General features: G+C 71.9%; 89 protein-coding genes, 4 tRNA genes, 1 pseudogene and 1 riboswitch. Of the genes and pseudogenes, 40 read left to right on the forward strand and 54 right to left on the reverse strand.

The window, feature by feature from the left end; genetic code table 11:
* Positions 1 to 176: 176 nt before the first annotated feature.
* Positions 177 to 248 (reverse strand) — tRNA-Val (locus ACZ63E_RS17170).
* 390 nt (positions 249 to 638) lie between these two features.
* On the opposite strand from ACZ63E_RS17170, the gene ACZ63E_RS17175 reads away from it, so the two are divergent.
* The 4 genes from ACZ63E_RS17175 (at position 639) to ACZ63E_RS17190 (ending at position 1,420) form a co-directional block, all read left to right on the forward strand.
* A complete protein-coding gene (locus tag ACZ63E_RS17175; protein ID WP_033293569.1) occupies positions 639 to 1,064 on the forward strand; it encodes an SsgA family sporulation/cell division regulator in 426 nt (141 codons plus the stop codon).
* 112 nt (positions 1,065 to 1,176) lie between these two features.
* A tRNA-Gly gene (locus ACZ63E_RS17180) sits at positions 1,177 to 1,249 on the forward strand.
* Between the two features lie 24 nt (positions 1,250 to 1,273).
* Positions 1,274 to 1,344 (forward strand) — tRNA-Cys (locus ACZ63E_RS17185).
* A gap of 1 nt (position 1,345) precedes the next feature.
* Positions 1,346 to 1,420: transfer RNA gene (locus tag ACZ63E_RS17190), tRNA-Val, on the forward strand.
* A gap of 361 nt (positions 1,421 to 1,781) precedes the next feature.
* Here the strand turns inward: ACZ63E_RS17190 and ACZ63E_RS17195 are convergent.
* Both ACZ63E_RS17195 and ACZ63E_RS17200 read right to left on the reverse strand, forming a co-directional pair.
* The gene (locus tag ACZ63E_RS17195) at positions 1,782 to 1,958 is read right to left on the reverse strand and encodes a DUF397 domain-containing protein (RefSeq protein WP_465336947.1); all 177 of its coding nucleotides are present in this window, start codon (positions 1,956 to 1,958) and stop codon (positions 1,782 to 1,784) included.
* Complete coding sequence (locus ACZ63E_RS17200; RefSeq protein ID WP_465336949.1) at positions 1,955 to 2,791, reverse strand: helix-turn-helix domain-containing protein; 837 nt, start codon at positions 2,789 to 2,791, stop codon at positions 1,955 to 1,957. The genes ACZ63E_RS17195 and ACZ63E_RS17200 overlap by 4 nt, the downstream gene beginning before the upstream one ends.
* 179 nt (positions 2,792 to 2,970) lie before the next feature.
* On the opposite strand from ACZ63E_RS17200, the gene ACZ63E_RS17205 reads away from it, so the two are divergent.
* From ACZ63E_RS17205 to ACZ63E_RS17225, 5 genes are all read left to right on the forward strand, one after another.
* Positions 2,971 to 3,198, forward strand: coding sequence for a hypothetical protein (locus ACZ63E_RS17205; protein WP_465336951.1), 228 nt, complete (start codon positions 2,971 to 2,973; stop codon positions 3,196 to 3,198).
* 394 nt (positions 3,199 to 3,592) lie between these two features.
* Entirely contained in the window at positions 3,593 to 3,955 is a 363-nt protein-coding gene (locus ACZ63E_RS17210) for a hypothetical protein (RefSeq protein WP_465336953.1), read from the forward strand.
* Positions 3,952 to 4,176, forward strand: coding sequence for a hypothetical protein (locus ACZ63E_RS17215; protein WP_465336955.1), 225 nt, complete (start codon positions 3,952 to 3,954; stop codon positions 4,174 to 4,176). The genes ACZ63E_RS17210 and ACZ63E_RS17215 overlap by 4 nt, the downstream gene beginning before the upstream one ends.
* Positions 4,173 to 5,000, forward strand: coding sequence for a helix-turn-helix domain-containing protein (locus ACZ63E_RS17220; protein ID WP_465336956.1), 828 nt, complete (start codon positions 4,173 to 4,175; stop codon positions 4,998 to 5,000). Before ACZ63E_RS17215 ends, ACZ63E_RS17220 begins: the two co-directional genes overlap by 4 nt.
* Before the next feature lie 262 nt (positions 5,001 to 5,262).
* Entirely contained in the window at positions 5,263 to 5,559 is a 297-nt protein-coding gene (locus tag ACZ63E_RS17225) for a hypothetical protein (protein WP_465336958.1), read from the forward strand.
* 12 nt (positions 5,560 to 5,571) lie between these two features.
* On the opposite strand, the gene ACZ63E_RS17230 is transcribed toward ACZ63E_RS17225, so the two are convergent.
* The gene (locus ACZ63E_RS17230) at positions 5,572 to 6,150 is read right to left on the reverse strand and encodes a TetR/AcrR family transcriptional regulator (RefSeq protein ID WP_465336959.1); all 579 of its coding nucleotides are present in this window, start codon (positions 6,148 to 6,150) and stop codon (positions 5,572 to 5,574) included.
* A 98-nt stretch (positions 6,151 to 6,248) separates the two neighbouring features.
* Here ACZ63E_RS17230 and ACZ63E_RS17235 point away from each other — a divergent pair, with 98 nt between their 5' ends.
* From ACZ63E_RS17235 to ACZ63E_RS17265, 7 genes are all read left to right on the forward strand, one after another.
* Positions 6,249 to 7,199, forward strand: a complete 951-nt coding sequence (locus ACZ63E_RS17235) for an NADP-dependent oxidoreductase (protein WP_465336961.1) — start codon at positions 6,249 to 6,251, stop codon at positions 7,197 to 7,199.
* A gap of 63 nt (positions 7,200 to 7,262) precedes the next feature.
* Positions 7,263 to 8,096 carry an SCO6745 family protein gene (locus tag ACZ63E_RS17240; RefSeq protein ID WP_465336962.1) on the forward strand — a complete coding sequence of 278 codons (834 nt, stop codon included), beginning with the start codon at positions 7,263 to 7,265 and terminating at the stop codon, positions 8,094 to 8,096.
* Between the two features lie 103 nt (positions 8,097 to 8,199).
* Positions 8,200 to 8,625: a MarR family winged helix-turn-helix transcriptional regulator gene (locus tag ACZ63E_RS17245; protein ID WP_465336964.1), complete on the forward strand. Its 426-nt coding sequence runs from the start codon at positions 8,200 to 8,202 to the stop codon at positions 8,623 to 8,625.
* An 82-nt stretch (positions 8,626 to 8,707) separates the two neighbouring features.
* Complete coding sequence (locus ACZ63E_RS17250; protein ID WP_465336965.1) at positions 8,708 to 9,592, forward strand: NmrA/HSCARG family protein; 885 nt, start codon at positions 8,708 to 8,710, stop codon at positions 9,590 to 9,592.
* A gap of 386 nt (positions 9,593 to 9,978) precedes the next feature.
* Entirely contained in the window at positions 9,979 to 11,079 is a 1,101-nt protein-coding gene (locus ACZ63E_RS17255; RefSeq protein WP_465336967.1) for a hypothetical protein, read from the forward strand.
* 36 nt (positions 11,080 to 11,115) lie between these two features.
* Complete coding sequence (locus ACZ63E_RS17260; RefSeq protein ID WP_465336969.1) at positions 11,116 to 11,535, forward strand: DUF6153 family protein; 420 nt, start codon at positions 11,116 to 11,118, stop codon at positions 11,533 to 11,535.
* A gap of 59 nt (positions 11,536 to 11,594) precedes the next feature.
* The gene (locus ACZ63E_RS17265) at positions 11,595 to 12,215 is read left to right on the forward strand and encodes a DUF305 domain-containing protein (protein ID WP_465336971.1); all 621 of its coding nucleotides are present in this window, start codon (positions 11,595 to 11,597) and stop codon (positions 12,213 to 12,215) included.
* Positions 12,216 to 12,408: 193 nt separating this feature from the next.
* Here the strand turns inward: ACZ63E_RS17265 and ACZ63E_RS17270 are convergent, their stop codons facing one another.
* The 4 genes from ACZ63E_RS17270 to ACZ63E_RS17285 all read right to left on the reverse strand — a co-directional run bounded on the left by ACZ63E_RS17270 (position 12,409) and on the right by ACZ63E_RS17285 (position 16,273).
* Positions 12,409 to 14,241: a GAF domain-containing SpoIIE family protein phosphatase gene (locus ACZ63E_RS17270; protein WP_465336973.1), complete on the reverse strand. Its 1,833-nt coding sequence runs from the start codon at positions 14,239 to 14,241 to the stop codon at positions 12,409 to 12,411.
* A gap of 137 nt (positions 14,242 to 14,378) precedes the next feature.
* Positions 14,379 to 15,188, reverse strand: a complete 810-nt coding sequence (locus ACZ63E_RS17275; RefSeq protein WP_465336974.1) for an MBL fold metallo-hydrolase — start codon at positions 15,186 to 15,188, stop codon at positions 14,379 to 14,381.
* 9 nt (positions 15,189 to 15,197) lie between these two features.
* Positions 15,198 to 16,076 carry a fumarylacetoacetate hydrolase family protein gene (locus ACZ63E_RS17280; protein ID WP_465336976.1) on the reverse strand — a complete coding sequence of 293 codons (879 nt, stop codon included), beginning with the start codon at positions 16,074 to 16,076 and terminating at the stop codon, positions 15,198 to 15,200.
* A complete protein-coding gene (locus ACZ63E_RS17285) occupies positions 16,073 to 16,273 on the reverse strand; it encodes a limonene-1,2-epoxide hydrolase family protein (protein WP_465337468.1) in 201 nt (66 codons plus the stop codon). The genes ACZ63E_RS17280 and ACZ63E_RS17285 overlap by 4 nt, the downstream gene beginning before the upstream one ends.
* 204 nt (positions 16,274 to 16,477) lie before the next feature.
* On the opposite strand from ACZ63E_RS17285, the gene ACZ63E_RS17290 reads away from it, so the two are divergent.
* Entirely contained in the window at positions 16,478 to 17,233 is a 756-nt protein-coding gene (locus ACZ63E_RS17290; RefSeq protein ID WP_465336977.1) for a class I SAM-dependent methyltransferase, read from the forward strand.
* Entirely contained in the window at positions 17,230 to 18,369 is a 1,140-nt protein-coding gene (locus ACZ63E_RS17295) for a YncE family protein (protein ID WP_465336978.1), read from the forward strand. The genes ACZ63E_RS17290 and ACZ63E_RS17295 overlap by 4 nt, the downstream gene beginning before the upstream one ends.
* 4 nt (positions 18,370 to 18,373) lie before the next feature.
* Here ACZ63E_RS17295 and ACZ63E_RS17300 read toward each other — a convergent pair whose 3' ends face one another.
* The 3 genes from ACZ63E_RS17300 to ACZ63E_RS17310 are packed head-to-tail and all read right to left on the reverse strand — an operon-like array spanning position 18,374 to position 19,867.
* Positions 18,374 to 18,865, reverse strand: a complete 492-nt coding sequence (locus ACZ63E_RS17300) for an SRPBCC family protein (protein ID WP_465336979.1) — start codon at positions 18,863 to 18,865, stop codon at positions 18,374 to 18,376.
* Positions 18,862 to 19,512: an SRPBCC family protein gene (locus tag ACZ63E_RS17305; RefSeq protein WP_465336980.1), complete on the reverse strand. Its 651-nt coding sequence runs from the start codon at positions 19,510 to 19,512 to the stop codon at positions 18,862 to 18,864. The genes ACZ63E_RS17300 and ACZ63E_RS17305 overlap by 4 nt, the downstream gene beginning before the upstream one ends.
* 1 nt (position 19,513) lies before the next feature.
* Complete coding sequence (locus tag ACZ63E_RS17310) at positions 19,514 to 19,867, reverse strand: ArsR/SmtB family transcription factor (protein WP_465336981.1); 354 nt, start codon at positions 19,865 to 19,867, stop codon at positions 19,514 to 19,516.
* A gap of 106 nt (positions 19,868 to 19,973) precedes the next feature.
* Between ACZ63E_RS17310 and ACZ63E_RS17315 the strand changes: the two genes are divergently transcribed.
* Positions 19,974 to 20,552 carry a hypothetical protein gene (locus ACZ63E_RS17315; RefSeq protein WP_465336982.1) on the forward strand — a complete coding sequence of 193 codons (579 nt, stop codon included), beginning with the start codon at positions 19,974 to 19,976 and terminating at the stop codon, positions 20,550 to 20,552.
* Positions 20,553 to 20,859: 307 nt separating this feature from the next.
* Here ACZ63E_RS17315 and ACZ63E_RS17320 read toward each other — a convergent pair whose 3' ends face one another.
* Entirely contained in the window at positions 20,860 to 21,651 is a 792-nt protein-coding gene (locus tag ACZ63E_RS17320) for a hypothetical protein (RefSeq protein ID WP_465336983.1), read from the reverse strand.
* Positions 21,652 to 21,836: 185 nt separating this feature from the next.
* On the opposite strand from ACZ63E_RS17320, the gene ACZ63E_RS17325 reads away from it, so the two are divergent.
* Positions 21,837 to 23,348 (forward strand): FAD-dependent oxidoreductase, encoded by a 1,512-nt coding sequence (locus ACZ63E_RS17325; RefSeq protein ID WP_465336984.1) that lies wholly within the window; start codon positions 21,837 to 21,839, stop codon positions 23,346 to 23,348.
* Between the two features lie 12 nt (positions 23,349 to 23,360).
* Here the strand turns inward: ACZ63E_RS17325 and ACZ63E_RS17330 are convergent, their stop codons facing one another.
* Entirely contained in the window at positions 23,361 to 24,482 is a 1,122-nt protein-coding gene (locus tag ACZ63E_RS17330; RefSeq protein ID WP_465336985.1) for an FAD-dependent oxidoreductase, read from the reverse strand.
* 95 nt (positions 24,483 to 24,577) lie between these two features.
* On the opposite strand from ACZ63E_RS17330, the gene ACZ63E_RS17335 reads away from it, so the two are divergent.
* Positions 24,578 to 25,267, forward strand: a complete 690-nt coding sequence (locus tag ACZ63E_RS17335) for a TetR/AcrR family transcriptional regulator (RefSeq protein WP_465336986.1) — start codon at positions 24,578 to 24,580, stop codon at positions 25,265 to 25,267.
* Positions 25,268 to 25,414: 147 nt separating this feature from the next.
* Positions 25,415 to 26,023, forward strand: coding sequence for a helix-turn-helix transcriptional regulator (locus ACZ63E_RS17340; RefSeq protein ID WP_465336987.1), 609 nt, complete (start codon positions 25,415 to 25,417; stop codon positions 26,021 to 26,023).
* Positions 26,024 to 26,031: 8 nt separating this feature from the next.
* Here the strand turns inward: ACZ63E_RS17340 and ACZ63E_RS17345 are convergent, their stop codons facing one another.
* The 10 genes from ACZ63E_RS17345 to ACZ63E_RS17390 form a co-directional block, all read right to left on the reverse strand.
* On the reverse strand, positions 26,032 to 26,472 hold the full coding sequence (locus tag ACZ63E_RS17345; RefSeq protein WP_465312548.1) for a hypothetical protein: 441 nt from the start codon (positions 26,470 to 26,472) through the stop codon (positions 26,032 to 26,034).
* A 36-nt stretch (positions 26,473 to 26,508) separates the two neighbouring features.
* Complete coding sequence (locus ACZ63E_RS17350; RefSeq protein WP_465336989.1) at positions 26,509 to 26,823, reverse strand: hypothetical protein; 315 nt, start codon at positions 26,821 to 26,823, stop codon at positions 26,509 to 26,511.
* A 43-nt stretch (positions 26,824 to 26,866) separates the two neighbouring features.
* Positions 26,867 to 27,715, reverse strand: a complete 849-nt coding sequence (gene mobA / locus ACZ63E_RS17355) for a molybdenum cofactor guanylyltransferase (protein ID WP_465336990.1) — start codon at positions 27,713 to 27,715, stop codon at positions 26,867 to 26,869.
* An 89-nt stretch (positions 27,716 to 27,804) separates the two neighbouring features.
* The gene (locus ACZ63E_RS17360) at positions 27,805 to 28,839 is read right to left on the reverse strand and encodes a prenyltransferase/squalene oxidase repeat-containing protein (RefSeq protein ID WP_465336991.1); all 1,035 of its coding nucleotides are present in this window, start codon (positions 28,837 to 28,839) and stop codon (positions 27,805 to 27,807) included.
* Complete coding sequence (locus ACZ63E_RS17365; RefSeq protein WP_465336992.1) at positions 28,836 to 29,693, reverse strand: ECF transporter S component family protein; 858 nt, start codon at positions 29,691 to 29,693, stop codon at positions 28,836 to 28,838. Before ACZ63E_RS17365 ends, ACZ63E_RS17360 begins: the two co-directional genes overlap by 4 nt.
* The gene (locus ACZ63E_RS17370) at positions 29,690 to 31,282 is read right to left on the reverse strand and encodes an ABC transporter ATP-binding protein (protein ID WP_465336993.1); all 1,593 of its coding nucleotides are present in this window, start codon (positions 31,280 to 31,282) and stop codon (positions 29,690 to 29,692) included. Before ACZ63E_RS17370 ends, ACZ63E_RS17365 begins: the two co-directional genes overlap by 4 nt.
* On the reverse strand, positions 31,279 to 32,406 hold the full coding sequence (locus ACZ63E_RS17375) for an energy-coupling factor transporter transmembrane component T (protein WP_465336994.1): 1,128 nt from the start codon (positions 32,404 to 32,406) through the stop codon (positions 31,279 to 31,281). Before ACZ63E_RS17375 ends, ACZ63E_RS17370 begins: the two co-directional genes overlap by 4 nt.
* Entirely contained in the window at positions 32,406 to 33,353 is a 948-nt protein-coding gene (locus ACZ63E_RS17380) for an ABC transporter substrate-binding protein (protein ID WP_465336995.1), read from the reverse strand. Before ACZ63E_RS17380 ends, ACZ63E_RS17375 begins: the two co-directional genes overlap by 1 nt.
* Entirely contained in the window at positions 33,350 to 34,195 is an 846-nt protein-coding gene (locus ACZ63E_RS17385) for an ABC transporter substrate-binding protein (RefSeq protein WP_465336996.1), read from the reverse strand. Before ACZ63E_RS17385 ends, ACZ63E_RS17380 begins: the two co-directional genes overlap by 4 nt.
* A 4-nt stretch (positions 34,196 to 34,199) precedes the next feature.
* Positions 34,200 to 36,659, reverse strand: a complete 2,460-nt coding sequence (locus tag ACZ63E_RS17390; RefSeq protein WP_465336998.1) for a hypothetical protein — start codon at positions 36,657 to 36,659, stop codon at positions 34,200 to 34,202.
* A gap of 56 nt (positions 36,660 to 36,715) precedes the next feature.
* Positions 36,716 to 36,860, reverse strand: a riboswitch (adenosylcobalamin (AdoCbl) riboswitch).
* 158 nt (positions 36,861 to 37,018) lie between these two features.
* Here ACZ63E_RS17390 and ACZ63E_RS17395 point away from each other — a divergent pair.
* The 6 genes and pseudogenes from ACZ63E_RS17395 (at position 37,019) to ACZ63E_RS17420 (ending at position 42,152) form a co-directional block, all read left to right on the forward strand.
* Positions 37,019 to 37,333: a hypothetical protein gene (locus ACZ63E_RS17395; RefSeq protein ID WP_465336999.1), complete on the forward strand. Its 315-nt coding sequence runs from the start codon at positions 37,019 to 37,021 to the stop codon at positions 37,331 to 37,333.
* Between the two features lie 603 nt (positions 37,334 to 37,936).
* Entirely contained in the window at positions 37,937 to 38,461 is a 525-nt protein-coding gene (locus ACZ63E_RS17400) for a sigma-70 family RNA polymerase sigma factor (RefSeq protein WP_465337000.1), read from the forward strand.
* On the forward strand, positions 38,458 to 39,690 hold the full coding sequence (locus tag ACZ63E_RS17405; protein ID WP_465337001.1) for a hypothetical protein: 1,233 nt from the start codon (positions 38,458 to 38,460) through the stop codon (positions 39,688 to 39,690). Before ACZ63E_RS17400 ends, ACZ63E_RS17405 begins: the two co-directional genes overlap by 4 nt.
* 336 nt (positions 39,691 to 40,026) lie before the next feature.
* On the forward strand, positions 40,027 to 41,034 hold the full coding sequence (locus ACZ63E_RS17410) for a YncE family protein (protein WP_465337002.1): 1,008 nt from the start codon (positions 40,027 to 40,029) through the stop codon (positions 41,032 to 41,034).
* A 61-nt stretch (positions 41,035 to 41,095) separates the two neighbouring features.
* Positions 41,096 to 41,206, forward strand: a pseudogene (locus ACZ63E_RS17415) (molybdopterin-dependent oxidoreductase); the annotation flags it as partial.
* Positions 41,207 to 41,483: 277 nt separating this feature from the next.
* Complete coding sequence (locus ACZ63E_RS17420) at positions 41,484 to 42,152, forward strand: fasciclin domain-containing protein (RefSeq protein WP_465337003.1); 669 nt, start codon at positions 41,484 to 41,486, stop codon at positions 42,150 to 42,152.
* Positions 42,153 to 42,543: 391 nt separating this feature from the next.
* On the opposite strand, the gene ACZ63E_RS17425 is transcribed toward ACZ63E_RS17420, so the two are convergent.
* Complete coding sequence (locus tag ACZ63E_RS17425) at positions 42,544 to 42,981, reverse strand: ATP-binding protein (protein ID WP_465337004.1); 438 nt, start codon at positions 42,979 to 42,981, stop codon at positions 42,544 to 42,546.
* 570 nt (positions 42,982 to 43,551) lie between these two features.
* Between ACZ63E_RS17425 and ACZ63E_RS17430 the strand changes: the two genes are divergently transcribed.
* Positions 43,552 to 44,172 carry a fasciclin domain-containing protein gene (locus ACZ63E_RS17430; RefSeq protein WP_465337005.1) on the forward strand — a complete coding sequence of 207 codons (621 nt, stop codon included), beginning with the start codon at positions 43,552 to 43,554 and terminating at the stop codon, positions 44,170 to 44,172.
* Between the two features lie 6 nt (positions 44,173 to 44,178).
* Here ACZ63E_RS17430 and ACZ63E_RS17435 read toward each other — a convergent pair whose 3' ends face one another.
* The 6 genes from ACZ63E_RS17435 to ACZ63E_RS17460 all read right to left on the reverse strand — a co-directional run bounded on the left by ACZ63E_RS17435 (position 44,179) and on the right by ACZ63E_RS17460 (position 47,902).
* Positions 44,179 to 44,484 (reverse strand): hypothetical protein, encoded by a 306-nt coding sequence (locus ACZ63E_RS17435; protein ID WP_465337006.1) that lies wholly within the window; start codon positions 44,482 to 44,484, stop codon positions 44,179 to 44,181.
* A 65-nt stretch (positions 44,485 to 44,549) separates the two neighbouring features.
* Positions 44,550 to 45,467, reverse strand: coding sequence for a YeeE/YedE thiosulfate transporter family protein (locus tag ACZ63E_RS17440; RefSeq protein ID WP_465337007.1), 918 nt, complete (start codon positions 45,465 to 45,467; stop codon positions 44,550 to 44,552).
* Positions 45,468 to 45,569: 102 nt separating this feature from the next.
* On the reverse strand, positions 45,570 to 45,866 hold the full coding sequence (locus ACZ63E_RS17445; protein ID WP_465337008.1) for a putative quinol monooxygenase: 297 nt from the start codon (positions 45,864 to 45,866) through the stop codon (positions 45,570 to 45,572).
* 26 nt (positions 45,867 to 45,892) lie between these two features.
* Positions 45,893 to 46,231 (reverse strand): twin-arginine translocase TatA/TatE family subunit, encoded by a 339-nt coding sequence (locus tag ACZ63E_RS17450; protein ID WP_465337009.1) that lies wholly within the window; start codon positions 46,229 to 46,231, stop codon positions 45,893 to 45,895.
* Between the two features lie 58 nt (positions 46,232 to 46,289).
* Complete coding sequence (locus ACZ63E_RS17455) at positions 46,290 to 47,243, reverse strand: ferritin-like domain-containing protein (protein WP_465337010.1); 954 nt, start codon at positions 47,241 to 47,243, stop codon at positions 46,290 to 46,292.
* Between the two features lie 299 nt (positions 47,244 to 47,542).
* Positions 47,543 to 47,902 (reverse strand): YciI family protein, encoded by a 360-nt coding sequence (locus ACZ63E_RS17460; RefSeq protein WP_465337011.1) that lies wholly within the window; start codon positions 47,900 to 47,902, stop codon positions 47,543 to 47,545.
* Between the two features lie 298 nt (positions 47,903 to 48,200).
* Between ACZ63E_RS17460 and ACZ63E_RS17465 the strand changes: the two genes are divergently transcribed.
* From ACZ63E_RS17465 to ACZ63E_RS17485, 5 genes are all read left to right on the forward strand, one after another.
* Entirely contained in the window at positions 48,201 to 48,566 is a 366-nt protein-coding gene (locus tag ACZ63E_RS17465; protein ID WP_465337469.1) for a YciI family protein, read from the forward strand.
* The gene (locus tag ACZ63E_RS17470; RefSeq protein WP_465337012.1) at positions 48,563 to 49,777 is read left to right on the forward strand and encodes an RNA polymerase sigma factor; all 1,215 of its coding nucleotides are present in this window, start codon (positions 48,563 to 48,565) and stop codon (positions 49,775 to 49,777) included. Before ACZ63E_RS17465 ends, ACZ63E_RS17470 begins: the two co-directional genes overlap by 4 nt.
* A gap of 79 nt (positions 49,778 to 49,856) precedes the next feature.
* On the forward strand, positions 49,857 to 50,351 hold the full coding sequence (locus tag ACZ63E_RS17475) for an SRPBCC family protein (protein ID WP_465337013.1): 495 nt from the start codon (positions 49,857 to 49,859) through the stop codon (positions 50,349 to 50,351).
* A gap of 43 nt (positions 50,352 to 50,394) precedes the next feature.
* Positions 50,395 to 50,715, forward strand: coding sequence for a hypothetical protein (locus ACZ63E_RS17480; protein ID WP_465337014.1), 321 nt, complete (start codon positions 50,395 to 50,397; stop codon positions 50,713 to 50,715).
* Positions 50,702 to 51,283, forward strand: coding sequence for a carboxymuconolactone decarboxylase family protein (locus ACZ63E_RS17485; protein ID WP_465337015.1), 582 nt, complete (start codon positions 50,702 to 50,704; stop codon positions 51,281 to 51,283). The genes ACZ63E_RS17480 and ACZ63E_RS17485 overlap by 14 nt, the downstream gene beginning before the upstream one ends.
* Positions 51,284 to 51,291: 8 nt before the next feature.
* Here the strand turns inward: ACZ63E_RS17485 and ACZ63E_RS17490 are convergent, their stop codons facing one another.
* From ACZ63E_RS17490 to ACZ63E_RS17500, 3 genes are all read right to left on the reverse strand, one after another.
* On the reverse strand, positions 51,292 to 51,768 hold the full coding sequence (locus ACZ63E_RS17490) for a (2Fe-2S)-binding protein (protein ID WP_465337016.1): 477 nt from the start codon (positions 51,766 to 51,768) through the stop codon (positions 51,292 to 51,294).
* A gap of 9 nt (positions 51,769 to 51,777) precedes the next feature.
* The gene (locus ACZ63E_RS17495; protein WP_465337017.1) at positions 51,778 to 54,108 is read right to left on the reverse strand and encodes a molybdopterin cofactor-binding domain-containing protein; all 2,331 of its coding nucleotides are present in this window, start codon (positions 54,106 to 54,108) and stop codon (positions 51,778 to 51,780) included.
* A gap of 153 nt (positions 54,109 to 54,261) precedes the next feature.
* Positions 54,262 to 55,470 carry a PucR family transcriptional regulator gene (locus ACZ63E_RS17500; RefSeq protein ID WP_465337018.1) on the reverse strand — a complete coding sequence of 403 codons (1,209 nt, stop codon included), beginning with the start codon at positions 55,468 to 55,470 and terminating at the stop codon, positions 54,262 to 54,264.
* Between the two features lie 230 nt (positions 55,471 to 55,700).
* Here ACZ63E_RS17500 and ACZ63E_RS17505 point away from each other — a divergent pair, with 230 nt between their 5' ends.
* The gene (locus ACZ63E_RS17505) at positions 55,701 to 56,549 is read left to right on the forward strand and encodes a helix-turn-helix transcriptional regulator (protein WP_465337470.1); all 849 of its coding nucleotides are present in this window, start codon (positions 55,701 to 55,703) and stop codon (positions 56,547 to 56,549) included.
* Here ACZ63E_RS17505 and ACZ63E_RS17510 read toward each other — a convergent pair.
* On the reverse strand, positions 56,546 to 57,349 hold the full coding sequence (locus ACZ63E_RS17510) for an SDR family oxidoreductase (RefSeq protein WP_465337019.1): 804 nt from the start codon (positions 57,347 to 57,349) through the stop codon (positions 56,546 to 56,548). The genes ACZ63E_RS17505 and ACZ63E_RS17510 overlap by 4 nt on opposite strands.
* A gap of 150 nt (positions 57,350 to 57,499) precedes the next feature.
* Between ACZ63E_RS17510 and ACZ63E_RS17515 the strand changes: the two genes are divergently transcribed.
* The gene (locus ACZ63E_RS17515) at positions 57,500 to 58,666 is read left to right on the forward strand and encodes a hypothetical protein (protein WP_465337020.1); all 1,167 of its coding nucleotides are present in this window, start codon (positions 57,500 to 57,502) and stop codon (positions 58,664 to 58,666) included.
* A 2-nt stretch (positions 58,667 to 58,668) separates the two neighbouring features.
* Here ACZ63E_RS17515 and ACZ63E_RS17520 read toward each other — a convergent pair whose 3' ends face one another.
* Positions 58,669 to 59,508 carry a helix-turn-helix transcriptional regulator gene (locus ACZ63E_RS17520; RefSeq protein WP_465337022.1) on the reverse strand — a complete coding sequence of 280 codons (840 nt, stop codon included), beginning with the start codon at positions 59,506 to 59,508 and terminating at the stop codon, positions 58,669 to 58,671.
* A gap of 85 nt (positions 59,509 to 59,593) precedes the next feature.
* Here ACZ63E_RS17520 and ACZ63E_RS17525 point away from each other — a divergent pair, with 85 nt between their 5' ends.
* Positions 59,594 to 60,373, forward strand: a complete 780-nt coding sequence (locus ACZ63E_RS17525) for an SDR family NAD(P)-dependent oxidoreductase (RefSeq protein WP_465337023.1) — start codon at positions 59,594 to 59,596, stop codon at positions 60,371 to 60,373.
* A gap of 292 nt (positions 60,374 to 60,665) precedes the next feature.
* On the opposite strand, the gene ACZ63E_RS17530 is transcribed toward ACZ63E_RS17525, so the two are convergent.
* Together ACZ63E_RS17530 and ACZ63E_RS17535 are read right to left on the reverse strand one after the other, a co-directional pair.
* Complete coding sequence (locus ACZ63E_RS17530; RefSeq protein WP_465312566.1) at positions 60,666 to 61,442, reverse strand: glycoside hydrolase family 75 protein; 777 nt, start codon at positions 61,440 to 61,442, stop codon at positions 60,666 to 60,668.
* Positions 61,443 to 61,602: 160 nt separating this feature from the next.
* The gene (locus ACZ63E_RS17535) at positions 61,603 to 62,181 is read right to left on the reverse strand and encodes a TetR/AcrR family transcriptional regulator (protein WP_465337024.1); all 579 of its coding nucleotides are present in this window, start codon (positions 62,179 to 62,181) and stop codon (positions 61,603 to 61,605) included.
* A gap of 85 nt (positions 62,182 to 62,266) precedes the next feature.
* On the opposite strand from ACZ63E_RS17535, the gene ACZ63E_RS17540 reads away from it, so the two are divergent.
* Together ACZ63E_RS17540 and ACZ63E_RS17545 are read left to right on the forward strand one after the other, a co-directional pair.
* Complete coding sequence (locus ACZ63E_RS17540; RefSeq protein ID WP_465337025.1) at positions 62,267 to 63,148, forward strand: SDR family oxidoreductase; 882 nt, start codon at positions 62,267 to 62,269, stop codon at positions 63,146 to 63,148.
* Between the two features lie 68 nt (positions 63,149 to 63,216).
* Positions 63,217 to 64,680, forward strand: coding sequence for an amidase (locus ACZ63E_RS17545; protein WP_465337026.1), 1,464 nt, complete (start codon positions 63,217 to 63,219; stop codon positions 64,678 to 64,680).
* Here ACZ63E_RS17545 and ACZ63E_RS17550 read toward each other — a convergent pair.
* The 3 genes from ACZ63E_RS17550 to ACZ63E_RS17560 are packed head-to-tail and all read right to left on the reverse strand — an operon-like array spanning position 64,656 to position 66,576.
* Positions 64,656 to 65,549 carry an NmrA family NAD(P)-binding protein gene (locus ACZ63E_RS17550; RefSeq protein WP_465337027.1) on the reverse strand — a complete coding sequence of 298 codons (894 nt, stop codon included), beginning with the start codon at positions 65,547 to 65,549 and terminating at the stop codon, positions 64,656 to 64,658. The two genes, ACZ63E_RS17545 and ACZ63E_RS17550, sit on opposite strands and share 25 nt — an antisense overlap.
* Positions 65,546 to 66,445: an NAD(P)H-binding protein gene (locus ACZ63E_RS17555; RefSeq protein WP_465337028.1), complete on the reverse strand. Its 900-nt coding sequence runs from the start codon at positions 66,443 to 66,445 to the stop codon at positions 65,546 to 65,548. The genes ACZ63E_RS17550 and ACZ63E_RS17555 overlap by 4 nt, the downstream gene beginning before the upstream one ends.
* A complete protein-coding gene (locus ACZ63E_RS17560; RefSeq protein WP_465337030.1) occupies positions 66,442 to 66,576 on the reverse strand; it encodes a hypothetical protein in 135 nt (44 codons plus the stop codon). The genes ACZ63E_RS17555 and ACZ63E_RS17560 overlap by 4 nt, the downstream gene beginning before the upstream one ends.
* A gap of 75 nt (positions 66,577 to 66,651) precedes the next feature.
* Between ACZ63E_RS17560 and ACZ63E_RS17565 the strand changes: the two genes are divergently transcribed.
* The gene (locus ACZ63E_RS17565; protein ID WP_465337031.1) at positions 66,652 to 67,182 is read left to right on the forward strand and encodes a winged helix-turn-helix transcriptional regulator; all 531 of its coding nucleotides are present in this window, start codon (positions 66,652 to 66,654) and stop codon (positions 67,180 to 67,182) included.
* 39 nt (positions 67,183 to 67,221) lie between these two features.
* Here the strand turns inward: ACZ63E_RS17565 and ACZ63E_RS17570 are convergent, their stop codons facing one another.
* From ACZ63E_RS17570 to ACZ63E_RS17635, 14 genes are all read right to left on the reverse strand, one after another.
* Positions 67,222 to 68,337: a GntG family PLP-dependent aldolase gene (locus tag ACZ63E_RS17570; protein ID WP_465337032.1), complete on the reverse strand. Its 1,116-nt coding sequence runs from the start codon at positions 68,335 to 68,337 to the stop codon at positions 67,222 to 67,224.
* Between the two features lie 16 nt (positions 68,338 to 68,353).
* On the reverse strand, positions 68,354 to 68,539 hold the full coding sequence (locus ACZ63E_RS17575) for an MbtH family protein (RefSeq protein WP_364522041.1): 186 nt from the start codon (positions 68,537 to 68,539) through the stop codon (positions 68,354 to 68,356).
* The gene (locus ACZ63E_RS17580) at positions 68,536 to 70,026 is read right to left on the reverse strand and encodes an argininosuccinate lyase (protein WP_465337033.1); all 1,491 of its coding nucleotides are present in this window, start codon (positions 70,024 to 70,026) and stop codon (positions 68,536 to 68,538) included. The genes ACZ63E_RS17575 and ACZ63E_RS17580 overlap by 4 nt, the downstream gene beginning before the upstream one ends.
* A 106-nt stretch (positions 70,027 to 70,132) precedes the next feature.
* Complete coding sequence (locus ACZ63E_RS17585; RefSeq protein WP_465337034.1) at positions 70,133 to 71,332, reverse strand: ATP-grasp domain-containing protein; 1,200 nt, start codon at positions 71,330 to 71,332, stop codon at positions 70,133 to 70,135.
* Positions 71,329 to 72,351, reverse strand: coding sequence for a pyridoxal-phosphate dependent enzyme (locus tag ACZ63E_RS17590; RefSeq protein ID WP_465337035.1), 1,023 nt, complete (start codon positions 72,349 to 72,351; stop codon positions 71,329 to 71,331). The genes ACZ63E_RS17585 and ACZ63E_RS17590 overlap by 4 nt, the downstream gene beginning before the upstream one ends.
* A 5-nt stretch (positions 72,352 to 72,356) precedes the next feature.
* Positions 72,357 to 73,280: a GHMP family kinase ATP-binding protein gene (locus ACZ63E_RS17595; RefSeq protein ID WP_465337036.1), complete on the reverse strand. Its 924-nt coding sequence runs from the start codon at positions 73,278 to 73,280 to the stop codon at positions 72,357 to 72,359.
* A gap of 11 nt (positions 73,281 to 73,291) precedes the next feature.
* The gene (locus ACZ63E_RS17600) at positions 73,292 to 77,263 is read right to left on the reverse strand and encodes a non-ribosomal peptide synthetase (RefSeq protein ID WP_465337037.1); all 3,972 of its coding nucleotides are present in this window, start codon (positions 77,261 to 77,263) and stop codon (positions 73,292 to 73,294) included.
* On the reverse strand, positions 77,260 to 97,272 hold the full coding sequence (locus ACZ63E_RS17605) for a non-ribosomal peptide synthetase (RefSeq protein WP_465337471.1): 20,013 nt from the start codon (positions 97,270 to 97,272) through the stop codon (positions 77,260 to 77,262). Before ACZ63E_RS17605 ends, ACZ63E_RS17600 begins: the two co-directional genes overlap by 4 nt.
* 25 nt (positions 97,273 to 97,297) lie before the next feature.
* Complete coding sequence (locus ACZ63E_RS17610) at positions 97,298 to 97,504, reverse strand: MbtH family protein (protein ID WP_465312580.1); 207 nt, start codon at positions 97,502 to 97,504, stop codon at positions 97,298 to 97,300.
* Entirely contained in the window at positions 97,501 to 98,901 is a 1,401-nt protein-coding gene (locus tag ACZ63E_RS17615) for an MFS transporter (protein WP_465337038.1), read from the reverse strand. The genes ACZ63E_RS17610 and ACZ63E_RS17615 overlap by 4 nt, the downstream gene beginning before the upstream one ends.
* Complete coding sequence (locus tag ACZ63E_RS17620) at positions 98,898 to 100,151, reverse strand: glutamate synthase-related protein (RefSeq protein ID WP_465337039.1); 1,254 nt, start codon at positions 100,149 to 100,151, stop codon at positions 98,898 to 98,900. Before ACZ63E_RS17620 ends, ACZ63E_RS17615 begins: the two co-directional genes overlap by 4 nt.
* Positions 100,148 to 101,131 (reverse strand): asparagine synthetase A, encoded by a 984-nt coding sequence (locus ACZ63E_RS17625; RefSeq protein ID WP_465337040.1) that lies wholly within the window; start codon positions 101,129 to 101,131, stop codon positions 100,148 to 100,150. Before ACZ63E_RS17625 ends, ACZ63E_RS17620 begins: the two co-directional genes overlap by 4 nt.
* A gap of 30 nt (positions 101,132 to 101,161) precedes the next feature.
* A complete protein-coding gene (locus ACZ63E_RS17630; RefSeq protein WP_465337041.1) occupies positions 101,162 to 102,415 on the reverse strand; it encodes a methylaspartate mutase in 1,254 nt (417 codons plus the stop codon).
* A complete protein-coding gene (locus tag ACZ63E_RS17635; protein ID WP_465337042.1) occupies positions 102,412 to 102,897 on the reverse strand; it encodes a cobalamin B12-binding domain-containing protein in 486 nt (161 codons plus the stop codon). The genes ACZ63E_RS17630 and ACZ63E_RS17635 overlap by 4 nt, the downstream gene beginning before the upstream one ends.
* Between the last annotated feature and the right edge of the window lie 246 nt (positions 102,898 to 103,143).

Here is a 103,143-nt window from a genome sequence, read left to right on the forward strand (position 1 = left end):
TTGGGTGGGGGGGGGGGGGGGGGGGGGGGGTGGGGGGGGGGGGGGGGGAGGGGGGCGGGGGGGGGGGGGGGGGGGGGGGGGGGTGGGGGGGGGGGGGGGGGTCTCCCCCCCCCCAGGACACAACGAGAAGAGCCCTGTTTGCGCATTCCGCAAACAGGGCTCTCCTACGAAGCTCGTGGGCGATACTGGGATCGAACCAGTGACCTCTTCGGTGTGAACGAAGCGCTCTCCCCCTGAGCTAATCGCCCGCTCGGGGTGTTCGGACAACTGTAGCGCACTACTTCAGGACGCCTGCAAACGGGTGGTCCTCGCCGACCACACTCCGCTTACCGGCGAGTACGGAACGAACAACCCCGAGCTAGCCGGGGTTGTGGTGGCCGGGGGCCGCCCGACACCACGTTCGACATCCGTGCGACGGTGCTATCGCCCGGCGACTAAACCGCGCAGTATGGAGGCGTGGGTCCCGCGGGGCACGCCGGTCTGCTGCGCGCCGCGGGTGATCACGGGGTGACAGACGGGGGCCATGAGTCCGTACGGGTGATCTGTGGCGCATCCGCGACGGATCGGGCCTCCCGATGCGTCCCAGTGGTGACGCCCTCGGCCGGGCCGGGCCGGGAAGGGAGACGAAGGGTAGGACGATGCGCAACGATCACGTGACGCTCCGCTCGACGGCGGTCTTCGACCTGCTGGCGCCGCGGACTCCCGCGGTTCCGGTGAAGGTGGAGCTGCGCTACGACACACGCGACCCGTACGCGGTCGTCGCCGCCTTCCGCACCGGCCGCGCCGGCTGGGTCGAGTGGGTGTACGCGCGTGACCTCCTCGCGGACGGCCTCCTGGCCGACGCGGGTGACGGGGACGTCCGCATCCGCCCTTCGGTCGAGGACCCCGAGTCCGTGCTGATCGAGCTGAACTCGCCCTCCGGGCACGCCATGTTCGAGGCGTCGGCCCAGGAGCTCGCCGACTTCCTCGACCGCACGTACGACGTGGTCCTCCCGGGCAACGAGCACCTGTGGGTCGACGTCGACGACGCGCTCACCCACCTCATCCCGCACGATCTGGCCTGATGACGAGCCCGCAACGGCTGAGTGACACCCCGGTGTCGAAGCCGTTTTCGGGGTCCGATATGGTTTTCCCACACCACGGCGACGGGGGTTCGAACACCCGGAGCTGCGGAGTGCGGATGTAGCGCAGCTGGTAGCGCATCACCTTGCCAAGGTGAGGGTCGCGGGTTCGAATCCCGTCATCCGCTCGGTAGGCTCTCGAGGCCTGGCACGGTGGAGTGGCCGAGAGGCGAGGCAACGGCCTGCAAAGCCGTGTACACGGGTTCGAATCCCGTCTCCACCTCGCGCGATTAGCTCAGCGGGAGAGCGCTTCCCTGACACGGAAGAGGTCACTGGTTCAATCCCAGTATCGCGCACCACCTGTTTTTGCGGGTCTGAAGCCCTGTTCCTCCCCGGAGGGACAGGGCTTCAGTCGTTCATCGGCGACGATCCGGTGACGGCACCCAGCGCGATACGGTCCGCCCGGATCGCAGGTGCGGGAACCAGGACACCTGCTTCGCCCGCTCCCCCTTCCGGCGTGGACAGCACAAATTCGAGGACACCGACGACTCGGCATAGTCCTCATGCAACTCCGAGAGCCACCGCTCGATCTCGAGGTACCCGTTGAAGATCGCGATCAACAGCGGCGTCGCCGGCGGCCGGGCAGGCCGGGACGTGACTCGCTCTCTCAGCGGCCACGCCATTTCGGCCTTTCGACAGCCGGCGTCGCGGCAGCAGAGTTCAGCTCGCCGCGACACGTCCGAGGAACGCGTCCCAAGCACCTTGGCCGACCAGGAGCTGCCCGTCGGACGGCGCCTTCGAGTCACGCACCCCGACCTCGTCACCGAGCCGGACCTCGACGCAGTCCGCGGTTTCCGAGCTCCAGCTCGACTTGAACCAGCCGGTCGAGTTCGTCATCGCGTCGCCTCCAACAGTTCGTTCTTCACCTTCGAGATGAGCTCGAGGCTCTTCTCCTTGCTCATCGCCTTGTCTCGCGCCGCCTCGGCCTTCTGCCGGTACACAGCAACGTCCTCTTCGGCATAAAGCATGAGGCCGCCGCGATGCAGTTCGAGATTGATCATCGACGGCGCCTGATCCGAGTCGAACAGGATGAACGAACCCGTCAGAAGCGGCGTCCATCCGGCTTCGAACGGGATGATCCGCACCTTGACGTTCGGCAGCTCGATCATCTCCGTGAGATAGGTCAGCTGCTCCACCCAGGCGTCACGACCGCCGATGACGTGGCGGATCGCCGCTTCGCCGAGCACCACTTCGAGCGTCGCAGGCGATTTTCGGGTGATGAGGTCGCGTCGGCCGATCCGGATCGCCACACGCTCGTCGATCTCGTCCGCCGGAACCTCGGCATCGATCATGATGGCGCGGATGACCGCGCTGGTCTGGAGAACGCCGGGAATCAGGAGCGGCGCCAGGTGCGTGACTGTCGTCGCCGTCCGCTCCGCGGCCAGCAGCGCGTTCATCTGCTGCCGCCGCTCAGCCACCGTCACGGCGTGCCAGCGGCCGCCTTGCTCGACAGTGGTGGCCAGCGCCATCAGCTCGGCGGCAGCGTCGTCCTCGATGCCGAGCGCCTCGACGATCGACGCGACGTCTTCCGGCTTCGGCGTGCGCTCGTTGCTCTCCCACCGGGAGATCAGTCCGGAGTCCGACTCCTTGCGTCCGATGAGCACGGCCAGCTTGCGCAGCGAAATACTTCGCGCCGTCCGCTCGCTCTTCAGCGCGTCGCCGAGGTTCATCGGCGCCTCGAAGTGCTACCAGCCATGCAGCACATGCTAATGCAGGTCGAGCAGGCCGCAGACGTCACCCGATCAGGTCATTGCGCAGCCCCGCTGCCAGCGCTGACACTTGCTACCAACATTCGGTAGCACTGTCAGCGCGCAGCTCACGGCCCTGACAGCGTAGCGGGGAGGCGGACATGCGAGGACACCGATGGCACGGAGTACCGCTGATCGTCCCCGCGCGCACGCTGACCGGCTCGGTGACCCAGGTCACCCTCGGTGTCGTCGACACGACCGGAGGCCTGATGCGCGCCGTCCAGATCGCCGACGGCGGGCTCGCGCTCGTCCCCCGGCAGGCGATGGCCGAGCTCGTCAGCCACGCCGAGACGATCCTGGCGCGCGAACTTCCCGGCGACCGGAGATGAACGGCCACCACTCGCGGCGAAGGCCGCCCCCTGATCAGCCCGGCCGGTGCGCTTGCCCCGATCCAGCGCACCGGCCGGGTGCCCACTTCCGTCGAACGAGCCCGACCGCGGAGATTCACGATGGCCACCGCACCTCCGAGCCGCCGGCACCTGTTCTGGGTGACCGAAGCAACGACCGGCACCAACCACCTCGTCACCGAAACGGCTTTCACCGCCGGAATGCAGTCCCGTGGCCGGTACCGCGGGATCTGCGGCGCCTGCTTCCCGGCCGCGCCGATGACCGAAGCCCCGCGCGGCACGTGCGGACGCTGCCGCGGAGCCGTGCGAACCGGCTGCCGCCGGGAACCTCGCGGCGTCTCGTGGTGGCGGCGTCTCCGACGAAGGGTGCAGCACCGTGGCGTCACCAGAAATCCGCTGGCCGGACGAACACGACCTGCGCATCGTCGAGCATCCGGACTACGCCCACCTCAACCGGGTTCTCGTCGGACTGCGCCGGCTCTCCGGTTCGAACCACCCGGTCACCGGAGCTGACATGCCGCTCGAAACCCAGCATCTCGTCGACGCCCTCGAAGCCGCGCAGTGGCGGATGCTCCTGCTCGTCGCACAGCTTCGGGACGGCACCGCGACAGCGGACGAACAACACGAGGTCGCCGACATCATCGAAGACGAACTGCTCGACGTGCTCCGCTCCCACGCGGACGACACCGAGGCGGGCATCATCGCGGCGTCCCGCGGCCGGGAACGAGGATGCGCATGACCAGTCTGCGCAAGGCGGCGCGCGAACCGGGAGTCTCCGCTCGGCTCCTGTCATTGCGGGAAACGGGAAAGCGCATTCCCACAATCGAGAACGTCGCACAACTCGAGCGACGCCGATCCGGCCACCACACGGTTCTGCTCGGCGCCGCCGCCCTGGAACCGGCAATGGCTTCCCCTCGAGTATCGGCCCTCAGACCTGAAGTAGCCCAGGAGACGAAGTGACCTTGAAATCCCCCCATTCACCCGCGCTTCTCGCTGTCAGCAGCAGCCTGCGCAGCGCTCGCATCACGCGCGATATCAGCCTGCGGCAGCTTGCGGTGCGGCTGGGGGTCAGCGCGCAGACCATGTCGAACGTGGAAACCGGCACCCGGGCTCCCTCACCGGAACTGGCGGCACACATCCTCGGATACCTTCAGGTCGCCCCGGACGAGTATCTGCGGATCATGGGCTTTGTCCAGCAGAGAAACTCCGACGAACTCGTCGAGCAGCTTGACTCCTCGGCAGAGCCTCTACTGTGGACATACGAGCAAGTCGCCCGGAAGACCGTCGAGTGGTCACCGCACCTGGTGCCCGACCTGCTCCAGACGTCCGCATACACGCGCGCGACCAAGACAACCGAGATCATCGACCAGGGCCTGCTGGACGTCGAGATCTTCCAGCGGCAGATTCGCCAGGAGTGCCTGAAGACCACCGGCCGGACCAACACCTTCTTCGTGCACGAGAGCGCGTTCCGACGCGAGCACTGCTCACGGTCCGAGTTCGGCGAACAGCTACACCACATCGAAGATCTGGTCAGGCGAAACCGCATCACGGTCCACGTCGTGCCCGCGACGGCCATGGCAATCGACACGATAGAACCGTTCACCATCTTCGAAGATCACGAGCGGCGCGCGACCGTAGCGCTTCGGCATCACCACATGATCCATTACCTGACCGGCGAGCCTCTGGTCTCGCGCTACCGGGAAACGGTCAGGGAGCTGACGAAGCTCGCACTCGACGACCCTGCTTCACGCAGTTTTCTCCGAAGGTTGCGTCTTGATGGATGACCGGGCTGCCCGAACAGCTGCGGCGCGGAGGGGGTCACTGGGCGGCCTCTCGAGGACGCGGAGCGCTGGTTGAACACCGCGTCCCCGTACGGTGTCAGAGCCCACAGCATCGGGAATTCGGCCGGGTCCAGCTCCGCGAAGGCAGCGGTCCATTCCAGCCCGCCCTCGGCCCGAGCGACGACGTTGCCGCCGTCGCCGCGCACGGCCATATCGATCACGCGCCAACCACCTTCGCGCCGGTCGCGCCGTGGATGATCCTTGTATGCAGGTAGGCGGCTGGATCTTCGAGGACAACCTGGCCAAGGTCGTCGAGTACATCGCCGGGCTCGTCGGCTACAGCTGGAGCGAGCTCGACGACGGCGCCCTCCGAGCCGGTGTCCCGAACACCGAGGCCGACCTCCGGCCCGGCACGTGGTTCGAGTACCCGGTGGCAGGAGCACCGGTGCTCACGCTCCGGATCGCACGCGACCATGACGGCGGAACCCTCAGCATGCTCATCGACGGCGAGATGGACGACGTACTCGCGGCGCGCTTCGAGACGCTTCTGGATCTTCACTGACAGGACATCCGGCTACTTCGCTTTGCCTGATGCCGGCAGGTCGGCGGCCACCGCGAGCAGGTCGGCGGCGCTGTCGGCCAGCAGGGCGCCGAAGTCGGCATCGTCGCCGAGGACCCATCGTCCGGTGGCCGACGCCAGGATCGCCATGCCCAGGGCCGTGGCCAGGCGCGCGGTGTGGTCGTCGTGGCCGTGGCGGCGTAGTGCGGCGGCGGTCGCCTCGGACAAGACCGCTTCCTTGATCAGGCTGCGTTCCCGCAGTGGCGGGTTGTCCGCGACGACGGTGCGCAGCTCGATCAGCAGTTCGCGTGGGCGCAGCACTTCCGGCACCGCGGTGAACGCGGCCATCAGCGTCGCGAGCGCGGGGGTTCCGGCGGGCACCGCTTCGATGCCCGCTTCCAGACACGCCTGCAGCTCGTCGCCGGCGAACAGCACCTCGCGCTTGTCGGTGAACCAGCGGTAGAACGATCGCTCGGTCAGCCCCGCGTGCCGGGCGATCTGCGCGACCGTCGTGCGGTCGTACCCCTGGTCGCGGAACAGGTCCAACGCGGCGCGCTCGAGCCGCTGACGAGTGTTGCCCTCCCACCGAGCCATGCCCTCAGCATAGCGACAGCAGATGCTGTCATCACCGTGCTACCGTCGAGTGACGACAGCATCTGCTGTCATTACGTCGATCACCTCGGGAGACCGCCATGCGCACCCTGCGTTTCCACCACACCGGCGACCCCCTCGACGTCCTTCGGCTCGAGGAAGCCGAGCCGCCACGACCGGCACCGGGGCAGATCCGGGTCGCCGTGGAGGTCTGCACCGTCAACCCCGCCGACCTGGCCTTGTGCCGCGGCCTCTACCCCGGCGACCTGCCTCGCGGGGTCGGGCTCGAGGTCGCCGGCACGGTCGACGCGCTCGGCGAGGACGTGACCGGGGTCCGGCTCGGCGACGCGGTGTTCGGGCCCGCTCCGTTCACAGGACCGACCGCCGGCGCCTCCGACCACGCGGTGCTCGACGTCTGGTTCCGGCGGCCACTCGCACTCGAACCGGCTGCCGCCGTCGCGCTTCCCATGGCTGTGGAGACCGCGCAGCTCGGCCTGGACCTGCTCGGTGTCACCGCCGGCACGACCCTGCTCGTCAGCGGAGGCGGCGCCACCACCGGCTTCGCCGCCGTGCAGCTCGCCCGCCGGTCCGGGGCGCGGGTGATCACCACCGCGGGCCCCACCCACGCCGAAGCCCTGCGCGCCACCGGAGCCGAAGTCACGCCCTACGGCTCGGGTATGGCCGAACGGGTGCGCGAGCTGGCGCAGGGCCCCGTCGACCTCGTCCTCGACGTCTCCCCACCCGATGACGCCACCATTCCCGAGCTCCTCCGCACGGTCACCGACCCCCGGCACGTCCTGACCATCAGCAACCTCGCGCCCGCCCGCGCGCTCGGCGCCCGCGACGCGTTCAGCGAGGGACCTGCCGGCCGTCGCCACGACGTTGTCGCGGAGTGCGCCCGGCTCGCGGCCGAAGGGCGCTTCGGCATCCCGATCGCCCGCGTCATCCCCCTCGACGACTGGCGCGAAGCCGTCGAGGTGAGCGAGTCGCAGCGCGCCGGCGGCAAACTCGTCCTGAAATTGGGCGGAAGCCGGGTGTCGAATCGGGAGTGAGCCGTTCGTGGAGGAGGTGAGCGGCCGCCACGAGGGGCGCCGCCGGAACCCACAGGAGACGAGATGTCGCACCCGGAGCCCGTCGCCCGCCGCATGTACGACCTGGTCGAGCCCATCGGCCTGGTGCCCTACTTCGCCGACGAGGCGGACGAGGCCCTGCTGGCGCTGGGACTGCGCAACCCGTGGGACGCCTACTTCGCCGGACGGGCCGCGCCGTTCGGCCGGACGGCGCCGGCCGACGTGGTCCACGCGATCTTCTACAACTTCGCCCCGGGGGAGGTGGCCCGCCACCTCCCCCGGGTGTGGGACCTGACGACCCCCGAAGCGGCACTGGCCGCCCGCGAACGGGGCTGCGTCACGGGCATGCGGCGGATCCTCGGCGACCTCGCGGACGACCCCGCCGTCGCCCGCGCCGGCGACCTCCTGCTGAAGGCGGCGGCCAGCGCACCGGTGGAGGGACGCGCCCTCTACGCCGCCCTGCGCGCGCTCCCGGCGCCGCACGAGCCGGTCGCGCGGCTGTGGCACGCTGCCACGCTGCTGCGCGAGCACCGCGGTGACGGCCACACCGTCGCCTTGCTGACCGAGGGCATCGGCGGCACGGAAGCCCACGTGCTGCACGCTCTATCTGTCGACATGCCCGCGAAGGACTTCGGCCGCGTCTGGCACCTCCCCGCCACGCAGCTGGACGCGGTCATCGACGGCATGCGCGCCCGCGACCTCGTCGGACCCGACGGCTGGCTCACCGCCGCCGGCCAGGCCACGAAAGAACGGGTCGAAGCACTGACCGACCGGCTCGCGGAGGCGCCGTACCACGCGCTGAGCCCCGGCGATCTCGACCGTCTGGTCGCCGACCTCGAACCGATCTCGGCTGCCTTCCGGGCGGAATTCCCGATGTAGCGGTGGGAGCCTTTTCGCGGCGGGCGACAGCTTGCAGGACGTCGGGCGGGCCGGGCCGCGGCCGGTAGGCTGGACGTTCAGCACCGGAAGGCAGGAGGTGGGCGTGGACTACGGCGACAAGCTCTTCTGGCTCTCGGTCCTGATCCAGCGCAGGTACGCGCAGATCTGCGCCGAATACGACCTGACCCCCTCGCAAGCCACGCTGCTGTGCGCGATCAAAGACGAGCCGAAGCGGATGGCCTACCTCGCCACCTCACTCGGCATGACCAAGAACGCGCTGAGCCAGCTCGTCGACCGCACCGAGCGACGCGAACTGGTCAGCCGGGCGAGCTCGGAGCAGGACCGGCGGGTCATCATGCTCGGCGTGACACCCACGGGGAAGGTGCTCGCCGAAGCCATCTACGCCGAGACGACCAAGCGCCTGCCCGACATCGCGGAGAACCTCGACGCCGACGACCAGCGCGACTTCGAACGCGTCGCCACCGCCATCGTGGACGCGGCGGGCGTCCCGGGGTCCGCCTCGCCCTGACCACCGCACACCTTGCCATCAGTTCATGCCATGAACTAATATTGTTCATGGCATGAACCAATGAGAGGCGGGCGACATCGACATGCAGGAAAACGGCACGATCGCGGTCTTCGGTGGAACAGGGCAGCAGGGCGGGGCGGTCGTCGACGCGCTACTCACCCGAGCAGCGCGGGTGCGGGCCCTCGTCCGCTCCCCCGAGTCCGAGCGGGCGCGAGCGCTGGCCGCCCGGGGCGTCGAACTGTCGGCGATCCGGATCGACGACCCGGCGTCAACGACCGCCGCGCTGGAGTCGGTTGCTGCCTTCTCTTTCATGACCCCGGAGGCGAACAGCCTCGAGGAGATCGAGGAGGAAGTCCGAGTGGGCACCGCCCTCGTCGATGCGGCGGCCGCGGCGCGCGTGCCGCACGTCGTGTTCAACTCGGTTTTCGGGGCGGATCGCGAAACGGGCGTGCCGCACCACGACTCGAAGCACCGGATCGAGGAGTACCTGAAGCTTTCCGGCCTGCGGGCCACGATGGTTCGCCCGACCGCCTTCATGGAGAACTTCGCGACCGTGATGGCGCCGAGTGTGGAGGACGGAACGATCGTGCTGAGGCTGCCACTGCCGGACGGCATCGCCCTGAAGATGATCTCGATCAAGGACATCGGCCAGGTCGCCGCCTCGATCCTGCTCGGCACAGCGGACGTGCCGGGCGGAGCAGTCGAGGTCGTCGGCGACGAGCTGACGGGTAGCCGGATCGCCGCCGCGTTCGGCGCACACGCCGGGCTCCCGGCGCGCTACGAGGCCCTGCCACTGAGTGTGCTCGACAACGACCTCGACAAGGCGATGTTCCGCCAGTTCGCCAACGCGTCCGAATACCCGTCGGACCTCGCAGCAGTGCGGGCGATCGAGCCCGCCACCTGGGACCTGGCCGAGTGGATCCGCTCCACCGGCTGGAGCGCGCCCGCGGACCGGGTCCGTTCCTGAGCGCTGCGCGCGGGCCACAACCCGGGCTCCGGCACACGACGATCGCGTTGCCGGCGGATCTCGAAATCCACGCGGCCGCGTGTACCGATGTTCTGCCGACGTTGACCGGTTCGGCCGGGAGCCGCCGCGGCCCCGTCACTCGACGCGCCACGGCCTGATGACGGCGTCTCAAGGCCCACTGAAGCAGTTCGACCAGCCCGAGACGGAACTGCTTGACTTCGTGGGATTCGCGCATCGCCGAGATCGTCCGCCGCAAGCTCCAGTCACGCTCTATCGCCGGCTCACTCTTTGGAGCGCATCCCGTCGATCGGCGAACTCCACGGTCAGGAACACCGGGCGCACGTCGCCGGCTTTCTGTGCTTCGATGATCCGGGAGGTGGTGCGTGGTGGCTCGGGGGCTTCGCCAGGCGCGGCGGGTGCATGTCGACGGACCGGTCCGGGAGCGGCTCGGTGACGAGCTGCTGGCCGAACTGACCGCGAACCTGTGGATCGTCGACTGCCAGACCTGCGACCGGCCGCTGGGACGACGCCGCCCGGCACTGGTGGTCAGCGAACACGACGGGATCGCCGAGGCGACCCTGCACCACGCCGGATGCCAGACCTCCCGGTGGGAAGCGGTGGAGCAGCTGCCGCGGTTCGCGCTTTCGCCGAGCTGGCGATCCGGCGGATTCGCGTTTCCCGAGACGGGCCTGCTGGTCTGCATGGTCAACCCGACGTGCGAAGCCGCCCTGCTGGCCGCCACCGAAGACGGCTGGCGGCTGGGCAGCCTGGACCTTTACCTGCGGGCAGGCATGCAAACCGGCAGCCTCGACCCGCTTCCCGTGCCGCCCGGGCTCACCGCGACGCACGCGGACGGAACGCTGACGGTGTCCTTCGAAGCCGACGGCGTCGTGCTCGCGCGGTGGTGGCTCCCGTCCGAGGCGGACCGGCTCGTCGACCAGGCGCGCACCGTGCTGCTGTGCCTGACCACCGCAGCCGATGTCACCACCGGAACCACCGTGGCCCTCCTCAAGGAGCTGGTCGGCCGGCGCCGGGCCGTGGTGGCCGCCGTCCGGGTGGCGGAAACGACCACCGACGACGATGTCGACGAGGTCGCCGTCGCCGCGCTCGCCGCCTCGCGCGGCGACATCGCGCCCCTCCAGGCCCTGGCGCCCGAACAACAGCGGGCTGCCGTGCTCGTCCTCGGCGGCACGCTCAGCGCACTGAGACCGAACAACGCCGGCCCGACCGCCATCGTGCACATCATCGTCGCGGACGAGGCGACCGCGCGGCAGTTCGTCCGGCTCGGCAAAGGGTTCCTCGGAAACCTCGGCGTCACCCTCACCCGGCGCGACGACCGGCCCGGCGACATCGCGATCGTTCTGCCGGACGACATCGTGGGCCGGCGACCTCCAGGCCACGAAACCGTGGCCATCATCGTGGACATCGCCATCGACACGCTGCCGGCCGAGCTGCTCGACCGCTACGTCCGGGTCATCGTCACGTGACCGGAACGATGAATCCGCGGTTGCTACGGTGAAGCCGTGACGGCAACCGGCCTCGGCAAGGTGCAGCGGGTGGTCCTGCTGTGCGCGCTCGCCGTGTGCGTCGTCGCGATGCACCACGTCGGCTTGGCCTCCGGCATGCCGGGGCGCGCCGGCGTCTCGGCACCGCACGACATGGCCGACGCAGGTTCGCAAGCGGCCGTCGCCGCACCGGGTATCGGCTCCGGCGAACACGATCCGGGCATGCCGGGTGGCATGCACGACGTCCTTCACCTCTGCCTGGCCGTGCTGTGCGCGGCCGGCGCGCTCCTGCTGACCGTCGTCGCGTTCCTCGGCATCTCCTGGCTCACGACGGCGTTCACACCGGCAACCGACCCTCGCGGCCCACCCGGCCGCGGCCGCCCACCTGACAGACGCGGGCGCGAGATCCTGACTTCTCTGTGCGTGTTGCGCACCTGATCGACCGGCTCCCACCCAGGCCGTCGATTCGCACAAACCCCCACAGAGAAAGATTTGTCATGCGCAAAAACGTCATCATCAGCGGCATCACGCTGGCCTCCGCCGTGGTTCTCGGCGCGTGCAGCAGCAGCGACTCCCTGTCCGGGACGGACCACAGCTCGTCGGCTCCTGCTCCGTCGTCCTCCGCCCAGGCGGCCGGTGCTCACAACGGCGACGACGTCACGTTCGCCCAGCAGATGGTTCCGCACCACAGCCAGGCGCTGGACATGGCGAAGCTCGTCCCGGCGCGCAGCGCGAACCCGAAGGTGATCGACCTCGCGAGCCGGATCGCCAAGGCCCAGGATCCCGAGATCCAGCAGATGCAGAGCTGGCTGACCACCTGGGGCGCCGGGATGTCCGGCAGGCCGGGCATGACCCACGAGCCGATGCCAGGCATGAGCGGGTCGATGCCCGGGATGATGTCCGCCGACGACATGAAGAAGCTCGAGGCCGCCAAGGGCACCGAGTTCGACAAGATGTGGCTGGACATGATGATCAAGCACCACCAGGGCGCGGTCGACATGGCCAGGACCGAGCTGGCCAAGGGCGGCAACGCCGATGCCAAGGCGCTCGCCCAGAAGATCGTCGACGCCCAGCAGGCCGAGATCACCGAGATGCAGGGCCTGCTCACGCAGGGCTGATCACCGGTCGCCGGGGCGGCGAGCGACCGCCCCGGCGAGGCCCAGGCCGGGTCAGGAGTGGCCGCCGCAGGAACCGCCACCAGCCACAACAACGCGGTGACGGGCAAGTCCGGCACCTCGGGCTCGACCGGCGGGAACACCGTCGCGCACACCCGGCTGACGGTCAGCGAAAAGCAGTCGGTTCGGGCTCTCGTTACGCGCCTTCGGCGGGAATCCGGACCGCGAGGAGGGCAACGTCGTCGTCCGGGGCCGGGCCGGCCAACTGGTCGGCGAGCTCGGCCAGCAGTTCCGGGAGCGGCCGGGTTCCGTGCACCGCCAGCAATCGGGTCGCCTCCACGACGCGGGCATCGGCGTCTTGGCCGGGCTGGTCGACGAGACCGTCGGTGTAGAGCAGCAGTGCCGAACCCGGCGCCAAGACCAGCTGGTGCGTGGTGCGCGACCGAGCGTGCAGCCCGACAGCGACCATCCGATCCGCCTCGGCGAGTTCCCGCACCGTGCCGTCCGGGAACCGCACCAACGGCCGAGGGTGCCCGGCCGTGGTCCAGGCCAGCTCCCAAGCGCCGCCGGGGACCGGCCGGAGGTGGCCGTGGACAAGCGTGCCGGCGGCGTCGATGCCGAGCGCCTCGTTGCCGCGTTCGAGGGCGGTGACGATCTCCGCGGGACCGGCGCCCGGGTGGTCGACGTCGGCTTGGCGCAACATGCTCCGCCACTGCCCCATCAGGGTGGCCGCGGTCGTGTCGTGGCCGGCGATGTCGCCGATCGACACCGCCAGCGCCGCCGCCTCGCCGGCGCCGGCGGGCAGCGGGTAGGCGTCGTACCAGTCCCCGCCGACGACTTCGCTGTGCGCGGCCGGGCGGTACACCGCCGCCAGCTCGAGTCCCTCGACCGCCGGGAGGTCGGTGAGCATGGCCTGCTGCAGCCGCCGGGCCACGACGACCCGGTCGTCGACGAACAGCGCCCGCTCCACGGCGCGGGCGGTGTAGCCGGCCAGCGCGGTCACCACCGCGCGCTCGTGCAGGTCGACGTCGTGGTGCGCGCTCCAGCCGATGATCAGGGTGCCCAGCGGGGCGTGGGGCCCGGGCAGCGGCACGCACAACGTGGTATGCAGGCCCTGGCGGGTGAGCTCGGTGACGGTGTCCGGGCTGTACCCACCCTCGCGCAGGCCGTCGGGGCCGTGGATGAGCAAGGTGGTGTTGTCCCGGGCGGCGCGGGCGCTGGGCCACGGGTCGTTCAGGTCGTAGACGGCGAAGTCCTGTTCCAGCGCGATCACGTCCGTGGCGTCGGCCAGCCGCCGCAACCTGCCGTCCTGCACCAGCACCAGGCCGACGTAGGCGGGCTTGAAGTCGCCGGTGACCAGGTCACGGACCCGCCGGCGCACGTCGGCCAGCCCGGTCGTGTCGGCCAGTTCCTCGGCCGCGCGCAGCAACAGCTGCGACCGGCTCAGCGCGCTGCGGGTCTGCTCCGCCAGTTCCGCCGCCTGTGCCTCCGCCTCACGGGCCTCGGCCCGGGCCGACTCGTGATGGCGGGACACGATCCGCAACCTCAGTTCGGCGGCACAGGCGGCGGCGAGGTCGGCCAGGTCCTGCAGCTCCCGGCCGGTCCACGCGTGCGGCCGGGTGTCGATCGCGCACAACGAGCCCAGCACGTGCCCGTCGACGTCGGTCAGCGGCATCCCCGCGTAGCCGACGACACCCAAGTCTTCGATCGCCAGGTTCGCGCAGGTCAGCTCGTCCTCGCGGGCATCGGGCAGGATCAGCGGTTCCCCGGAGAGCACCACGTGCCGGCACATCGAGTGCGTCAGCGGGGTTTCGCGGGCGCTCGCCCACGGCTCGGCCAGGCCGCGCATCCCCGGGAAGACCTGACGGCCGGGTTCGACCAGCGACACCAACGCGACCGGCACCCCGAGCACGCTGGTCACCAGCCGCGCGAACCGATCCATCCCGGCATCGGGCGCAGCCGACAAACCGGTGTCCCGCAACGCCTCCAGCCGGCCTGCGCCGGCCAGCTCCGCGTCCCCGTCCGCCACCGTCTCGCTCCTTGACCTGCCGGGTGGAAGTCCTGGTCGCGAGCGTAACGCCGGCTTCGGTGCCTGCGGGCCGCGGCTTCGTCTCCGGCAGCCTTCGCGGACTGAACGGAGCGGTTGTGTCCGGGTGGCCTGCTCGGTCACGTGTACCAGCGGCGACCCCGTCCGGCGAGGACGCGACCGAACTCCAGCTCGGGGAAGTGAGCGCCGACACCGATGGTCGCCTCGTCCTCCAGTTCGCGGAACAGCCGGTCCCGGACGCGGCTTGCCAGGCCGGGGTCGACGTCGCCCACGGAGCGCCACGTGGGTTCGTCGAGCTGGACGGGGCAGATGACCGCGTCGCCGAGCAGCAGCGCCCGTTGTCCGGCGGAGGACACGACGACGCACAGGTGCCCTGGGGTGTGACCGGGCGCCATGATCAGGGAGATGCCGGGCGCGACGGTGGTGTCCTGGCTGACGAGCCGGACCCGGTCGCCGCGTTCGCGGGTGGTGACGAGGCCGCGGTGGATGTGACCGGCGAGGTGGCCGTCACCCTCGACGAAGTGGTCCCAGTCGCCGGCGCCGAACCAGATGGTGGCTCGGGTGAACGTCGGGTCGGCGTGGGTGTCGAAGAGCCAGCCGCAGTGGTCGGAGTGCAGGTGGGTGCAGACGACGTCGGTGATGTCGGCAGGGGCGACGCCGAGGGCGCGCAGTCCGAGCGGCAGCTGGCCGCCGACGAGCAGCCGGCGCGGGCCGGCCTCGTCCAAGGCGGGGCCGAGGCCGGCGTCGACGAGGACGGTGCGGTCGCCGGTGCGGATGAGGAAGCAGCCGATGGGCAGCCAGGCCATGCCGTCGCGCGGAAGGAAGAGGTGTTCGTGGCCTTCGGGCCGGACGTGGTCGCCGAAGTAGGCGGGTGACGCGCGAAAAGTCCCGTCGGTGAGGGGATGGATGGTGATGTCGCCGATGCGCATGCGGGCCTTTCAGGGTTCTTTCCGGACGGTGTTGCGGAGGGTGCCGAGGCCGGTGATCGTGCACTCGACGACGTCGCCCGGGGCCAGGAAGCGTGGCGGGGTGAGGCCGATGCCCACGCCGGCGGGGGTGCCGGTGGAGATGATGTCGCCGGGCCGGAGGGTGATCCCGGCGGAGATCGTCGCGATGAGCTCCGGGATGTCGAAGATCAGGTCCGCGACCGGTGCCCGCTGACGGCGTTCGCCGTTGACGGTGGCGCAGACCTCCAGGCGGCGCGGGTCGCCGACCTCGTCGGCGGTGACCGCCCACGGGCCCATCGGGGTGAAAGTGTCCAGGGACTTGGCCAGCAGCCATTGCTGGTGGATCCGCTGCAGGTCCCGGGCGGTGACGTCGTTGACGATCGTGTAGCCCCACACGTGGCCGAAGGCCTGTTCGCGGGTGATGTGCCGGCCGCCGCGGCCGAGGATGACGGCCAGCTCGGCTTCGTAGTCCAGTTCGGCGGTGAGGCCGAGGTGGGGGTCGATGTCCTCGCCCGGTCCGAGCACCGACGACGGGAGTTTCGAGAAGACGACCGGTGCCGCCGGGAGGTCTTCCGAGCGTTCGGGGGTGTCGTAGCCGGAGCGGCCGAACTCCCGGACGTGGTCGCGGTAGTTCTTGCCGATCGCGAAGAGGGGCCGGCGGGGGTGCGGGATCGGCGCGAGCAGCCGAGGTGACCGCGGCGTCGGCAGGCCGGTGGCCGCGGCGATGACGGGGCCGAGCCGATCCCAGCCGTCGATGACCTCCAGCAGCGTGCGGTCGCCGACCACCGGACGCAGGTCGTGCGTCCGGCCGTCGTCGCCGACCCGGCCGAGGCCCGTGCGCCCGGCGTCGGCGAACGTCGCCAGCTTCATCGTTCTTCACCCGTTGCGGTGGTCAGCGTCGCCAGGTCGAAGTAGTCCCGCCAGGCGGCGATCCGGTCGCCCGCGAGCTCGAAGACTCCGGTCACGGGCAGCAGTACCGCCGTGCCGTCCTTGCGGTGCAGCACGTCGGTGCGTTCGTTCATCACCACGGTGCCCTGGGCGAGTTGCCGGTGCACGATGAAGTCGATGCCGACGCCCGCCTACGTCGATGCCGACGCCCGCCTACGAGGACTTCCACGCCCACCGCCTGGCCGGCCTGCCCGGTGTCGCCGCGGTGACCAGTTACGTCACCATGAAGACCCTGCCGTCATAGCCATCCTTGCGAAAACCATTGGTGCCCGGCTTGTTCCGCTGATGGACTGATGTCCTACCGCGTGACGGAGGTAGTGGTCGTGACGGACTATGACGTGCTTGCCGAGGTGTACGAATGGCTCATCTCGGAGGCAAAGCTGCCTCCGGACGAGTTCGCCGCGTCGTTCGACGACGTCCTCGATCTCCTGCCGTCGAACGCTCACGTCCTCGACTGTTCGTGCGGAACCGGACAGCTGGCGGTCGGCCTCGCCGGTCGTGGCCTGCAGGTCGTCGCAACCGACGCCAGCGAGGCGATGGTTCGTCGGACCGCAAAGTTGTCCGAGGAGTTCGGGGCCTCCGTTCGGGCCGCGCGGGCGAACTGGGAAGAGTTGCCCGAACATTTCCAGGACAACACGTTCGACATGGTGTTCTGCGTCGGCAACTCGCTCCACCATGCCGCGGGCGCGACAGGCCGAGGTGCTGCTCTGGAGTCGATGTCACGACTTCTGCGCCCCGGCGGGCGCTTGGTACTCACATCCCGCACTTGGGAACTCGTGCGGGCCAGAGGTTCCCGGCTGGACATCGGAGACCGGCTCGTCCGCCGGAACGGTCGCGATGCCGTCGTGGTTTACCGCTGGGAGATCGCGCCGCATTGGGAGGACGAGCACCACATCGAGATCGCGATCGCGCAAGTTGATGCGACCGGGTCGGTTCTTGTCCGCTCGGAACTGCTGTCCTGCTGGCCCTACCGGTACGAGGAACTCGAAGCCGAGCTGCAGCGGGCCGGACTCCAGAGGGAACTGAGCACGTTCGATCTCGAGGCCGAGAACTACCTGGTGGTCGCGAGCAAGGTGTGAACACCGGACTCGAGTCGTCAACGCGTGGTCGTGACACGGTCATCGATCTGCCGGGTACTCCGATGAGTCCAGCTAGACTGCGCCATGTGGAGCCTGTGGGGAGCGCCCGGATGAGTCGGCGTCATCTGCTGCACCTGGCCGCCCTGGGCACACTGGCGACCAGTGCTTGCTCGGCAGGCAGCGACCCGGCGCCACTGCCTGGTCTCCGCCTCCCGAAGCCGGTGGCGCAAATCCCGCTCCCCTCCATGCCGGGCAACTTCCTCGTCGCGGCCCCGATGGTCGACCGCGTCTGTGTCGCTCTGGCGACGGGTGTCGCCATCATCGACACGAACCGGGATGTCGTCGTCGGGTCCGTCTCGGGCGGCGGTCGGCTGGAGGCCCGGAGCCTGGCGGTCAGCCCGGACGGACGGGTGGGTTACCTGAGCTACTTCACCGGTTCCGAGTTCCGGATGCTGGTGTTCGACCCGCGGTCGGCCCGCGCGCTGACCACCGTGCCGATCGACGGCGGCGACACCATCACCATGTCCCAGGACGGCCGCCTCGCTTACCTGGTCGGTCCCGGAAACGGCGGAAGCTCGGGTGCTGTCCAGGTGGTCGACACCACGAGCCACACGGTCGTCACCACCATCTCGACCGGCGCCCCGCGGCCATCCCTGAGAGGCCTGGCGGTCAGCCCGGACGGACGAACCTTGTACACGCTCGAAGGCGGCCAGCCGGCGCAGAGCGCGGGCAGCGCCCCGGCTCCTGTCGCGCTTTCGGTGATCGACACCGGGACCCGGGTCGTGACGAAGAGGGTCGAGTTGACCGGCGACCGGCGACACGTCGTCCTGTCTCCCGACGGCGCACGCGCCTATCTCCCCGACATCCTCACCAACGTGGTCACGGTCGTGGATACCTCAACGCTCACCGCGGTCGGGTCCATCGACGTCGGCGGCCGGATCGAGTTCCTCGGCGCGACGCCCGACGGCCGGTACCTCTACATCACCGGCGGTCCGTTGCAGGTCGCCGACTTGACCACGAACGCCGTCGTGGGGAGCGTTCCCGCCGCATTGACAGTCAGCGAGGTCGCCTTCAGCAGAAGCGGAAAGGCCTACGTCGTGGGCGATCGCGCGCTTCAGGTGCTCTCGACCGAGTGACAGATCAGTTCGTCCCTTGGCGGACGTCCGTCCCCTGCTCGGCGAACGCCTTGAAGTCCTGCATGTGCTGCCGCGACTGCTTCCGGAAGACGCCGGGCATCAGACGCCCCATCAGCCGCATCGGCAACCCGTCGAACCGGAACTCGCTTTCGCTCTCCCACAGCGTCGTGCCCGGACCGGCGTCGATGATCCGGTCGCGCTGGGCCTGCCACATCCCCTCGCCGACGATCTCGCGGTCGTAGTGCACCACGACCGAACTGGGAACCGCGTGCAGGTCTGCGGGCTCCAGGCGCGTGATGGTCTCGGTGGCCTCCATCCTCCGCTTCCCCGTTTGAAACACGACTCGCGAGATGGTGCCGACCTGGCCGTGCACCCCCTTCACCGGCTCGTGCAGGACCAGGCCGGGCAGCCACTTCGGCAGGTGCGCCGGGTCGGCGACCAGCTGGACCACCTTCTCGCGGGGCAGGGCGATCTCGATCGAGGTGGTGTACTTCATCGCGCGTTCCCCTCAGGCGCGTAGAACGCGGTGGTGGCGGCTACCGCGGCCGCCACGTGATCCGGATCGCCGCCGGCGGCCAGGTGCGCTTCGCCCCATGCCGCGGCGCTGCGCCGAACGAACTCGCGCCCCTCGGGCAAGGTCCGGAACTCCTCGTGGTCCAGGGTCCCGCCGTCGGCCAGGAACCGGGCCAGGGTGAGGAGATGCAGGTCCCAGCCCACACCGCCGGCACCGGGGCCGTAGGTGGGGAACAGGGGCTCCCCGACGGCTGCCGCATGGACCAGTTCGAGCTCGGTGTCCCCGGCCGGGCCCGGGGACAGGCGTACCTCGACCTCGCTCGTACCCGGCCACTCGTCGGCGTCCGGTCCGAAGAGCCAGGACACCCGCAGCCGCCGCGGCGGGTCGCACCGGAGGATTTCGCCGTGCTCACCGCCGTCCAGCACGAACGACCCGCCGAGCCGCAGGTCCCCGGTGACCGGCTTCAACCAGCGACCCAGTCGCTCGGGGTCGGTGATGGCGTCCCACACGTCGTCGACCGGCGCGTCGTAGCGACGCCGCAGCTCGATGGTGTACGCGTCGCCGGCGGGCAGGGTCGTTTTGCCCATCGCCCGGCGGGCAGCGGCCAGTTCGTCGAGCACGTCCTTCATGTCATGGTCCTTTCTCGCCGGCACCCGAGGTCCGGGATGCGCGTCTGCCGCGGGCCAGCTCGGTTCCCAGGGCATCGAGCCGCTGGTCCCAGAACCCGCGAAACCGGTCCAACCACACGTCAACCTCCCTCAGCGGCGAGGGATCGACGGCGTAGAACCGGCGAGCCCCCTCAGCCCGGACCGACGCGAATCCGCTCTCACGCAGAACGCGCAGATGCTGGGAGACAGCCGGCTGCGACAGCGCGAACTCGGCCCGGATCACCTCCGTGATCGCGCCCGAGGTCTGCTCACCATCGGCGAGCAGCTCGAGAATGCGCCGGCGCACCGGGTCACCGAGGATGTCGAACGCCTGCACGACCCGGATCGTGCCACATCTGCCTTATATAAGCCAGGGCTGGTACTCAGGCTTGCGGCGAACGGGCACCGGACGGGTTCCCACGCCTCGAAGGTCGCTCACTCGGGTGGCTGCCGGCTGCGCGGACGCCCCGCCGCCTGCGGCAACCACCGGCAGAGACCGCGAGCTCAGTGTCGAGCCGGCGAAGGTGATCCGCGACGGTGAGCTCTATGCGGCGACCTCAGCCCTGCAGGGTCGTCTCGCGCTGGGCAGCCCCGCGATGTCGGCGGTGCCACAGGTGAGGCCGACTCCGACTCCCCAGCTACTGCGCCTGCCGCCCGTGGTCGGACGACGGCGGATCTGCCCGGTCGACGCCGCCGACCTCGCCCTGCTCGCCGGCGAGCTCCTGCTGTACACCGGCTTCAACCTCATCAACGACGACCACGCCCTCGGAGTTGGCAGTTTTGGCGTCGCGCTTCTGGCGCCATCGGCGAAGCACCCTGCTCAACGCATTTATGGTTTCGTAGATACTTATACCCATGAAGTCGTCAGGACGTTGCCGATTCCTCCTGAGCCGCCATTTTCGGTCTCCCGAATCAAATGTCAAAACCGCGACATTGACTCCGAGCAGGTCCGAGAATCGCCCGATCGTAGCCAGGAAGGGCGCGTTCGTCGACTTGACCGGGCTCGAGCTTCGTCAGGGTGATGACCTCAGCCTCGAATGGCTTGATCGTGAGAGAATAGACAGCGAGGTCGCTGTGGTTGGCGATCAACAACCGACGCTCCGAGCCCTCGCCGGCCGATAAGCCAAGGCCGCCGTCGCCAGCGAACCGCTCGTCAACACGGTACCGGTCCAGGCCGGCACGTTGCCCCAGTCCCATCCCAGCCAGCCCGCTACCACGAAGTCCTCCGTACGCCGGATGATCGGCCCTGAAGTAACAGTCAGTGGCACGAACCACTGCGTTACATCACCACCGGCGCCGAGATCACCACCTGATCCCGGGCGTGCGGAACTACGCCGGGTTCTCCGCGACGGCGAGGTAGTCCGTGTAGATCTGCGGTGAGCCGGAAAACGAGGCCAGCTGCTTCCACTCCTCGTACATCTGCTTGGTGTCACGATGGGCGGACGCGAACTCCGCGGCCTCGCCGGTGGCGATGTCGGGCTCGGGGTAGAACACGTCCAGCGCGTCCAGGCTCGCGATCTCCATCATCATCACGTACTGGTCGAGACGGTTGCCCCGCTCGCCCTTGAGCACGTGGAACCGCCAGTCCGGGTAGTCGTCGATGCGGTGGTGGTTCTCGGCGATGAAGCGGTCGAACATCTCCTCGGTCACGCCGGCGCGCAACGCCAGGTTGTGGATCCCGACGACCCGGGCGACGGGCTCCTCCCCCGGGCGGTCGCGGTAGCGGGGGCCGGGCGTGACCGTGCTCCGCGGGTTGTCGGCCAGCAGCCGGTAGTCGGTGAACAACGTCGGCAGCTCGGCGAACGTGCCCAGCCGCCGCCACCGCGCCAGCACCGCCTCCGCCTCCGGGTGCTGCGCCCAGAACAGCCGGGCCTGCTCGGTCTGCTCACCCCGGGCCGTGACGTAGCGGTCGCGCTGCTCGGCGCTCTCGATCTCGTACAACATCAGGTACTGCCCGGTCCGCTCGCCACGCAACCCGCGCAGCAGAGTCCACCGCCACCCCGGGTACAAGGGCAGGTGAACGCCTTCGGCACGCACGAAGGTTTCGAACTCTTCCGGCGTGACACCGGCCTCGGTGTCGATGGCGATGTACTGGAAGGTGAACACCGACGAGCGTCCCATTGCGCGTCCAATCCTCGGGCCGAAAGGGATCGAGCGTCCGACGAGCACGACTCCCCCATCACATCCTGCCGCTCCAGTGCTGTGCGCGCTTGACACCCTCGTGCCAGCGCCGTGTGCGCGCCCTGAGCGCGGCCCGCCGCAGCCTGAACCGGTCGCCGAGATCCGGCTGCGGAAGGGGATTTCTCATGCATGACGTGGTGATCGTGGGCGCCGGGCCCGTCGGGCTGTTCCTGGCCTGCGAACTGGGCCTCGCGGGCTGCTCGGTCCTGGTTCTCGAGCGGGAGCCGGAGCCCGGCGCGCCGTGGCGGACGGCCCCGCTCGGGCGGCGCGGCCTGTTCGCCGCTTCCGTCGCGGCGTTCCACCGGCGCGGGCTGCTGGAGCCGCTGCTGACCGAGGCCGGCCCCGCGTTCGGCGCCGCCGAAGACGACGATCCGGCTCGGCCGCGGTTCGCGGGGCACTTCGCCGGGATCGTGCTCGACGCGGCCGACGTCGACGTCGCCGCCCTGCCGTTCCGGCTGCCCGGCTCGGTGCCGGACGCCGTCATGACCAGCCTCGACACGGTCGAAGCGGTGCTGTCCGAGCGGGCGGCCAAGCTCGGAGTCGAGATCCGCCGCGGGGTCGCCGTGGACGGTCTCACCCAGGACGACGGGCGCGTCGTCGTGCGCGCCGGCGCACGGGAGTTCCCGGCACGCTGGGCCGTCGGCTGTGACGGCGGGCGCAGCGCGGTGCGCCGGCTCGCGGGCTTCGAGTTCACCGGCACCGAGCCGCAGTTCACCGGGTACGTCGCCCTCGCCACCATCCCCGACGTCGAAAAGCTGAACCCGGGGTTCACCCCGACGCCGCGCGGCATGTACATCCGGATGGCCGCGGACGGGCACATCGGCGTGATGGACTTCGACGGCGGCGCGTTCGACCGTTCGCGCGAGGTCACCCGCGAACACCTCCAGGAAGTGCTGCGGCGCGTCTCCGGCACCGACGTGACGCTGACGGAGGTCCACCTCGCCTCGAGCTACACCGACCGCGCGATGCAGGCGACGACCTACCGGCGGGGCCGCGTCCTGCTCGCCGGCGACGCCGCGCACATCGTTTCGCCCCTCGGCGGGCAGGGGCTCAACACCGGCATCGGCGACGCCGCCAACCTGGGCTGGAAGCTCGCGGCGACCCTGCGCGGCCAGGCCCCGGACGGGCTGCTCGACACCTACACCCGCGAGCGCCACCCGGTCGGCGCCTGGGCGCTCGACTGGACGCGGGCCCAGGTGGCGTCGATGCGGCCGGATCCGCACGCCCAGGCCGTCCAGAGCGTGCTGCGCGACCTGCTCCGGACCCGGAACGGGACGACCTACGTGTTCGAGAAGCTTTCCGGCATGTCGGCCCGCCACGACCTCGGCGACGACCGGCCGCTGGTCGGCCGCGTCGCGCCGGACTTCCGGCTGGACGACGGCACGAACCTCGCCGACCTGATGCGCGACGGCCGCGGCGCCGTGCTCGACTTCAGCTCCGACCAGCGACTGCGTGCTTCCGCGGCGGGCTGGGAAAGCGAGCTGCGGTACGCCGCGGGCACCGCGGAAAACGACCTCGGCCTCGGCGCGGTCCTGGTCCGCCCCGACGGGGTCGTCGCCTGGACCGGAGAGCACGTGCCCGATCGCGGCTCCTTCGAACGCGCCGCCCGGCGCTGGTTCGGCGACACGAGCGTCTGATGTGGCCCCTTCCTAGCGACTTGCTTCAGGGACGAAGGCGGGCAGCTTCTCGAGACTGCTGCGCACGGCTTCGGCGCCGTACTCGAACATCTGCCGCTCGTAGCCGTCGACCGCGTCGAGCAGGTCCTGGCGGCCTTCGCCCGCCTCGATGAGGCAGCGGCGCAGCAGGTCGGCGTCGCGCAGTGCGGTGTTCGCGCCGTTGCCGCCGGTCGGGGACGTCGCGTGGATCGCGTCGCCGAGCAGGGTGACCGGTCCGGGCGCCCAGCGCGCTCCGGGCCGGACCACCCGGATGGACAGCAGCGTGCTGTTGTCCGGGTCGGCCTGTTCGATCAGGGCTCGCAGCTTCGGGTGCCAACCGTCCACATGGGACAGCACGGCGTCCTGCGCGGTCAGGTCGGCCGGCGAGCCGTCCGGCGGCAGGATCATGGCCCAGCGCACGTAGTCGCCGATGTCGGGCAATGTGACTTCGGGAGCCAGGTGCTCAGCGGCCTCCTTCGGCGGAGTCCGGAAGCGCATCGCTCCGAGCAGCAGGCTGACGCCGTCACCGGTGATCTTCGAACCGTAGGCCTTGGCCAGGGTGGCGAACTCGCCGGTCAGCGGGGTGCGGCCGATGACGAACCGGACGCCGGTGTCGGCCGGGGTGGTCTGCGGCGACAGCACGCCGCGGACCGCGGAGTTGACGCCGTCGGCCCCGACGAGCAGGTCGGCGGTGGCCGGGCCGCGGCGGGCGAACCGGGCTCGGACGGTGCCGTCGGCGAGGGTGTCGTAGCCGGTCAACGCGGCGCCGGTGTGCACGGTGAGGCCGGTGGTCAGCAGGTGGCGCAGCACCTGCCGGTCGACCACGAGGCCGGTCCGGCCCGCGCCGAGCCTGCCGATCTCGTTCAGCTGCGGGTCCAGGATCAGCTGCTCCGCGGTGGCCTCCATGACAATCTCGTCCAGCAGCGCGTGCCAGCGCGCCGGCAGGCAGTCGCGCACCGCCTGGAAACCGGCCGGGTTCAGCACGAGCCGGTAGCCCTGGAACCGCGCCGCGATCTCCGGGTCACGCTCGAACACGTCGGCTTCGATCCCGGCGCCACGCAGACCCTGCGCGAGAGCCAGCCCTCCCAGGCCGGCCCCGACAACGGACACTCGCATCCGGCTACCTCCAGACGATCGGAACGAACTTAGTTCGTTTGACGATCCTAGTTCTATCGAACGAACTAAGATCGTGTCAAGCTATAGTGACGGCCATGCCCACCGAGCCCCGCCAGCGCCGGAAGCCGATCACCGTCGACCGGATCACCGACGCCGCCCTGGAAGTCGTGGCCACCGAGGGGTACGACGCGCTGACCATCCGCCGGGTCGCCGCCGTGCTCGGCACGGGTCCGTCGTCGCTGTACGCGCACATCGTCACCAAGGGCGACATCGACGACCTGCTGATCGGCAGGCTCTACGCCGAGGTGGTGCTCCCCCGACCGGACCCCGCTTCCTGGCGCGAGCAGCTGGCCGGGGTGTACACGCAGATCCGCGACCTGTACCTGCGGTACCCCGGGGTCTCGCGCGCGGCGCTGGCCATGGTGCCGACACACCCGGAAACACTGCGGGTCGGCGAAGGGATCCTGGCGATCCTGCTCACCGCCGGCATCGAGCCGAGGACGGCCGGCTGGGCCCGCGACGCGCTGTCCCTCTACGTCAGCGCCTACACCCTGGAGCGGTCACTGGTCGAGCACCGACGCCGGCACCAGGACCAGGAATGGGTACTCGGCCCCGAGGAGCTGCTGGACCGCTTCTCCGCACTGCCCGTCGAGAGGTTCCCGCACACGCGACGTCATGCGGCGGAGCTGATCTCCGGCACCGGGGACGACCGCTTCCGGTTCGCCCTCGGCCGGCTCATGGACAACCTGCGGCCGGAAGCCAGTGCGCCGTCAGGGAAGCCGTGACCGAGTTTGTCCACATAGGCCCGGAATCCGACGAGCGTTCACGTGATCCACCTTCACCCTCAAGGGTGAATACGGCGCGGGGTGCCGACACGTAGAGTGCCGTCACTGTGATCAAGTAGACCGGCCCCGAAGCCCCTGCGAGCCGCCATGAAGCACGCCGTACTCATCGGCCCGGACAGCATCGATCGCGCGGCGATCGCGGCGCTCCTCGCCTGCACGTACGACTTCGACCCGCAGCGGGTGTTCGGCTTCGGGCAGCTCGCACTCGCCCGCGCCGCGCTCGACGCCGCCGACGGCCTGGTCTTCGTCCTCCACCCGAGGGAGGCCGACCGGCACCGCCCGCCGCCCTCGCCCCGGCCGGAATCGCACGGCAAGCGGCTGATCTTCCTCGTGTCGTCGTTGTCCAGCCAGGACGCGCAGGAGATCCTCACCCTGAAACCGCGCGGAGTGGTCTTCCTGCACGAGGGGGTCGACCGGCTGCACGACGTCATCACCACGGTCGGCAACGGACAGCGCGCCGTCAGCAGCAGCCTGACGCTGTCGGCCTGGGCGGTCAAGGAAAGCCCGCTGACCCCTCGGGAGCAGGAGGTCCTGACCGCGGCCGCCGCGGGCAGCCCGCCCAAGGAGATCGCCACCTCGCTCGGGCTGGCGCCCGGCACCATCCGCAACCACCTGACCGCGATCCAGACCAAGCTGCGCACCCGCTCGCTCGTCGACAGCATCCGCGTCGCGACCGACGCGGGCTGGCTCGGCTGACGCCCCGCTCAGCGGCGGCCGGCGGCCAAGATGACGAGGAACTGACCGCCGCCCGGCTCGACCGCGGCCGTCACCGGCAGGCCGGGCAGCAGCCGGGAGAACCGGTCCACCAGCCAGTCCGCCGCCTCCCGGGCGTCCTTTTCGGTCGGGCACCGGGCGACCATCTCGCGGCCGCCCTTGCGCTCCAGCCGTCCGGCGACCGTGCTCAGCGGCGCGGGTTCGACCACGTGCAGGCGGTCCGGCCAGGCGATGACCACCTTGACCGCGCCCTTGCGGGTGTTGCACCCGCGGTGCGCGAGCCGTTCGGCGATCTTGGCCTTGCGGTCCGCGGTACGGCTGTCGACGCTGGGCCCGCGCGGATCGTTGACCGACATGTCCGGGTCGACGGGTTCGTCGCAGACCCAGCACCGCCAGCCGTCGCGTTCGGCCACGTCGTCGAGGAGACTCACCCGAGCAAGCTAGCAGGGACCGAGCGGCCGAGACAGCTACCGGACGCGCGCCGTCAAGGCTTGGCGGAGGTCCGCCGCCGTGCCCTCGGAGGAGGTGAGCGTCAGGCAGCCCTGGTCTCCCGGGCCCCCAGGCGGGATGACCTCCGCTGTCCACGACCGGTCGAACGTCAGCGGGCCGACGCCACGGTCGCGGTCTGCTTTCCTCGGCTCCCAGCACAGTTCGCCGTCTCGGAGGGACAACCGGCCGAACAGCTCGCCCACCTCGTCGGCGCGGCGGGCGTGACGGCCGGGCGCCTTGGCGCAGACGATCGCCCGCCCCCATAAGGAGAGTACGTGCGCGGCGCGGGCCATCTGGTGCCATGAGCTCGGCTGTAAGCGCTTTGTCCAGGCTTGGTCAGTGGCCGGCGTCCGCCGACCGGAACGCCACGGCGTCACCGGCGACCAGCGGGAGCAGCGGGTCTCGGGTCACCTGGTCGCCGTTGAGCGCGGCCACGATGTGCCGGTCCAGGGTCAGCTCGACCGCCTCGGCGGCCGCGCCGAGCGTCGCCACGGGGACCTGGCGGGGGCGATGGCCGTCGCCGCGGGCCAGGGAGTCGAAGCATTCGATGGTGACCTCGGCCGGCGGTTTCGCGCGCGCTGCGGCGTAGTCCTCGGGGGTGTTGAGGTTCACGACGGATTCGAGCGTCGGGTCGTCGCGTTTGAGGGCGCTGTCGTCGAGGAGCTGGTTCTCTTCGAGCTTCGCCACGGTGCAGTGCTTGGCCAGCATGCCGGGACGCAGATCGCCTTCCGCCACCAGTTTCGCGATCAGCCCGGCCAGCTCGGTGCGGTAGCCCGCGGCGAGGGGTTGCCGGAACCCGCGAGCGACCGGCAGGAGCATGTCGGCGCCGGTGTCAGCCAGCCCGCGCAGCACGCGGCGGACGAACGCGGGGTGCAGGAACGGCATGTCCACCGAGCACGCGAACGCCACCGGCGCCTCGTGCGCAACGGCCGCGAATCCGGCCGCGAGGCCCTGCATCGGCCCGAGGCCCTCCACCGGATCGGTCACGATGCGCACGCCGCGCGGAAGTGCGGGCAGCTCCTGCCCGGGCGCGGCGACGACGACCACGGGGCCGTCGAGCGTCCGGGTCAGCAGGGCGGTGGTGCGGTAGAGCAGCGTCGAGCCGTGCCATTCGAGGTCGGCCTTGGCCTGTCCCATGCGGGTGGAGCGCCCACCCGCGAGAACGACACCGGCCGCGGTCTGCATGCCGACGATGCTATCCGCGCGCCGGCTCAAAGCGCTCGGGCGTGGCTCGTCGTCCGGAACGCTCTGCGTCCCGGCAACCCGCACTGACGTCACGGGCAGGTGAGGACCGGCTCCGCGGCCGACGAGCCGGCCGAGGTGAGCTGCACAAAGCCGCGGCCGCCGAGACCGAGGACCGCCTGTGTCGTGGCGCGCACGACGGTGTCGGCGTTGTACCCGGTGGCGTCATAGGCGACCGCACCGCGGTTCGCCGGGACACCCGCGCAGCCGACCTGCAGACCGGCGATGAACGTCTTCGCCTTCTGGGCCGCCGCGAGCCGCAGGCCGGCGCGGAACGCCTGGCCGGCCAGGCCGGTCGTGTTGGCGTTCGGCGCGACCGCGGGATCACCGGTGCCGACCGAAATCCCGCCGCCCGCCTGCTGCCTGCTCGCCAACCAAGCCAAGCCCTGCTGGGACTTGGCGATCCGGCCGGTCGCCTGCAATGCCTGGGCGACCATCGCCGTCGAGTCGGTGTCGCTCACGCACGGCGTCGCGCCGAAGTCCAGCGGGAAGCCGCCGTCGGCGCACTGTGTGCCGGCCAGGAAGTCCGCCGCTGACGTGGGCGCGTGGCCTGGGGTCCGGTCGAGCGCGATGATCGCCAGGGACTGGGAGAACGCGTTGCTGAAGTCGCCGAACTGCGACTTGTCGGAGAACCGCCCGGACGGGATGAGCAGCGCCCGCAGGCGCGTCGGCAGGTCGGTGCCGCCGAACGACGCCGGGTTCAGGCCCCGCACCTCGGCGGCCAGTGCGGCCTTGGCGGTGGCGCCCGCGTAGGACTCGGTGACGCCGTCGCCGATGTAGCCGGCGAGGTTCGTGGCCACGTAGGTGGTCGCGCGGCCGGCGGCCGTGTTCGCCACGCCGGCCGAGGCAAAGGCGAGAATGCCGTCGATCGTCAGGCCGGTGTCCGGATAAGCCACGCCGCCGAAGACGGTGACGAGGTGGTCGCCGTCGACCAGCTGTCTGGCGAGCCAGCCGGCGGCGACGTCGGCGCTCTGCTTGACCGGAGTGGTCGCGGACGCCGGTGCCGGGACGACGAGCGCGGCGGCGGTGACCGTGGCCAGCACAGCCGTGAGGTGGCGCAGTTTCACTGTTTCTGCCTTTCCGTCGAAATCTCGGCGAAGCTCGGTGCGACGCCGTAGGACGCTTTGCGCGACGCCCGGCGCAGCGTGGCGAGCACCGCCGGGCCGAGCACGAGGATCGCCGCGGTGTTGGTGATCGCGCGGCCGGTGTCCCAGCCCGCGGTCGACGTCAGCAGCGTGAACACGGCGAAACGATGGAGGTTCTCCCCCACCGGATCCCCGGGCACGTAAGAGATGTGGCCGTCGTAGTACGGGACTTCGGCGCCGGTGATGAACGGCCAGAACCACAGGTTCATCAGAAACCCGAACAGGTACGCCACGACAATCCCGTAGCCGACGAGCATCCCGATCTCGGCCTTGCCCGTCACCCGATGCGGTAGCAGCCCGGCGCCCATCCCGATCCACGCCGAGCACAGCATCTGGAACGGCAGCCACGGCCCGACCCCGGCGGTCAGCAACGCCGAAGCGAACAACGACGTGCAGCCGAGCACGAACCCGAACCCGGCGCCGAAGACACGGCCGGCCAGCACCAGCACGAAGAACACGGTCTCGATCCCGGCGGTGCCCGCGCCGAGCGGTCGCAGGGCCGCATTGACCGCCGACAGCACCCCGAGCATCGCGAGGGCTTTGGCGTCCATGCCGCCTTCGGACAGCTCGGCGAGCACGATGACGATCAGGACCGGCAGGATGCCGAAGAAGATGAACGGCGCGTCCGGCCCGTGCTGCATGCTCTGCGGCTCGACGCGGACCAGCAGCGGCCAGACGAACATCATCACCCCGGCCAGTGACGCCAGCCCGAGCACGACGGCCGACCGCGGACCTACGCGCACGGCCTGGTCGGCGCGTCCCCAGTGGCGGATCACGAGACCGCCGCTTCCACCTCGGCGACGGTCAGCCAGCCGTCGCCGAGGATCTTGGCCACCTGCGTCGCGAACGCCGGCGAGCCGCCGAGCACCTCGGCGGTGCCGCCGTCGGTGACGATCTCGCCCTCGGCCATGACCACGACCCGGTCGGCGACCGTCGCGACGAACTCGACGTCGTGCGTGGCCACGACCACCGCGCGCCCCTCGGCGGCCAGCCCGGCGATCATCGCCGCCAAGGCCGCCTTGGCCGGGTAGTCGAGGCCGCGGGTCGGCTCGTCGAGCAGCATGATCGACGGTGACGCGGACAGCTGCACCGCCAGCACCAGCGACAGCCGCTGCCCCTCCGAGAGGTCGCGCGGATGCCGCGCCGGGTCGATGCCGGGCGCCAGCCGGTCGAGCAGACCCCGGCAGGCGCCCGGCTCGGCCCCCGATTCGGCGTCGGCCGCGGCGCACTCGGCGGCCACGGACTCGAGGTAGAGCAGGTCGCTCGCGGTCTGCGGGACGAGCCCGACAACCTTGCGCGCCTTCGCGCTCGGCAGCTGCCCCGGGTCGGCGCCGCCCGCGCGGACCTTGCCGCCCTGCCGCGGGCCGGAGCCCTGCAGGGCCCACAGCAGCGACGACTTCCCGGAGCCGTTACGGCCCATCATCGCGACGACCCGGCCGGGATGGAGGTCGAGGTCGAGCCCACGCACCGCGACCACCGGCCCGTACCGCACGACGACACCCGACGCCGTCAACACCGGTTCCGCCGGTTCGGGAGGCCTCGGGTCCGGGCGCACGCCGAGGCGGGCACGCAACGGCCGGGCGACCCGCCGGGCGTCGCGCACCGACATCGGCAGCGGCTCCCACCCGGCGAGGCGGCCGAGCCGGACGATCGGCGGCGCGATCGGCGTGGTGCGCAGGATCTCCGGCGGGGTTCCGTCGACAACACTGCCGTCGCCGGGGACGTAGAGCATGCGGTCGGCGAACGGGATCACCCGTTCCATCCGGTGCTCGGCCAGCACGACCGTCGTGCCGAGGTCCTGCACGAGCCGGGCCAGCGTCGCGAGGACCTCCTCCGCCGCGATCGGGTCGAGCGCGGAGGTCGGCTCGTCGAGCACGAGGACCTTCGGGTGCATGGTCAGCACCGATCCGACGGCGACCCGCTGTTGCTGCCCGCCCGACAGGGTCCTGAGTGGACGGCGGCGCAGCTCGGCGATGCCCAGCAGGTCCAGGGTTTCCTCGACGCGGCGGCGCATCACCTGCGGCGCCAGGCCGAGCTGCTCCATCCCGTACGCCAGTTCGTCCTCGACGACGTCGGTCACGAAGCCAGCCAAAGGATCCTGGCCGACCACGCCGACGAGGTGCGCGAACTCCCGCGGCGGCCGCTCCCTTGTGGTGACATCCTCGACCGACACCGTGCCTTCGAGGTGGCCGCCGGTGAAGTGCGGCACCAGGCCGTTGAACGTCCCGAGCAGCGTCGACTTCCCCGACCCGGTCCGGCCCGCCACGAGCACCAGCTCACCCTCCCCGATCGACAGCGTGACGTCGGAGAGGACCGGTTCCGGTTGCCCGTGGTACCAGAAGGAAACGCGGTCCAGCTCGATCATGCGGGAACTTTCTCGGGTTCGGGCACCGCTTCGGCTTCGAACGGCAGCGCGGGCGGCGGGGTGAAGAAGGCAGGCAGCACCCCGACGAGCACACCCGCGAGCGGCAGCCAGGACAACAGTGGCCAGGACAGCGTGCTCAGTGAGGGGTTGAGGTTCGTCGGGTCCACACTGGACGTCGCGAACAGGACCGCCGCGACTCCGATCCCGCTCAGCGCGGTGACGAACTCGGCCGGGTGCCATCGATCGGGCCGGTAGCGGCTGCGCCGGACGCGGGTCCCGGCGGTCCGGAACCCGATCAGGCCGAGAACCAGTCCCACCACGAGGAACGGCGTCGCGAGGAACCGGGGGGTCGAGCCGTCGAGGGTCGCGTAGACGCCGACGCAGACGCCGATCAGCCCGGTGATCATCAACGTTCCGGTGAGCAGCCGGGCGCGGGCCTTCACGACTCCGGCTCGGCCGTAGCCGCGGGAGTCCATTGAGGACGCGAGCTGCAACGACCGGTCCAGCGCGTCTTCCAGCACCGGGATGATCACCGCGTGCAGGGCGCGGAACCGCCGGCCCTGGGCGCCACCGCGCAGCTTCCGGGCGCGATGGACGCGGTGGACGCTCTCGGCCAGCTGCGGGAACACCGACAGCGCGACGATCACCGCGGTCCCGATCTCGTACAGCGCCGGTGGCATGGCCTTGAGCAGCCGTTTCGGGTTGGCCAGCGCGTTCGCCGCGCCGAGACAGAGCACCATCGTCGCCAGCCGCAGGCCGTCGTAGAGCCCGCCCAGCACCGACTCGGCGGAGACGTCGCCGAGCAGCCGGATGCCCGCCGCCCACGCGGGCAGCGGGATTTCCGGCAGGTGCAGGATGATCGTCGCGCCCTCGGCGCCGCCGAAGACGATCCGGAAGAACACCCGGACCCCGACGATGACCGCGGCGAGATAGGCGTACATCCGGAACGCCATCGCCCACGGCGCGTCCGCCCGCCGCGCGATGACGACATAGCAGAGCACCGCGCAGATCGTCAGCAGCAGCCACGGGTTCGTCGTCCGGCCGGCCGCGACGGCCAGCCCGAGCGCCCACACCCACCACGCCGCCGGGTGCAGGTCGCGGGGCAGGAAGTACGTCCCGGCCATCACCCTTCCCGCGCCCGCTTGCGACGGCGCGCGGTGAACCACGCGGCGGCGACCAGCAGCACGACCGCTCCCCCGGCGACCCAGGGCGCGTAGTCACTCGCCCCGGCCTGGTCCCTGATCGCCTGGTCGACGTCGGGAGCCTGCTCCCCGCCGGTGAACGCGACGTTCTTCGCCGGATCCGGAGCTCCCTGCGCGCCACCACCGGGCCGCGGCTTGGGCGGCGGCAACGCACGGCTGCTCGCCGGATCCGCGTCCGGCGCGCCCGATGTCGCCTGCGATCCCGCGGACGGTGCTCCCTGCCCGGCAGTCGTGCCCCCGGTCTTGCCGTTGCCGGCACCGCCCGGCTGCTGCTTTTCGTTGACGTCGTTCGAGCTCGGGGCGGGCTCGGCGGCGGTGGTGCAGCCCTCGCCGCCGGTGCCGGGCCGGACCGGGGCGATCCTCGGGACCGGGTTGCTGTCGGCCGTGGCGTTGAGCGAGAACGACCAGCCCTCGAACCCGCCCGGGGCGAAGTCGCGGTTCTTCACGCCCCACTGGCTGTACTCCCAGGCGCAGTTGTTCCCGGCGTGCCAGTACGACCAGTAGCCCGCGGCCGGCGGGGTGTCCACACAGGTCTCTTGGTAGTGCTCGTTGCCCTTGACCGGGATCTCTTCGACCGCGGACGGCCGGTTCTCGATCCGGCAGATGAACGCCTCGCCCCAGCGCTGGACGCCGGCGATCTGGAACCCGGCGTTCTTCAGCGCGTCGAGACCGGTGCCGCGGCCGGTCTGCGGGTCGCAGCGCACGATCGTCGTGCCGCCGAGCTGCTGGAAGTCGATCACGACGGTGACACCGGCGCCGCCCGCGCAGAAGCCGGGTTTGCCCTTGCCCTGGTCGATCGCGTGCGCGGGGCCCGCGGTGAGCGCGGCCGTCAGCACCGCGACGGCCGTACTCGCGAGGATCCGCCTCATTGCACCGTCAAGGTCGCGGTCGAGTACACGGTGCCGCCGGTGCCGGTCGCCTTGATCGTGTACGTGTAGGTGCCCTTGGCCGTCGGCGTGATCGTCTTCGACCCACCGGGCACGGCCAGCGGACCCGACCAGGCGCCGCCCCCGGTGGCCGGGGCGACCGACTGCGCGGTGAGCGTCGTGGAGTTGGTCGACGTCCAGGTCAGGGCGGTGCTCTGGCCGAGAGTGATCTTGCGGTCCAGGTCGTCGATCGAGAGGCCGACGGTCGGGTTGGTGGCGTTGACCGCCGGGTTGCGCGGGCTCACCCGCGGCACCGGGTTCGTGCCGGCACTGCGGTTCAGGGAGAACGACCAGCCTTCGAAGCCGCCGGGGACGACGTTGCGGTTGAGGGCGCCGTAGCTGCTGTAGGTCCAGGTGGTGTCCGCGCCGGTGGCGGTCCAGTACGACCAGTACGCGCCCGCGGGTGGGGTGCGCACGCAGGCTTCCTTGTAGGTCGGGTTGCCCGAGACCGGGATCGGCTCGGTCGCCGACGGCCGTCCCTCCAGCCGGCACACGAATCCCAGGCCCCACTGCGCGACGCCGGCGACGGCGATTCCGGCGTCCTGCAGGGCCTGGATGCCGGTGCGGTCGGTGCCCGGGGTGGCGTTCGGCGAGCAGCGGGTGATCGTCGCCCCGCCCAGCTCCTGGAAGTCCACGACGACGGTGACGCCGGTGAGGGCGTCGTTGCCGGTGCAGATGCCGTTGTAGCCCTTCGTCGGATCGACGGCCGACGCGGGCGTCGCCGCGGTGACGACGAGTCCGGCCATGACGGCGAGCCCGGCCAGTAGTGCGGGAAGGCGTCTCATGGTGTTACCCCCTGGTGCGTGATGTGCGGTTGACGAGGTGGCGCAGGCCCATGGCCAGCGCGAAGACGAGGACGAGCGCGGCGCCGGAAAAGCGGGTCACCAGCCAGAACGTGCTCGTGGCCGCTTGCGCGATGGCGGGACCGTGCCCGGCGGCCGCGAGCGGCTGGTCGGTCAGCGGCAGCCGCGCGGCGGTGACGAGCGGCGAGCCGTCCGCGTCGAGCCAGGTCCGGCCGGCGATCCCGGGCGCCGCCGCGATGCTCGCGCTCGGGTCGCCCGGCCCGCCCGGCGCCTTCGGGAGCCCGCCGTCGGCCGGCACCAGGGCGCCGAGCGCCTGCGCGGCCTTGCTCGCGTCGAGCCCGGCCGCCTGGCGGCCCCCCGCGACGACGGCGGTGAGCGTGGCGTCCGGCTGCCCGTCGGCGCCGGTGACCGTGCCGTCCGCGCCGGTGCGCGCGGTCAAGGCCGCGGCGGCGGATTCGAGCGCACGCCGGTGTCCGGGTGTCCAGGCGGGCAGCGCGCCGGTGCGGGGCTTGGCGTTCAACGCAGTCACCGCGGCGGCGGTCGCGGCCAGGTCCCCGGTGGCGCACGGCTTTCCGGTGAACGCGGCCGGGAAGAGCCCATCCGCGCATTGCTGGGTGATGAGCACGCCGATGGCCGCGGTCGGATCCGCCGCCGCGGTGGTCGCCAAGGTCGCCCACGCGTGCCGTTGAAAGGACCGTGTCCCGTCGGCGAACTCGCCGGTGTCGGTGAACTCGCCGGACGGGGTGCGCACCGCGTCGAGGTCCTGCGTCAGCTGCGCGGTGACCGGCCCGCCGGGCTCGAGGAACCGCGCGATGATCTGCAGCTTCGCCAGCGGTTCGGCGTAGGAGGCCGCGCCCGGCTCGTAGGGCGCGCCGTGGGCGTAGGCCTTGATCGACTCCGGGTTCAGTAGGAACCGCGAGGCGCGGGCCACGGCGTCCGGCTGCTGCCCCAGGGTGCGCAGGGCGAGCACCAGGTCGGCGGTGAGGTCGTAGTCGACGAACGTCTTGCCGTCCTGGGTGACCTCGATGTGATCGCCGTCCACCAGCCGCCCGGCGAGGTAACCACCGAGCCGGTCGGCCGGCGTGGGTCCGGCGACCTGCGCGGGCGCGTCGGCGGGCGCGATCACGGTGCCGCGTGGTGCACCGGGCCGGACCGCGGGGGCGCCGGCCTTCTTGCTGACCGGCGGCGTCGCGGCAGGACTGCCCGTCACCGGCGGCTTTTCGGCGGGCGGGAGGCAACCGGGGTCGGGCTGCTTCGCGACGGGGGCGTGTCCCAGAGTGAGGTCGTGGAACCCGACCCGGGACAGGCCGAGCGCGGCCTGGGCGCTCGCGCGGATCCAGGTGTCGAGCCCGCCGATCCCGGTGGTGCGCGCCGTCCGGTATTCGGCCGGGGTGTAGGCGATGGCGCCGAGCTGGCCGGCCAGCCGGTTGCCCGAGTCGGCCGCGGTCACCTGGGCGGACTCGAGGAACGCCGTCCCCGACGTCATCGCGGCGTCCACGCATCCCGCGTCGGTGAGCGCCTGGACGATCAGGCCAGTGCTGTTGGTGTTGGGCGCCTCGGTGCCGACGCCGCCGCCCCAACCGCCGCCCGCGGTCTGGTGCGCCTTCAACCACCGCACGGTCTTCGTGATGGGCGCGTCGAGGTTCGCCGCGCCGGCGTCGCGGGCGGCGAGCATCGCCGAGAGCGCGAGCCCGGTGGTGTCGCCGTCCGGCGGCGCCTGGTCGAACGGCTTGCCCTCGTCGCAGGTCGAGATCCGGTGGCCGTCCGGGGTTACCTGGTCGCCGGTCTCGGTAGTGGGGATCAGGCCGAAGAAGATCCGGAAGTAGCCCTCCGAGCACTGCTGCTTCAGCATCGTGTCGAGGGCGAGCCGGTCGGTCAGGCCGGCGCCGGCCAGCCCGATCACGGCCAGCGCCTGGCCGAACATGTTGGCGTTGTTGCTGACGAAGTCCCTGAAGTCGGGGTTCTTCGAGTAGTCGCTGACCCGGCCCTTGTCGACGCCCGAGCGCGCGATCGTGCCGAGGGTTTCGGCGACCATGTCATGGCCGCCGAAGGATCGCGGGTCCCGCCCGGCGATTTCCGCGGCGACCAGCACTTTCGCGGCCGCGCCGCCGGTGATGATCGCGTCGTAGCCCTGGCCCGGGACGAGGCCGTCCCAGGTGTAGTAGTCGGTGGCGTGGCGGTCGAGGTACTCGACGATCGGCGCGGCCAGGGCGCCGTCCCCGGAGGCGTACATCGCGAACAGGGTGTCGATCATCAGGCCGTGGTCGGGCAGGTCGCCGCCGAGCGGGTTCTGCAGGGTCCCGTCGGGCGAAAGCTGCGCGGCGAGCCACCGCGACGTGGGCTTCGAAGCGACGTCAGCGGCGAAAGCCGGGGTGAGTGAGCCCACGACGAGCACGACGATGGCGGACGCCAAGGCCGCGACGGGCCTGAACCGCTTGCCGGCCACCTGATCTCCCTCTCCCGGACGCCGGCGCGCACACGAGAGAGACCGGTCCCCAGACCGGGCGTCACTCACTGTTTACGCGACAGCGGTTCGACAACACCTGCTCGAGGAGGTAACCCGACTCGTCACCTACGGTGACCTACGGTTGCGCGACAGCGCCGGACTTCGACCGGCTTCCCCTGCCACGAGCAGAAATCATGAAGTTGTACTGGTCAAAACGAATGGACAGTAACACCCGGTCAGCCGGACGGGAACGGTAAATCTCACCTCTGGGGTGTCGTAGGGGTCGCCGATCCGTTTCGGTGATCCGGCCCACAGGACACCGGTCAACTGCGAGATCATCGTCATTCGGAGGTGGGTGCGTGCGCCGGTGGCTGTGGATGTCGCTCGCGGTGTCGGGCGTGGTTGTCTTGGCCGCGGCGGGCCTGGTGTGGTGGTCGGCTGAGCGCGCGCTGGGTGCGGCGCCGGAAGTCGTGACCTCGTCCCGGGGCGGACTGTCCTGGTGCGCGTACGAGCGTGTAGGTCAGCTCACCTGTGATCCGCCGCAGCTGACCGCTGGCACGGTGGTCGCAGTCGTGGCGCTGGGCGTGCTGGGCGTGGCGCTGCTCGCGGTTGGAGCGACGGCTCTACTGCGACGACGAGAGCGATCGCCGCGCGGCCAGACGGACCACAGCTGAATGAGCCAACGTTCGACGCCGGTTGCGAAACGACCTTCGCCGAGTTCGGCGGTGTCGCGCTGGTTGCCGACGCAGCTCCTGGTGGCGGCCGCTCACCCGGCGTCGCCGGGATCTGCCGCGGCTCGCGCCGGGCAGGTCCCGTGCCGGTTCGCCTCAGCCGTCGGACTCCGCGGACGGCAGGTAGGCGCCCGGCACCCGGTCGGGGGCGACCACCTGGTTCTCCCCCGGGTAGGGCCGCTGCCAGCGACGGGATCGGGGACGACGACACGAGCGGGTATGCGCTGGGCTCACCCGCGGCCGCCATGTTCTTGGCGTCGCAGTACAGGTTCTGCCAGCTCGCCCCGGCGGGCTTGGTCAGGAACTGCTGGAACTCACCGAAGTCCCGCACGGACTTCCCGGCCGCCCGCGCGCCGGTCCCGAGGAACCCGGAGCTCGTAGGTGTTGTCGTACAACCCGCGCGGAACGGCCTGTCTCCCTGGGGCGCCGGCTCGAACAACCCGTGACCCAGCCGGTCGAGTCCGTCGTCCGGTCCGTTCCGAGACGACGCAACCATTCGGCACGTCCAGCGGCTCTGTAGTGCGTGCCGAGGTCGAGAGGGGCCGGATGTTGCCGAGGACGGACAAGCGGTTCGAGGTGTTCGTCGAGCAGCACTACGCCGAGCTCCTGCGCTACGCGATGGTGCTCACCGGCAACCGGGACGAGGCCGGTGACGTCGTGCACGACACCCTGCTGAAGCTGGTCCGGCACGTCGGACGCGGCGATATCGAGCACCTCGGTGCCTATGCTCGCCGGACGCTGTTCCGGGTCTTCCTGCGCCACCGCGACCGCACCCGTCGTGAACCGCCGGTGCCCGACGTCGCCCCGCACCGGGCCGGCGTTGACGCCACGGAGGTGTGCGACGGGCGAAACGACATGCTGACGCTGCTCCTGCGGCTGCCGCCGCGGACGCGGGCCGTGCTGGCCGCCCGGTTCTACCTCGACCTGGGTGAGGCCGACACCGCGCGGCTGCTCGGCTGCGGCACCGGCACGGTCAAGTCCACCACCTCGCGTGGCCTGCAGCGGCTGCGCGAGCTGTGGGAAGCCGAATCACCCTCCCCGCCGAGGCCGACTTCGAAGGGACTCCGATGAACCAGCACCCACCGGACTTCGCCACCCTCCTGCGCAACGAGCTCGCGGCCGTCCCCCTGCCCCGGCCCGCGGTCGGCGAGGCTGCCTCGGTCGCGCATCGGGTCCTGCGGACGCGGGCACTACGACGGCGTCGGACCTTGACCGGAGTCGCCGTGGCCGCCGTGGTCGTGGCCGGTGGCAGCACCGCGCTCGTCACGGCTTCGGGTGATGACGGAACCACGGCCCAGCCTCCGGCGGTCACCCAGTGGCCGACGCGCGGTCCCCTGGCCGGGGACACCGCACTGGTCGGCCGGGCGAAACTGGCTTGGGCGAACGCCAGCCTCTCAGCCGCGCCCGGATCCGAAGCTGCCGTGCTCTACGCCGGGCCGCTCACCGGGCAGAACGCGACGCTGGTCGTCCTGCGCCGCAACGACGCCGCCGGACGGACGTCGCTGGGCTTCATGACCACGCCGTCGACCACCGGCACGCCGGACACCACGACGCTGATGGTGCGAGCCCAGGTGACCGTCCCCACCGATGTGCCCGCCCCGGCGGCTTACGGCTTCGTCGTCTCCACGCCGGCGCCCGGGGACCAGGCCCCGGCCAGCTGGGCGGTCGCCCTCGTCGCGCCGGGCATGCCCGGCGCCCGGTTCAGCACCAGCGCCGTCGAGCAAGAGATCGCCGACACCGCGGGCTCGCCCCTCAACGGGTTGCTCACCGTCGACCTGCCGCCACAGGCAGCCGCGTGGAACACCGAGCTCGCGTTCGGCGACCGCGGGGAACGCGGCATCGCCTCCCTGACCGCGGCAGCCGATGATCCGGCCACGCGTACTGTGACCGCGACCCCGCGCCTCGACGGCACCTTCACCGTCACCGGTGCGGCGGACGCGCAACCGGGCGACCTGCTCACGCTCCACGACGGGCTGATCGGCGTGGTCATCAGCGGCGGCCCCACCGCTTCGGCCGGCACCGACCTGACGATGCTGCGGACATCCGGGCTGAGTGCCCGGACCACGACCGGCGGCCGTCCGGTCGGCCTCGCCGCCGGTCCCGGCGAGCAGACGACACTCACCGCCGGCGCCGGCGTGCTGCACGAGGGCGACCGCATCGCGGCCGGCGGATTCCCGGGCACCGCGGCGGTCGTCAACCTCGGCACCGCCCACCTGAACCCGGACGGCGCCTGGATCCTGCGGCGGGACATCTGGTTCCCGGTGACGCCCACGCAGGCCACCCTGATCCGGCACCCGTGAACGGAAAAGCGGTCGCCGCAGTTCGAACACCGGAACGTCCGAGGTGACGACCCGCAGGCCGCCGCGGGCGCGCCGGGCCCGCACCGCGACGCCACGGATGGCAACGACGAGCGTCTCGCCGTCGCATCGGCACGCAGTCACGTCCAGAACCACCACGCCGCAACACAATTCGAGCGCCTCGGCGAGTTCGGCCACCAGCCCGGCGACGCCCGAGCCGGTCAGCCGGCGCATCACCGGTACGGGTATCGAATCGCCCACCCGAACAACACGACCACCCCCTTACGGGGTTCTTACGCATCGCGATCGGGTGACGTGAAACAGCTAGCGTGAACGAACATGCGACGACCATGCACGCTGCTCGCGATCACCCTGCTGGCGACCGCCTGCGGCACCACCCCGACCGGCGGGACGGCGCCACCGCAGCTGCCGCCCGCCGCCGAGCCCGCCGTCTCGCCCTCGCCGGGCGCGATGCCCGCCGGCACGATCGTCGAGGTGGGGCCGGAGCCGGAGGGCATCGTCGCCGACGACGTCAGCCACCGCGTCGCGGTCGGGATCCGCAACCCCGACCGGCTCGCGCTGCTCGACACGGCCACCGGCCGGGTCACGACCACGGTGGCGCTGCCCGGGCACCTGCGACACCTGCAGCTCGCGGCGCCGGGCGGGCCGGTCCTGGTCCCTGACGAAACCTCGAACCGGCTGGTGACCGTCGCGCTCCCGGACGGCCGGATCACCGGGGAGGTGACCACCGGCATGTCACCGCACGACGCCACCCGCGCGGCGAACGGCCGGGTCTTCGCCGCCAACGAGAACGGCCGCAGTATCGCGGTCACCCAGGACGGCAAGCTGGTGCACACCTTCACCGACGTCACCCAGCCCGCCGGGCTCGCCGCGGTCGGGGACCTCGTCGGCCTCGTCGACGTCCGCCAGAACGACCTGAGCGTCTACGACGCCGGGACGCTGACCCGAGTCGCACGGCTGCCCGCCGGCGCCGGCCCGACCCACGTGGTCGCCGACCGCCGCGGCCACTTCGCGGTGATCGACACTCGCGGCGGGGCCGTGCTGACCTTCGACCCGGCCGCACCCGCGCACGCCCTGAGCAAGCTCGACCTGCCCGGCGCGCCCTACGGCGTCGCTTACGATTCGCGGCGCGACCAGTTGTGGGTGACCTTGACGGCGAAGAACCAGCTCGTCGGCATCACGCTCGACGGGCCTGCGCCACGGGTGTTCGCCACCATTCCCACCGTCCGCCAGCCCAACACCGTCGCCGTCGATCCGGCCACCGGCGCCCGCTACGTCACCGGAACCGCCGACGGCACCGTCGAGATCATCCCGGGGCCGCGGTGACGGTCCCGGATCCGGCGGGCAGCAGCCCGGCCGGCTGCGCGCCGCACGGGCCTGGTAGGCGCTGGCGATCGGGATGAACGGAGAGCCGTTGCCGCTGGAACACGGCTTCCCGGCGCGGCTGGTCACCCCAGCTTGCACTGGGTACGTGTCGGCGACGAAGTGGGTCGTGGACAACGCAGCTGGAGCCGGGAAGCGCCGATCAAACCGAGCGTGGCGTGGCCGGAAATCACGCTGTCGCAGGAGGTCAACCTGAACACGCGGATGTGGTGGACCTGTCCCCGGGGGCGCACCAGGCGCTCTGCCGCGCCACGGACGTCACCTTCACCGCCGCCGGAAAATTTCTTCCCGGTTCGACCAATCCGGTTCCCACCGGTGGACGAATCACGGGGCAAGAAGAGGTTCTCGCCCCCGAGTGACCTCGGCCGCGTAATCAATTGGAGTGAATTCTCGTGCGTAACCTTCGTATTGCCGGAATCGGCCTGACCGCGGCCGCCGCGCTGACCCTGACCGCCTGCGGCAGCAGCGACACCGCGTCCTCGGGTTCCTCCAGCGCCCCGGCTCCGTCGTCCTCGATGGCCGCGCCGTCCTCCAGTGCCGCCGCCGGTGGCGATGGCATGACGACCAACGCCGACGTCTTCGGTCCGGCCTGTTCGCAGCTGCCGCAGGGTTCGGCCCCGGGTTCGCTGGACTCGATGGGCCCGCAGCCGGTCGCCTCGGCCGCGTCGACGAACCCGCTGCTGACCAAGCTGGTCGCCGCGGTGAAGGCCACCAACCTGGTCGACACGCTCAACAGCGCGCCGTCGATCACCGTGTTCGCCCCGGCCGACCCCGCGTTCGCCGCGCTGGGCGACGCGAAGTTCGCCGAGCTGGCGGGCAAGCCGGCCGAGCTGTCGCCGATCCTGCAGTACCACGTCGTCGGCAAGCGTTACGACGCCAAGGGTCTCGAAGGCGCCGGCACGCTGGAGTCGCTCAACACCGCCGGTGGGCCGCTGAAGATCGAGGGCTCGGGCGAGAACATGACCGTCAACGGCGCGAAGATCCTGTGCGGCAACATCCCCACCAAGAACGCCACGGTCTTCGTGATCGACAAGGTGCTCACCCCCGGCACCAACAAGTAAGCGCAGGTCCGGTCACTGACCGGTGACCTGACTCCGTACGATCGCCTCGGCTCCTCAACCCCGGAGCCGAGGCGGTCGTACTTTCGCTGTCCGGCAACGGGTCCCGGATGGCGACCGATGCCCGGTGGCGGATGGCAGGACATCCGCTACTGGGAGACGCCGAAGCGGCGGCGTCCGCCGGTCGTCGTCACCGCCGGTTCACTCCATGGCGCTTCACCCCGCTCGCGCTGGTGTTGTACGTGCAGTCGGATGTGGTGCCCCCCCGTGGCGACACCCGCTCACCAGCTGTCCTCCGTTCAGGACGCAGCAGACACGGTTCGGCCGGGCAGCAGGTTGATCTTCATCGTGCTGGTTCACCCGGTCGATGCAGCCGGACCCCGTCGGTGCACGGTCAAAGAACGGCTGGGAAGAACTTGATCGGCACCAGCGCCCACACCACCTTGCCCTCGCTCGCGGCGCGCACGCCCCAGTCCAGCGACAGCTGGCCGACCAGCCGGAGCCCGTACCGCCCCGATCCCGCGCGGCAGACCCGCACGGACGTGACGTCGGGGTCCGCGTCGCCGACTTCGATCAGCAGGTGCTCGGTGACGCGGGTGACGCGCAGCTCGTGGACGGCGGTGGTGTGCCGGTAGGCGTTGCCCACGAGCTCGTCGATCACGAGCAGGACCCCGCCGTACCGGTCGTCGGGGCACGCCCCGAAGGTGAGCGCCTCGGCCACGACGGACCGGACCCGACGAAGATCCGGGCGGTCGCTCAGCGCGACCGTGGTTTCGGCCGCCGCGGCGAGCCGATCGGTGAGCTGCGCCAGCTCCCGGTCGAAATCCATCATGGAAACCGGACCTTCCCTCGACACGTGGCCGGTTCGTGGTTCGGGCCGACTCCGCAGCCGGATTGGTTAGCGGACCGTGATTCACCGAATACGACCAAGCGGGACACCGGGGATGTCCGGTGTCCCGCTCGGCCGGGATTCCGAGGGAGTGGCGGGTCAGCCGAGGTCGAGCAGTCCGCCACCGAGGAGACCGTCGCAGGAAGCCGAGTGCCGCGGCGGGCAGCGCAGCGGTCGCCAGCATGCGACGGCGGAGTGTGCTCACGGTGGATCTCCTTCTCCCCGAACGAACATCGGACCCGATCCCGACGGGTTCACGGACCATTCGAGGCGACCGGACCCAGCGAAGTCGTCGTAGAGCCGGGCAAACGCGGGTTTGTCCCCACGGGCGACGGCATCGATGAGCTCTTCCGGCGACCGGATCTCGTTCGTCGGTGGCGGAGGCACGGGTGCGGAGGCATGCGCGGCGACCATGCCGAGTCACTCGATCGGGTCAACCGTGGTGGTGCGGCCGTCCGTGCCCGCGACGGCGGCGAAGCACCTGCACGCTGGCCACCCGACTTGGAGAATTTCGTGAACAAGCTTCGTGTCGCCGGAACCGGTCTGCTGGCCGCCGCCGCGCTGCCCCTCACCGCCTGCGGTGGCCCCACCTCCCCGGGAAGCCCCGGCAGCTCGCCGGTCCCGTGGGCGGCGTCGCCGAGCATCGCCGGTTCGACCGGGACCCCGGACGGCGTGACCACCGACGCCGACGTCTTCGGTCCCGCGTGCGGCCGGCTTCCGCGAGGCTCTCTTGATTCGATGAGGCCGCGGCCCGTCATCTCCGCCGCCTCGACCAACCCGCTGCTGACCAAGCTCGTCGCCGCGGTCAAGGCCACGAACCTGGTGGACACCCTCGACAACGCGCCGGCCATCACGGTGTTCGCCCCGGCCGACCCGGCCTTCGCCGCCCTGGGTGACGCCGAGCTCGCACCGATCCTGCAACACCACGTCGTCGGCAAGCGCTACGACGCCAAAGGCATCGCGACCGCCGGTTCGGTCGACACCCTCGACACCGCCGGCGGCCCGGTGAAGATCGAGGGCTCGGGCGTGACCATGACGATCAACGGCGCGAAGATCCTGTGCGGCAACATCCCCACCAAAAACGCGACCGTCTTCGTCATCGACAAGATGCTGATCCCCGGCACCAACAACTAACACCGGTCACGCGAGCATCTGCATACCGCCGAAGAACAACACCAGCAGCGCCCCGATTCCGCAGCCCATCAGGAGCGCCCCACCGAGGCTGGGCCGGATCCGGACTCCCGCGTAGGCCAGGCCCAGCGCGAACATCATCCAGGCGCCCACGTAGGCCAGGTGCGACATCATGGTGCTGCTGAGCTCGAACGCGACTTTCGCGCCGCCGGCCACGACGAGGGCGGTGGCGATCGAGATTCCCACGTGGGTCCACCGGTTCTTGGTCGTACCCCCGGTGGCGGTCGAAGCGGGGTGCGGGTGACTGCGGGTCATGGTGACCTCCTCGTCGGATCACTCCAGTCTCACACCGTTCGCGCCCGATGATCCTTACCGCACGATTACCGCAGTTCGGGAGTCTTGGCGACGGCCGCCCGCGCGAGCGCGATCCCGGCGACGACGGCGGCCACGACGACCCACGAGGACACGTTGAGCTGCGCGACGCCCGAGAGTCCGTGACCGAGGGTGCAGCCACCCGCGAGCCAGCCACCCGCGCCGAGCAGGAACCCACCGGCGGCCAGCCGGACGTAGCGGACCGGCCGCTCGCCCCGCACGCGGAGATCGTCGGTCACGCGAGCGGCGATCGCGGCGCCCAGGACGATGCCCGGCAGGAACGCCGTCAGCCACCAGTTCGGCTCGCCGGTGACCAGACCGGCCACCGCGCCGACCGTGCTGGGGCCGAAGCTCGCGCCACCGGCGCCCGCCAGTGCCCAGCCCGCAATCGTCACCACGCCGAGTGCCACCCCGGCGACCGGCCAGTTCCACTGCCCGCGGCGCGGGTGATCCGCGTGGCGCCACAAGCACAACGCCGCGACCACGGCAGCCAGGAACGCGAAGGCGAACGCCACCCGCGGGACGCCGAGCAGAGCAGGAAAGGTCGCGGCCGGCCCGGGCGGCAGCAGGGTCGGCCCGGGAAGCACGACCTGACGTGCGGACAGCTCACCGGCGGCCCAGCCACCGAGGCCGAGCGCGCAGCCGAGCATGCCCGACCCGAGCTTGAAGAACAGGCCCGAAACACACGTGCCGGCCACTGCCATGCCCACGCCGATCACGAGCCCGCCGGCGACGTCGGCGACGGGCGTGAACGGCAGGCCCTGGTTCAGGCCGTCGCCGAGCGGAGTCAGAAACAGCACCGAGAGGCCGGCCGCGGCGATCGCCACGCCGAGCAGCCAGCTCCGGGCGAGCAGGAAGCGGCCGCCGAGGATGCCCGCGAAGGTCGAGTGGAAGCACAGCTGCGCACGGTGCAGCACAAAGCCCATCGCCACCCCGGCGGTCCCGCCGGTGAGGATCGTGATCGCGCTCCCGGGAATGACACTCCTCCTCTGCCGTTCGCCGCGGCCGCCAGGCGCCGCGCCCGGTGGCTACTTCACCGCGAGGACGTCGATGGGGCGGATGTCCGGATCGGCCGCGAGCAGGTCTTCGGCGACCTGCCCGAGCGCAACGGGGATCTCGCCGCCGACGTGGGCTTGGCGGGCTTCTTCGGTCTCGAAGGTGTCGAAGATGCCGTAGGTGGTGTCGTCGATCTTGAACGCGTACCAGGTGACGGTCCCGGTCTCGGCGGCGGCGAGCGCGCGGCCCTGCTCGAGGAACGCGGCGAGCTCGTCTCCCTTGCCCGGCTTCGCTTTGAGGGTCGCGAGAAGTCCTCGGTCGACGGTCATGGGATGACGGTCCTTTCGGTTGTGTGTCAGGTGGCTTCCATGTCCACCCCGGCCGCGCGCCCGGTCGGCGGCGGCGGCTCCGGGGTGGACGGTTCGGCGGGCGCCGGGTCCAGGACGAACCGCGTCAGGGCGGTGCGTGGATCCAGGTTGCGGAGCTGGTTGAGCTCGCCGAGTGGTTTGCGCAGCTGCTCGAACTCGGGGCCGATTTCGTTGCTGATCTGCTCGTGGGCGTTCGCGAGGGCGTCCTTGGCCTTCTGCGCCGTCCTGCGCACGGTCGCGATGGCGCCGGGAAGTCGCTCCGGGCCGAGGATGAACAGCGCGGCGACGAGCAGGACGAGCAGGTGTTCCGGGCTGAGTCCGAACATCGTGTCCTCCGGTCGCGGGTGCGGGACCACCCGACAGCGGTCCCGCACTCCGCTCCGATCAGTTGGCGGCGCTGGTGTTCACTTCGCCGTTGACGCCCTTCGGGAAGAACCCGCCGGACTTGGCGGCCTTGTTCGTCAGGTAGACGATGTTGAGCACCTGACCCGGCGAACGGCTGTACGCGATGCCGTTGGCGTCCGTGGGGACGATGTTGGCGTTGCCGTGGCTGTCGATGACACCCTGGTCGTCGTCGGTGGGGCCGTCGAGGCTGTCGCGGGCGGCCGAGAGCTTGAGCGTGGCCTTGCCGTCACCGCGCTGGTAGAGGGCACTGCGGATGTTGGCCGCGTGGTACGCCTCCACGGCGAGGATCCCCGCCGCCGCTTCGAGGTACGTCTTGTTGGTGATCAGCGGCGCGGCGCCCTTGTACGCCGTGACGCCGACATCTTCGAACAGGAACGCCGCGAGCAGGAAGTTCTCCTCGCAGGAGAACGCGTCGAAAGTCTGGCCGGGCTTGACGAGCCCGGCGGCCTGCGCGGCGGCGGTGAAGCTCGACTGCAGATCGATGGCCGGGCGGCTGACCGCGGCGGAGCCGAGCGCGGACCGCAGGAACTGGACGTGCGCCTTCTCGTCGCCGGCGATTTCCTGGGCGTACTGCTTGGCGGCCTTGGTCTGGAACCGGACGGCGCGGCCGCCGGTGACACCGCCGCGGGTGCCGGTCCCGGTGGTCATCGAGTCGGCGAGGCCCTTGCCGGTGACGGCGTGCAGGTAGAACTCGGCTTCGAGGTACTCGAGGTTGAGGGCGAAGTTCAGGACCGCGCCGTCACTCACCCCGCTCGGCGCGGCGGCAGCTCGTGGGGTGGCCGCGGCCGCGGTGCCCGTGGCGAGGCCGCCGAGCGCGCCCGCGCCGACCACCCCGAGCCCGGTCATCCCGGCCGCCTTGAGGAAACGGCGGCGGTCCTGGTCGTTTTCGGCGCTCCGGTTGATCATCGAAGCGGCATAACGCTTGCCAAACACGGATGAGCTCCTCCCCGCCCGCGCGCGTACGGCGGGCGTAACCCGACGCCGACTCCCGGCGCTGGGGCGGATCTGTCGCGGACAGTCCACTTTCGAGGCTGGGCGCGGAGCGGATGGGTTGATTCCCTGACCGGGTGACGATCCGGGTGCCCACCGTACGAAATTAGGCGTTTTGTGCCGTTCGCCGTCGAAAAGCGCGGAGAATACCCGTTACCGAACGGGAGAAACCGTCCGGCGGAAATCTTTGATCCACACCCGATCCGGTGAAGTTCATCGTCCCGAAATACGACTTCCCTGGTTCAGGCTTCGAAACCGGCCAGCGGCCGCACCTCGATCGGCACGCCGATCGCCGCCGTCACCCGGCCGGCCCACCCCAGGGCGGCGTCGAGGTCCGCGGCCTCGACGAGGTAGAAGCCGCCGAGGTGCTCCCTGCCCTCGGCGAACGGACCATCGGTGATCAGCGCCTCGCCGCCGGACTCCCGCACCACCCGCGCCGCGCCGGGCTCGCTCAGGCGGGCGCTAAAGAGCCAGCTCCCGGTCGACTTCAGATCCTTCTCGACCTCGCCGAGCAGCTGCATCGACCGACGCATCTCCTCTTCGGTGGGCGGTTCACGAACTTCACCGTCGACGCTGTGCACGGACAACAAGAACTGGGCCATGACTTCACTCCTCCGGCGGACGTCCGCCGCCGCTCACCATCGATACGAACGAGCATGCCCTGGATCGACAGGTTTCCGTGAACGACTGGATCGGGCAACTGCTCGTCCGGCTCCCGCGTCCTAAGTGGAAAAAAGACATGGCGGTGGATCCCCGCGGCGAAGCCATTCTCGAGATGGCGAGAGGCGCTCACGTAGCCGATTCGGAAAGCTCGGACCGGGCTGTCGAGTTACGGTCGATCCGTTCGTCATCCTCTTCGACGACAGCACCACGGCTCGAGCTGGAGGACACGTGCAGTACATGCTGCTGATCTACAACTGCCACCGCCCCGAACCCGGCGACCCGGCCTTCCCCGACGCGCTGGCCAGGGTGAACGCCTTCGCCGAGGAATGCCGCCGGCGGGGCGCGTTCGTCTCCGGTCACCCCCTCCAGGGTGAGCACACCGCCACCACCGTCAGCGTCCGCGACGGCAAGACGCTGATCACCGACGGCCCGTTCCCCGAGACCCACGAGCACCTCGGCGGCACCTACGTCCTGGACTGCCGCACCCTCGACGAAGCCCTCGAGCTCGCCGCGCTCTGTCCCATGGCCGCGGACGGCACGATCGAGGTCCGCCCGATCGCCGGGGTCCCGGACCTCGACCACCGCGCGTCGACGGGCGTATGACGGCCGTGTCCGTCCTGCAGGAGACCTACCGCGAACACCGCACCAAGATGCTCGCCGCCCTGGTCCGGGTGCTGGGCGACTTCGAACTCGCCGAAGACGCGCTGCAGGACGCGTGCGCGCTCGCCCTGCGCAAGTGGGACCAGCCGCCCGACGACCCGGTCGCCTGGCTGCTGACCGCCGCCCGCAACGCCGCGATCGACCGGCTCCGGCGCGCCCGCCGTGGTCGCGAAAAGCTCGCGCAGCTCGGAGAACCACCGGAGGTGGCGACCGTGGACTTCGACGAAGATCGCCTGCTCAGCGTCGGCGACGAGCGGCTCAGCCTCCTCTTCACCTGCTGCCACCCGGCCTTGGCCGAAGAGGCGCGGGTCGCGCTCACGCTGCAGGCCGTGGCCGGGTTGACCGCCGGCCAGATCGCCCGGACCTTCCTGGTCGCCGAACCGACCCTGGCCCAGCGGCTCGTGCGGGCCAAACGCAAGATCCGCGACGCGGGAATCAGCCTCGAAGTCCCCGCCGACCGCCTCCTGCCCGAGCGGCTCTCGGGCGTCCTCGCCGTGATCTACCTGATCTTCACCCGCGGCTACACCGCCGGCGGCGACCAGCCGGAGTACCGCGAGCTGCAGCAGGAGGCGATCCGCCTCGCCAAGCTCGTCGCCACCCTCATGCCCGACGAACCGGAAGCCCTCGCCCTGGTCGCGCTCCTGCTGGTCCACCACTCGCGCTCGGCCGCCCGGTACACGCCGACCGGCGACCTGGTCCTGCTCGACGACCAGGACCGCGCACGCTGGGACCACGCCGAGATCGCCGAAGCCGTCGGCCTGCTGGACCGGGCCCTGCGCCTCGGAACGCCCGGGCCGTACGTGCTGCAGGCGACCATCGCGGTCCTGCACGCCCAGGCGCCGACGGCCGCCGACACGAACTGGGCCGCGATCGCCGCGGTGTACGAGCGGCTGCTCGGGTTGACGCCGTCGCCGGTGGTCGCCCTCAACCACGCCGTGGCCGTCGCGATGGCCACCACCCCGGCCGAGGGGCTGGCGTTGATCGACCGGATCGAGGGCCTCGACGGCTACCACCTGCTGCACGCGGCTCGCGCCGATCTCCTGCGCCGCCTCGGCCGCGCGGACGAAGCAGCCGCGGCGTACCGGCGTGCCCACGACCTCGCCACCACCCCCGCCGACCGGCGTTATCTCGCCGGCCGAATCCAGGAAACTTGAGGGGACGAAGCTGTCGAGAAGCCGGGCAGCCGTTCGTCCTCTGGTGAGTCAACCGACGACTCGCCGAAAGGACACACCCATGAGCAGCACGTCTCCGGCCGCCACCTCGGTTCGGGCCGACATCGTTGTCGACCTTCCCGTCGAGCAGGCGTTCCGCGTGTTCACCGAGCGGTTCGACAAGGTCAAGCCGCGCGAGCACAACCTGCTCGCGGTGCCGATCGAGCGGACCGTTCTCGAGCCCCAGGCCGGCGGCAGCGTCTACGACGTGGGCACCGACGGCAGCCGGTGCGCCTGGGCGCGGGTGCTCGCCTTCGAGCCGTCGGAGCGGCTGGTCCTCAGCTGGGACATCAGCCCGCGCTGGCAGCTGGAATCCGATCCCGGCCACACCAGTGAGGTGGAGATCCGGTTCGCCGCCGAAGACGCCGATCGCACCCGGGTCGCCCTCGAACACCACCACCTCGACCGGCACGGCGAAGGGTGGGAAAGCTTCACCAGCCTGGGCTCCGGCTCGGGCTGGCCGCTGTACCTCGACCGGTTCCGCGCCGCGACGCAACGGGATGCCGCGGAGGCGTGAAGCGGATACCGTCCCCTGATCCTGGCGACAACGGAGAGGCCCCATGAGCACACACCGCGATCGAGCGGAAGAACTGCGCGCAGCGGTGAGCAACACCGGAGTCACCGAGTCCGCGCTCCGGACCGCGGTGGCGGCCCGGGCGGCGGGCGGGCCACCGGTGGCCGAACCGTACGACGCCCTGGCCCGGCAGATCGGTGCCGCCTCCTACCGGGTGACCGACGACGAGGTCGCTGCCGTCCGGCAGGCCGCAGGCAGCGACAAAGCCGCGTTCGAGGTCGTCATGTCCGCCTGCGTCGGAGCGGGCCTGGCTCGCTGGGACACCGCTGCCCGGGTCATCGAGGAGGCGACCGATGCGCCTGCCTGAGGTCGAACGCGGTGACGGTCTCCGCAGCAAGCTGCTGATCCGGGTCATCTCCCTGGCGCTGGGTGCGCGTCTCCCGGACGCGGCCCGGGTTGCCTTCTACCACAAGGGTTTCGTCGGCACGGCCCTCGGCGCATGGACGCAGGACGTGATGCGCGGACCGAGCGAGTGGTCGGTGGCGGAACGGGAACTGATGGCTGCGATGATCGCCCAGTGGAACGCGTGTCCCTTCTGCGTCGGGGCGCATCGGGCCATCGCGGTGCACGGGATGGACAAGGCAGTGGCCGACGCGGCCCTCGCCGACTACCACACCGCGCCCATCTCGGAGTCCCTGCGCGCCACGCTCGCCGTTCTGGAAACCATCACGGTGAGCCCTGATGAACTGCAGGGCGACCAAGTCCGGGCGGCGCTGGCCGCGGGTGTCACCCGGAGGCAACTCGACGATGCGGCCGCGGTCGCGGCCGTCTTCAACATCATCACCCGCTACGCCAACGCACTGGGCTTCGCCATCCCGACCGACGCCGAGTTCGACAAGGCCGCCGGCATGATGCTCAAACGCGGCTACACCTGAGCAGCTGTCTACATGTTCTGCGCCCCCGCCTGGATCGCCTCCCGGATCCTGGCGTAGGTGCCGCACCGGCAGATGTTGCGGATCTCGTCGAGGTCGGCGTCGGTGATCGCGTGGCCCGCGGCGGTCGCCTGCTTGACCTTCGCCACCGCGGCCATGATCTGGCCCGGCTGGCAGTAGCCGCACTGGGCGACGTCCAGCTCCAGCCACGCCTCCTGCATCGGGTGCAGGTCCTTCCCGACGGTCGCGGGCAGTCCCTCGATCGTGGTGATCTCGTCGGTGTCCTTGATGTCGGCGACCCGCACCGAACACGGGTTGAACGCCTTCCCGTTGATGTGGCTGGTGCACGCCTTGCAGACGTCGAGCCCGCAGCCGTACTTCGGACCGGTGATGCCGAGCAGGTCACGGAGAACCCAGAGGAGCCGGAGATCGTCGTCGGCGTCGACGGTGACCTGCCGGCCGTTGACCTTGAACGTGTGTTGCGGCACGGCTGGCTCCTAGTAGGCGTGGTCGAGGCCGTCGGTGGGCGACGGCGGCGTGGACGGCTGCAGCGGCAACGGCTCGAAGCTCAGCGTGCCGTGGTTGATCGGGAACGACGTCGGCATCTTGCCCACCGCCCGGGCGTAGGCGCAGGCGACCGCGGCGAACGACGGCGCGACCGCGAGCTCACCGGCGCCGCTCGGACTGGTCGACGTGTTCGGCATGACGACGACCTGCGTCTCGGGCGGGGTGTTCCACTCCCGGGTGTAGAAGTAGTTGTCCCAGCTGCCTTCCAGCGGGATGCCGTCCTTGATGTGCACGCTCGAGGTCAGGCACATCGCGATGCCGTCGTTGAGCCCGCCGATCATCTGCGCCTCCAGGCCGCGCGGGTTGATCGCGAACCCGGGGTCGACCACGACGAGCGCCTTCGTCACCCGCGGACCGGTGACGGCGTCCGGGATCTTGCGGTTGACGGTCTCGGGGCGGCAGTCGATCTCGACCAGCACGGCGATCGCGCCGCGGTACTCGGAGTGCAGCGCGATTCCCTGTGCGGTGCCGGCCGGCATCGCCCGGCCCCAGTTACCGACCTGCGCGGCCTTGTCCAGGACCGCGCGCAGCCGGGTGTCCTTGAGGAACTCCCGGCGGAACACGACCGGGTCCTTGCCGAACTTCTTCGCCAGCTGGTCGACGACGAGCTCTTCGGCGGTGACGACGTTGGGCGAGTAGATGTTGCGCATGCTGCCGGTGTTGAACTTCAGCGGGATCTCGTTGAGCAGCTGGGTGGTCACGCCGAAGTTGTAGGGCGAGGACTGGGTCAGCAGGAAGATCGACTCGGCGAAGCTCAGGTTCCCGGCGATCGGCAGCCGCGACGCGAAGGCCGTCAGCATCTCGCCGAGCCCGTGGCTGAACTCCGTCTGCACGCTGGTGTGCCGCTGTTCGAAGCTGATCACGTTGCCCAGCAGGTAGGTGGCCCGTACCCGCGACACGCACATCGGGTGGATGCGGCCCTGGCGGAAGTCGTCGGTGCGCGACCACATCAACTTGACCGGCTTGCCCATCTTCTGCGACGCCTCCGCCGCCTCGGCGGCCGCGTCGTGGAACAGGTGCCGGCCGAACGAACCGCCGCCCTGGGTCACATGCACCTTTACGGCGTCCTGCGGCAGGCCCAGCTGCTTGGCGATGTCCTCCTGCGCGACGATCGGCACCTTCAGGCACGACCAGATCTCCGCGCGGTCCGGCCGGACGTCGGCGATCGCGGCGCCGGTCTCCAGCGGGCTGTTGCTGGCGGCGGCGAAGGTGAACTCCGCGTCGATGTACTGGTCGAGCAGGCCGGGCACGGCCATCGGCAGCTGCGCGGCCTTGAGCTTCCTGAGCACGGTCGCGTCGGACTCACCGTCCACCGTGCCCGGTCCCCAGGTGACCTTCAGCGCGCGGATCGCGTCGATGCACTGGCCGAACGTGCGGCCGCGCACCGCGACGCCGTGCGAGATCGCGGCGACGTCGGTGATCCCGGGCATCGCCTTGACCTCGGCGGCGTTGGCGATCGTCCGCGGCGTTCCGTTGATCGTCGGTGGCCGCGCGACCATGGTCGGCAGCGCGTCCGGGACGTCGACGTCGAGGGTGAACTGCTTGCGGCCGGTGACCGCGGCGTGGGCGTCGACCCGGTTCTGCGGGGTGCCGAGGACCTTGAACTCCGAGCGCGCCTTCAAGGTGGCGACCACGCTGATCGTCGTGGCCGACGCGGCGGCCTTCGACAGCGAGCCGTACCCGGCCTGCCGGCCACTCGAGTGCCGCACCGTCCCGGCCGACGTCGTCAGCTGTGACACCGGGACGCCCCACTGCGCGGCGGCCGCGGCGAGCAGCCGCTGCCGGGCGATCGAGGCCGCGGTGCGGACCGGGGTGTAGATGCTGCGCATCGAGTTCGACCCGCCGGTGAGCTGGTTCATCAGCAGTTCGGGCCGCGCGTCGGCGAGGGTGACGTCGATCCGGTCCAGCGGCAGGTCGAGCTCCTCGGCGATCATCATCGCGACCGCGGTGGTCATCCCCTGCCCGACCTCGGCCCGCGGGACGGCGAAGGACGCGCGTCCGTCGGTGCCGACCCCGACGGTGACCAGGCCCGAGGTCGGGAGGGCGGCGAGGTTCTGCAGGTCGCCGAGGTCGAAGATGTCCTCCGGCTGCGGCAGGGACGGGATCGACGCCTCGGCCTGCCCCGGCGCGAGTTCGGCGGCGCTCAGCTGCGCGGCGACCGCGAGCGTCGGCGCGGCGAGCACGAAGCCGAGGAAGCGGCGACGGCCCAAGCTGCGTGGTTCGGGTTCGGGTGGCTGCGCGGCGGGGACATGGTGGGCCATGAGCGGCTGGTTCCTCTCGAACAACGGTGTCGGAGAAGTGCGGGGCTGGGACGCCGCCGGCCGGAGTGTTACACAGATCACGCCGCCGAAAGAATGCCCCGAGTGCCTACGTTTGGCCTAGTGCCGTTGTGCACCGTGCACAGCCCGCGCCCGTCAGGGCACGCGCGGTGGCGGGAGGAACGGCAGCGCGCGCACGATCAGAGACAGCTCCAGCGGCACTTCGCCGCCCGTGAGCCGCTGCTCGATCAGTCCTTCGATCCGGTGGATCCGGTTCAGCACCGTGTTGCGGTGGCAGTGCAGCGCCTGCCCCGAGCGTGTCGCCGACCCGCCGGTGCCCACCCAGGTCGCGAGGGTCTCCAGCAGGAGACCGCGTTCGTCCCCGCCCAGGTCCAGCAGGCCACCCAACCGGGTCTGCAGCAGCGAATCGGTCAGTTCCGGTGAGCTGAGCAGCAAGGCTTCGGGCAAGCGTTCGGCCAGGCAGACGACGCTGGTCCGGCCCGGCGGCACGGTCCGCATCGCCAGGACCGCTTGGCGGTAGGCGGTGTGCACGGCGGCGAGCCCGTCGACGACCAAGGAGACGCCGGCCGCGGTGGCCAGCACGGACCCGATGGCCTTCGTGGCCTTCGCGACGTCGCGGCCGGGCAGCGAAACCAGGCCGACGAGCACGTCGGCGCGCAACTGCCAGGCCGACGCCGAGCCCAGCTTCTCGAGCGCGACAGCCAGCGGTTCGACGCAGTCGTCGCCCCCGGGACCCGCGGCCGCGACCACGACGTAGGGCCCGGAGATCGGCAGGCGGAGGGTGCGGCCGGCCTCGTAGGCGAATCCGGCGTCGGCGGCTCGCCCCTGCAGCAGTCCTTCCCACAACGACGCGCGTCGTTGCTCGTCCGCGCGCACCAGACTGCGCTCGGCCGCGTGATAGGCCTGCGCGACCTGGGCCGAGATCGCGTCGACGACCTCCCACACCCGGGTCGCGAGGTCGAGCATCGCCTCGTTGTTCACCTCTCCGGTGGCCCGGGCCTGGTCGGTCAGGGCCTGCCAGACCAGCCGCCCGCCGAGCCGGAAGGACCGCAGCACGTCATCGAGCGGCAGCTGCTGCTCGGCACGGCGGCGTCCGGTCGCGCGAGCCGCGTCGTAGAAGTCGCCGGCGTCGCCGGGGTGCCCGATGAGCTGCAGCACCCGCCGGAGGTTGTCGTGGCACGAGTGCCACAGGTCGTCCCGCGGCACGACGTCGACCAGGCGGTACCCGGGGTTCTGGTCGCCGATCACGGAGACCAGGAGGTCGGTCAGCTCGTCGAGCCCGCGCAGCACGCTGGCCGCGAGCGACCGCGCCGTGTCGCCGCTGTCCACCCGCACCTCGGTCATTCTCACCCACCGTCGCCGCCCGCGCAGGGGTTCGGAGCCGGCGGCCGCGCGGATCGGTCCTGGATCACGTGAGCCGGATGATCACCCGACGGCTCCACACCGTCCGCGATCGAACCGGCTTTCCGAACGACCTGCCGGACCTGGTCCGCTGTCAGGCGGCGAAGTTCCCAGATCAACGGGGGTACCGGCAGTACCTCCCTTCGCCCGTCGACAGCGCCTACGGTGATGAGATGGTCAAGATCGATCTGCGCACCGAGATCAAGGAGTTCCTGCGCTCGCGTCGCGCGCGGATCGCGCCTGAGCGGGCCGGGCTGCCCGCCTATGGTGGCAACCGCCGGGTTGAAGGGCTGCGTCGGGAAGAGGTGGCCCTCCTGGCCGGGGTGTCGGTCGACTACTACGTGCGGATGGAGCGCGGCAGCCTCGCCGGCGCCTCCGACGGGGTGCTCGACGCCCTGGCCTCGGCCCTGCAACTCGACGAGGCCGAGCGTGATCACCTGTTCCACCTCGCCCGGCAGTCCAGGGCGCCGAGCGCTCGCCGGCGGGCCAGCGTGACCGTGCGTCCGGCGCTTCAGCGGGTGCTCGACGCCGTCACCGATGCGCCGGCGTGGATTTGTAATGGGCGTTATGACGTGCTGGCCACGAATCACCTTTCTCGCGCGCTGTATTCACCGATGCTGGCCGACACACGACGGCCGGCGAACACCGCGCGATTCGTGTATCTGGATCCCGAAGCGGCTGAACAATTCTTCGTCGACTATGACGAAATCACCTGCATTGTGGCCGCGAAGCTCCGCATGGAAGCCGGGCGCGATCCGCACGATGAGGAACTGATCGCCCTGGTCGGTGAGTTGTCGACGCGCAGTGAGCTGTTTCGGCGGCGGTGGGCCACTCAGGACGTTCAGCTCCACCGGTCCGGACGCAAGCGTGTGCACCATCCGGTGGTCGGCCGGCTCGACCTGGACGTCGAGACGATGGAGCTGCCCACCGACCCCGGCTTGCACCTGAACGTCTACACCGCACCCGCGGGCACGGCGACCGCGGACGGTCTGGCCCTGTTGGCTTCGTGGGTGGCCGGCTAGGTCCCTGTTGCGGTGGTGGCGATGCCGCCGTCGCTCGGGATGATCGTGCCCGTAAGGTAGGACCCGGCCCGGCTGGCCAGGAACACCGCGATGCCCGCCATGTCGTCGTCGCGGCCGAGCCGGCGCAGCGGGGCCTTCGCCGCGATCGTGTCGCCGATCGCGTCGAGTGTGGACGCCATCATGTGCGACGGGAACGGTCCTGGGGCTACCGCGTTCACCGTGACGTGCTGCGGGCCCAGTTCCCTGGCCAGCACCCTGGTGAGCTGGTGGAGTCCCGCTTTGCTGCTGGCGTACGAATAGTTCGGCGACTCGGCGACGTGGATGCCGGCGATACTCCCGATGTTGATGACCCGCGCGGGATCATCGGCCGTGCCCGCCTTGCGAAGTGCGGGCAGCAGCGCCTGCACCAGCCAGAACGGCGACTTGAGGTTGAGGTCGAGCACCGTGTCCCAGGCCTCGGCCGGGAACGTCTCCAGCGGCTCGCGCCACATCGCTCCCGCGTTGTTGACCAGGATGTCCAGGTGTCCCGAGTCGGCCTGGACGAGATCAGCGAGGCGCCGGCACTCGTCGTGGCTGGACAGGTCGGCGGGAATTGCCCGGACGTCGCCGAACTCGGACAGCAGGTTCTGCGCCTCCTCGCACGTTTCCGCGTTGCGTGAGCTGATCATCACGCGCGCGCCCGCCTGAAGAAGACCGCGCGCTATCATCATCCCGATGCCCTTGGTGCCGCCGGTGACAAGTGCGTGTTTCCCGCTCAGATCGAAAAGCTCTTCGTGAGTGGTGGACTTGTTGTCCGCCATGGGTATTTGTCCTCTCTTTCCCGGTGCCGCTGAATTACAGACTGACAGGCGTCCTGGACGTCCGGGAGATCCTGCTGATACAGGTACTGGGAGGGCCACCTTGACCGGGCCGACCGGACCCGGGCCGGGACCGCCGGGAATCATCTACCCATGCCGACCTCATCACCCCGGGCGAGAGTCCAGCGGACCGAACGCTGGTTCCTCCGGCGCGGGACCCCGACGATGATCGCCGGGTACGGCTTCACCGAGCACGTTCTCCCCCGGATGCTGCCCGTGCTCGTCTTCGTCACCCTGGCCAGCCTCGCCTGGCTCGTCCCGCTGAAGACGGCCGGCTCGGGCCGGTGGGTGCTGCTCGGCGTCGTCGTGGCGGTGACCCTCGCGGCGTGGGTGACGATCTCCCTGTTCGTCCGGCGCCTCCCCCGCTTCTCCCGCGCCACGACCGTCGTCATCCTGATCACCTACGCCGCGATGCCGGTCGCCGTCCCGCTGCTGCAGCTCGCCTTCGACGGCGCCATCACCCTCCCCGGCGCCCGCGCGCTGGGCGTTCTGGCCTTCCTCCTGTTCTTCGCCGCCGTCTTCGCGGCCACCTGGGTCGCCACCGTCTACGGCTTCGGCACCCTCGTGCGCCAGGGCATCAAGCAGGCGGTCACGGACCTCCGCAACAGCGTGCAGGTCCTCGGCCGGGCCCTGCCGGTCCTGCTCTTCGTCACCCTGTTCCTCTTCTTCACCGGCGAGCTGTGGCAGCTGATGAACCAGCTCGCGTGGTGGCGCCTCACCCTGGTGGTCGCCCTCTTCGGCGCGGTCACCGTCCTCGCCGCCGCGGCTCGCCTCCGCGAGGAGATCGGCCGGGTCGAACAGGACTTCAGCCCGGCTATGCTGACCGCCGCCTGCGCCGGCACCCCGCTCGCCGCCGTCACGATCGACGGGCCCGTCCGCGCGGTCAGCCTCAACGGACGTCAGAAGCGCAACCTGCTGCTGATGCTCGCCACCCGCCAGCTCGTCCAGGCCGCGGTCATCGGTCTCGCCCTGTTCGCCTTCTTCGTCCTGCTCGGCGTGATCATCGTGACCCCCGCCGCGGCCGAACAGTGGATCGGCACGACACCGGCGATCTCGCCGCTGCTGCCCGGCGTCCCGGTCGCCCTGCTCCGCAACGCCACCCTGCTCGCCGGGTTCGGCAGCATGTACTTCGCGGTCACGTCGATGAGCGACAGCGAGCACCGCAAGCAGTTCTTCGCCCCGATCATCGACGAGATCGAGCGCACCCTGGCCGTCCGGGCCGTCTACCTCACGCTCCAGGCGAACACCGCGAGCTCCTGACGCTAACCCGCGGTGATGCTCTCCGTGCCCAGCACGCTCAACAGCGCCAGCGCTTCGGCGTCGCGGGAGCCCGCCGCCGCGGTGTAGAGCACGAGGTGCTGGTCGCGGTCGGTGAGCGCGAGCGAGTCGCAGTCGACGGTGACGTCCCCGACGACCGGGTGGTGGAAGGTCTTCGTGAGCATCGGCGCGGCCCGCACGTCGTGGCGCTCCCACAGCCGGGCGAACTCGGGGCTGCCGTCGCGCAGCTCCTCGACCAGGCCGGTCACCGCCGGGTCCGCCGGGTAGCGGGCGAGCGTGGCCCGCAGCGCCATGACGACGTGGTGGCGGAACTCGGCGGCGTCGGAAACGCCGTAGAGCGTGGTCGCCGGGCGCAGGAACGCGCGGCGGGCGAGGTTGCGCTCCGCCACGGGCAGCTTGCCGAAGTCCTCCATGAGCGCGGCCGCGAGGTCGTTCCACGCCAGCACCTCGAACGTCGCCGACGTCACGAACCCGGCGGTCTGCGGGAGCCGCTCGAGGAGCGTGAGGATGCTCGGCCGGACGTCGCGGCGGTGCAGCCCGGTGCGGTTGGGTGAGGTGCCCGCGAGGACGTGCAGGTGGTCCGATTCGGCGTCGGTGAGCAGCAGGGCGGCCGCGATCCCGGCGAGGACCTCGCCCGACGGCCGCGGCGCGCGGCCCTGTTCGAGGCGGACGTAGTACTCGGTGGAGATGTGCGCGAGGACAGCGACCTCCTCGCGGCGCAGCCCGGGCGTCCGGCGGCGCGGGCCCGACGGCAGCCCGGCGTCCTCCGGCCGGAGCCGTTCCCGGCGGCTGCGGAGGAACGTGCCGAGCTCGCGCTTGTCCATACTCCGAGTATGCGCGCCGCGCGGGGGCGCAGCCTGGTACACCCTGTGCCTGTCTCGGGCCGGCGACCGCTCCGAAACTGGAGCCATGACCACGAACACCACTGCTCTCGGCCTGCTCACGGGCAAGGTCGTCTTCATCACCGGCGCTTCCCGCGGGATCGGCGCGGCCGCGGCCCGGCTCTTCGCCCGCGAGGGCGCCGCCGTCCTAATCGCCTCCCGCGGCGCCGACGCCCTCGACGGGATCGTCACCGAGATCCGCGGCGACGGCGGCACCGCCGACGCCGTCACGATGGACCTCGCCGACCGGGCGAGCGTGCGCGCGGCGGTCGCCCGCGTCGAGGAGCTCCACGGCCGGCTCGACGGCGCGTTCAACAACGGCGCGGCCATCCAGCGCCGGCCCGGTCCACTCGACACCACCGACGATGAGGACGTGGACGAGCAGTTCGCGGTGAACTTCCGCGCGCACTGGACGGCGATGAACGCCGAGGCCGAGCTCATGCGCCGCACCGGCGGCGGCGCGATCGTCAACACCTCCAGCATCGGCAGCCGCCGCGCAAACCCCGCGCTGCCCGCCTACGGCGCGATGAAGCGGGCGCTCAACAGCCTCACCGAGACTGCGGCGGTGTCCTGGGCGCCGGAGGGGATCCGCGTCAACGGCATCACCCCGGGCGGCACGGCCACGGAGATGATCGACACCTGGGAGGCCGCGACGCCCGGCGTCGTGGCGCGGATCAGCTCGTCGACCCCGCTCGGCCGGATGGCCGACCCGCACGAGATCGCCGAGGCGGCGGCGTGGCTGTTGTCGGACCGCGCGTCGTTCGTGACGGGCGCGATCCTGCCGGTTGATGGGGGCGCCGGGGCCTAAAGCCTCCGAAGGCGCGAGCGCATTCTCCCGGGACCTACTCACCGAGCACTTGATCAGCGCCGACATCGGGGCTTCCCTCGCCTGGTGCGCGGGAACCGGCTCACCTGTGCGGGTGCGGACTGGTGCGAGGCGGAGAAGACCGCCGCCGATCGGGCGCGGCCGTTCTGTTCGTCGCGAGCCGAACTGCGCCTGGTCGAAGCGTCCGCGGGTTGTTATGTGTCGTACTCGTTGATGGGTGGGCCTTGACCGGCCACCGGGTGCCGGACGCGCACCCGGTGGCCGGCCTGAGTACTCAGATACCCATGCTGGTACCGAGGCTGTCCAACGCCTTCTGCACCAAGGCCTGGGCGTTGGCGTTCAGGGCGGAGTTCGCGCCGTTCACGACCCAGGAAGAGCCGGAGAAGATCACCACGGTCACGCCGTTGTCGACGCCGCCGGTGGTGCCGCTGCTGGGAATGCCGAGCGACGAGGCCGCCTTCACCGACGCCTCGCCGAGTTCGCGGGAGTCGTTGTCCGAAGTGGTCTGGTCGTTGCCGGTCTGGGTGTCGCCGAAGATCGCGCCGATCACCTTGCTCTTGTAGAACATCAGCGCGAACTGGCGGCCCTTGATCCCGTGCTCCTTGTAGAAGAAGTGCGGGCACGGGCTCTTGCGGTCGTAGCAGTCGTCACCCAGCACGTAGAACGGGACGTGGTGCGCGGCCAGCTGCTTGCCGTTGCTGTCCTGGAAAGTCGTCTCGTCCTGGTGGTCGGGGTCGGAGTCGGGGTCACTGCCGTCGTCGTCGACGGCCAGGCCCGAGCTGTACGCGTAAACGCCCGACGACACCTGGAACACGTTGACGTTCTGGGACCGCGTCATGGTGTTGATGTGGGGCTTGGAGTTGACCTTGTTCGCGGTCGTGCTGTTCTTCTTGACGCCGGCCAGCACCTCGGCCGCCGTGTACGTCTTGTCTGCCGTGGCCGGGGAAGCCGTGGTCGTCGTGGCCGCGTCGGCGGCCTTCACACCGAGCGGCGGCGCGATGAGCGTCAGAGCCGCGGCGGCTACCACGGCGAAGCGCTTGCGGGATGACATGGGCGGGGACCCTCCGTCGTTAGTTAGGAAAGTTACCTAACAGAGGGAACCACTTGTGACACCGGTCACGTGAAAATTTTACCAACATTTTGGAGAAATGTTCCGCTCGCCGGGGCATGCCCAGGCAAAAACCCCTTGCCCGGCCGGAAAAGGGGGCGGCTCAGCCCAGCGACGCGCTCGCCGCACGCAGCTCGTCGAGCGCCCGAAGAAGGTGGACGGCGAACCCGTCCTCGGAGACCCGGTCGCCGTCGGCCCACTCGACGTACCCCCGCTTGAAGGCGAGGACGCCGAGCTCGCCGGCCAGCGCGGCGGTCGCGTCGGACACCCCCCGGGCGACGAGGGCGGCGGTCATGGCGGCCGCCAGGCTGACGCTCTTCAGGGCGTCACGCTCTTGAAGCTCGGCGCTGGCGGCGACGGCCGCCTTCAGCCGCGGGGCGATCTCGCGGTTCATCGGGCCCATCGCGGTCGACGCGCGGACGAGGCCGGCGGCGACCGCGTCCAGCGGGCTCGCGTCGCCGGGCGCTTCGGCGATGCCCTCGCTCAGCAGCCGGCTCAGCGTCTCCTGGCCGGCGACCAGCAGCTCACGCTTGTCGGGGAAGTACCGGAAGAAGGTGCTCTTGGTGAGCCCGGCGCGCTCGGCGATCTGCGCGACCGTCGTGGCGTCATAGCCCTGCTCGGCGAACAGGTCGACGGCCGCCATGACGAGGCGTTCGCGCGCTCCCGGTTCCCATCGGCCCATGCGTCCATCTTAAGCGATAAGACTCTTGTCCCATCACTCTGGTACCGTGACGAGACAAGAGTCCCATCACTCGCGGGAGCGTTCCATGCACGTGTTCATCACCGGCGGCACCGGCCTGATCGGCTCCGCCGTCGTCGCCGAACTCCTCGGCAACGGCCACACCGTCCTCGCCCTCGCACGCTCCGACGCCTCGGCACAGGCCGCCGAAGCGGCCGGCGCCGAGCCCATCCGGGGCGGCCTCGCCGACCTCGACGTCCTGCGCGCCGGCGCCGGCCGGGCCGACGGGGTGATCCACCTGGCCTTCGCCAACGACTTCAGCAGCCCCGAGGCGCTGGCCAACGCCGTCGCCGAGGAAAGCGCCGCCCTCGCCACCCTCGGCGAGGCTCTCGCCGGCAGTGACCGCCCCTTCGTCACCTGCTCGGGGACGCCCGCCGCCTCGGGCCGCGCCGCCACCGAAGCCGACCCGATTCCCACCGACGGCCCGGTCGGGGGCCGCGGCCGTGCGGTGCAGGGGGTGCTCGACCTGGCTTCGCGCGGGGTCCGGAGCTCGGCTGTGCGCCTCCCCCGGACCGTCCACAACAACGGCGCCGGCGGGTTCGCCGGGGTGCTGACCGGGATCGCGCGGCAGAGCGGGGTGTCCGGCTACCCGGGCGACGGAACCCAGCGCTGGCCGGCCGTGCACGCGCTCGACGCCGCGGTCCTGTTCCGGCTCGCGCTGGAGGGGGCGGAAGCCGGCACGTCCTGGCACGCCGTGGACGACGAAGGCGACCAGGTGCGTGACATCGCCGCGGTCATCGGCCGGCGGCTGGGGGTGCCCGTCGAGTCCGTGCCCGCGGAGAGCTTCGGCGCCCTCGGTGTCATCTTCGCGGCCGACCAGCCCGCGTCGAGCGCCCACACGCGGCAGGCGCTCGGCTGGGAGCCGAAGCACCCGAACCTGCTGGCGGATCTGGAGAACATCCGGCCCTGAAAGTGGCCCGTCCCCGTTGCGCGAAAAGAAGTTTCGTGTCCTCTGTGGAGGGCCGCTAGCTTCAAATCATGGAATGGAGCTATCGGACGGCCGAAGAACTCGTTGCCGCGATGCGTGCCGGTGAAGTGTCCTCGGCGGAGCTGACCGACGAGGCGATCACCCGCATCGAACGGGACGACGAGGTGACCAACACGATCTGCGTGCCGGACTTCGACCGCGCGCGGGCCGCCGCACAGCAGGCGGACCAGGCCCGCGCCCGCGGGGAGGACCGGCCGCTGCTCGGCGTTCCGATGACGGTCAAGGAGTCCTACGACATGGCCGGGCTGCCCACGACCTGGGGCATGCCCCCGCATCGGGACTACCTGCCGGCCGAGGACGCGGTGCAGGTGTCGCGCATCAAGGCCGCGGGCGCGGTGGTGCTGGGCAAGACCAACGTTCCGTTGGGACTGCAGGACATCCAGAGCTTCAACGAGATCTACGGCACCACCGCCAACCCGTGGGACCACGACCGCACGGCGGGCGGCTCCTCCGGCGGGTCGGCGGCGGCCCTGGCGTCCGGGTTCGGCGCGCTGTCGATCGGCTCCGACCTCGCCGGGTCACTGCGCACCCCCGCGCACTTCTGCGGCGTCTACGCGCACAAACCGACGCTCGGGCTGGCGGCGCCCCGCGGCATGGTCGCGCCGCCGGCACCGGCGTTGCCGGTCGACCTCGACCTCGCCGTTGTCGGTCCGATGGCACGGTCCGCCCGCGACCTCACGCTCCTGCTCGACGTCATGGCCGGACCGGACCCGCTGACGCTCGGCGTGGCGCACCGGCTGGCGCTGCCGACGGCCCGCCACGAGCGGCTGTCCGTTTTCCGGGTCCTCGTCATCGAGGACCATCCGCTCATTCCGACCGGGTCCGCCGTGCGGGCGGGCGTCAACCGGGTGGCCGAGGCGCTCGCCGGCGGCGGCGCCCGCGTCGAACGGCACAGTCCGCTGCTGCCCGATCTGACCGAGGCCGCGACGCTCTACATGCAGCTGCTGATTTCGGGCGCCACCGCGCGGTTTCCCATCGCTTCGCTCGAGCGGTTGCGGGCGCGCGCGACCGGGCTCGACGCCGTGCGGTTGCGCGCCATGGAGTTCAGCCACGCCGACTGGCTCGAGGCGAACCACCGCCGCGAGGTCCACCGGCACGGCTGGCGGCAGCTGTTCGCCGAGTTCGACGTCGTGGTGTGCCCGATCACGCCGACCCCCGCGTTCCCGCACGACCACCACCCCAACCCGATGGAACGGCGGATCGACGTCGACGGTGTCGAGTACCCGTACTTCGACCAGCTCGTCTGGGCCGGCCTGGCGACCATGCCCGGCCTGCCCGCCACCGCCGTGCCCGCGGGCCGGTCCCCCGAGGGCCTGCCGGTCGGGGTCCAGCTCATCGGCCCGATGTCCGAGGACCGGACGCCGTTGCGGCTGGCCGAGCTGCTCGAGCGGGAGATCGGCGGCTTCCGGCCGCCCGCGGCTCGCGACCGTCAGGACGCGAACCCCGTGAGATAGTCGGCCAGCAGCCGGGGTTTCCGGCCCGTGAGGTGTTCGAAGCGGCCGGGCTCGACGGCCATCGTCGGGCCCGCCGCGGCGACCAGCGCGCCGACCGCCGGGATGTGGGCCGCCATCTCGCGGGTGATCAGCGGGTGGTCGGCGCCCTCCAGCTCGCGTCGCCACGTCGGCGCGTCGACCGGTTCGAAGCGCACCGGCCGCCCCAGGACCGAGGTCAGGGCCGACGCGATCTCCGGGTGGCTCACCGTTTCCGTGCCGCCGACCGGCACCACCGGGCCGTCGAACACGCCGGGCCGCAGCAACGCGGTCAGGGCCAGCTCGGCCGCGTCCGCGCCGCTGATCCACGTCACCGGACCGGGGCCGAACGAGTTGCGGATGACGCCGTCGGCGGCGACCGTGCCGCCGTGCAGCAGGCCGAGGTTCTCGTGGAACAGCGCCATCACCTTCAGCACCAGCAGGTCGATCCCGGCCCACTGCAGGACCTGTTCGGCGAGCCACTGGCTGCGGCCGACCGGGCTCGGGCTGCCCGGCTGCGCGGGCGCCATCGACATCATCACCGTCCGAAGTGGACCGGAGCGGCTCCGGACCGCCTGTGCCCAGCTCGCCGCGGCCGTGATCACGCTCGCTTCGAGCGGGTAGGTGAAGTAGGCCTGGGTGACGCCGTCGAGCGCGGGCACGAGGGTCCGGAAGTCCAGCAGATCGCCGACGACGACCTCGACGCCCGAGGCCGCGAACTGCCGCGTCGTCTCGGATTCGCGTCGGACGAGGATGCGGACCGGGACCTCGTGCGCGAGCAGGCCGCGGACGAGGTGCGCGCCGGTGCCGCCGTGCCGGCCGCCGGCGCCGGTCACCAGGATCGGGCCGGTCACTTCGCCGCCACGAAGTGAGGCCCGCTCGTCTCGAAGTCCGCGCGGCGGTCCCGGACGAACTCTTCGACCGACAGCGGCACCCGCCCGCCGATCTTCTCGACGACGGTGTTGGTGCCGGCGAAGATCCCGTTCCGGTAGTCGACGGCGACGTTGCTCAGGTGCTGCACCAGGTGCGCGGGCAGCCCGCGCGCGGTCATGGCCGACGCGAACTCCTCGACGCCGATCGGCTCGTAGTGCACCGGGATGCCGAGCGTCGCGGCCATGGCGGCCGCGATGGCGTGGTGGTCGAGCTCGACCGGGCCGTGCAGGGTGTAGGCCGCGCGGTCGTGCGGTTCCGGCTCGCGCAGGACGGCCGCGATGACGTGCGCCTGGTCGCTCGCCGCGATGGGGGCGTGCCGGCCGTCGCCGAACGGGAGCCGTAGGTAACCCTCGCCGTCGCGGCGTTCCCACCACGTCGTGAGCCACTCGGCGAAGAACGTCGGCCGCAGGTGCGTGGTGAGCAGGCCGGTGCGGTCCAGCACCCGTTCGGCGAGCCAGTGCTGGCGGGCGGCGTTGCTGCCGGCCTCACGGCGTGCGGAGATCTGCGACATCGTCACCACCGACCGGACGCCGGTCTCCGTCGCCGCCTGCGCGAAGTTCACGGTCGCGTCGAGCAGGCCGGGCCGGATCGGGTAGCAGAAGTACGCGCCGCTCACCCCGGTCAGCGCGGTGGTGACGGCGTCGAGGTCGAGGAGGTCGCCTACCACCACCTCGGCCCCGGCTGCGGCCAGGGCGCTGGAGCGCTCGTCCTCGCGGTGGACCAGCGCGCGCACGCGGTGCCCCTGGGCCAGCAGCTGCTCGACGGTGCCGCGGCCGGTCTTGCCCGCCGCCGCGGTGACCAGGAAGAGCCGGGTCATTTCGCCACTCCCGCCAGGTCGGCGGCGGGAGTGCCCTTCATCAGCCACGTCGGTCCTTCGGCGTAGGCGCCGGCCTCGGTGTCGGTGTAGACCTCGTCGAGGTGGAACTGGTACATCGCAGTGGCCTCCACAGGGGGTAGTTCATTCACTGAACCGACCGTAGCACAGCCAGTTCACTGAACGAACTACCGAGGTAGACTGGCCGAATGGCCCTCCCCAGCACCTACGCCGAGCGCAACTGCTCGATCGCGCGCTCCCTGGAGGTGATCGGCGAGCGGTGGACGCTGCTGATCATCCGCGACGCCTTTTTCGGCGTCCGCCGGTTCGGTGACTTCGCGACCCAGCTCGGCATCCCCCGCGCCGTGCTGACCAGCCGCCTGAAGTCCCTGGTGCAGGAGGGCGTGTTCGTGCGCGAAGACGACGGCGCCGGCGTGGTCGAGTACCGGCTGAGCGACCGCGGCGTCGCGCTCTGGCCGGTGGTGCGCGCGCTGATGCACTGGGGCGACGAGGCGTATTCGCCGTCCGGCGCGAAGCGCGTCCTGCGCCACGAAGCCGACGGCGGGCTGATCGACGGGCAGAGCCGGTGCGGCGCCTGCGGTGCGGACGTCCCGGTGGCGGAGACGGTGATCGAGCCGGGCCCGGGATACGACCCGGCGGCCGGGGTCCCGGACCCGGTGTCCACCGCGATGAACCGGCCGCGACGGCTGCTCGAACCGATCACCGTCGCCGGGCGGTGACCGGGGCCGGGGCGGGGTGGCCGCCCCGGCCCGGAGCGCTCACCGCACCAGGGCGTCGTGCCCCAGGAGGTCGCCGAACACCGAGACCGCGCGGTCCACCGCGTCGTCGTCGACGCCCGCGTGGGTCACCGCGCGGATCTTGTCCGTGCCCAGCTCCTCCACCCGGATCCCTCGCCGTCGGGCCGCCTCGATCAGCGTCCGGGTCGTGTAGCGGTCGTCGCGGACCTTGAAGAACACCATGTTCGTCAGCGGCGGCCCCGGGTCGAGGCGGACACCGGGGATGCGGGACAGGCCGCGGGCCAGGCGCGCCGCGCGGGCGTGGTCGTCGGCCAGGCGCTCGGTCATGTCCGTCAGCGCGACGATGCCGCAGGCCGCGATCATCCCGGCCTGCCGCATGCCGCCACCGAGCATCTTGCGCATCCGCCGCGCCGCCGCGATCGTCACGCGGTCGCCGACCAGCACCGAGCCGATCGGCGCGCACAGGCCCTTGGACAGGCAGATCTGCACGGTGTCCGCGTGCTTGGCCACCTCCGCCGCGCTGACGCCGAGCGCCACGGCGGCGTTGAACAGCCGGGCGCCGTCGAGGTGCAGGGCGACGCCGTGCGAGCGGATCAGCCGGGACACCTCGCTGAGGTAGTCCAGCTGCAGGGGCAGGCCGCCGCACCGGTTCTGCGGCGTCTCCAGGCTGAGCACGGCCGGCGGCGCGATCTGCGGGTCGCTGCGGTCGACCGCGCACGCCTCGGCGATCGCGGCCGGGTCGATCGTGCCGTCGGGCAGGTTCGGCAGCGGGTCGTAGACGATGCCGCCGCACAGGGACGCGCCGCCGGCTTCGTAGACGTACACGTCCGACTCGTGCCCGACGATCGCCTTGCCGCCGCGCGGGCAGTGCGCGAGCAGCGCGGTCAGGTTCGCCATGGTGCCGCTCGGCATCAGGCAGCCGGCCTGCTTGCCGAGCAGCTCGGCGGCGAGCTGCTCCAGCCGGTCCACGGTGGGGTCCTCGCCGTAGACGTCGTCGCCGAGCGGAGCGCGCGCGGCGGCTTCCAGCATCGTCGGCGTGGGCAGGGTGAAGGTGTCACTGCGGAGTTCGACGTAGGTGTCCTGGGTGGACGCGGTCTCCGGGCGGAGGGTCGCGAGGTCGTCGGCGAACGTGGTCACAAGGGGCTCCTCGAGGTCAGCGGGTGGCCATGCGTTCGCGGAGGCTCCGCGGGCGCATGTCGGTCCAGACGGTGTCGATGTGCGCGAGGCACTCCTCGCGGCTGCCGGTGACGCCGGCGCTCAGCCAGCCCGGCGGCAGGTCCCGGCCGGCGGGCCAGATCGAGTACTGGTCTTCGTCGTTGCGGACGACGGTGAAGGTCACGGGAGGCTCCGGGGGTCGGCGAGGGATCGGACGGCGTCGTCGAGGCCGACTTCGGCCTGGCTCCAGCGCCAGCGGCGTTCCTCGGCGGCGGCGCGGATGCGGTCGAACGCGGTTTCGGCTTCGGTGACGGCGGCGAGCACGGACGCCCGCGCCGGGCCGCCGCCGTGGGCCGCGTGCTGGGCGACCTCGGCGGGGTCGAGCGCGGCGAGGACGTGCGCGGGCTGCCCGGCCAGCCGGACGCGGGCGACGTCGTGCAGCGGGACGCCCTCGGCCAGCGCTTCCTTCGCGATGGCCCCGACCTCGTGGTGGGCCTGCCGGAACGGGACGCCGGCGTCGACGAGCCGTTCGGCCAGGTGGGTGGCCGCGGTCTGGCCGTCGACCGCGCGCTCGTACATCCGCTCCGGCACCGGCTCGGCGCCCTCGACCACCAGCCGCAGCAGGACAACGGCGTCGGTCGCCGCCTCGAGCGCCGACCACGCCGGGGCGACGGCTTCGGTGCCGACGGCGATGGCGTTGGTGAAGCGGGCGGTCGCCATGGCGCTCGCCGACGCGGTGAACGCGCCGAGCGGGGCCAGCGCCCGGCCCTGGACGTGTTCGAGCAGGAACGGGTTGCGCTTCTGCGGCATCATCGAGCTGGACCCGACGACGTCGTCGGCGAGCCGCAGCAGCCCGGCCTCGGCGCTGGTCCACGCCTGCAGGTCGTGCGAGACGCGGCAGAGCAGCACCCCGAGGACCGTGGCCGCGGAAAGCTGGCGCAGCACCAGGTCCCGCGACGCGACGGCGTGCAGCGAGTTCGGGATCGCCGTGGCGAAGCCGAGCAGCGCGGTGGTGCGCTGCGGGTCGACCGGCAGCGACGTGCCGCCGACCGCGCCCGCGCCGAGCGGGTTCTGGTCGATCTCGGCGCCGGCCTGCCAGACACCTTCGACGTCGCGGACGAGCGCGCCCGCGACGCCCGCGAGGTAGTGGCCGTAGGTGATCGGGACGGCGGGCTGGTGGTGGGTGTAGGCGGGCATGGTGACCCCGGCCCAGCGCCGGGCCCGCTCCAGCAGGGCGCGGCCGAGCGCGTCGGACTCGGAGAGCAGGCGCTCGTGCGGTTCACGCAGCCGCAGCCGCACGACGGTGGCGTTGAGGTCGTTGCGGGAGCGTCCACTGTGGAGGATCCCGCCGACCTCCGCGCCGAGGGTGCCGATGAGGTGGGACTCGTAGGCGAGGTAGCGGCCGCGGGGCGCGGGGACGTCGTGCAGCGGCGCGAAGCCCTGCCGCCGAAGGCTTTCGATGCCGCGCAGCAGTTCGCCGGCCCGCGCCCGGTCGACGATGCCGCGTTCGGCGAGCATGACGACGTGGGCGCGGTCGACCTGGCTGATGAGCCCGAGCTCGGCCGCGACCGGGTCGGGCGCGGGGGCGGTGTCGCGGTCGAAGAGGATCTCCCGGGCCGCGGCGGAGACAGGGCTGGTGAGCCGGCCGGTTCCGCCTGGGGCGATGGTCATCGAGGTGCTCCTTCCGGGGTGTCCGGGTGGGGTTCGGGGCGGTCTTCGTCCCGTTCTTCGTGGGCGCGGTCGGTCTGCGCCACGGTGGCGATGAGGAACCGCAGGGTCATCGGGTCTCTCCTCTCGGCGCGGGCACCAAGGCCGCGCGCAGCCGGTCCAGCCCGGCCACCGCCGCCGCACGGGCGCCGCGGGGGCGATCGGCCACGGCCAGGACGTGCCCCGCGCGGTCGCGGTAGTCGCGGGCCGGCCGCACGAGCGTGCTGTCGGGCCGGTACAGCCGGGCTTCGACGACTCCCGGCACCGCGGATGCCTTCGCCACCGCGTCACCGGCCGAAAGCACCGAGGTCGCCGTGGCCGTGAGGAAGCGCAGCGACGCGCAGGCCCGCCGCGTCGGGCGCAGGTTCGGCGGCAGCCCGAGCACCGCGGCGAGCTGAGCCGCGACCAGGTCGACACCCGTGGCCGCGCGGACCAGCTCCGGGATCATGCCGCCCGCCGGGCGCGGGTTGACCTCCATCAGCCGCGGCCCGCCGGGGGTCAGCCGGATCTCGACGTGCGCCGCGCCGAAGCCGAGGCCCAGCGCGGTCACCGCCGCCCGGGCCGTGTCCGCCAGCTCCGCCTCGTCCGACGGCGGCAGCGCGGCCGGGACGTCGTGGCCGACCTCGACGAAGAACGGCGCCGGCCCGAGGTGCTTGCGCACCACCGCCACCACGACCTCGCCGAACAGCTCCACGGAGTACTCCGGCCCGCTGGCGTACGGCTCGACCAGCACCTGCGGTGGCACCGGCAGCCCGCGTTCGTTGTGGGTCACCGAAAGCAGCGCCGCCGCCTGGGACGCGACGGCGTCGGGCGTCTCGCACCGCAGCACCCCTACGCTGCCCGAGCCCTCGGCCGGCTTGAGCACCACCGGGAACTCGACCGCCGCCGCGACGGCCGCCTCGACCGACGTCGCCACCGTGCACGGAGCCCCGAGGACCGCGCGCTGGTGCGCCTTGTTCCGTGACTCCGTCACGGCCACCGGGTCCGGCCCCGGCAGGCCGAGCTTCGCCGCGATCCGCGCCGCAACCGGGATGAAGTACTCCGAGCTGCTCGTCACGCCGGCCGGCTCGCCGATGTCCGCATCCAGCACCGCGCACGCGTCCGCGGTGTCGCACCGGACGACGCGGACGCCGTCCTCGGCCGCGTACGGGTAGCGCGCCGGGTCGGCCGCGGCCAGCACCGGCTCGAACCCGAGCGAACGGGCCTGCCGCGCGAACAGCCGCCCGGTGCCGGTCGTGTTGCTCTCCACGAGCAGCAGCGTGGGCGTCACGACGCGTCGGCCAGCGAGCGACGGCCCCAGTTCAGCCACGTCCACGAGCCACCCGGCTCGGCGGGCGCGACGACCTCGTACGGCTCGGCCGCACCGGAGTGCGCCAGCCCCTGCGCGCGCAGCCATTCGTCGGAGTAGACCGTGTCCTGGTAGCGGTAGCCCTCGTCCGGCAGGAGCGCGACGACCGTGGCGTCCGGGTTCCGGCGCGAGAACCAGTCGGCGACCTTGAACGACGCGCCGCTGGTCGGGCCCATGAACAGGCAGTGCCGGGCGTACAGGTCGCGCGTCGCGGCGAACGCTTCGGCCGCACCGATCCAGTGCACCTGGTCGTAGCTTTCGTGGGAGACGTTGGGCGGCACCAGGCTGTTGCCGAGCCCGCGCAGCACGCGCGGCCCGTCCTCCTGGCCGAAGATCGCGCTGCGCTGGGTGTCGACGCCGACGAGCGTCATCGCCGGCACGAGCATCCGCAGGAACGAGCTCGTCCCGGACGTCGAGCCGCCGGAGCCGACCGCGCCGACCAGGCAGTCCGGGACACCGATCGTCTCGGCGAGCTGCTCGGCCACCAGCGCGTACGAGCGCGGGTTGTCGGGATTGCTGTACTGGCCGGGTACCCAGTGGTTCGGGCATTCGGCACGCAGCTCTTCGAGCCGGTCGAGCCGCGCGCGCTGGTAACCGCCGACCGGGCTGGGCTCCGGGCAGATCTCGACCCGGGCGCCGAGGTGTTCGAGGCGGCGCTTCAGCGGGGCGTCGATCGCCGGGTCGCCGACGATCGTGAGCGGGTAGCCGCGCAGCCGGCAGACCATCGCGAGGCCGAGGCCGAAGGTGCCCGACGACGTCTCGAGCACGGTCGTCCCCGGCCCGACCTCACCGCGTTCCTCGGCGCGGTCGAGCATGAACCGGGCGGGCAGCAGCTTCATCAGGCCGAAGGCGGCGACGTGGAAGTTGGGCCGGATCCGGATGATCCGGGGCAGCTCGGTCGCCTCCACGACGGACCGGCTCACGGGTGCGGCAAGGGTCATCGGACTCACCTCTCGGTTTCGAACTGCCAGGTCTCGGTCACGTCGAGCCGCGTCGCGGCGAACTCCAGCCGCGCCGGGGTTTCGGCGTCGGTAGCGTCGAAGATCAGGCCGGCGACGTCGCCGCTGTGGGCGACCTGCACGCCGGCGGCCCCGGCGGCGCGGGCGACCACGAGGACGTCGTCCAGCCCCGGGACGGGCAGGTGCCGCTGGTTGAGCAGGGTGCTGGCGGTGGCGACGCGGCCGAGCAGGCCCGCGTCGCCGTCACGCACGGCCCGCCGGAGCAGGCCGCGCAACGGCCGGAACGCCTCGATCTCCCACGACGTGTAGCGCGCGGGCGTGAGTTCGAGCGTGTCGACGCCGCGGCCGCCGGGGCTGGTGCCGAACCCCAGCACTGCCAAGGGCATCAGTTCCCCCAGGTCCTCGATCGGCTCGCCTTCGCGGTGGGCGAAGACCACGGCCCGGCCGCCGTACATCAGCGAGTCCGACGCGGTTTCCGCCTCGACGGCCAGCGCGCCGACCTCGGCCGGGGACAGCCGGCGGCCGGTCGCGGCGAGGACCGCGCCGATCGCCGACGTCACGTCCGCGGTCGAGGAGCCGAAGCCGCGGCACAGCGGGATGTCGCTGGTGATGTCGAGCAGGCCGCCCGGGACCGGGTGCCCGAGACGCGCCAGGGTGAGGTCGGCGGCGCGGCGGGCCTTGGTGCGCCACGCCGGACGCACCGTCGTGCCGTCGTCGTCGGTGGGCAGGAAGGTGGCGCGGGTGCTGTAAAGCGGGCACGGCAGGGTAACCAGGCCGCGGCGGAGTCGGCCGCCTGCGACGAACACGCCCTGCAGGATTTCGCCGTGGTGGGCGTCGACGCGGAAGCTGCCCGCGCGCGGGTCGGTGACGGTGGCCGGCGCCGGTGCGGCGACCGCGAGGTCTTCGGTCATGGCGTTCTCCTTCACTCGTCGGCGGTCACGGCCAGTCCGGCCAGCACGGCCCGGGCCAGCTCCGCCACGTGCGGCGGTTCGACCATGTCCCAGTGGTGTCCCGGCACCGGCGTCACCGTCAGCTCGCCGCGCGTGCGGGCGCGCCAGCTCTCCGGCCGCACCTCCGGGCGGCCCTTCACCGGGTGGGTTCCGGTGGAGGTGATGAGGTGGATGCCGGTGTCGACGACGGCCCGGCAGCGGTAGGCCTCGACGGCGTCCTTGCCCGCGAGGTAGACCCGCGCCATCTGCTCGACGACGGCGTTGCCCGCCACCTCCGAGACCATGCCGCGGTCGCGGGCCTCGGCGAGCATCTCGTCGAGCGTGTCGACGGCCCCCGGAGCCAGCTTCAGCACGGCCTCGCCGAACCACGCGAGGGGATCGCTCGTGTCCACCTCCGGGAGCGGGTTGCCGTAGTCGTCGACGCCGAGGACGGTCGCGTCGATGACACACAGGTGCTCGACCGCGCGGCCCGCCTTTTCCAGCTGGGCGGCCATTTCGAACGCCACCGACCCGCCCTGGGACCAGCCCGCGAGCCGGATGGGCCGGTCGCCGGCGACCGGCAGCAGGTCGGTCACGAACGCCGCGGCCAGCTCCTCGATGGTGTTCACCGGGTCCTCGCCGGGGGCGAACCCGGGCGCCTGCAGGCCGAACACCGGCAGCGCCGAGTCGAGCTCGGCCACGAGCTGCAGGTACGGGAACGGGCTCCCCGCGGTCGGCGGCAGCAGGAACAGCGGCGCGACGCCCGCGCGGCCCGGCGAGAGCGGGACGACCAGTCCCCCGCCGCTGCCGCCGGCGCGGATGAGGTCGGCAAGCGCCCGGATCGTCGGGGCGCGGAAGACCTCGGCGAGCCCGACGGTCGCGCCCAGCTCGGCCTTGATCCGGTCGACCAGCACGACGGCCAGCAGCGAGTGCCCGCCGACGTCGAAGAAACCGTCGGTGACCCCGACACGCCGGCCCAGCAGGTCCTCCCAGAGCTTCGCGATCGCCATCTCCAGCTCGTCGCGCGGCAGCACGCCGGACGCCGACACCGGCGCGGCGTCCGGGGCGGGCAGCGCGACGCGGTCGATCTTGCCGTTCGAGGTGAGTGGCAGGGTGTCCAAAGTGGTCAAGGTCGACGGGACCATGTACTCCGGCAGCCGCTCGGACAGGTGTGCCCGCAGCTCCTCGGGGTCCACAGTGGACGGCGCGACGTACCCGGCGAGCGCGCCGTCGCGGACCACGGCGACCGCCTCGGTGACGCCGGGGCCGCCGACCAGCGCGGCCTCGATCTCGCCCAGCTCGATGCGGTAGCCGCGCACCTTGACCTGGTGGTCGGTGCGGCCGACGAACTCCAGCCGCCCGTCGGGCAGGTACCGGGCGAGGTCACCGCTGCGGTAGAGGCGGCCGGGGCCGAACGGGTTGGGCACGTACTTGGCCGCGGTCAGGCCGGGGCTGCCCGCGAAGCCGCGCGCGACTCCCGCGCCGCCCGCGTACAGCTCACCGGTGACCCCGGCCGGGACGGGCCGCAGGTGCTCGTCGAGGAGGTAGACCTCGGTGTTCCAGATCGGCCGGCCGACCGGGATCGGCGTGGTGACGCACTCGGCGGCGGGCAGCAGGTTGATCACGTTCGCCACGGACGTCTCGGTGTGACCGTACTCGTTGGCCACCACGACGCCGGGGGCGTTCTCGCGCCAGAACTCCAGGGCTTCGGCGGTGAGCTGCTCCCCGCCGACGACCAGGTGCGCGGCCGCCGCGGCCGCTTCGGGCTCCAGGCAGCGGCGCAGGGGTTCGAGGTGGGCCGGGGTGAGCTTGACGAAGCTGAACTTCCGGCCGCTCGACAGCACGTCCGCGAGGCCCGCCACCGGGTGCTCGTCCTCCGGCACCAGCGTCACGGTCGTGCCGCACAGCAGCGGCAGGAACAGCCCGGTGACGGTCAGGTCGAAGGCGAGCGAGGAGTGCACCGGCGCGCCGTCGCCCTCGTCGGCGCGGTAGGCCTGGCGGCACCAGTCGAGGTAGTGCAGCACGCCGCGGTGGCTGATCATCACGCCCTTGGGGCGGCCGGTCGAGCCGGACGTGTAGATGACGTAGGCGAGGTTCTCCGAATCGACCACCGGGTCCTGCCACGGCACCGGGTCGTCGGCCACCGGCTCGTCGGCGTAGACGACGACGTCACCGAGGTCCTCGCCGGCGTACCGGCGGGTGGTGACGAGGACGCGGGCGCCGGCCTGGCGCAGCATGTACTCCTTGCGGTCCTGCGGGTAGGCCGGATCGAGGGGGATGTAGTGGCCCCCGGTCTTGAGGATCGCCAGCAGGACCGGCAGCAGCAGCGGACCGCGTTCGCAGAGCACGCCGACCGGGGTTTCGACGCCGACGCCGTGGGCGCGCAGCCGCTGGGCGAGCCGGGTCGCCCGGGTTTCGAGGTCGGCGTAGGTCAGCTCGGCCGCGCCGCAGCGGACGGCGATCGCGTCCGGGTTCGACGCGGTCTGCTCGGCGATCCGCCCGTGCAGCGTGCCGCGCAGGTAGGGCTCGGCGGTGGCGTTCCAGGTGTCGAGGAGCAGCGTCCGCTCGTCCGCGCCGAGGACGTCCACTTCGGACAGCCGGGCGCCGGGCTTCTCGGCGAGCTCGGTGAAGAGCCGGACGAAGTGCTCGCCCATGCGGTCCATCCGGGCCTGGTCGAACAACGCCGTCGCGTACTCGAGGACACCTTCGACGGATCCGTCGGCCTGGCGGACGAAGGAGATCATCAGGTCGAACTTGGCGGTGCTCGAAGCCAGGTCCACCGGCGAGACGGCGAGGTCGCCCAGGGAGGCCTCCCCCGACGACGAGTCGTAGACGGCGAACATCACCTGGACGACCGGGGTGTGCGCGAGGTCGCGTTCCGGGGCCAGCTCCTGGACGAGGCGCTCGAACGGCAGGTCCTCGTGGGCCTGGTCGGCCAGCCGGGCCACGCGGACGCGGTCGGCGAGGGTGCCGAAGTCCGGGTCGCCGGACAGGTCGCCGCGGGCGACGACGGTGTTCACGAAGAACCCGACCATGTGCTCCAGCTCGGCCCGGCCACGGCCCGCGACCGGGGTGCCGACGGCGATGTCTTCCCGCCCGGTGTGCCGTCCGAGCACGACGTACGCGGCGGCGAGCAGGGTCACGAACGGCGTCGCACCCGTGCTCTTTCCCTGGTTCAGCACCGCTTCGGCGGCGGCCGCCGGAATGGTGAAGCGGGCCGACGCGCCGTGGGGGTCACGCTGGGCCGGCCGCGGGCGGTCGGCGGGCAGCTCCAAGGTCTCCAGGCCGGCGAGCCGCTCCTTCCAGTAGGCGAGATCCGCGTCGTGAGCGTCCACCCGGGACTGCTCCCAGACGGCGAAGTCCGCATAGGACAGTTCGATCGGCGGCAGGTCGGCGCCGGTGTAGAGCTTGCGCAGGTCCTCGAGCAGGATCGGCAGCGACCAGCCGTCACAGGCGATGTGGTGGACGTTCAGCGCCAGCACGTGCCGTTCCGGTGCCTCGCGGACCAGCAGGGCGCGGAACACCGGCCCGGCCGCGAGGTCGAACGGCCGGCCGACGTACTCCGCCAGCACGGCATCCAGGTCGCCCTCGACCACCGGCAGCTCGACCGGTTCCGGCGCCCCGATCACCTGCCGCGGCTTGTTGTCCTCCGCGAGGTAGGTCGTGCGCAGGATCTCGTGCCGGGCCACCAGGGCGTCGAGCGCGTGCTGGAGCGCGCCGACGTCGAGGGCGCCGTCCAGCCGGAGCAGGAGCGGGACCGCGTACTCGGCGCTGTCCGGGTCGAGGCGGTCGAGGAACCACAGGCGCTGCTGCCCGGCCGAGAGCGGCAGCGGGACGTCGCGGTCGGCGCGGCCGAAGGTGCGGACCGGCGCGGTGGCGCGTCCGCGCAGCCGCTTCGCGAGCACCGCGGCCCGCAGCCGGGCCGCCCGATCGGCGTCGGCGGGGCGGGTGTCGAACGTGGTCATGCGCTGGCCTCCTCGGTGAGGGAGTCGAGGAGCTCCTGCTCGGACATGCCGGCGAGCTCGGCCTCGATCTCGGTGTGGACCACGGCGGCGAGCGCGGCGACCGTGGTGGTCTGGAACAGCACGGGCAGGGGCAGGTCCACGCCGAAGGCGGCCTGCAGCCGCATGCGGACCTTGGCGGCGAGCACGGAATGCCCGCCCAGTGCGAAGAAGTCGTCACCGAGCCCGACGCGGCGCACACCCAGGACCTCGGCCCAGACGTCGGCGATCAGCTGCTCCTCGGGACTGCCGGGAGCGACGTAGTCCGCCGTCTCCTCGGCCGGTTCGGGCAGTGCGGCCCGGTCGAGCTTGCCGCTGGCGTTGACCGGCATGGCGTCCAGCACGACGAAGGCCGACGGCACCAGGTGGTCCGGCAGGCGCCGGGCCAGGAAGGTCCGCAGATCGGCGGCGGTGACGTCACCGACGGTGTAGGCGACCAGCCGTTTCTGCCCGGCCGGGTCCGGTTTGGCAAGCACGACCGCCGCGGTGAGCGCCGGGTGGGCCCGCAGCGCGGACTCGACCTCGCCGAGCTCGATGCGGAAACCGCGGATCTTGACCTGGTCGTCGGTCCGGCCGAGGAACTCCAGGTTCCCGGCGCGGGTGCGGCGGACGAGGTCGCCGGTGCGGTACATCCGGCCGCCGGCCGGGTTCGCGACGAACCGCTGGGCCGTCAGTCCCGGCCGCCCGAGGTAACCACGGGCCAGGCCCGGGCTCGCGACGTACAGCTCGCCCGCCACGCCCGGCGGCACCGGCTGGAGCCGGTCGTCGAGGACGTAGGCGCGGGTGTAGCGCAGCGCGCGGCCGATGGTCACCTGCTCCCCCGGCACCAGCGGCTCGCTGACCGTCGAGACGACCGTGGCTTCCGTCGGGCCGTACATGTTGAGCATCCGGCGACCCGGCGCCCACTTCGCGACCAGCTCCGGCGGGCAGACGTCGCCGCCGACCACGACCGTGCGGAAGTCCGGCAGGTCCGGGTCCTCGACCGTGGCCAGGGCCGCGGGCGGGATCAGCGCGTGCGTCACGCGGCCCTCGGCGAGGACGTCCCGCAGCTGGTCGCCCAGCAGCGGGCCCGGCGGGGTGACGACCAGGGCGGCGCCGGTCATCAGCGACGCGCACAGCTCGAGGATCGACGCGTCGAAGCTCGGGGACACGTACTGCAGCACCCGGTCGCCAGGGCCGACCCGGTAGGCGTCGACGGTGTTGGCGACCAGCGTGGCGAGTCCGGCGTGGCTGACGACGACGCCCTTCGGCCGTCCCGTCGAACCCGACGTGTAGATGACGTACGCCGCGTTCTCCGGCTCGACTTCGACGGCCAGTGGACTCTCGCCCACTGTGGACACCGGGAGCTCTCGAAGCGTGAGCACCGGGTTCGCGTCCTCGAGCATGTAGCGGATGCGCTCTTCCGGGTAGCTCGGGTCGACCGGCAGGAAGGCCGCGCCGGTCTTGACGACCGCCAGCTGGGCGACGACCAGGTCGGCCGAGCGCGGCAGCAGCAGCGCGACCACCGTCTCCGGAGCAGCACCGCGGCTCTGCAGGACGCGGGCAACGCGGTTGGCGGCCTTGTCCAGTTCGCCGTAGGTGAGGGAGTCCGGTCCGGCCACCACGGCCGGGGCGTCCGGATCCCGTCGCACCTGGGCTTCCACCAGCTCCGCGAAGGTCCCGCCCGGAGCGTTGCCGTCGAGCGGGGTGACCTCGGCCGCGTCGAGCATCGTGACACGGTCCACTGGGCGGTGCGGCTCGGCGGCGAAGCCGGTCAGGAGCCGGACGTACCGGTCGGCGAACGCGGCGATCGTCTCTTCGTCGAACAGAGCGACGGGGTATTCGAGGACGCCGTCGATTGCGCCCGTGGGCTGCTCGCGCAGCACCATGGCGAGGTCGAACTTGGCCGCGCCGGTCTCGACATTCAGGGGCTCGCAGTCCAGGTCGCCGAGCTCCCAGCCGCCTTCGGACACCGTCTGCAGCGCGAACATCAGCTGCACCAAGGGGTTGCGGCTCGGGTCGCGGTCGGGGCGCAGCTCGGCGACGACCCGGTCGAACGGGACCTCCTGGTGGCTGAAGGAGTTCAGCGCGGTTTCCCGCACGCGTCCCAGCAGTTCGGTGAAGCCGGGCGAGCCGGTCAGGTCCGCGCGCAGGGCGAGCGTGTTGACGAACTGGCCGATCAGCCGCTCGGTGTCCGGGTGGTCGCGGCCGGCGACCGGGCTGCCGACCGCGAATTCGCGGAGCCCGGTGTGCCGCGAGACGAGGACCTGGAACCCGGCGAGCAGCGTCATGAACAGGCTGGCCCGGGCTTCCACACCCAGCTCGCCGAGCCGGTTCGCCAGCTCCGCGGGGACGCTGAACTCGTACCGCGCGCCTCGCGGGTCGCGGACCGGCGGCCGGGGCCGGTCCGTGGGCAGCTGCACGACCTGCGGCACCCCGGCGAGCTGCGTCCGCCAGAACTCGACGTCCGCTTCGGTGGGCTGGGACCAGGCCGCGACGTCGGCGTACTGCACCGGCAACGGCGGCAGGGTGACGCCCGCGTAGAGGTCGCGCAGCTCCTCGGCGAGGAGGCCTTCGGACCAGCCGTCGAGCACGATGTGGTGAGCCGACAGCACGAGGACGTGGTCGTTCTCGGCCAGCCGGCCGAGCGCCGCCGAGAACACCGGTCCGGTGGCGAGGTCGACGGGCCGCGCCTCCAGGACCTGCGCCACCTCGTCGATGTCGGTCACCGGCAACGGAACCGGGCCGGCGGGGTCGACGACCTGCCTCGGCTCGCCGTCGATCTCCACGAACCGGGTCCGCAGGATCTCGTGCCGCTCGACCAGCTTCGTCAGGGCGGCCGCCAGCGCGTCGACGTCCAGCGAGCCGCGGAGGCGGACCGCGTTGGGCACCAGGTACTCCGCGCTGGACGGCGCCATCCGGTCGGCCAGCCACATGCCGACCTGGACCCCCGCGAGGGGTGCGGGACCGCCGGGCCGCTTCGGGATCGCCTCGAAGTCGCGCTCGCTCGCGCGGCCGACGGCGTCGGCGAGCTCCGCGACCGTGGGCGAGTCGAAGATGAGCCGGATCGGGATGTCCGCCGAGAGCCGTTTGCGCAGCTCGGCGACCACCCGGACACCCAGCAGGGAGTGCCCGCCCAGGTCGAAGAAGTTGTCGTCGGCCCCGACCCGCTCGACGCCGAGGACGTTCTGCAGCACCTCGGCGACGAGTTCCGCGACCGGGCCTTCCGGCGCGCGGTACTCGGCGCCGGCCGCGGCGGGCGCGGGCAGCGCCTTGCGGTCGATCTTGCCGCTCGTCGTGGTCGGGAACTCGGGTAGCACGCTCAGTGCGGTCGGCACGAGGTAGACGGGCAGGCGCTCGCGCAGCTGCTCGCGGATCGCGGTCTCGGTGAGCGTGACGCCGGCCTGCGCGGTGACATACCCGGCGAGGCGCTTGTCGCCCGGCGACGGCTGCCACACCGTGACGGCCGCTTCGCGCACGCCCGGCAGCTCCAGCAGCACCTGCTCGACCTCGCCGGGTTCGACGCGGATGCCGCGGATCTTGACCTGCGAGTCCTGGCGGCCGAGGAAGGTCAGCGCGCCGTCGGGGGTGCGCAGGCCGCGGTCGCCGGTGCGGTAGAGCCGCTCGCCGGGGTGGAACGGGCTGGGCAGGAACGCCGCCGCCGTCTTGCCCGGGTCGCCGAGGTAACCGCGGGCCAGGCCGACACCGCCGATGTAGAGGTCACCGGGGACGCCGACCGGGACCGGCCGGAAGTGCTCGTCGAGGACGTGGATCTGGTTGTTCGCGATCGGCGAGCCGACGCTGACCGAGCCCGCGCCGTCGAGGTCTTCGCGGACACACTCGCGCATGGTCGAGTCGATCGACACTTCGGTGGCGCCCCACTGGTTGTGCAGGGTGGCGTGCTCGCCCAGCCGGTCGAAGAACAGCTTCAGCAGTTCCGGCTGGAGCGCTTCGCCGCTGGTGATGACGTTGCGCAGCGCCTTGAGGGCCGCGCGGTCGGCCGGGGTGAGCTGCTCCAGGAACAGCGTCAGCATGCTGGGCACGAACTGCAGGTTCGACACCTGGTGCTTGATCGCTCCGGCCAGGATCGCGGCCGGGTCGCGGTGCAGGCCCGGCGGGATCAGCGCGACGCGGCCGCCGACGATGAGCGGCCACAGGCACTCGACGGCCGAGTCGTCGAACACCAGCGTCGTCTTCTGCAGGACGCCTTCGCCCGGCTGGAGGCGGTAGGTGTCCTGGTGCCAGCGCAGCCGGTTGACCCAGCCGCGGTGGGTGCTCGCGACGCCCTTCGGCTTCCCGGTGGAGCCGGAGGTGTAGTAGATCGACACCAGGTTGTCCGGGTGGGTGGTGTCGTCCGGCTCCGGCGCTTCCCCGTCCAGATCGGACACTTCGAGGAAGGTGATTTCGCTGTCGGCCGGGGTCTTCGCGCCTTCGTCCACCAAACAGACGGGCGAGTTCGCGTCGCCGAGGATGCCGAGGACCCGGGGTTCGGGCGCGTCGGTCTCGATCGGGACGAACGCGCCGCCGGCCTTGAGGATCGCGACGAGGCCGACGATCAGGTCGATCGAGCGGTCCATCCGCAGGCCGACCGGGACGTCCGGGCCGACGCCGTGCCCGGTCAGCCGGGCGGCGAGGACTCCGGCCCGGCGTTCCAGCCCGGCGTAGTCGAGGTGGTCGTCCAGGTACTCGACGGCGACGGCGTGCGGGGTCTTCGCCGCCTGCCGGGTGATGAGGTGGTGCAGGCAGACGCTCTCGTCGTAGGCGACGTCGGTGCTGTTGACGCCCTGCACCAGGTGCGTGCGCTCGGCGTCGCCGAGCAGGTCCAGCTCGCCGACCGGGGTTTCGGGGGCGTCGGCGATCCTCGTGAGCAGGGTGGTGAAGTGGCCGCCCAGCCGCTCGATCGTGGTGGTGTCGAACAACGCGGTCGGGTACTCGAAGATGCCGGTCAGGGCGCCGTCGGCGTCTTGGGCGAGGGCGAGCTCGAGGTCGAACTTGCTCACCCGGGTGTCGACGGCGAGCTGTTCGACGTGCAGGCCCGGCAGCGCCCAGCCGGCCTTCTCGTTGTTCTGCAAGGCGAACACGATCTGCACCAGGGGGGTGCGGGTGAGGTCGCGCTGCGGGCGCAGGAGCTCCACGATCCGGTCGAACGGGACGTCGTCGTGGTCGAACGCGGCGAGGGTGCCGGCGCGGACCCGGCGCAGCAGCTCGGTGAACGCCGGGTCGCCGGTGAGGTCGGCGCGCAGGGGGACGGTGTTGACGAAGTGGCCGACGAGCGGCTCGGTCTGCGGGTGGCTGCGGCCGGACACCGGGGTGCCGATCGCGAAGTCCCGCATCGCGGTGTAGCGGCTGATCAGGACCTCGAAGGCGGCGAGCACGGTCATGAAGAGGCTGGCACCGTGCTCGGCCCCGAGTGCGGCCAGCTTTCCGACGGTTGCCGCGGGCACGTGCACCGGGGTCTTGGCCCCGGCGATGTCCCGGGTGAGCGGCCGAGGCCGGTCGGCGGGCAGTTCCGCGACGTGCGGCATGCCGTCGAGGGCCTCCTGCCAGAAGGCGAGCCCGGCGTCGTCGGAGGTGGCGCTCTGCCACGCGGCGACGTCGCCGAACTGCACGGGCAGGGCAGCGGGGTGGATCCCGGCGTAGTGGTCGCGGAGCTCGGCGGCCAGGACGCCCATGGACCACCCGTCGGCGACGATGTGGTGCAGGAGCAGGACGAGAACGTGCTCGGTGCCGGAGATCCGGCCCAGGGCGGCCCGGAAGACGGGGCCGTGTTCGAGGTCGAGCGGAGTGTCCACTTGGGACCGGACGAACTCTTCGACATCGCTGACCTCGGTCACCGGCAGCGGCACCGGCCGTACCGGGTCGACCACCTGGACCGGCTCACCGTCCAGCTCCACGAAACGGCTGCGCAGCACTTCGTGCCGCGCCACCACGGCCGACAATGCGCCGGTGAGTCCCGCCACATCGAGGTCCCCGCCGATCCGCAGTGCCAGGGGTACCAGGTACTCCGCGGACCCCGGCGCGAGCCGCTCGGCGAACCAGAGCCCGCGCTGCACCGGCGAAAGCGGCGTGCGTACCCCGTGCTCGCGGACCGGGATCGGCTCGAAGTCCACTGTGGACGCGTCTGGCACCAGCCGGGCCAGCGCCGCGATCGTCGGGGCTTCGAACAGCGCCCGTACTCCCAGCCGCACACCGAACTCGGTGCGCATGCGACCGGTCACCTTCGCCGCCAGCAGCGAGTGGCCGCCGAGGGCGAAGAAGTTGTCTTCCACCCCTGGTTCCGGCACCCCCAGCACGTCGGCCCAGATCGCGGCCAGCCCGACCTCCACCGGGTTCCGCGGTGCGACGTGCCCGGTGGCGACCCGCTGCGGCGCGGGCAGCGCGGCCCGGTCGAGCTTGCCGTTCGCGGTCCGCGGCAGTTCCGCCAGCGGCACGATCACCGACGGCACCAGGTACTCCGGCAGCCGCGCGGCGGCGAGATCGGTGAGCACCGCCGGGTCCGCCGTGCCCACGACGTAGGCGACCAGCAGCCCGTCCCGAACCACAACAGCGGCCTGCGTGACCCCCTCGAAGCCGGCCAGGACGGCCTGCACCTCGCCGGGCTCGACGCGGAAGCCGCGGATCTTCACCTGGTCGTCCGCGCGGCCCGCGTACTCGAGGACGCCAAGAGCGTTCCACCGCGCGAGGTCACCGGTGCGGTACATCCGCTCCCCCGCCCCGAACGGCGACGCCACGAACCGCTCCGCGGAAAGCCCGGGCTGCCCGAGGTAGCCGTGCGCGGTGCCGACCCCCGACAGGTACAGCTCGCCCACCACCCCGGCGGGCACCGGCCGCAGCCGCGCGTCGAGGACGTACGCGTGCTTCCCGAGCACCGGCCGCCCGATCGGGACCGGCCCGTCGACCGCCGTCACCGCGTGGACCGTGCTGAAGCCCATCGTCTCGGCCGGCCCGTACCCGTTGACCACCGCGACGTGCGGGTACGACCGCAGCACCTTCGCCAGGTGCGCGGGCGAAGCCGCCTCGCCGCCGGTCATCGCGCGGCGGACCGTCGCGAACACCGCCGGATGCTCGTCGACCAGGAAGTTGAACAGGCTCGCCGAGACGTCCAGGACCGTGACACCGTGCGCCACGACCAGGTCCTCGATCAGCGCGGGCTCCGGACGCTGGCCGGGCTGGAGCACAACCGTGCCCCCGGCCAGGAGCGGCCCGAGCAGCTGCGTGCCGAACGCGTCCCACGACACCGGCGCGCACTGCAGCCAGACGTCGCCCGGGCCGAACCCGGCGTAGTCCTGGCCGGTCAGCGTGCCGGCGACCGCGCGGTGCGGGGCCGCGACCGCCTTCGGCACGCCGGTCGACCCGGAGGTGAACATGACGACGGCCAGGTCGTCCGGGCTGCCGGGCAGACCGAGGACACCACCGTCTCGGACAGCGATCGCGGCCGCGTCGGCGACGACGTCGATCCGCTTCCAGGGCAGCTCGCGTCCGTCGGTCAGGACGACCGCCGCCGACGTCCGCCGCAGGGCGCCGACCAGGCGTTCGGCCGGGAAGTCCGTGTCCAGCACGGTGTAGGCGGCCCCGGCCTTGAGCACGGCGAGCAGCGCGACGGCCAGCCGCGGCGACCGTCCGATGTGGACTCCGACCAGGTCCCCGCGCCGGACGCCCTCGGCGACGAGGTGCCGGGCGAGCCGGTTGGCCTCGGTGTCGAGCTGTCCGTAGGTGAGCGACGAGCCCTCGAAGACCAGCGCGGTCGCGTCCGGCGCCCACTGCGCCTGCCGCTCGACCAGCTCGTGCAGCCGCATCGCCGGGGCCGTCGCCTTCGTGGTCCCGAAGGCCAGCAGCTCGGCCCGTTCCGCGGTGGCGAGCAGGTCCAGGTCAGCCAGTGGAACGTCCGGAGTGGACACAGCCGCGGTGAGGAACCGCGCGAACCGCGCCACGATCGACTCCGCGGTCGCCGCGTCGAACAGGTCGGCGGCGTACTCCAGCTGCCCGGTCAGCCCGGCCGGGGTGCCATCCGGACCGTGGTTCTCCTCGATACCCGCGGTCAGGTCGAACTTCGCGACGTCGCGGCGGACCGTAACGCCCTCGGTGACCAGACCGGGCAGGCCGAGCTGGGCGGTGGCGTTGTTCTGCAGCACCAGCATCACCTGGAACAACGGGTGCCGGGAGGCCGACCGCGCCGGGTTGAGCTCTTCGACGACCCGCTCGAACGGGACGTCGGCGTGCGCCAGCGCGGCCAGCCCGGCGTCGCGGACGCGGGCCAGGAGCTGCCGGAACGTCGGCTGCCCGGAGACGTCGGTGCGCAGGACGAGGGTGTTGACGAAGAACCCGGCGAGGTCGTCGAGCGCCGTGTCGCCGCGGCCGGCGACGGCGGTCCCGAGCGGGACGTCGTCGCCCGCGCCGAGCCGCGACAGCAGGGCCGCGAACCCGGCCTGCAGCGCCATGAACAGCGTCGCACCACTCCCCCGCGCGAGGTCGGCGAGTCCCTTGTGGACGCTCGCGTCGAGCGCGAAGTCCACCGAACCGCCGCGGTGGCTCGCGACGGCCGGGCGCACCCGGTCGGCGGGCAACGCCAGCTCCTCGGGTGCCCCGGCGAGTGCATCGCGCCAGAACGCGAGCTGGCCGGCGATCTCCGGCTCGTCGAGGACTTCACGCTGCCAGAGCGTGTAGTCCGCATACTGCACCGGCAGCGGCGTCCACTTCGGAGCGTCGCCGTCGAGGCGGGCCGCGTACGCGGTGGCGAGGTCGCGCCATAGCGGCGCGGCCGACCAGCCGTCGGAGGCGATGTGGTGCAGGACCAGCAGCAGCACGTGGTCGTCGGCGGAGACCGAGACCAGGTGCGCCCGGATCGGCAGCTCGGTGCGCAGGTCGAACACGTGCGCGGCGGCCTCCGCAAGCACGTCCGGCAAGGAGTCCTCAGTAGACTGGGTGAGCGTCCACGGCACCGCGGGCGCGGTCAGGATCTCCTGCCACGGCTCGCCTTCGTGGGCCGGGAACACCGTCCGCAGCGACTCGTGCCGCTGCACGACATCGGCCAACGCCGCTTGCAGGGCGGCCACATCCAAGGAGCCGCGCAAGCGCAGCGCACGCGGGACGTCGTAGCCGGCGTTGGCCTCCTCGGCCTGGTCGACGAACCACAGCCGCTGCTGCGCGAACGACAGCGGCAGCCGCTCGGGCCGGTCGCGGCGGGTCACCGGCGGCCGCGCCGGGGCGGCGTCACCGAGGACTTCGGCGAGCCCGGCGACGGCCGGGGTGCGGAACAGGTCACGGATGCCGAGCTCGACCCCGAGCACGGCACGGACGCGGCCGATCAGCCGGGCCGCCAGCAGCGAATGCCCGCCCAGCTCGAAGAAGCCGTCGTCGAGACCGACCTCGGGCAGCCCGAGCACCTCGGCGAAGAGTCCACAGAGGACGTTCTCGGTGACGGTCCGCGGCCGCCGTCGCGAACCCGCGGCGAAGTCCGGTGCGGGCAGCGCGCGGCGGTCCAGCTTGCCGTTCGCGGTCCGGGGCAGCTCGGCCAGCGGCACGATCGCCGACGGCACCAGGTAGTCCGGCAGCCGGTCGGCCAGGTAGGCCCGCAGCTCAGCCGGTTCGGCCGCACCGACGACGTAGCCGATCAGCCGTCCGTCGCGGACGACGACCGCGGCCTGCTCGATCCCGTCGTGGCGGGCCAGCACGGCCCGGACCTCACCGGGTTCGACGCGGAAGCCACGGACCTTGACCTGGTCGTCGGCGCGGCCGACGTACTCGAGCACACCGTCGGCGTTCCACCGGACCAGGTCGCCGGTGCGGTACATCCGCTCCCCCGCCACGAACGGCGACGCGACGAACCGCTCGGCGGTGGCGCCGGGCAGGCCGCGGTAGCCGTCGGCGAGGCCGTGGCCCGCGAGGTACAGCTCACCCGTGACACCGGGCGCGGCGAGGGCGAGGTGCGCGTCGAGGACGTAGGCGCGCTTGCTCGCCACCGGCCGGCCGATCGGGATCGCGGTCCCGCCGAGGTCGGCGGCGGTGATCGGGTGGAACGTCGTGTAACCCATGCTCTCGGCCGGGCCGTAGCCGTTGATCAGCGCGACGTCCGGGTACTCGCGCAGCGCCTTCGTGACGTGCTCGACGGACGCCGGCTCGCCGCCGGTCATGGCGCGGCGCAGCACGGTGAAGACCTGCGGCTCCTGGTCGAGGAGGTAGTTGAACAGGCTCGCCGAGGCGTGCAGGACGGTCACGCCGTGCTCGACGACGAGGGCGGCGATGCGGTCCGGCTCGGGGTTCTGGCCGGGCTGCAGGACCGTCCGGCCGCCGTAGAGCAGCGCGCCGAACAGCTGGAGCGCGAAGCCGTCCCACGAAACCGGGGCGCACTGCAGCCACACCTGGTCCGCGTCGAAGGTGGCGTAGCCCTGGCCCATGGTCGCGACGACCCCGCGGTGCGACGTGGCGACGCCCTTGGGCACGCCGGTGGAGCCCGAGGTGAACATGACGCAAGCCAGGTCGGCCGGGGTCAGCTCGACGTGAGGGTTGGTCGCGTCCGGGTGGTCCGGGATCGCCTTCAGGACCCGCCGCACGCCGGCCTGTTCGGTGACGGCGGCCAGGCGCTCGGCCGGGTAGCTCGGGTCCAGCAGGGTGTACGCGGCGCCGGACTTGAGCACGCCGAGCACCGCGGCGGCGAAGTCGAGGCCGCGGTCGAACAAGACGCCGACCACCTCGCCGCGCTGCACACCGTCGTCGATGAGGTGGTGGGCGACGCGGTTGGCGCGGGCGTTCAGCTCGCCGTAGGTCAGCGACTCGCCGTCGAACAGGATCGCGACGGCCTCGGGGTCCTGGCACTCGACGATCGTGTGCAGGCACTCCTCCGGCGCGGCGCTCACCTGGACCGCGTGGCCCGAGGTCAGCACGAGATCGCGGTCGGCCGCGGTGAGCACGTCGAACGCCGCGACCGACGTCGTGGGCGCGTCGGCGATCTGCTCCAGCAGCCGGACGAACGCGGTGGCCAGGCGCTCGGCGGTGGCGGCGTCGAACAAGGCGGTCGCGTACTCGAAGGCGCCGGTGATCCCGTTGCCGTGGTCCTCCAGAGCGACGGTGAGGTCGAACTTGGCGACCGAGCGGGTCACCTCGTACGGCTCGGTGTCCACACCGGACAGTGCGACGGGCGGGTTCTCCTGCTGCAGCACCAGCATCACCTGGAACAGCGGGTGCCGCGACGCCGAGCGGGCCGGGTTCAGCTCCTCGACCAGGCGCTCGAACGGGACGTCGTCGTGCTCGAACGCGCTCAGGTCGGCTTCCCGGACGCGGGCCAGCAGGTCGGTGAACGCCGGGGCGCCGCTGAGGTCTGTGCGCAGAACAAGGGTGTTGACGAAGAAGCCGACCAGGTCGTCGAGAACCGGGTCCGGACGGCCCGCGACGGGGGTGCCGATCGGGATGTCGTCGCAGGCGCCGAACCGCGCGAGCAGGGTGGCGAGCGCGGCCTGCAAGACCATGAACAGCGTCGCGCGCTGCCCGGCGGCCAGTTCCAGCAGCCGGGCGTGCAGCTCGGCCGGGATCTCGATCGCCGCCGAGCCGCCGGTGTGGTCCGCGGTGGCGGGCCGGACGCGGTCGTAGGGCAGGGCCAGCTCCTCGGGCAGGCCGGACAGAGCATTCGTCCAGTACGCGACGTCGTTGTCGAGTTCTCGTTGCCAGAGCGTGTAGTCCGCGTACTGGACCGGCAGCGGCGCCCACTCCGGAGCGCGGCCGTCGAGCCGGGCCGTGTAGGCGTCGGCCAGGTCGCGCAGCAGGACCGGGATCGACCAGCCGTCCCCGGCGATGTGGTGGGTCAGCACCAGCAGGACGTGCTCGTCGCCCTCGCCGAACAGCCACGACCGGACCGGCGGCGCGGCGGCCAGGTCGAACGGCGTCCGAGCGGCGTCGGCGACCGAGCCGGTGCCGACCTCGAACGGGACCTCGAAGGTGTCCAGGATCACCTGGTACGGGCCGGATTCGTCCTCGGCGTAGTACGTGCGCAGGGCTTCGTGCCGACCGGCCACATCGGACAGTGCGGCCGCCAGCGCCGCGGCGTCGACGTTTCCGCGCAGCCGCAAGGCCATCGGCATGTGGTACGCGGTGTCGTCGCGGTCCATCCGGGCCAGGAACCACAGCCGTTCCTGGCCGGACGTCAGCGGAAGGCGGTCCGGCCGCTCGCGAGGGGTGATCGCCGGGCGCGCCACGACGGCGTCGCCGAGGCTTTCGCTCAGCCCGGCGACCGTCGGGTTCGCGAACAGCGCCCGCACGGTGACGTCGAGGCCCAGCACCGCGCGGATCCGGCCGGCGAGCCGGGTGGCCAGCAGCGAGTGGCCGCCCAGGTCGAAGAAGCCGTCGTCGATGCCGACCTCGGGCGCGCCGAGGACCTCGGCGAACAGTTCGCACAGCGCATGCTCTCGAGCGGTGCGCGGAACCCGGCCGGCGCCGCTTTCGAGCGCCGGTGCGGGCAGCGCGCGCCGGTCCAGCTTGCCGTTGGGCGTCCGGGGCAGCTCGTCGAGCAGCACGAACGCCGAGGGCACCATGTACCCGGGCAGCGCGGCGGCCAGGTGTCGGCGCAGGTCTTCGACCTCGACCGGCTCGCCGGGCACGACATAGGCGACCAGGCGCTTGTCGCCGGGCCGGTCCTCGCGGACGACGACCGCGCGCAGCGCGACGGCCGGGTGCGTGGCCAGCACCGCCTCGATCTCGCCCAGCTCGATGCGGAAGCCGCGGATCTTGACCTGGTGGTCGACGCGGCCGAGGAACCGGATCTCGCCGTCGCGACGGCGCGCGACCAGGTCCCCGGTGCGGTACATCCGCTCCCCCGGAGCGAACGGCGACGCGACGAACCGGTCCGCCGTGAGGTCGGGACGGCCGAGGTAACCGCGCACGACGCCGTCACCGGCGAGGTACAGCTCACCCGGCACACCCGCCGGGACCGGCCGCAGCGCGCGGTCCAGCACGTGGACCTGGGTGTTCGCGATCGGCGTGCCGATGGTCGGCGCCCCTTCGCCGACGCGGGCGGTGGTGGACCAGATCGTCGTTTCGGTCGGGCCGTACATGTTGGTCACCGACGCGGCCCGCGCCCGCAGCGCGACGGCCAGGTCGTCCGGCAGGGCTTCGCCGCCGACCAGGACGTGCACGCTCGTGAGGTCGACGGGCTCGGCCAGCAGCGCGTGGAAGAGGCTCGGGGTGGCCTGCAGGAGCGTGACGCCGTCCTCGGCGAGGGCGGCCAGGGCGCGGGTGTCGCGGACGTCGTCGCGGCTCGCGAGGACAACGGTGGCCCCGGCCAGCAGCGGCGCGAAGATCTCCAGGCCGGCGATGTCGAAGCCGACGGTCGTGACGGCCAGCAGCCGGTCGCCCGGGGTGATGGCGAACCGGTCGACCATGTCTACGAGGAAGTTCAGCAGCGGGCGACGCGGGACGACCACACCCTTGGGGCGGCCGGTCGAGCCGGACGTGAAGATCACGTACGCCGGGCTGTCCGGCGACGCGGTGTGCGCCAGGTTCCCGGCTTCCCCTTCGAAGACGAGGTCATCGGGGGTGAGTACCAGAGCCGGGGCGGCGTCCTCCAGCATCATCGCCAGCCGGTCCGCCGGGTACTCCAGGTCGAGCGCGAGGTAGCCCGCCCCGGTCTTGAGCACGGCCAGCATCGCGATGATCAGCTGTTCGCCGCGGGGCAGGGCGAGGGCGACGTACCGCTCGGGCCCGGCGCCGCGGGCGACCAGGTGCCGGGCGAGCTGGTTGGCCCGGGTGTTCAGCTCGGCGTAGGTCAGGGTCGTGGCGCCGAACTGCAGGGCGGGCGCGTCCGGGGTGGCCGCGGCCTGCGTCTCGAACAGCTCGATGACCGAAGTGTCCGGCAGCGACCGGGCCGTCTCGCTGTTCGCCGTCTCGATGGCCACGCGCTCGCCGTCCGATAGCAGGTCCACTGTGGACAGCGCGACGTCCGGGGCGGCGACCGCGGCGGTGAGCAGGCGGACGAACCGGTCGGCCAGGTCGGCCGCGGTACCCGGGTCCAGGAGGTCGGTCGCGTACTCGAGGTAGCCCCCGATCCCGGCGGTGGTCTCCTCCAGGTTCAGCGTCAGGTCGAACTTCGCCGTCGCGGTGGCCACCGGCACGTCGGCCACGGCCACGCCGGGCAGGGCCAGGTTCGCCGCGACGTTGTTCTGCAGCGCCAGCATCACCTGGAACAGCGGGTGCCGCGCGGTCGAGCGGGCCGGGTTGAGCCGCTCGACGACCCGCTCGAACGGGACGTCGGCGTGGTCGAACGCCTTGAGCGAGCTCTCCCGAACCCGGCGCACGAGCTCGGTGAAGCTCGGGTCGCCACTGAGGTCCGTCCGCAGCACCAGGGTCTCGACGAAGAAGCCGACGAGGTCGTCGAGCGCGGCGTCCGGCCGGCCCGCCGACGGGGTGCCGACGGCGACGTCGTCCCCGGCGCCGAGGCGGGACAGCAGGGCCGCGAACCCGGCCTGCAGCACCATGAACAGCGTCGCGTGCTCACCGCGGGCGAGCTGCAGGAGCCGGGCGTGCAGCTCGGCATCGAGGATGACCGGGACGGTCGCGCCGCGGTGGCTCGCGACCGGCGGCCGCGGGTGGTCAAAGGGCAGGGAAATCTCGTCGGGCAGCCCGGCGAGCGCATCGGCCCAGTAGTCGAGGGAGTCGTCGGTGAGGTCCTGTTGCCACAGCGCGTAGTCCGCGTACTGGACCGGCAACGGCGTCCACTTCGGACTTTCGCCGACGACGCGGGCTGTGTACGCGGTCGACAGGTCGCGCAGCAGCGGGCCGAACGACCAGCCGTCACCGGCGATGTGGTGGGTGACGAGCACCAGGACGTGGTCGTCGCCGTCGGGAATCAGCGCGGCGCGGATCGGCAGGTCGGCGGCGAGATCGAACTCGCGCGCGGCGAACTCGGACACGTCGGTGGCCGACTCGGTCCACGGCAGCTCGGCGAGCGGGCGGATCTCCTGGCGGGGCACACCGTCGGTGTCCGGGAACACCGTCCGCAGCGCCTCGTGGCGCTCGACGACGTCGGCGAACGCCTGGCGCAGTGCGGCGACGTCGAGGGCGCCGGTCAGCCGCACCGCGCGCGGGACGTTGTAGGTGGCGCCGGCCTGGTCGAGCTGCTCGACGAACCACAGGCTGCGCTGCGCCGACGAGAGCGGCAGGACGTCCGGGCGCGGCCGGGCCACAACAGCCGGGCGGGCCGCGCGGGCGGTGTCGAGCACCGCGGCCAGCCCGGCGACGGTCGGGGCGCGGAAGACGTCCGCGACGCCGATCCGGACCCCGAGCACCGCGCCGACGCGGGCGACGAGCCGGGCGGCGAGCAGGGAGTGTCCGCCGAGGGCGAAGAACCCGTCGTCGACGCCGACCGCGTCGACGCCGAGCACGTCGGCGAAGAGTCCACAAAGGACCTCTTCACGCGGGGTGCGCGGCGCGCGGGTCGTGCTGGTGCGCTCGGGGGCGGGCAGCGCCCGGCGGTCAAGCTTGCCGTTGGGGGTCAGCGGCAGCGCGTCGAGCAGGACGAACGCGCTCGGCACCAGGTGGTCCGGCAGCCGCTCGGCGAGGTGGGCGCGGAAGTCGGCCGGCTCGCCCACGACGTAGGCGACCAGCAGCTTCTGGCCGGGCCGGTCTTCGCGGACGACGACGGCGGACTCGGTGACGGCCGGGTGGGTGCCCAGCGCGGTCCGGATCTCGCCCGGCTCGACGCGGAACCCGCGGATCTTGACCTGGTCGTCGGCGCGGCCGGCGTACTCGAGGACACCGTCGGCGCGGCGGCGCACGAGGTCGCCGGTGCGGTACATCCGCTCCCCCGGCTCGAACGGTGACGCGACGAACCGGACGGCAGTGAGGTCGGGGCGGCCGACGTAACCGTCCGCGATGCCGCCGCCCGCCGCGTACAGCTCGCCGACCACGCCGGGCGCGACCGGCCGCAGCCGCTCGTCCAGGACGTACGCGCGCTTGCCGTTGAGCGGCGTGCCGATCGGGATGGGCGCGCCGGTGAGGTCGGCCGCCGTGACGCGGTGGCAGCTGACGAAGATCATGTTCTCCACCGGCCCGTAGGCGTTGTGGAACGCCACCGCCGGGTGGCTTTCGAGAGCCTTCGTCAGGTGCGCGACCGAGGCGACCTCACCGCCGGTGTAGACGTCGCTGACCTGCGAGAACACCGCCGGGTACTCGTCGAGGAGGAAGTTCAGCAGGCTGGCCGAGGCGAACATCGTCGTGACGCCGTGCCGCTCGACCAGGTCGGCGATGAGCGCGGGCTCGGGCTTCGGGCCGGGCTGCAGGACGCAGGTCGCGCCGGTGAGCAGCGCGCCGAACAGCTCGAACGCGAACGCGTCCCAGGAGACCGGCGCGGTCTGCAGCCAGACGTCGCCGATGTAGCCCTGGCCGAGGATGGTCGTCACGACAGCCTCGTGGGAGGCGACAACACCCTTCGGCGTGCCGGTCGAGCCGGAGGTGAACATGACGCAGGCGGGCCCGGCCGGGTCGGTGTGCCGCACCGGCGCGGCCGCGACGGCGTCCACAGTGGACAAGTCGTCGAGGACCAGCGGAGTGCCCACCTGATCGGCCAGCAGCTGCCGCCGCTCGGCCGGGAACGACGGGTCCAAGAGCGTGTAGCCGCAGCCGGCCTTGAGCACGCCGAGGATCGCGGCGACCAGCTCGGGACCGCGGTCGAGGCAGATCGCGACGATCCGCCCGGCCGCGACGCCGGCCAGGTGGGCGGCCACGCCGTTCGCGCGGGTGTCCAGCTCGGCGTAGCTGACGGCCTCGTTCTCGAACAGCAACGCGGTGCGGTCCGGGGTGCGGCGAGCGTGGCTCTCGACCAGCTCGTGCAGGGTGGCGGCGGGAGCGGCAGGGGCGGGCATGCCGCCGGTGACGGCCTGGGCGTGTTCGGCGGCGTCGAGGAGGTCGAGGTCGCCGAGGCGCGTGTCCGGGTTCGCGGCGACGGCGGTGAGGACGCGCACCAGCCGACCGGCCAGCGTGGCGGCGGTGGCGCGGTCGAACAGGTCGCTCGCGTACTCCAGCAGGCCGGTCAGCTCGCCGTCGCGCTCCTCGAAGATCGCGGCCAGGTCGAACTTCGCGTAGCCGATGTCGACGCGCTCGCCGGTGGAGCGGACGCCGTTGATCCCGAGCTCGGCGGCGAGGTTGTTCTGCAGGACGAGCAGCACCTGGAACAGCGGGTGGCGGCCCAGCGAGCGGGCCGGGTTCAACTCTTCGACGACGCGCTCGAACGGCACCTCGGAGTGCTCGAACGCGGCCAGGCACGTCTCGCGGGCGCGGTCGAGGAGCTCGCGGAACGTCGGGTCGCCGCCGGTGGCGGTGCGCAGGACGACGGTGTTGACGAAGAACCCGACGAGGTCGTCGAGGGCGGCGTCGGTGCGGCCCGCGACCGGCGAGCCGACCGGGACGTCGTCGCCGGCGCCGAGGCGGGTGAGCAGCGCGGCGAACGCGGCCTGCAGGACCATGAACAGCGTCGCGCCTTCGGCCGCGGCCAGGTCCGCGAGGCCGCGGTGGACGTCCGCGGGCACGTCCACCGGGACGACGCCGCCGCGGTGGCTCGCGACGGCCGGGCGCGGGCGGTCGGCGGGCAGCGGCAGCTCTTCGGGGAGTCCGGCGAGGGCGTCACGCCAGTAGGCGAGGTCGCGCTCGACGGGAAGTCCCTGTTGCCACAGGGTGTAGTCCGCGTACTGGACCGGCAGCGGTGTCCATTTCGGACGTTCCTTGGCCACCCGGGCGGCGTAGGCGGTCGAGACGTCGCGCAGAAGCGGGGCGAACGACCAGCCGTCGCTCGCGATGTGGTGCACGACCAGCAGCAGGACCGCTTCTTCGGTGTTCAGGCTGAAGATGGTCGCGCGGATCGGGAGTTCGCGGGCGAGGTCGAACTCGGCCTCGGTGGCGGCGGTCAGGTCGGCGCCGAGAGTGTCCTCGGTGGACTCTCCCTCGGTCCAGGAAACCTCGCCGGCGGCCAGGATGTGCTGCACCGGCTCGTCGCCGTCGCGGGTGAAGATCGTGCGGAGGGATTCGTGGCGGGCGACGACGTCTCCGATGGCGCTCCGCAGCGCCTCGGCGTCGATCGGGCCGTCGAGGCGGATCGCCTGCGGGATGTGGTAGCCGGAGTTCCGGGTGTCGGCCTGGTCGAGGAACCAGAGCCGGCGCTGCGCGAACGACAGCGGCATCGGCTCGGGACGCGGGCGCGGGGTCAGGGCCGGGCGCGCTTCCGGGGCGTCCTCGAGCAGTCCGGCCAGGCCGGCCGGGGTCGGCGCGCGGAAGACGTCACCGATGCCGGCCTCGACGCCGAGCGTCGCGCGGATGCGGGAGACGAGCTTGGCCGCGAGGAGGGAGTGGCCGCCGAGGGCGAGGAAGCCGTCGTCGATGCCGACGCCGTCGACACCGAGGATCTCGGAGAACAGCTCGCAAAGCGCCGCTTCACGCGGGTTACGCGGGGCGCGTCCGGCTCGGGCGGCGGACCAGTCCGGCGCGGGAAGGGCCTTGCGGTCGAGCTTGCCGCTCGGGGTCAGCGGCAGCTCGGCCAGGACGACGAACGCCGCGGGCACCATGTACTCCGGCAGGTTCTCCGCCAGCGCCGCACGCAGGGCTTCGACGTCCGGGGTGCCGTCCGGGACGACGTAGCCGACCAGGCGCTGGTCACCCGCGCGGTCCTCACGGGCCAGCACGCACGAGCCGCCGACACCGGGCTGCCGGTCCAGGACGGCCTCGATCTCGCCCAGCTCGACGCGCAGGCCGCGGATCTTCACCTGGTGGTCGGTGCGGCCGAGGTACTCCAGGGCGCCGTCTTCCGTCCAGCGCGCGAGGTCGCCGGTGCGGTACATCCGCTCCCCCGGCTCGAACCGCGACGCGACGAACCGCTCCGCCGTCAGGCCCGGTCGGCCGTGGTAACCGCGGGCCAGCTGGATCCCGGCGAGGTAAAGCTCTCCCGCGACACCGGGCGCGACCGGGTTCAACTGGGCGTCCAGGACGTAGGTGCGGGTGTTCCACACCGGACGTCCGATGGGGACAGTCCGCTGGGCTGGATCGCAGGCCCAGTACGTGACGTCGACGGAGGCTTCGGTGGGGCCGTAGAGGTTGTGCAGCTCGACACCGGGGAGCGTCTCGAAGAACCGGGCCTGCAGCTCGGCTGGCAGGGCCTCACCACTGCAGAGCACGCGGCGCAGGCCGGTGCAGGTGGCGGCGGCCGGGTCGAGCAGGAACGCCTGCAGCATCGACGGGACGAAGTGGACGGTCGTGACCCGCTCGGCGCGGATCAGCCCGGCCAGGTAGGCGGGGTCACGGTGGCCGCCGGAGCGTGCGATGACCAGCGTGGCGCCGGTCAGCAGCGGCCAGAAGAACTCCCAGACGGAGACGTCGAAGCTGGACGGCGTCTTCTGCAGCACGCGGTCGGTCTCGTCGAGACGGTACTCGGCCTGGGTCCAGGCGAGCCGGTTGACGATGCCTGCGTGCGGCACCGGCACACCCTTGGGACGGCCGGTGGAGCCGGAGGTGTAGATGGCGTAGGCGAGGTCCTTTGTGGACGTCTCGACGGTGGTGGCCGAGCCGGTCGTCAGGTCGAGCTCGTCGAGGCAGAGCGTCTCGGCGTCGAAGAGGCTTCTGTGGCGAGTCTGGGTGAGGACGACCGGCGCGGCGCTGTCGGCGACCATGTAGGCCAGCCGGTCGGCCGGGTAGTCCGGGTCGAGCGGGACGTAGGCGCCGCCCGCCTTGAGCACCCCCAGCAGGGCGATCACCAGCTCAAGGGAGCGGTCGGCACAGACGCCGGTGAGGACGCCGGGGCCCACGCCCCGCTCGGCCAGGAGGTGCGCGAGCCGGCCGGCTCGCTCGTGCAGGGCGCGGTAGGTCAGGGTCGCGCCTTCGAACACCAGCGCCGTCGCGTCCGGGGTGCGGGCCGCCTGCTCCGCGAGCAGCCGGGCGAGCGTGCGGCCCGCCTCCGGGACGTCGGTGGTGGTGTCGTTCCAGGCCGCCAGCAGCTGCCGGGTGTCGTCGTTCACGTAGATCAGCTCCAGTTCGGTTCTGCCGGCGGGTGGGTGGTCAGCGCATCGAGGCGACGAGGCTCGCCGGACGCAGGTCGGTCCAGTGCGTCTCGACGTACTCCAGGCACGCGGCGCGGGTGTCCTCGCCGTGGACCTTCGTCCAGCCGGCCGGGACGTCCACTGTGGACGGCCAGAGCGAGTGCTGGTTCTCGGCGTTCACCAGGACCAGGAAGGTGCCGTTCTCGTCTTCGAAGGGATTGGTCATGACTGCTTCTCCTCTGTGAGTGCGGCCCGGCCGAGTGCCGGGGTGGCGACGAGCAGGGCGAGCGCGACGAGCGCGACCGCGGCGTGGGCGAACATGGTGAGCGGGACGCCGATGGCCTCGGTCAGGACGCCGATCAGCAGGTTCCCGACGGGGGTGGCGGCGAGGGTGAACAGCGCCAGGATCGACATGACCCGGCCGCGCATCTCCGGCGTCGCCCACCGCTGGGCGAGGCTGACGAGCACGAGCGCGGTGAGCCCGGCGACCAGCCCGAGGGTGAAGAAGGCGGCGATGCCGACAACGAGGTTTCCGGTGGCCAGCAGGGCGAGGCAGCCGACCTGCGCGGCGAGCCCGCCGGTCGCCAGCCGCCCGGCCTTCCCGCGGGGCGGCCACTTGACCGAGACGACGAAGGCGAGGGACGCCCCGAGCGTCATGGCGGTGAGCAGCCAGCCGGCGCCGGCGCTGCCGCCCAGCAGGACGAGCCCGAGGTTGATCGGGCCGGCGCCGCTGAGCTCGAGGAGGCCGGTGACGATCATGGCCGTCCGCAGGGCGGGCCGTCGGGCGACGTACCTCGCGCCTTCCGCGATTTCCTTGCCGAGTTCCCGGAGCTTGACGCGCTGCCGGGGTTCGTTGCCGGCCAGGGTCTTGGTCTTGCCGGCGGCGAGCGCGGAGATCCCGAAGCTGACCCCGTTGACGACGGCGACGGTGACCAGCCCGCCGAGCCCGGCCAGCCAGGACCCGAGTGCCCCACCGGCAGCCTGCCCGCCCCGCACGGCCGCGAGGTAGACGGCGTTGCCCCGCACGAGGTGTTCGGGCGGGAGGAGGTTCGGCCGGAGAGCGTCGGAGGCCGGGATGAAGAAGGCACTGGCGACGGCCATGACGACGATGAGCCCGGCGAGAAGAGGCAGCACCGGCCCGACGAGCAGGACGGCCGCCGCCCCGGCGAGCATGGCCCCGGCCCGGACGAGGTCGGTGGTGACGAGGACGCGCCGCGGACCGCTCCGATCGGCGACGGCGCCGCCGACGAGCAGGGTGAGGACCTTGGGGAGGGAGCCGAGGGCGAGGACGAGGCCGGCGAGGGCGGGTCCGGCCGTGCCGACGAGGGTGACGGAGAGGGCGATGAGCCAGACCGCGTCGCCGAGGGAGGACAGGCCCATGGCGAGGACCAGGCCGAGGAAAGGCGCGGGAAGGCCTTTGCCGGTGGTGGCGACGGGCTCGCCCGCCTTGCCCTGCCCGGCCGCAGCGGCAGCGGGCCCGGCCGCGCCCGGCTCGGCCGGCGCGGTGGCGTGCTGGGCGGCAGGGCTGCCCAGCGCCCCCGTGACCTCCGCCGGTCCAGGCGCCACGTGCGGACCGGTCGACGGATCGAGGTCCGTGGGGGTTCGCTCGGCCGCCGCCGTCATGACAGCACCTGCTCGCGGACCTGCTCCGGCGTCCCCGGGAACCAGACATCGTCCGGCGTCAGCGCGTCCGCCCGGTACTGGCCCAGCGCGCTCAGCAGCATCCGCAGCTCCAACGCCAGCGCTTCGGCGAACCGGACCAGCCCGTCGACCGGGTCCGTGTCCACCGCCAGCAGCGCCGCCCGGCCCAGACCCGCCGCCGACGCGCCCAGTGCCAGGACCTTCGCCACCCGCGTGCCCTCCCACATGCGGCCGGACGCCAGCAGGCACCCCGCCGGTGATCCGATGCGGGCCAGGCACTCCGCCAGCGGAAGCCCGACCGAGGCGAACGCGGTGGGCGCCCAGCCCGATCCGCCCTCGGCGCCGTCGACCGTCACCGCCGACGCTCCCGCCGCCCATGCCACCGAAGCCGCGGCCGCGACATCACGGCCCGGCGGGAGCTTCACCCACACCCCGGCCCGCGGGAAGTTGTTGCGCATCAAGCGGATCTGCTGCCGGAGGATCTCGTCGGTGAACGTCCCCGGTGAGCTGCTCCGCACCACCGAAGAGCCGAGCGGAACGTCCACTGTGTACAAATCCGCCAGGGAAGCGGCAACGGAAGGCGAGACCAGCGTCATCCCGCCGAGCCCGGGCTTCGCGCCCTGCCCGACCTTCAGCTCGAACGCCAGCCGCCCGGACTCCAGCAGCGAGGCCGCCGACGGGTCCGAGTACACGAGGTTCCAGACCTCCGCGTCCGCGTCCTCGGTGCTCTGCTGGACGACCACCCCGCCGAGCCCGTCGGGCACCGCGTCCGCGTACGCCCGCATGCGCTCCAGCAGCGTCCCGTCCGACGCGCCGCCCGCACGGCCGTGCCCGTGCACCGGGACGACGTTCTCGCCGATCACCATCGGGATCCCGAGCCGCGCGGCCTGTGCCGACGCCGCCGCGCCCAGCCCGGCCCCCGCGACCTGCGTCGACCCGAAGGCCGACAGGTACAACGGCAGCGAAGACCCGAACCCGCCGATCGACGCCGACAGCGAGACGTCGCCGTACAACGGTTCGCGGCCCAGCTCGATCAGCTTCTCCAGCCGGCGCGGCACGAACACCGGCGGGACCAGCCGGGCCGACTCCAAGACGTCGCCCGAAGCCGAAGAAGATGCGCCGAACAACGAAGTCCCGTAGGAAGAGGCGGCGGGGAACACCGCCGAAGCGCCGTGCAGGGCACGAGCCCGGACCTCATCGGCAGGGAAACCGAAAGCCTCCAAAGCGGTCACGGCGAGACCACCCCCGGCAGCTTCGGGAACGCCGTCGCCTGCCACACCGCGTCCAGCCCGGCCACGTACCGCGTGAACCGCTGCACGCCCAGGCCGAACCCGGCGCTGGCGGGAATGCCCGCGCGGACCAGGTCGAGGTACCACGCGTACTTCGCCGGGTTCTCGCCCGTCTCGCGCATCCGCGTGACGATCCGGCCGTAGTCGTGCTCACGCTCACTGCCGCTGCACAGCTCGCCGTACCCCTCCGGCGCGATGAGGTCGAAGTTGCGCAGGACACCGCCGACAGAAGTGCTTTCGCGGTCGTAGAACCCGCGCGACCCCTTCGGGTAGTCGACCAGGAAGAACGGCCTCGCGTGCTTCTCCGACAGGATCGCCTCGCCCGCCCAGTCGATCTCGGCGTCCGCGCTCTGCGGGTGCCCGAGCTCGCGCAACGTCTCGACGGCGGTGGCGTGCGACAGCCGGCCGAACGCGCCGCCGAGCAGGTCGGTGAACGCGCCCGAGTCGCGGCCGAGCGCCTCCAGCACGTCGCCGGCGTCCTCGACGACCCGGCGCACCACGTGCGCCACCAGGTCCTGCAGCAGGTCGAGCACGTCGTCGCGGGACGCCCCGGCGACCTCGACGTCGAGCTGGTGGAACTCGGCCAGGTGCCGGCTCGTGTTCGCCGTCTCCAGGGGCTCCAGCCGCACGTTCGGCGCGACGTAGAAGATCTTCGAGAACCCCAGCAGCGACGCCTGCTTGTACAGGATCGCGCTGGTCATCAGCTTGTAGCGGTGGCCGTAGAAGTCGACGTCCACCTGCTTCGCGCCGCGGCCGCCCGGGTCGGTGACCGGGCCGATCACCGGCGGCAGCAGCTCGGTGAAGCCGCGCGCGCCCAGGAACGCGCGCGCCTCGGTGAGCAGCTTGTGCTGGAGGCCCAGCACCCGCCGTGTGGTCTCCGAGGTCAGGTGCGTGCGCGGGTCCGGCGGATCGGTGTGCTCCATGGCGTTCTCACTCCCAGCTGGTCGGGCGGTTCAGGACAGGACCGGGTCGAGCCTTCGGCGGTGGTAGGACAGGTCGGCGAGCAGCCGGGTCGCGCTGACCCGGTCGTGACCGCGGCGGCCGCCCAGCTCGGGCGGCAGCGGCATCCGGCCGGTGTGCCACCACTGCAGGCGGCCTTCGTCGTCGAGCACGCACCGGGTTTCGCCGCCGTTGTCGGGGTGCAGGCAGTACGGGACGTCGAGCAGCCCGCGTTCGAACGCCGCCGGCAGCGCCTCGGTCAGCGTCGGGGCGAGCGAGCGGACCTCGTCGACGAGCCGCCGCGCCTGCGCGTACACCTCGGTGTCCCCGTCGGGCGGCGGCCCGGGCGAAGGAGCGTCCAGTGCGGTGGCGTGCGCCAGCCGCAGGGCCTCGACGTTCTCTTCGACGGTCGGGATCCGGTGCGCTTCGGCGGTGGTCTTGACGATCAGCCGTTCGGTGCCGGTGCGCACGGCCAGCCGCACGCTCTCGGCGACCAGCTCCCGCGCCCCGGCCGCGGACTCCGGGAACAGGCCCATGTAGGTGTAGAGCACCACATGGTGGTCCACAGTGGACAGTTCCTCGGCGCAGAGCCGCCGCATCGCCCACAGCGCTTCGGCGTCCTGCTCCGGGCTGATCTGCTGCGCATAGCTGGCCGACACGCTGCGCACGCCGTGCTCGGCGAAGAACAGGCACTCCAGCACCGACAGCGCGACGAGCAGGCCCGGCGGGCACAGCTGGCCGAGCATGCAGCCGCCGAAGCTCTCCAGGTGGCAGTCCACGCCCCGGTCGGCCTGCCCGGCCAGCAGTGACGCCGAGCGCGACCACGACTTCGCCGCCGTGCGCAGCGGCACGCTGCTGTAGGGCAGGCAGTAGGACACCGGCCCGCCTTCGGAGGCGTCGAGCCCGGCTTCGAGCATCACGGCGAAGATGTCTTCCGGCTGCGCCGAGCCGTGCCGGACCTGGACGGGAAAGCCGGGCAGGCCCGCCACCAGCTCGGCGGTGACGGCCGCGCCCAGCGCCACCAGCGGGTAGCCGTTGAGCCGGACGCCGGAGGCGATCGACATGGCGGCGAGGTCGTGCTGCCCGGTGCGGGTGTAGCTGTCCAGGGTCACGGTGCCGATGGCGGGCACCCGGGCCCCGGCGACCGCGCGCAGCCCGCGGCGCATCGCGGCGGGGTCGGAGAACCCCATGCGCGGCTGGACGAGCAGCGTCCGGCGACGCCGGTGCTCGGCCACGAAGCTGCTGAACACCGACCGGGCAGGGGTCACCGCAAGGTCCGGACGTTCGCCGCGACGAACTCGCGGAACGACTCGATCGCCTGGCCGGAGTCGCCGGCGCCGACGTGGAACACCGCGTCGTAGCCCAGCGCCAGCAGCTCGGTCTCCAGCTCGGCGTTGGCGTCGCCCTGCACGCCGAGCTTGCCGCCGATGACGGCGGGCAGGCCGGCCAGGCCGGGGTCGGCGCGCAGCGCGGAGATCACCCGGGCGCCGTCGACGTGGCCGTGGCCGTTGATGGTGCTGATCACCAGGCAGTCCGGCCGCTCGGCGCGGCAGGCGGCCAGCAGCCGCTCGACCGGGACGCAGGCGCCGAGGTTGACCACCTCGTGCCCCATCTCCTCCATGATCAGCTGGAGGGCGACGAGGTTCCACATGTGCGAGTCGGACTGGACGCTGGACAGGACGAACTTGAGCGGGGGCCCGGCGGCCACACCGGGCCCATCGGGGGTCTGCTCGATCTGGAACGTGGTCATCGCGTGTCGCTCCCTGTGCGTTCGGGGAACGTCCGCGGGGCGAGCCGCGAACTTCTCACGACGAATCGTCATCGCCCGGCCGCCGCCGCACATGGGTGCGGCGGCCCCGCATTCCGGCGCCGGGGTCCGCCTCGCGCGCGGGCGAGGGGGGGGGGGGGGGGGGGGGGGGGGGGGGGGGGGGGGGGGGGGGGGGGGGGGGGGGGGGGGGGGGGGGGGGGAGGCGGGGGGGGGGGGGGGGGCCAGCCC

It is taken from the genome of Amycolatopsis sp. NPDC104819, from assembly GCF_055583145.1.

Excerpts from the sequence above, each read along its gene's own strand:
- ACZ63E_RS17175 (WP_033293569.1), top strand. The coding sequence starts at position 639 with ATGCGCAACGATCACGTGACGCTCCGCTCGACGGCGGTCTTCGACCTG.
- ACZ63E_RS17195 (WP_465336947.1), bottom strand. The coding sequence starts at position 1,958 with ATGACGAACTCGACCGGCTGGTTCAAGTCGAGCTGGAGCTCGGAAACC.
- ACZ63E_RS17200 (WP_465336949.1), bottom strand. The coding sequence starts at position 2,791 with ATGAACCTCGGCGACGCGCTGAAGAGCGAGCGGACGGCGCGAAGTATT.
- ACZ63E_RS17205 (WP_465336951.1), top strand. The coding sequence starts at position 2,971 with ATGCGAGGACACCGATGGCACGGAGTACCGCTGATCGTCCCCGCGCGC.
- ACZ63E_RS17215 (WP_465336955.1), top strand. The coding sequence starts at position 3,952 with ATGACCAGTCTGCGCAAGGCGGCGCGCGAACCGGGAGTCTCCGCTCGG.
- ACZ63E_RS17225 (WP_465336958.1), top strand. The coding sequence starts at position 5,263 with ATGCAGGTAGGCGGCTGGATCTTCGAGGACAACCTGGCCAAGGTCGTC.
- ACZ63E_RS17230 (WP_465336959.1), bottom strand. The coding sequence starts at position 6,150 with ATGGCTCGGTGGGAGGGCAACACTCGTCAGCGGCTCGAGCGCGCCGCG.
- ACZ63E_RS17235 (WP_465336961.1), top strand. The coding sequence starts at position 6,249 with ATGCGCACCCTGCGTTTCCACCACACCGGCGACCCCCTCGACGTCCTT.
- ACZ63E_RS17240 (WP_465336962.1), top strand. The coding sequence starts at position 7,263 with ATGTCGCACCCGGAGCCCGTCGCCCGCCGCATGTACGACCTGGTCGAG.
- ACZ63E_RS17250 (WP_465336965.1), top strand. The coding sequence starts at position 8,708 with ATGCAGGAAAACGGCACGATCGCGGTCTTCGGTGGAACAGGGCAGCAG.
- ACZ63E_RS17265 (WP_465336971.1), top strand. The coding sequence starts at position 11,595 with ATGCGCAAAAACGTCATCATCAGCGGCATCACGCTGGCCTCCGCCGTG.
- ACZ63E_RS17275 (WP_465336974.1), bottom strand. The coding sequence starts at position 15,188 with ATGCGCATCGGCGACATCACCATCCATCCCCTCACCGACGGGACTTTT.
- ACZ63E_RS17280 (WP_465336976.1), bottom strand. The coding sequence starts at position 16,076 with ATGAAGCTGGCGACGTTCGCCGACGCCGGGCGCACGGGCCTCGGCCGG.
- ACZ63E_RS17300 (WP_465336979.1), bottom strand. The coding sequence starts at position 18,865 with ATGAAGTACACCACCTCGATCGAGATCGCCCTGCCCCGCGAGAAGGTG.
- ACZ63E_RS17305 (WP_465336980.1), bottom strand. The coding sequence starts at position 19,512 with ATGAAGGACGTGCTCGACGAACTGGCCGCTGCCCGCCGGGCGATGGGC.
- ACZ63E_RS17320 (WP_465336983.1), bottom strand. The coding sequence starts at position 21,651 with ATGGGACGCTCGTCGGTGTTCACCTTCCAGTACATCGCCATCGACACC.
- ACZ63E_RS17325 (WP_465336984.1), top strand. The coding sequence starts at position 21,837 with ATGCATGACGTGGTGATCGTGGGCGCCGGGCCCGTCGGGCTGTTCCTG.
- ACZ63E_RS17330 (WP_465336985.1), bottom strand. The coding sequence starts at position 24,482 with ATGCGAGTGTCCGTTGTCGGGGCCGGCCTGGGAGGGCTGGCTCTCGCG.
- ACZ63E_RS17335 (WP_465336986.1), top strand. The coding sequence starts at position 24,578 with ATGCCCACCGAGCCCCGCCAGCGCCGGAAGCCGATCACCGTCGACCGG.
- ACZ63E_RS17340 (WP_465336987.1), top strand. The coding sequence starts at position 25,415 with ATGAAGCACGCCGTACTCATCGGCCCGGACAGCATCGATCGCGCGGCG.
- ACZ63E_RS17350 (WP_465336989.1), bottom strand. The coding sequence starts at position 26,823 with ATGGCCCGCGCCGCGCACGTACTCTCCTTATGGGGGCGGGCGATCGTC.
- mobA (WP_465336990.1), bottom strand. The coding sequence starts at position 27,715 with ATGCAGACCGCGGCCGGTGTCGTTCTCGCGGGTGGGCGCTCCACCCGC.
- ACZ63E_RS17370 (WP_465336993.1), bottom strand. The coding sequence starts at position 31,282 with ATGATCGAGCTGGACCGCGTTTCCTTCTGGTACCACGGGCAACCGGAA.
- ACZ63E_RS17375 (WP_465336994.1), bottom strand. The coding sequence starts at position 32,406 with ATGGCCGGGACGTACTTCCTGCCCCGCGACCTGCACCCGGCGGCGTGG.
- ACZ63E_RS17380 (WP_465336995.1), bottom strand. The coding sequence starts at position 33,353 with ATGAGGCGGATCCTCGCGAGTACGGCCGTCGCGGTGCTGACGGCCGCG.
- ACZ63E_RS17385 (WP_465336996.1), bottom strand. The coding sequence starts at position 34,195 with ATGAGACGCCTTCCCGCACTACTGGCCGGGCTCGCCGTCATGGCCGGA.
- ACZ63E_RS17400 (WP_465337000.1), top strand. The coding sequence starts at position 37,937 with ATGTTGCCGAGGACGGACAAGCGGTTCGAGGTGTTCGTCGAGCAGCAC.
- ACZ63E_RS17405 (WP_465337001.1), top strand. The coding sequence starts at position 38,458 with ATGAACCAGCACCCACCGGACTTCGCCACCCTCCTGCGCAACGAGCTC.
- ACZ63E_RS17410 (WP_465337002.1), top strand. The coding sequence starts at position 40,027 with ATGCGACGACCATGCACGCTGCTCGCGATCACCCTGCTGGCGACCGCC.
- ACZ63E_RS17425 (WP_465337004.1), bottom strand. The coding sequence starts at position 42,981 with ATGATGGATTTCGACCGGGAGCTGGCGCAGCTCACCGATCGGCTCGCC.
- ACZ63E_RS17435 (WP_465337006.1), bottom strand. The coding sequence starts at position 44,484 with ATGACCCGCAGTCACCCGCACCCCGCTTCGACCGCCACCGGGGGTACG.
- ACZ63E_RS17440 (WP_465337007.1), bottom strand. The coding sequence starts at position 45,467 with ATGGGCTTTGTGCTGCACCGTGCGCAGCTGTGCTTCCACTCGACCTTC.
- ACZ63E_RS17445 (WP_465337008.1), bottom strand. The coding sequence starts at position 45,866 with ATGACCGTCGACCGAGGACTTCTCGCGACCCTCAAAGCGAAGCCGGGC.
- ACZ63E_RS17450 (WP_465337009.1), bottom strand. The coding sequence starts at position 46,231 with ATGTTCGGACTCAGCCCGGAACACCTGCTCGTCCTGCTCGTCGCCGCG.
- ACZ63E_RS17460 (WP_465337011.1), bottom strand. The coding sequence starts at position 47,902 with ATGGCCCAGTTCTTGTTGTCCGTGCACAGCGTCGACGGTGAAGTTCGT.
- ACZ63E_RS17465 (WP_465337469.1), top strand. The coding sequence starts at position 48,201 with ATGCTGCTGATCTACAACTGCCACCGCCCCGAACCCGGCGACCCGGCC.
- ACZ63E_RS17470 (WP_465337012.1), top strand. The coding sequence starts at position 48,563 with ATGACGGCCGTGTCCGTCCTGCAGGAGACCTACCGCGAACACCGCACC.
- ACZ63E_RS17475 (WP_465337013.1), top strand. The coding sequence starts at position 49,857 with ATGAGCAGCACGTCTCCGGCCGCCACCTCGGTTCGGGCCGACATCGTT.
- ACZ63E_RS17480 (WP_465337014.1), top strand. The coding sequence starts at position 50,395 with ATGAGCACACACCGCGATCGAGCGGAAGAACTGCGCGCAGCGGTGAGC.
- ACZ63E_RS17485 (WP_465337015.1), top strand. The coding sequence starts at position 50,702 with ATGCGCCTGCCTGAGGTCGAACGCGGTGACGGTCTCCGCAGCAAGCTG.
- ACZ63E_RS17495 (WP_465337017.1), bottom strand. The coding sequence starts at position 54,108 with ATGGCCCACCATGTCCCCGCCGCGCAGCCACCCGAACCCGAACCACGC.
- ACZ63E_RS17500 (WP_465337018.1), bottom strand. The coding sequence starts at position 55,470 with ATGACCGAGGTGCGGGTGGACAGCGGCGACACGGCGCGGTCGCTCGCG.
- ACZ63E_RS17505 (WP_465337470.1), top strand. The coding sequence starts at position 55,701 with ATGGTCAAGATCGATCTGCGCACCGAGATCAAGGAGTTCCTGCGCTCG.
- ACZ63E_RS17510 (WP_465337019.1), bottom strand. The coding sequence starts at position 57,349 with ATGGCGGACAACAAGTCCACCACTCACGAAGAGCTTTTCGATCTGAGC.
- ACZ63E_RS17515 (WP_465337020.1), top strand. The coding sequence starts at position 57,500 with ATGCCGACCTCATCACCCCGGGCGAGAGTCCAGCGGACCGAACGCTGG.
- ACZ63E_RS17520 (WP_465337022.1), bottom strand. The coding sequence starts at position 59,508 with ATGGACAAGCGCGAGCTCGGCACGTTCCTCCGCAGCCGCCGGGAACGG.
- ACZ63E_RS17525 (WP_465337023.1), top strand. The coding sequence starts at position 59,594 with ATGACCACGAACACCACTGCTCTCGGCCTGCTCACGGGCAAGGTCGTC.
- ACZ63E_RS17530 (WP_465312566.1), bottom strand. The coding sequence starts at position 61,442 with ATGTCATCCCGCAAGCGCTTCGCCGTGGTAGCCGCCGCGGCTCTGACG.
- ACZ63E_RS17535 (WP_465337024.1), bottom strand. The coding sequence starts at position 62,181 with ATGGGCCGATGGGAACCGGGAGCGCGCGAACGCCTCGTCATGGCGGCC.
- ACZ63E_RS17540 (WP_465337025.1), top strand. The coding sequence starts at position 62,267 with ATGCACGTGTTCATCACCGGCGGCACCGGCCTGATCGGCTCCGCCGTC.
- ACZ63E_RS17545 (WP_465337026.1), top strand. The coding sequence starts at position 63,217 with ATGGAATGGAGCTATCGGACGGCCGAAGAACTCGTTGCCGCGATGCGT.
- ACZ63E_RS17555 (WP_465337028.1), bottom strand. The coding sequence starts at position 66,445 with ATGACCCGGCTCTTCCTGGTCACCGCGGCGGCGGGCAAGACCGGCCGC.
- ACZ63E_RS17565 (WP_465337031.1), top strand. The coding sequence starts at position 66,652 with ATGGCCCTCCCCAGCACCTACGCCGAGCGCAACTGCTCGATCGCGCGC.
- ACZ63E_RS17580 (WP_465337033.1), bottom strand. The coding sequence starts at position 70,026 with ATGACCATCGCCCCAGGCGGAACCGGCCGGCTCACCAGCCCTGTCTCC.
- ACZ63E_RS17590 (WP_465337035.1), bottom strand. The coding sequence starts at position 72,351 with ATGACCCTTGCCGCACCCGTGAGCCGGTCCGTCGTGGAGGCGACCGAG.
- ACZ63E_RS17595 (WP_465337036.1), bottom strand. The coding sequence starts at position 73,280 with ATGACCGAAGACCTCGCGGTCGCCGCACCGGCGCCGGCCACCGTCACC.
- ACZ63E_RS17600 (WP_465337037.1), bottom strand. The coding sequence starts at position 77,263 with ATGACCACGTTCGACACCCGCCCCGCCGACGCCGATCGGGCGGCCCGG.
- ACZ63E_RS17610 (WP_465312580.1), bottom strand. The coding sequence starts at position 97,504 with ATGACCAATCCCTTCGAAGACGAGAACGGCACCTTCCTGGTCCTGGTG.
- ACZ63E_RS17615 (WP_465337038.1), bottom strand. The coding sequence starts at position 98,901 with ATGACGGCGGCGGCCGAGCGAACCCCCACGGACCTCGATCCGTCGACC.
- ACZ63E_RS17625 (WP_465337040.1), bottom strand. The coding sequence starts at position 101,131 with ATGGAGCACACCGATCCGCCGGACCCGCGCACGCACCTGACCTCGGAG.
- ACZ63E_RS17635 (WP_465337042.1), bottom strand. The coding sequence starts at position 102,897 with ATGACCACGTTCCAGATCGAGCAGACCCCCGATGGGCCCGGTGTGGCC.